Source organism: Pelagerythrobacter sp. Soil_C_18 (genome assembly GCF_057657235.1).
Window position 1 is genome coordinate 556,312 of record NZ_JBDGIU010000001.1, and the last position, 111,813, is coordinate 668,124.

The 111,813-nt window shown below is 66.1% G+C and carries 115 protein-coding genes, 1 tRNA gene and 1 pseudogene (2 of these 117 cut by a window edge); 68 read left to right on the plus strand and 49 right to left on the minus strand.

Annotation, left to right across the window (positions count from 1 at the left end; all coding sequences use genetic code 11):
- The 6 genes from AC3A5N_RS02425 to AC3A5N_RS02450 form a co-directional block, all read left to right on the plus strand.
- Positions 1-5, plus strand: partial view of a hypothetical protein gene (locus tag AC3A5N_RS02425; protein WP_487735709.1) — the 3' end only. The gene continues 280 nt to the left of window position 1, outside the view; only the last 5 of its 285 coding nucleotides appear in the window; the start codon falls outside the window, past its left edge; it ends in the stop codon at positions 3-5.
- On the plus strand, positions 5-259 hold the full coding sequence (locus tag AC3A5N_RS02430; protein WP_487735710.1) for a hypothetical protein: 255 nt from the start codon (positions 5-7) through the stop codon (positions 257-259). The genes AC3A5N_RS02425 and AC3A5N_RS02430 overlap by 1 nt, the downstream gene beginning before the upstream one ends.
- Before the next feature lie 33 nt (positions 260-292).
- Positions 293-538 (plus strand): hypothetical protein, encoded by a 246-nt coding sequence (locus tag AC3A5N_RS02435; protein WP_487735711.1) that lies wholly within the window; start codon positions 293-295, stop codon positions 536-538.
- 171 nt (positions 539-709) lie between these two features.
- Complete coding sequence (locus tag AC3A5N_RS02440) at positions 710-1,117, plus strand: SufE family protein (RefSeq protein WP_487735712.1); 408 nt, start codon at positions 710-712, stop codon at positions 1,115-1,117.
- Position 1,118: 1 nt separating this feature from the next.
- On the plus strand, positions 1,119-1,466 hold the full coding sequence (locus AC3A5N_RS02445) for a YbaN family protein (RefSeq protein ID WP_203111522.1): 348 nt from the start codon (positions 1,119-1,121) through the stop codon (positions 1,464-1,466).
- A gap of 121 nt (positions 1,467-1,587) precedes the next feature.
- Positions 1,588-2,373 (plus strand): hypothetical protein, encoded by a 786-nt coding sequence (locus AC3A5N_RS02450; protein ID WP_487735713.1) that lies wholly within the window; start codon positions 1,588-1,590, stop codon positions 2,371-2,373.
- A 3-nt stretch (positions 2,374-2,376) separates the two neighbouring features.
- Here the strand turns inward: AC3A5N_RS02450 and AC3A5N_RS02455 are convergent, their stop codons facing one another.
- Positions 2,377-2,910 carry a sterol desaturase family protein gene (locus tag AC3A5N_RS02455; RefSeq protein WP_487735714.1) on the minus strand — a complete coding sequence of 178 codons (534 nt, stop codon included), beginning with the start codon at positions 2,908-2,910 and terminating at the stop codon, positions 2,377-2,379.
- An 18-nt stretch (positions 2,911-2,928) separates the two neighbouring features.
- A complete protein-coding gene (locus AC3A5N_RS02460; protein ID WP_487735715.1) occupies positions 2,929-3,330 on the minus strand; it encodes an acyl-CoA thioesterase in 402 nt (133 codons plus the stop codon).
- A 138-nt stretch (positions 3,331-3,468) separates the two neighbouring features.
- Between AC3A5N_RS02460 and leuC the strand changes: the two genes are divergently transcribed.
- The 11 genes from leuC to AC3A5N_RS02515 all read left to right on the plus strand — a co-directional run bounded on the left by leuC (position 3,469) and on the right by AC3A5N_RS02515 (position 10,552).
- Entirely contained in the window at positions 3,469-4,899 is a 1,431-nt protein-coding gene (gene leuC / locus AC3A5N_RS02465; RefSeq protein ID WP_487735716.1) for a 3-isopropylmalate dehydratase large subunit, read from the plus strand.
- A complete protein-coding gene (locus tag AC3A5N_RS02470; protein ID WP_487735717.1) occupies positions 4,896-5,300 on the plus strand; it encodes a GFA family protein in 405 nt (134 codons plus the stop codon). Before leuC ends, AC3A5N_RS02470 begins: the two co-directional genes overlap by 4 nt.
- A 56-nt stretch (positions 5,301-5,356) precedes the next feature.
- Entirely contained in the window at positions 5,357-6,178 is an 822-nt protein-coding gene (locus tag AC3A5N_RS02475; RefSeq protein ID WP_487735718.1) for an N-acyl homoserine lactonase family protein, read from the plus strand.
- Positions 6,179-6,180: 2 nt separating this feature from the next.
- Positions 6,181-6,669, plus strand: coding sequence for a DNA-deoxyinosine glycosylase (locus AC3A5N_RS02480; protein ID WP_487735719.1), 489 nt, complete (start codon positions 6,181-6,183; stop codon positions 6,667-6,669).
- Between the two features lie 39 nt (positions 6,670-6,708).
- Complete coding sequence (locus tag AC3A5N_RS02485; protein ID WP_203109313.1) at positions 6,709-6,879, plus strand: isopropylmalate isomerase; 171 nt, start codon at positions 6,709-6,711, stop codon at positions 6,877-6,879.
- Positions 6,879-7,481, plus strand: a complete 603-nt coding sequence (gene leuD, locus AC3A5N_RS02490; RefSeq protein ID WP_487735720.1) for a 3-isopropylmalate dehydratase small subunit — start codon at positions 6,879-6,881, stop codon at positions 7,479-7,481. Before AC3A5N_RS02485 ends, leuD begins: the two co-directional genes overlap by 1 nt.
- Positions 7,478-8,476, plus strand: a complete 999-nt coding sequence (locus tag AC3A5N_RS02495) for an NADPH:quinone oxidoreductase family protein (RefSeq protein ID WP_487735721.1) — start codon at positions 7,478-7,480, stop codon at positions 8,474-8,476. Before leuD ends, AC3A5N_RS02495 begins: the two co-directional genes overlap by 4 nt.
- An 86-nt stretch (positions 8,477-8,562) precedes the next feature.
- Complete coding sequence (locus AC3A5N_RS02500) at positions 8,563-8,886, plus strand: DUF1476 domain-containing protein (RefSeq protein WP_487735722.1); 324 nt, start codon at positions 8,563-8,565, stop codon at positions 8,884-8,886.
- A 22-nt stretch (positions 8,887-8,908) separates the two neighbouring features.
- The gene (locus AC3A5N_RS02505) at positions 8,909-9,142 is read left to right on the plus strand and encodes a BolA family protein (protein ID WP_487735723.1); all 234 of its coding nucleotides are present in this window, start codon (positions 8,909-8,911) and stop codon (positions 9,140-9,142) included.
- 38 nt (positions 9,143-9,180) lie between these two features.
- Entirely contained in the window at positions 9,181-9,507 is a 327-nt protein-coding gene (grxD, locus tag AC3A5N_RS02510) for a Grx4 family monothiol glutaredoxin (protein ID WP_129522950.1), read from the plus strand.
- A gap of 271 nt (positions 9,508-9,778) precedes the next feature.
- Entirely contained in the window at positions 9,779-10,552 is a 774-nt protein-coding gene (locus AC3A5N_RS02515; protein WP_487735724.1) for an NUDIX hydrolase, read from the plus strand.
- 21 nt (positions 10,553-10,573) lie between these two features.
- On the opposite strand, the gene AC3A5N_RS02520 is transcribed toward AC3A5N_RS02515, so the two are convergent.
- The gene (locus tag AC3A5N_RS02520) at positions 10,574-12,316 is read right to left on the minus strand and encodes a DEAD/DEAH box helicase (RefSeq protein ID WP_487735725.1); all 1,743 of its coding nucleotides are present in this window, start codon (positions 12,314-12,316) and stop codon (positions 10,574-10,576) included.
- A 507-nt stretch (positions 12,317-12,823) separates the two neighbouring features.
- Between AC3A5N_RS02520 and AC3A5N_RS02525 the strand changes: the two genes are divergently transcribed.
- The 17 genes from AC3A5N_RS02525 to AC3A5N_RS02605 all read left to right on the plus strand — a co-directional run bounded on the left by AC3A5N_RS02525 (position 12,824) and on the right by AC3A5N_RS02605 (position 23,409).
- The gene (locus AC3A5N_RS02525; protein ID WP_487735726.1) at positions 12,824-13,114 is read left to right on the plus strand and encodes a hypothetical protein; all 291 of its coding nucleotides are present in this window, start codon (positions 12,824-12,826) and stop codon (positions 13,112-13,114) included.
- Between the two features lie 80 nt (positions 13,115-13,194).
- A complete protein-coding gene (locus AC3A5N_RS02530) occupies positions 13,195-13,443 on the plus strand; it encodes a hypothetical protein (protein ID WP_487735727.1) in 249 nt (82 codons plus the stop codon).
- A gap of 3 nt (positions 13,444-13,446) precedes the next feature.
- Positions 13,447-14,598, plus strand: a complete 1,152-nt coding sequence (locus tag AC3A5N_RS02535; protein WP_487735728.1) for a tyrosine-type recombinase/integrase — start codon at positions 13,447-13,449, stop codon at positions 14,596-14,598.
- Positions 14,598-15,137, plus strand: a complete 540-nt coding sequence (locus tag AC3A5N_RS02540; RefSeq protein ID WP_487735729.1) for a hypothetical protein — start codon at positions 14,598-14,600, stop codon at positions 15,135-15,137. Before AC3A5N_RS02535 ends, AC3A5N_RS02540 begins: the two co-directional genes overlap by 1 nt.
- An 80-nt stretch (positions 15,138-15,217) precedes the next feature.
- Positions 15,218-15,397, plus strand: a complete 180-nt coding sequence (locus tag AC3A5N_RS02545; protein ID WP_487735730.1) for a helix-turn-helix transcriptional regulator — start codon at positions 15,218-15,220, stop codon at positions 15,395-15,397.
- A gap of 392 nt (positions 15,398-15,789) precedes the next feature.
- Positions 15,790-15,978: a hypothetical protein gene (locus AC3A5N_RS02550; protein ID WP_487735731.1), complete on the plus strand. Its 189-nt coding sequence runs from the start codon at positions 15,790-15,792 to the stop codon at positions 15,976-15,978.
- The gene (locus tag AC3A5N_RS02555) at positions 15,978-16,838 is read left to right on the plus strand and encodes a hypothetical protein (RefSeq protein WP_487735732.1); all 861 of its coding nucleotides are present in this window, start codon (positions 15,978-15,980) and stop codon (positions 16,836-16,838) included. The genes AC3A5N_RS02550 and AC3A5N_RS02555 overlap by 1 nt, the downstream gene beginning before the upstream one ends.
- Positions 16,839-17,101: 263 nt before the next feature.
- A complete protein-coding gene (locus tag AC3A5N_RS02560; RefSeq protein ID WP_487735733.1) occupies positions 17,102-17,443 on the plus strand; it encodes a P27 family phage terminase small subunit in 342 nt (113 codons plus the stop codon).
- A 2-nt stretch (positions 17,444-17,445) separates the two neighbouring features.
- Complete coding sequence (locus tag AC3A5N_RS02565; protein ID WP_487735734.1) at positions 17,446-17,766, plus strand: hypothetical protein; 321 nt, start codon at positions 17,446-17,448, stop codon at positions 17,764-17,766.
- Positions 17,757-18,041 (plus strand): hypothetical protein, encoded by a 285-nt coding sequence (locus AC3A5N_RS02570; RefSeq protein WP_487735735.1) that lies wholly within the window; start codon positions 17,757-17,759, stop codon positions 18,039-18,041. Before AC3A5N_RS02565 ends, AC3A5N_RS02570 begins: the two co-directional genes overlap by 10 nt.
- Complete coding sequence (locus AC3A5N_RS02575; protein WP_487735736.1) at positions 18,038-18,289, plus strand: hypothetical protein; 252 nt, start codon at positions 18,038-18,040, stop codon at positions 18,287-18,289. Before AC3A5N_RS02570 ends, AC3A5N_RS02575 begins: the two co-directional genes overlap by 4 nt.
- 133 nt (positions 18,290-18,422) lie before the next feature.
- On the plus strand, positions 18,423-19,055 hold the full coding sequence (locus tag AC3A5N_RS02580) for an HK97 family phage prohead protease (RefSeq protein WP_487735737.1): 633 nt from the start codon (positions 18,423-18,425) through the stop codon (positions 19,053-19,055).
- A complete protein-coding gene (locus AC3A5N_RS02585) occupies positions 19,052-20,161 on the plus strand; it encodes a phage major capsid protein (protein WP_487735738.1) in 1,110 nt (369 codons plus the stop codon). The genes AC3A5N_RS02580 and AC3A5N_RS02585 overlap by 4 nt, the downstream gene beginning before the upstream one ends.
- A gap of 109 nt (positions 20,162-20,270) precedes the next feature.
- Positions 20,271-20,684 (plus strand): DUF6950 family protein, encoded by a 414-nt coding sequence (locus tag AC3A5N_RS02590; protein WP_487735739.1) that lies wholly within the window; start codon positions 20,271-20,273, stop codon positions 20,682-20,684.
- Positions 20,685-20,893: 209 nt separating this feature from the next.
- Positions 20,894-21,535, plus strand: coding sequence for a hypothetical protein (locus tag AC3A5N_RS02595; protein WP_487735740.1), 642 nt, complete (start codon positions 20,894-20,896; stop codon positions 21,533-21,535).
- Positions 21,536-21,616: 81 nt separating this feature from the next.
- Entirely contained in the window at positions 21,617-22,552 is a 936-nt protein-coding gene (locus AC3A5N_RS02600; RefSeq protein ID WP_487735741.1) for an LAPAL motif-containing putative phage structural protein, read from the plus strand.
- Between the two features lie 164 nt (positions 22,553-22,716).
- Positions 22,717-23,409 (plus strand): hypothetical protein, encoded by a 693-nt coding sequence (locus tag AC3A5N_RS02605; protein WP_487735742.1) that lies wholly within the window; start codon positions 22,717-22,719, stop codon positions 23,407-23,409.
- Between the two features lie 83 nt (positions 23,410-23,492).
- Here AC3A5N_RS02605 and AC3A5N_RS02610 read toward each other — a convergent pair.
- A tRNA-Arg gene (locus tag AC3A5N_RS02610) sits at positions 23,493-23,569 on the minus strand.
- A gap of 57 nt (positions 23,570-23,626) precedes the next feature.
- On the opposite strand from AC3A5N_RS02610, the gene AC3A5N_RS02615 reads away from it, so the two are divergent.
- The gene (locus AC3A5N_RS02615) at positions 23,627-24,373 is read left to right on the plus strand and encodes a queuosine precursor transporter (RefSeq protein ID WP_487735743.1); all 747 of its coding nucleotides are present in this window, start codon (positions 23,627-23,629) and stop codon (positions 24,371-24,373) included.
- A gap of 60 nt (positions 24,374-24,433) precedes the next feature.
- Here the strand turns inward: AC3A5N_RS02615 and AC3A5N_RS02620 are convergent, their stop codons facing one another.
- From AC3A5N_RS02620 to AC3A5N_RS02665, 10 genes are all read right to left on the minus strand, one after another.
- Positions 24,434-27,340, minus strand: a complete 2,907-nt coding sequence (locus tag AC3A5N_RS02620; RefSeq protein WP_487735744.1) for a TonB-dependent receptor — start codon at positions 27,338-27,340, stop codon at positions 24,434-24,436.
- A 261-nt stretch (positions 27,341-27,601) separates the two neighbouring features.
- The gene (gene virB11, locus AC3A5N_RS02625; protein ID WP_487735745.1) at positions 27,602-28,606 is read right to left on the minus strand and encodes a P-type DNA transfer ATPase VirB11; all 1,005 of its coding nucleotides are present in this window, start codon (positions 28,604-28,606) and stop codon (positions 27,602-27,604) included.
- Between the two features lie 9 nt (positions 28,607-28,615).
- On the minus strand, positions 28,616-29,728 hold the full coding sequence (locus tag AC3A5N_RS02630; protein ID WP_487735746.1) for a TrbI/VirB10 family protein: 1,113 nt from the start codon (positions 29,726-29,728) through the stop codon (positions 28,616-28,618).
- Positions 29,729-29,739: 11 nt separating this feature from the next.
- Positions 29,740-30,513: a TrbG/VirB9 family P-type conjugative transfer protein gene (locus AC3A5N_RS02635; protein ID WP_487735747.1), complete on the minus strand. Its 774-nt coding sequence runs from the start codon at positions 30,511-30,513 to the stop codon at positions 29,740-29,742.
- Entirely contained in the window at positions 30,510-31,679 is a 1,170-nt protein-coding gene (locus AC3A5N_RS02640) for a TrbL/VirB6 family protein (RefSeq protein WP_487735748.1), read from the minus strand. The genes AC3A5N_RS02635 and AC3A5N_RS02640 overlap by 4 nt, the downstream gene beginning before the upstream one ends.
- A complete protein-coding gene (locus tag AC3A5N_RS02645) occupies positions 31,676-34,105 on the minus strand; it encodes a VirB4 family type IV secretion/conjugal transfer ATPase (protein ID WP_487735749.1) in 2,430 nt (809 codons plus the stop codon). The genes AC3A5N_RS02640 and AC3A5N_RS02645 overlap by 4 nt, the downstream gene beginning before the upstream one ends.
- A gap of 25 nt (positions 34,106-34,130) precedes the next feature.
- Positions 34,131-34,415 carry a VirB3 family type IV secretion system protein gene (locus AC3A5N_RS02650; protein ID WP_487735750.1) on the minus strand — a complete coding sequence of 95 codons (285 nt, stop codon included), beginning with the start codon at positions 34,413-34,415 and terminating at the stop codon, positions 34,131-34,133.
- A 1-nt stretch (position 34,416) separates the two neighbouring features.
- Entirely contained in the window at positions 34,417-34,719 is a 303-nt protein-coding gene (locus AC3A5N_RS02655; protein ID WP_487735751.1) for a TrbC/VirB2 family protein, read from the minus strand.
- A 3-nt stretch (positions 34,720-34,722) separates the two neighbouring features.
- The gene (locus AC3A5N_RS02660) at positions 34,723-35,331 is read right to left on the minus strand and encodes a lytic transglycosylase domain-containing protein (protein WP_487735752.1); all 609 of its coding nucleotides are present in this window, start codon (positions 35,329-35,331) and stop codon (positions 34,723-34,725) included.
- A gap of 171 nt (positions 35,332-35,502) precedes the next feature.
- Positions 35,503-35,862, minus strand: a complete 360-nt coding sequence (locus tag AC3A5N_RS02665; RefSeq protein ID WP_487735753.1) for a hypothetical protein — start codon at positions 35,860-35,862, stop codon at positions 35,503-35,505.
- A 280-nt stretch (positions 35,863-36,142) separates the two neighbouring features.
- Here AC3A5N_RS02665 and AC3A5N_RS02670 point away from each other — a divergent pair, with 280 nt between their 5' ends.
- Positions 36,143-37,693, plus strand: a complete 1,551-nt coding sequence (locus AC3A5N_RS02670) for a hypothetical protein (protein WP_487735754.1) — start codon at positions 36,143-36,145, stop codon at positions 37,691-37,693.
- Between the two features lie 116 nt (positions 37,694-37,809).
- A complete protein-coding gene (locus tag AC3A5N_RS02675; protein ID WP_487735755.1) occupies positions 37,810-40,482 on the plus strand; it encodes a TonB-dependent receptor domain-containing protein in 2,673 nt (890 codons plus the stop codon).
- A 61-nt stretch (positions 40,483-40,543) separates the two neighbouring features.
- On the opposite strand, the gene AC3A5N_RS02680 is transcribed toward AC3A5N_RS02675, so the two are convergent.
- Positions 40,544-41,218 (minus strand): response regulator transcription factor, encoded by a 675-nt coding sequence (locus AC3A5N_RS02680; RefSeq protein WP_487735756.1) that lies wholly within the window; start codon positions 41,216-41,218, stop codon positions 40,544-40,546.
- 115 nt (positions 41,219-41,333) lie between these two features.
- Here AC3A5N_RS02680 and AC3A5N_RS02685 point away from each other — a divergent pair, with 115 nt between their 5' ends.
- Together AC3A5N_RS02685 and ribB are read left to right on the plus strand one after the other, a co-directional pair.
- Positions 41,334-42,101, plus strand: coding sequence for a Crp/Fnr family transcriptional regulator (locus AC3A5N_RS02685; RefSeq protein WP_487735757.1), 768 nt, complete (start codon positions 41,334-41,336; stop codon positions 42,099-42,101).
- A gap of 70 nt (positions 42,102-42,171) precedes the next feature.
- Entirely contained in the window at positions 42,172-43,467 is a 1,296-nt protein-coding gene (gene ribB / locus AC3A5N_RS02690; protein WP_487735758.1) for a 3,4-dihydroxy-2-butanone-4-phosphate synthase, read from the plus strand.
- A gap of 16 nt (positions 43,468-43,483) precedes the next feature.
- On the opposite strand, the gene AC3A5N_RS02695 is transcribed toward ribB, so the two are convergent.
- From AC3A5N_RS02695 to AC3A5N_RS02705, 3 genes are read right to left on the minus strand one after another with little or no spacing between them, the layout of a single operon-like run.
- Positions 43,484-44,647: an acyl-CoA dehydrogenase family protein gene (locus tag AC3A5N_RS02695; RefSeq protein WP_487735759.1), complete on the minus strand. Its 1,164-nt coding sequence runs from the start codon at positions 44,645-44,647 to the stop codon at positions 43,484-43,486.
- 23 nt (positions 44,648-44,670) lie between these two features.
- Positions 44,671-45,819, minus strand: coding sequence for a CaiB/BaiF CoA transferase family protein (locus tag AC3A5N_RS02700; protein WP_487735760.1), 1,149 nt, complete (start codon positions 45,817-45,819; stop codon positions 44,671-44,673).
- 1 nt (position 45,820) lies between these two features.
- Complete coding sequence (locus AC3A5N_RS02705; protein WP_487735761.1) at positions 45,821-46,582, minus strand: crotonase/enoyl-CoA hydratase family protein; 762 nt, start codon at positions 46,580-46,582, stop codon at positions 45,821-45,823.
- A gap of 104 nt (positions 46,583-46,686) precedes the next feature.
- Between AC3A5N_RS02705 and AC3A5N_RS02710 the strand changes: the two genes are divergently transcribed.
- From AC3A5N_RS02710 to AC3A5N_RS02720, 3 genes are read left to right on the plus strand one after another with little or no spacing between them, the layout of a single operon-like run.
- Positions 46,687-47,955 carry an acetyl-CoA C-acetyltransferase gene (locus AC3A5N_RS02710; RefSeq protein ID WP_487735762.1) on the plus strand — a complete coding sequence of 423 codons (1,269 nt, stop codon included), beginning with the start codon at positions 46,687-46,689 and terminating at the stop codon, positions 47,953-47,955.
- Positions 47,956-47,965: 10 nt separating this feature from the next.
- Positions 47,966-48,835, plus strand: a complete 870-nt coding sequence (locus AC3A5N_RS02715) for an alpha/beta fold hydrolase (protein WP_487735763.1) — start codon at positions 47,966-47,968, stop codon at positions 48,833-48,835.
- 13 nt (positions 48,836-48,848) lie between these two features.
- The gene (locus tag AC3A5N_RS02720) at positions 48,849-50,018 is read left to right on the plus strand and encodes an acyl-CoA dehydrogenase family protein (RefSeq protein WP_487735764.1); all 1,170 of its coding nucleotides are present in this window, start codon (positions 48,849-48,851) and stop codon (positions 50,016-50,018) included.
- Between the two features lie 74 nt (positions 50,019-50,092).
- On the opposite strand, the gene AC3A5N_RS02725 is transcribed toward AC3A5N_RS02720, so the two are convergent.
- Entirely contained in the window at positions 50,093-55,441 is a 5,349-nt protein-coding gene (locus tag AC3A5N_RS02725; RefSeq protein ID WP_487735765.1) for an autotransporter domain-containing protein, read from the minus strand.
- A 258-nt stretch (positions 55,442-55,699) separates the two neighbouring features.
- On the opposite strand from AC3A5N_RS02725, the gene AC3A5N_RS02730 reads away from it, so the two are divergent.
- Positions 55,700-57,967: a sensor histidine kinase gene (locus tag AC3A5N_RS02730; protein WP_487735766.1), complete on the plus strand. Its 2,268-nt coding sequence runs from the start codon at positions 55,700-55,702 to the stop codon at positions 57,965-57,967.
- Here the strand turns inward: AC3A5N_RS02730 and AC3A5N_RS02735 are convergent.
- A complete protein-coding gene (locus tag AC3A5N_RS02735; RefSeq protein ID WP_487735767.1) occupies positions 57,953-58,570 on the minus strand; it encodes a response regulator in 618 nt (205 codons plus the stop codon). The genes AC3A5N_RS02730 and AC3A5N_RS02735 overlap by 15 nt on opposite strands.
- Positions 58,571-58,913: 343 nt before the next feature.
- Between AC3A5N_RS02735 and AC3A5N_RS02740 the strand changes: the two genes are divergently transcribed.
- The 7 genes from AC3A5N_RS02740 to AC3A5N_RS02770 all read left to right on the plus strand — a co-directional run bounded on the left by AC3A5N_RS02740 (position 58,914) and on the right by AC3A5N_RS02770 (position 63,961).
- Positions 58,914-60,047 (plus strand): sensor histidine kinase, encoded by a 1,134-nt coding sequence (locus AC3A5N_RS02740; RefSeq protein ID WP_487735768.1) that lies wholly within the window; start codon positions 58,914-58,916, stop codon positions 60,045-60,047.
- A complete protein-coding gene (locus tag AC3A5N_RS02745) occupies positions 60,040-60,414 on the plus strand; it encodes a response regulator (protein ID WP_487735769.1) in 375 nt (124 codons plus the stop codon). The genes AC3A5N_RS02740 and AC3A5N_RS02745 overlap by 8 nt, the downstream gene beginning before the upstream one ends.
- A complete protein-coding gene (locus tag AC3A5N_RS02750; RefSeq protein WP_487735770.1) occupies positions 60,408-61,133 on the plus strand; it encodes a Crp/Fnr family transcriptional regulator in 726 nt (241 codons plus the stop codon). Before AC3A5N_RS02745 ends, AC3A5N_RS02750 begins: the two co-directional genes overlap by 7 nt.
- 155 nt (positions 61,134-61,288) lie before the next feature.
- The gene (locus AC3A5N_RS02755) at positions 61,289-61,945 is read left to right on the plus strand and encodes an SRPBCC family protein (protein WP_487735771.1); all 657 of its coding nucleotides are present in this window, start codon (positions 61,289-61,291) and stop codon (positions 61,943-61,945) included.
- On the plus strand, positions 61,945-63,132 hold the full coding sequence (locus tag AC3A5N_RS02760) for a zinc-dependent alcohol dehydrogenase (protein ID WP_487735772.1): 1,188 nt from the start codon (positions 61,945-61,947) through the stop codon (positions 63,130-63,132). The genes AC3A5N_RS02755 and AC3A5N_RS02760 overlap by 1 nt, the downstream gene beginning before the upstream one ends.
- 138 nt (positions 63,133-63,270) lie before the next feature.
- On the plus strand, positions 63,271-63,687 hold the full coding sequence (locus tag AC3A5N_RS02765; RefSeq protein ID WP_487735773.1) for a CBS domain-containing protein: 417 nt from the start codon (positions 63,271-63,273) through the stop codon (positions 63,685-63,687).
- Between the two features lie 16 nt (positions 63,688-63,703).
- Entirely contained in the window at positions 63,704-63,961 is a 258-nt protein-coding gene (locus AC3A5N_RS02770) for a hypothetical protein (protein ID WP_487735774.1), read from the plus strand.
- Between the two features lie 181 nt (positions 63,962-64,142).
- Here the strand turns inward: AC3A5N_RS02770 and AC3A5N_RS02775 are convergent, their stop codons facing one another.
- The 6 genes from AC3A5N_RS02775 to AC3A5N_RS02800 are packed head-to-tail and all read right to left on the minus strand — an operon-like array spanning position 64,143 to position 69,577.
- On the minus strand, positions 64,143-65,129 hold the full coding sequence (locus tag AC3A5N_RS02775; protein ID WP_487735775.1) for a Gfo/Idh/MocA family protein: 987 nt from the start codon (positions 65,127-65,129) through the stop codon (positions 64,143-64,145).
- A gap of 2 nt (positions 65,130-65,131) precedes the next feature.
- Positions 65,132-66,103 (minus strand): MDR/zinc-dependent alcohol dehydrogenase-like family protein, encoded by a 972-nt coding sequence (locus AC3A5N_RS02780; protein WP_487735776.1) that lies wholly within the window; start codon positions 66,101-66,103, stop codon positions 65,132-65,134.
- Positions 66,100-67,218: an inositol-3-phosphate synthase gene (locus tag AC3A5N_RS02785; RefSeq protein ID WP_487735777.1), complete on the minus strand. Its 1,119-nt coding sequence runs from the start codon at positions 67,216-67,218 to the stop codon at positions 66,100-66,102. Before AC3A5N_RS02785 ends, AC3A5N_RS02780 begins: the two co-directional genes overlap by 4 nt.
- Positions 67,205-68,164 (minus strand): beta-xylosidase, encoded by a 960-nt coding sequence (locus tag AC3A5N_RS02790; protein WP_487735778.1) that lies wholly within the window; start codon positions 68,162-68,164, stop codon positions 67,205-67,207. The genes AC3A5N_RS02785 and AC3A5N_RS02790 overlap by 14 nt, the downstream gene beginning before the upstream one ends.
- Positions 68,157-68,984, minus strand: coding sequence for a TIGR04290 family methyltransferase (locus AC3A5N_RS02795; RefSeq protein ID WP_487735779.1), 828 nt, complete (start codon positions 68,982-68,984; stop codon positions 68,157-68,159). The genes AC3A5N_RS02790 and AC3A5N_RS02795 overlap by 8 nt, the downstream gene beginning before the upstream one ends.
- Entirely contained in the window at positions 68,972-69,577 is a 606-nt protein-coding gene (locus tag AC3A5N_RS02800; RefSeq protein ID WP_487735780.1) for a histidine phosphatase family protein, read from the minus strand. Before AC3A5N_RS02800 ends, AC3A5N_RS02795 begins: the two co-directional genes overlap by 13 nt.
- Before the next feature lie 219 nt (positions 69,578-69,796).
- On the opposite strand from AC3A5N_RS02800, the gene AC3A5N_RS02805 reads away from it, so the two are divergent.
- From AC3A5N_RS02805 to AC3A5N_RS02835, 7 genes are read left to right on the plus strand one after another with little or no spacing between them, the layout of a single operon-like run.
- Entirely contained in the window at positions 69,797-70,903 is a 1,107-nt protein-coding gene (locus AC3A5N_RS02805; RefSeq protein ID WP_487735781.1) for an SDR family NAD(P)-dependent oxidoreductase, read from the plus strand.
- On the plus strand, positions 70,900-71,982 hold the full coding sequence (locus tag AC3A5N_RS02810) for an SDR family NAD(P)-dependent oxidoreductase (RefSeq protein ID WP_487735782.1): 1,083 nt from the start codon (positions 70,900-70,902) through the stop codon (positions 71,980-71,982). The genes AC3A5N_RS02805 and AC3A5N_RS02810 overlap by 4 nt, the downstream gene beginning before the upstream one ends.
- A gap of 26 nt (positions 71,983-72,008) precedes the next feature.
- A complete protein-coding gene (locus AC3A5N_RS02815) occupies positions 72,009-73,085 on the plus strand; it encodes a glycosyltransferase family 4 protein (protein ID WP_487735783.1) in 1,077 nt (358 codons plus the stop codon).
- Positions 73,082-74,194: a CgeB family protein gene (locus tag AC3A5N_RS02820; protein WP_487735784.1), complete on the plus strand. Its 1,113-nt coding sequence runs from the start codon at positions 73,082-73,084 to the stop codon at positions 74,192-74,194. The genes AC3A5N_RS02815 and AC3A5N_RS02820 overlap by 4 nt, the downstream gene beginning before the upstream one ends.
- Positions 74,191-75,282, plus strand: coding sequence for a CgeB family protein (locus tag AC3A5N_RS02825; protein WP_487735785.1), 1,092 nt, complete (start codon positions 74,191-74,193; stop codon positions 75,280-75,282). The genes AC3A5N_RS02820 and AC3A5N_RS02825 overlap by 4 nt, the downstream gene beginning before the upstream one ends.
- Complete coding sequence (locus tag AC3A5N_RS02830; protein WP_487735786.1) at positions 75,279-76,382, plus strand: CgeB family protein; 1,104 nt, start codon at positions 75,279-75,281, stop codon at positions 76,380-76,382. Before AC3A5N_RS02825 ends, AC3A5N_RS02830 begins: the two co-directional genes overlap by 4 nt.
- Positions 76,379-77,413, plus strand: a complete 1,035-nt coding sequence (locus tag AC3A5N_RS02835) for a UDP-glucuronic acid decarboxylase family protein (protein WP_487735787.1) — start codon at positions 76,379-76,381, stop codon at positions 77,411-77,413. Before AC3A5N_RS02830 ends, AC3A5N_RS02835 begins: the two co-directional genes overlap by 4 nt.
- Positions 77,414-77,464: 51 nt before the next feature.
- Here AC3A5N_RS02835 and AC3A5N_RS02840 read toward each other — a convergent pair whose 3' ends face one another.
- Complete coding sequence (locus tag AC3A5N_RS02840) at positions 77,465-77,761, minus strand: hypothetical protein (RefSeq protein ID WP_487735788.1); 297 nt, start codon at positions 77,759-77,761, stop codon at positions 77,465-77,467.
- A gap of 14 nt (positions 77,762-77,775) precedes the next feature.
- The gene (locus AC3A5N_RS02845; RefSeq protein ID WP_487735789.1) at positions 77,776-78,348 is read right to left on the minus strand and encodes a hemerythrin domain-containing protein; all 573 of its coding nucleotides are present in this window, start codon (positions 78,346-78,348) and stop codon (positions 77,776-77,778) included.
- A gap of 281 nt (positions 78,349-78,629) precedes the next feature.
- On the opposite strand from AC3A5N_RS02845, the gene AC3A5N_RS02850 reads away from it, so the two are divergent.
- Positions 78,630-79,373, plus strand: coding sequence for a Crp/Fnr family transcriptional regulator (locus tag AC3A5N_RS02850; protein WP_487735790.1), 744 nt, complete (start codon positions 78,630-78,632; stop codon positions 79,371-79,373).
- 14 nt (positions 79,374-79,387) lie between these two features.
- Here the strand turns inward: AC3A5N_RS02850 and AC3A5N_RS02855 are convergent, their stop codons facing one another.
- On the minus strand, positions 79,388-79,888 hold the full coding sequence (locus AC3A5N_RS02855) for a copper chaperone PCu(A)C (RefSeq protein WP_487735791.1): 501 nt from the start codon (positions 79,886-79,888) through the stop codon (positions 79,388-79,390).
- Positions 79,889-80,121: 233 nt separating this feature from the next.
- Here AC3A5N_RS02855 and AC3A5N_RS02860 point away from each other — a divergent pair, with 233 nt between their 5' ends.
- From AC3A5N_RS02860 to AC3A5N_RS02890, 7 genes are all read left to right on the plus strand, one after another.
- Positions 80,122-82,536, plus strand: a complete 2,415-nt coding sequence (locus AC3A5N_RS02860) for a membrane-bound PQQ-dependent dehydrogenase, glucose/quinate/shikimate family (protein ID WP_487735792.1) — start codon at positions 80,122-80,124, stop codon at positions 82,534-82,536.
- A gap of 11 nt (positions 82,537-82,547) precedes the next feature.
- On the plus strand, positions 82,548-83,531 hold the full coding sequence (locus AC3A5N_RS02865) for a TIGR03885 family FMN-dependent LLM class oxidoreductase (RefSeq protein ID WP_487735793.1): 984 nt from the start codon (positions 82,548-82,550) through the stop codon (positions 83,529-83,531).
- A gap of 13 nt (positions 83,532-83,544) precedes the next feature.
- Positions 83,545-85,194, plus strand: a complete 1,650-nt coding sequence (locus AC3A5N_RS02870) for an alpha-amylase family protein (protein WP_487735794.1) — start codon at positions 83,545-83,547, stop codon at positions 85,192-85,194.
- Positions 85,194-86,081, plus strand: a complete 888-nt coding sequence (locus AC3A5N_RS02875) for a DMT family transporter (protein ID WP_487735795.1) — start codon at positions 85,194-85,196, stop codon at positions 86,079-86,081. The genes AC3A5N_RS02870 and AC3A5N_RS02875 overlap by 1 nt, the downstream gene beginning before the upstream one ends.
- A 139-nt stretch (positions 86,082-86,220) precedes the next feature.
- A complete protein-coding gene (locus AC3A5N_RS02880) occupies positions 86,221-86,730 on the plus strand; it encodes a hemerythrin domain-containing protein (RefSeq protein WP_487735796.1) in 510 nt (169 codons plus the stop codon).
- 10 nt (positions 86,731-86,740) lie between these two features.
- Complete coding sequence (locus AC3A5N_RS02885) at positions 86,741-87,241, plus strand: hypothetical protein (RefSeq protein ID WP_487735797.1); 501 nt, start codon at positions 86,741-86,743, stop codon at positions 87,239-87,241.
- A gap of 9 nt (positions 87,242-87,250) precedes the next feature.
- Positions 87,251-87,700 carry a DUF421 domain-containing protein gene (locus tag AC3A5N_RS02890; RefSeq protein ID WP_487735798.1) on the plus strand — a complete coding sequence of 150 codons (450 nt, stop codon included), beginning with the start codon at positions 87,251-87,253 and terminating at the stop codon, positions 87,698-87,700.
- Positions 87,701-87,719: 19 nt separating this feature from the next.
- Here the strand turns inward: AC3A5N_RS02890 and AC3A5N_RS02895 are convergent, their stop codons facing one another.
- Both AC3A5N_RS02895 and AC3A5N_RS02900 read right to left on the minus strand, forming a co-directional pair.
- A complete protein-coding gene (locus tag AC3A5N_RS02895) occupies positions 87,720-89,078 on the minus strand; it encodes a Coenzyme F420 hydrogenase/dehydrogenase, beta subunit C-terminal domain (RefSeq protein WP_487735799.1) in 1,359 nt (452 codons plus the stop codon).
- Positions 89,071-90,126, minus strand: a complete 1,056-nt coding sequence (locus AC3A5N_RS02900; RefSeq protein WP_487735800.1) for a polysaccharide pyruvyl transferase family protein — start codon at positions 90,124-90,126, stop codon at positions 89,071-89,073. The genes AC3A5N_RS02895 and AC3A5N_RS02900 overlap by 8 nt, the downstream gene beginning before the upstream one ends.
- Positions 90,127-90,316: 190 nt before the next feature.
- On the opposite strand from AC3A5N_RS02900, the gene AC3A5N_RS02905 reads away from it, so the two are divergent.
- Entirely contained in the window at positions 90,317-91,189 is an 873-nt protein-coding gene (locus AC3A5N_RS02905; RefSeq protein WP_487735801.1) for an SDR family oxidoreductase, read from the plus strand.
- 42 nt (positions 91,190-91,231) lie between these two features.
- Positions 91,232-92,272 (plus strand): sodium:calcium antiporter, encoded by a 1,041-nt coding sequence (locus AC3A5N_RS02910; RefSeq protein ID WP_487735802.1) that lies wholly within the window; start codon positions 91,232-91,234, stop codon positions 92,270-92,272.
- On the opposite strand, the gene AC3A5N_RS02915 is transcribed toward AC3A5N_RS02910, so the two are convergent.
- From AC3A5N_RS02915 to AC3A5N_RS02930, 4 genes are read right to left on the minus strand one after another with little or no spacing between them, the layout of a single operon-like run.
- Positions 92,269-92,547, minus strand: a complete 279-nt coding sequence (locus AC3A5N_RS02915; protein ID WP_487735803.1) for a hypothetical protein — start codon at positions 92,545-92,547, stop codon at positions 92,269-92,271. The genes AC3A5N_RS02910 and AC3A5N_RS02915 overlap by 4 nt on opposite strands.
- Entirely contained in the window at positions 92,544-95,090 is a 2,547-nt protein-coding gene (locus AC3A5N_RS02920) for a cbb3-type cytochrome c oxidase subunit I (protein WP_487735804.1), read from the minus strand. The genes AC3A5N_RS02915 and AC3A5N_RS02920 overlap by 4 nt, the downstream gene beginning before the upstream one ends.
- Positions 95,087-96,121 (minus strand): cytochrome c oxidase subunit II, encoded by a 1,035-nt coding sequence (locus AC3A5N_RS02925; RefSeq protein WP_487735805.1) that lies wholly within the window; start codon positions 96,119-96,121, stop codon positions 95,087-95,089. The genes AC3A5N_RS02920 and AC3A5N_RS02925 overlap by 4 nt, the downstream gene beginning before the upstream one ends.
- Positions 96,114-96,479, minus strand: coding sequence for a c-type cytochrome (locus AC3A5N_RS02930; RefSeq protein WP_487735806.1), 366 nt, complete (start codon positions 96,477-96,479; stop codon positions 96,114-96,116). Before AC3A5N_RS02930 ends, AC3A5N_RS02925 begins: the two co-directional genes overlap by 8 nt.
- A 122-nt stretch (positions 96,480-96,601) precedes the next feature.
- Here AC3A5N_RS02930 and AC3A5N_RS02935 point away from each other — a divergent pair.
- Positions 96,602-96,832 (plus strand): annotated as a pseudogene (locus AC3A5N_RS02935) (c-type cytochrome); the annotation flags it as partial.
- 328 nt (positions 96,833-97,160) lie between these two features.
- Here AC3A5N_RS02935 and AC3A5N_RS02940 read toward each other — a convergent pair.
- The 14 genes from AC3A5N_RS02940 to AC3A5N_RS03005 all read right to left on the minus strand — a co-directional run.
- Positions 97,161-97,832, minus strand: a complete 672-nt coding sequence (locus AC3A5N_RS02940; protein WP_487735807.1) for a cytochrome b — start codon at positions 97,830-97,832, stop codon at positions 97,161-97,163.
- Entirely contained in the window at positions 97,829-98,566 is a 738-nt protein-coding gene (locus AC3A5N_RS02945) for a cytochrome c oxidase assembly protein (RefSeq protein ID WP_487735808.1), read from the minus strand. Before AC3A5N_RS02945 ends, AC3A5N_RS02940 begins: the two co-directional genes overlap by 4 nt.
- Positions 98,567-98,708: 142 nt before the next feature.
- On the minus strand, positions 98,709-100,058 hold the full coding sequence (locus tag AC3A5N_RS02950) for an MFS transporter (RefSeq protein WP_487735809.1): 1,350 nt from the start codon (positions 100,056-100,058) through the stop codon (positions 98,709-98,711).
- Positions 100,052-100,921 carry an SDR family NAD(P)-dependent oxidoreductase gene (locus AC3A5N_RS02955; RefSeq protein ID WP_487735810.1) on the minus strand — a complete coding sequence of 290 codons (870 nt, stop codon included), beginning with the start codon at positions 100,919-100,921 and terminating at the stop codon, positions 100,052-100,054. Before AC3A5N_RS02955 ends, AC3A5N_RS02950 begins: the two co-directional genes overlap by 7 nt.
- A complete protein-coding gene (locus AC3A5N_RS02960; protein ID WP_487735811.1) occupies positions 100,921-101,721 on the minus strand; it encodes an acetoacetate decarboxylase family protein in 801 nt (266 codons plus the stop codon). The genes AC3A5N_RS02955 and AC3A5N_RS02960 overlap by 1 nt, the downstream gene beginning before the upstream one ends.
- Positions 101,722-101,782: 61 nt before the next feature.
- On the minus strand, positions 101,783-102,793 hold the full coding sequence (locus AC3A5N_RS02965; RefSeq protein WP_487735812.1) for a Rieske 2Fe-2S domain-containing protein: 1,011 nt from the start codon (positions 102,791-102,793) through the stop codon (positions 101,783-101,785).
- 151 nt (positions 102,794-102,944) lie between these two features.
- Complete coding sequence (locus AC3A5N_RS02970) at positions 102,945-103,850, minus strand: LysR family transcriptional regulator (protein WP_487735813.1); 906 nt, start codon at positions 103,848-103,850, stop codon at positions 102,945-102,947.
- A gap of 75 nt (positions 103,851-103,925) precedes the next feature.
- Positions 103,926-105,119, minus strand: coding sequence for an amidohydrolase family protein (locus AC3A5N_RS02975; protein WP_487735814.1), 1,194 nt, complete (start codon positions 105,117-105,119; stop codon positions 103,926-103,928).
- Between the two features lie 112 nt (positions 105,120-105,231).
- A complete protein-coding gene (locus tag AC3A5N_RS02980; RefSeq protein ID WP_487736307.1) occupies positions 105,232-106,455 on the minus strand; it encodes an MFS transporter in 1,224 nt (407 codons plus the stop codon).
- Positions 106,456-106,483: 28 nt separating this feature from the next.
- Complete coding sequence (locus AC3A5N_RS02985; RefSeq protein WP_487735815.1) at positions 106,484-108,817, minus strand: TonB-dependent receptor; 2,334 nt, start codon at positions 108,815-108,817, stop codon at positions 106,484-106,486.
- Positions 108,818-108,962: 145 nt separating this feature from the next.
- Complete coding sequence (locus AC3A5N_RS02990) at positions 108,963-110,501, minus strand: FadD3 family acyl-CoA ligase (RefSeq protein WP_487735816.1); 1,539 nt, start codon at positions 110,499-110,501, stop codon at positions 108,963-108,965.
- Complete coding sequence (locus AC3A5N_RS02995) at positions 110,498-110,977, minus strand: MaoC family dehydratase (RefSeq protein WP_487735817.1); 480 nt, start codon at positions 110,975-110,977, stop codon at positions 110,498-110,500. The genes AC3A5N_RS02990 and AC3A5N_RS02995 overlap by 4 nt, the downstream gene beginning before the upstream one ends.
- Positions 110,974-111,756, minus strand: coding sequence for an SDR family oxidoreductase (locus AC3A5N_RS03000; RefSeq protein WP_487735818.1), 783 nt, complete (start codon positions 111,754-111,756; stop codon positions 110,974-110,976). The genes AC3A5N_RS02995 and AC3A5N_RS03000 overlap by 4 nt, the downstream gene beginning before the upstream one ends.
- Positions 111,753-111,813, minus strand: partial view of an acyl-CoA dehydrogenase family protein gene (locus AC3A5N_RS03005; protein WP_487735819.1) — the 3' end only. Its footprint extends 1,118 nt past the window's final position; the window shows 61 of its 1,179 coding nt (coding positions 1,119-1,179); its start codon lies beyond the right edge, outside the window; it ends in the stop codon at positions 111,753-111,755. The genes AC3A5N_RS03000 and AC3A5N_RS03005 overlap by 4 nt, the downstream gene beginning before the upstream one ends.

The following is a 111,813-nucleotide window of genomic DNA, read 5'->3' on the forward strand; positions in this document are numbered from 1 at the left end:
TATAATGAACTTCTGGACCGCCCTGGTCGTGATCGTCGCCATCTGGGGCTTCGTGCAGCTCGTGACCGCGCGGCAGGCACGCCGCAGGCACCGGCACGGCGAACCGGGGACCGATCTCGCCGCGCCGCAGCCCGATCCCGGCACCCAGCGCGAGCTGGAGGAACTCCGTGAACGGGTAAAGGTGCTGGAACAGATCACTGTCGACGGGCGCGAGGCGAAGGCGATCGCCGACGAGATCGAGCGGCTGCGCGACAGGTAGGCCGGGCCCCAAAGGGAATCGCAGGAAGGAGCAATGCATATGAGCGACCAGATCATCATCGCCGCCGCAGCGCTCGCCGCCATCGGGATCGTCGCGCTGGTCATGCTGCGCGGCTGGCAGGGATGGCTGGCGCTCAAGGAACGCGAGCTCGAACGCGTCGGCCACCCACTGCGGGAGATCGAAGGCGGCGCACCGCTGGGCGCGGCCCGGATCGAAATCGCCGATCTCAAGGAACGCATCCGCAAGCTGGAAGCCATTGCCAGCGGCGTGGATTTGTAAGCCCTTACGCCGGCAAGAATGCGTCATCCCACTGACGCCGGGCTCGCGTGCTCCCCTTTCCCCAACACCCGTCATCCCAGCGAAAGCTGGGATCGCTGTCCGCCAGGTCGCGCATTGCTGCACGCGATCCCAGCTTTCGCTGGGATGACGATACTGATAACCGCCGCGGCTATGCGAACCCTCGACGATATCCGCGAAGAGTATGAATTCCTCGAAGGCGACGAACGCTATCGCCTGTTGATCGAGCTCGGCCGCGACCTCGACCCCATGCCCGAGGCGCTCAAGACCGACGCCACGCTGGTGCGCGGCTGCTCGGCCGCGGTCTGGGTCTATCCGACCGAGCGGGACGGCGAACTGCACTTCCTCGCCGACAGCAATGCCGCGATTACCAAGGGGATCGTCGCGCTGGTGATCGCCGCAGTACAGGACAGGCCGGCCGACGAAGTCGCTGCGATGGACGTGACCGCCGCGCTCGCGCCGTTCGACCTGAAGAACCAGCTCAGTTCCAACCGCACGCAGGGCGTGCCCAACATGATCGCGCTGGTGAAGGATCACGCCGCACGGATCGCGGCCGGCTGACATGCGCCGCCTCTATCTGGCGGGCGGTATCCTCGCGGTCGGGCTCGGGGCGGTCGGCGCCTTCCTGCCGATCATGCCGACGGTGCCGTTTCTGCTGCTGGCCGTCTATTGCTTCGCGCGCAGCAATCCCGAGTGGGAGCAGCGCATCCTCGACCATCCGCACTGGGGGCCGCAAGTGCGCGACTGGCGCGAGCGGCGCGCGATCTCGCGCCGGGCCAAGACCCTGGCGATCGGCGCGATGACCGTCGGCGCGGTGTTCACCTGGTACACGCTCGGCCATCCCTGGTACTGGATCTCGATCGCAATCCTCGTGGTCGCCGGCAGCTGGATCGCCACCCGCAACGAATAGCGCAACGAGGCGAGCCGCACGGATTAAACCGCGGCCGCCATCCGTTGTCCGATCGGAACCTGTTCTGCCGATCGGAGACGATGACTTGCCTTACCTTCGCGCCTGCCTACTGCCCTTGTCCTTGCTCGCCCTCACCGTGCCGCTCGCCGCACAGCAGCGCGAGGAAGTGAAACCCGAGGCCGCCTCCGAGGGCGACAACACTGCGGTGGAATTCTTCTCCGGCGCAGAATATCAGGAGATCGAGCTGAACGACGGGCGCAAGGTCGAGAAGTTCTCGATACCCGTCGCCGCGCAAGTGACGGCCGGGCGCGTGCGCCTCACGGCCCAGCTTCCCTACATGCGCGTGAAGGCGCCCGGAGACGTTGTGGTGCCGAGCGGCCCGCTCGGTCTCCCCATCCTCGTCGATCCAGCCGGTCCGCCCGAAATCAGCACGCGCGAGGGGATCGGCGACCTGCGGGTCGATGCGGCCTACCAGCTTCCGATCCCCGGCGTGAACGCCTCGCTGAGCGGCGGCGTGAAGCTTCCCACCGCCTCGACCGAGAAGGGCCTCGGCACCGGCAAGACCGATTACCGCGTCGGCGCCGATCTCTCCAAGACGGTCGGGGCCGTGACGCCGTTCGCGGGGGTGAGCTACACCAAAGTCGGCGATCCGGCGGACTACGATCTGGAGAACACGCTCGCCGGCCATGCAGGCGCCGCGGTGCGCCTCGGCAAATCGGCCTCGGCCCATCTGGGCTACAGCTACGAGGAGAACGCCAGCGGCCTTGTCGACGATCAGCAGCGCGTCTTCGGTGGGGTCAACACCGCGCTGGGGAGTGGGCTGTCGCTTGGCCTCTACGGCTCGGCCGGCGTGACCGGCCCGACGGACCTCGGTGCGGGCATCAGCCTCGGCGTGCGGCTGGACTGAGGCTCAGCCCCCGGCGCTCCCGCGCAGCGTCGCCAGCCCCGCCTCGCGCTGGCGTCTCAGCTCCGCCTTCAGCTTCGCCGGATCGCGGGCGAAGACGAAGCCGAAGCTCACCCCGCCTTCCTTGCCCACGGTCGCGTGGTGGAGCTTGTGCGCCTGGACCAGCCGCCGGGCATAGCCGCGCTTCGGCACCCACCGGAAATAGCGTTGGTGGACCAGTCCATCGTGCACCAGTGTGTAGATCACGCCGTAGATCAGCACGCCGAGCCCGATCCATGTCCCCGGCCACCACGCACCCGCGCCCATCACCAGCGGGCTGCCGAGCGCGAACATGGCGATGCTCAGCGCCGCGCCGACGATGGCGAAGCGGTCGTTCCTCTCCAGCACCTTGCCGTGCGGCTCGTGATGATCGCGGTGCCAGGCCCAGCCGAACCCGTGCATGACGTACTTGTGGCTCGCCCACGCGATCCCCTCCATCGCGATCACGGTGGTGACGACGATAAGGGTTGGGACGATCAGGGCAGGCACGATCACGCTCATGACGAGCAAGACTATACCTTAGTCGTCCTTGGGAAAGAAGAACCGCGAGACTTCCTCGCCGATCCGCGCGGGGCGCAGGGTCTCGGCATCGATGCAGCACCAGCTCGATTTCACTTCGGCCAGCACTTCCTCCCCGCGGTGGATCACGGTGGAGTAGAACGCCCGCGCGCCCTTGATGCTCTCGAGCACGGTGCGCGCGATCACGTCGTCCTCCAGGAAGGCGGGCTTGCGGTAGGTGATCTCGTGCTTGAGCGCGACCCAGGCCTTGCTCGCCACCTCGTCCGACGGGGCGAGCTTGCGCCAGTGCGCGAGCACCGCGTCCTGCACCCAGCCGAGATAGCGCGCGTTGTTCACGTGCCCCATAAAATCGATATCGGCCGGCTGGACCTTGATCGGAAATGCGAATGACCTTGCTGACATACCTGTAAGCTATCAGAATTCCGTTGCAATTGCATTGCAAATCTCAGGGTAAAACGCCCCGTGCGCCACGCGGATCCTTGAGCGCGATCAAGTTTTCCCATCTTGTCGGGCGCCGGCTGCAGGCATAGCCCCGCAGTCATGTCCAACGCCCCCCGCACGCTCTACGAGAAGATCTGGGACGCCCACGTCGTCGAAACCCGCGACGACGGCACCAGCCTGATCTTCATCGATCGCCACCTGGTCCACGAAGTCACCAGCCCGCAGGCCTTCGAGGCGCTGCGCGCCGGCGGCCGCACCGTCCGCCGCCCCGATCTCACCCTCGCCGTGCCCGATCACAACCTGCCGACGACCGCGCGCCTCGACTCGGCCGGCAACACGATCCCGATCGCCGACCCGCAGAGCGCCGCCCAGCTCGCCGCGCTCGAGCGCAACGCGCCCGAATTCGGCATCCGCTACATCGGCGCGACCGCACCCGAGCAGGGTATCGTCCACGTCGTCGGGCCCGAGCAGGGCTTCTCCCTCCCCGGCGCGACGATCGTCTGCGGCGACAGTCACACCGCGGCGCATGGCGGGATCGGCGCACTCGCCTTCGGCATCGGCACCAGCGAGGTCGAGCACGTGCTCGCCACGCAGACCCTGCTGCTCAAGCGATCGAAGGCGATGGAAGTCCGCGTCGAAGGCGATCTCGGCCCCGGCATCACCCCCAAAGACCTGATCCTGCACGTGATCGGCGTGATCGGCACTGCCGGCGGCACCGGCCACGTGATCGAATACCGCGGCCGCGTGTTCGAGCAGATGAGCGTCGAAGGCCGCCTCACCGTCTGCAACATGAGCATCGAGGGCGGCGCCCGCGCCGGCCTGATCGCGCCGGACGAGACGACCTTCGCCTACCTGAAGGGCCGTCCCTACGCCCCGAAGGGCGAGGAGTGGGACCGCGCCGTCGCCTGGTGGCGCACGCTGCGGACCGACGAGGGCGCCGTGTTCGACAAGTCGGTGGTGATCGACGCCCGCGACGTCGCGCCGACCGTCACCTGGGGCACCAGCCCGGAGGACGTCGCCCCGATCGGCGGCACCATCCCTGCCCCCGAGAGCTTCGCCGACCCCTCCAAGCAGGAAGCCGCGCGCAAGAGCCTCGCCTACATGGGCCTCGAACCCGGCCAGCGTCTCGCCGACGTGGCGATCGAGAACGTCTTCATCGGCAGCTGCACCAACAGCCGGATCGAGGACCTGCGCGCCGCCGCCGCGGTCCTGCGCGGGCGGCACAAGGCCGACGGCGTCCGGTGGGCGATCGTCGTCCCCGGATCGGGGCTGGTGAAGCACCAGGCCGAGGCCGAGGGACTGGACAAGGTCTTCACCGGCGCCGGCTTCGAATGGCGCGAGCCGGGCTGCTCGGCCTGCCTCGCGATGAACCCCGACAAAGTCCCCGCCGGCGAGCGCTGCGCCTCCACCAGCAACCGCAACTTCGTCGGCCGACAGGGCCCCGGCGCCCGCACTCACCTGATGAGCCCGGCCATGGCGGCGGCGGCCGCGGTGACCGGCCGGCTCACGGACGTGCGCGAGCTGACGTGATCGGGCACTGCCTCTGCCGCCGCGTGCGGATCAAGGTCCCCGGCACGCCGGATCAGATCGGCATCTGCAATTGCCGCCTGTGCCGCAGTTCGGGCGCGGCCTGGGGCTATTTCGATCCGGCCGAGGTAAAGGTCGATGGCGAGGTTTCGGACTATTCGCGGGAAGACCTCGACGACCCCTGGCTCGTGCTCCATTTCTGCCCGCGCTGCGGCGCGACCACGCATTATACTGCCAGCGGCGCGCATCCGCTGGACCGCATCGGCGTCAACACCCGGCTGTTCGTGCAGGACGAGCTGGACGGGGTCGAGGTCAGCTATCAGGACGGCCGCTGCGTATTCGACGAGGACGATGAATTCATCGAGACCGGCACCGGCCACATCGGCGACGGCAAGGCCTTCTGAACGCTTGACCCCTGCGCCCCACACGCCGCACAACCGCGGGCGGGTAGGACAAGACGATGAAACGACTTCTGGCAATCGCACTCGCCTGCGCGCCTGTGGCGGCCACCGCGGCCGAGCAGGCGCCCGACGTAAGCCTCACCCGGCTCGACTGCGGGCGCGCGACCGAGCCGTGGCCGCTCAACGCATTCGACGACACCGGCGGCACGGCCGATCTGAAGAAGGCGATCGTCGGATCGTGCTATCTCATCCGGCACGGCGAGCGGCTGATGATCTGGGACACGGGCATCGACCCGGCCACCAGCGGCGACCCCGACGGCGGCTTCCTGCTCGACCGGACTCTCGTCGAACAATTGGCGCAGCTCGGCCTGGCTCCGGCGGACATCGAGTTCGTCGGCGTGAGCCACTACCACTACGACCATACCGGCCAGGCGAAGGCCTTTCCGCAGGCCACCCTGCTGATCGGCGAGGAGGACTGGCAGGCGATCACGCACGATCCGCCGCTCGGCAACGCCAACCCGGCGAACTTTCCCGCCTGGGTCTCGGGCCAGGCGAAGGTCGAGGCATTTGCCGGCGACAAGGACGTGTTCGGCGACGGCAGCGTGCGCATCCTAGCCATGCCCGGCCACACGCCCGGGCACCATTCGCTGCTCGTCCGCCTACCCGAGACCGGGCCGGTCCTCCTTACCGGTGACCTCGCGCACTTCGCCGAGAACTACGAACGCGAAGGGGTGCCAACGTTCAACACCGACCGCGCCGACACGCTCGCCTCGTTCGACCGGTTCAAGAAGATGGCGAAGAACCTCGGCGCGAAAGTAATCATCCAGCACGAACCGGCCGATGTCGCCAAACTGCCCGCCTTCCCGGAGGCTGCCCGCTGACCGTGCGCAAGTCCGCCTTCGCCGCGGTCGCCGCGCCCGATGCGCGGGTGCTGATCCTCGGCAGCCTGCCGGGCGAAGCCTCGCTCGCCGCGCGGCGGTACTACGCGCATCCGCAGAACCGGTTCTGGCACCTCGTCGGCCGCGCAATCGGCGTGGATCTGGCGGCGCTCGACTACGATGATCGGCTTGAAACCCTCAAGGCGCATCGGATCGCGCTGTGGGATACGGTCGCCTCGGCGCACCGGATCGGCAGCGGCGACGCGGCGATCCGCGAGGCGGAGCACGCGCCGCTGGCCGAACTCCTCACCACGCTGCCGGCCCTGCGCGCCGTCGCCTTCAATGGCCGCAAGAGCGCCGCAATCGGGCGGCCGCAACTCGCCGGCAGCGATCTGGCGCTGATCGACCTGCCTTCCTCCTCCCCCGCCTACGCCGCCATGCCGCTGGTCGAGAAAGAGCGCCTTTGGGCGCGTCTAGCCGATTTCCTCGCCTGACCCCTTGCCAAGAATCCGCGGGCCTCGCATGAAAGCCCGATGACCAAGAAACTCCCCAGTTCGCTCGGCGGAAAGGCCGCTCTCGCGGGCGCCGCGATCGGATCGGCGGCCATTGCCGCCGCCATGCTCTACGCCTCGAAGCGCAAGCCGAAGAACGCGCCGACCCAACCCGGCCCGATCCCGTCCGGCGAAAAGCCGGAGACCGATTGATGGAGCCGGTCTCGACCATAGAGGGGCGCGCGATTCCGTTCGGCGCCAAGAACGTCGACACCGACGTGATCATCCCGGCGCACTGGCTCAAGACGGTAACCCGCGACGGTCTGGGGCGCGGCGCGTTCGAGACGGTGCGGGCGCAGTCCGGCAACGTGTTCGACGATCCCGAGTTCGCGGGCGCCCCGATCCTGATCGCGGGCGACAACTTCGGCTGCGGGTCGAGCCGCGAGCATGCCGCCTGGGCGATCCTGGACCTCGGCATTCGCGCGGTGATCGCGCCCAGCTTCTCCGACATTTTCAGCGGCAATGCGTTCAAGAACGGCATCCTGACCGTGGCCCTGCCGCAGGATCAGGTCGACCGCCTGCTCGAAGTCGCGCGCGAGCACCCGGTCTCGATCGATCTCGAGAACCAGACCGTCACCACGCCCTTCCAGGATCGCTTCACGTTCGAAATCGATCCGTTCCGTAAGCACTGCCTGCTGGAAGGGCTCGACGAAGTCGGGCTCACGCTTACCCGTGACACGGCAATCGCAGATTACGAGAAGCGCCAGGCGCAGGAACTGCCCTGGCTGGCAAAACCTATGGAGAGAGCTGCATGAAAGCACTGCGCACCCACGCCGTCGGCGGACCCGACACCCTCACGCTGGATGAAGTGGAGGTGCCGCAGCCGGCCAAGGGGCAGGTGCTGGTCGACGTGAAGGCCTGCGCGATCAACTTTCCCGACACGCTGATGATCCGCGACCTCTACCAGTTCAAGCCGGAGCGGCCCTACGCGCCCGGCGGCGAGATCGCGGGCGTGATCGAGGCGGTCGGTGAAGGCGTCGAAGGCTGGCAGGTCGGCGACCGCGTGCTCGCGGGGATCGGCAACGGCGGACTGGCGGAGAAAGTCTGCGTGCCGGCCGCGCGCATGTTCGCAGTGCCCGAAGGGGTGCCGTTCGAAAAGGCCGCCTCGCTGATGATGACTTACGGCACGACGATCCACGGCCTCAAGGATCGCGGCCACATCAAGGAAGGCGACGTGCTGCTCGTGCTCGGCGCGGCGGGGGGCGTCGGTCTCTCTGCGGTCGAGCTCGGCAAGGCCTACGGCGCGCGGGTGATTGCCGCCGTCTCCAGCGAGGAGAAGGGCGAAGTTGCCCGCCGGGCCGGGGCGGACGAGGTGGTCATCTATCCCAAGGGCGAGATGGACAAGGCGGCCAGCAAGGATCTCGCCAGCGCGTTCAAGGCCGCCTGTGGGCCCGAGGGCGCGAACATCGTCTACGACGTCGTCGGCGGTCAGTATTCGGAGCCGGCGCTGCGCGCGATCGCGTGGGAGGGGCGCTTCCTGGTGGTCGGCTTCCCGGCGGGCATCGCGAAGATGCCGCTCAACCTCACGCTGCTGAAGTCGTGCGACATCTGCGGTGTGTTCTGGGGCGCTTTCACCGCGCGCGAGCCCGAGCGGTTCCGCGCTCAGGTGGACGAGCTGTTCGACCTGCTGAGGACCGGCCGGATCGACCCGCTGATCTCCGAGACGTTCCCGCTCGAACGCGGCGGGGAGGCGATCGCCAAGCTGGAGAACAGGCAGGCGGTCGGCAAGCTCGTGGTGACGATGGACTGACGGCCGGGACCGGCCCGGTCACTGCGCGCTTGCCCGGGCGGCGGCGTCGGCCTATTTCGGCGACCGAACCAACCCGAGAGGACTCCATGACCGATTTCAAGGATCGCGAGCGCGCGGAAGAAGCCAAGTTTGCGATGGACGGGGAAACCGCGTTTCGCGTTGCGGCGCGGCGCAACCGTCTGCTGGGCGAATGGGCCGCCGGCCTGATGGGCCTCACCGCCGAGGAAGCCGATGCCTACAAGAAGGCCGTCGTCCAGGCCGACTTCGAGGAAGCGGGCGACGAGGACGTGATCCGCAAGCTGCTCGGCGATCTCACCGCCGCCGAATGCGACGTCAGCGAAGCCGACATCCGTGCCAAGCTCGACGAGAAGGCCATCGAGGCCCGCCGCCAGTTGATGAGCGAAAGCTGATCGGCGCATCGAGGAACCTGCCATGCCGATGAGCGCTGCCGAAATCGAAGGGATGATCAAGTCCGCCCTGCCCGACGCCGAAGTCGAGATCCGCGATCTTGCGGGCGACGGCGACCACTATGCGGCGCACGTCGTCTCCCCCGCCTTCACCGGAAAGAGCCGGGTGCAGCAGCACAAGATGGTCTACGAGGCGCTCGGCGGGAAGATGGGCGGCGTGCTTCACGCCTTGCAACTCACCACGCAAGCGCCCACCTGACTCCCACGACTTGAAATACCTGAGTGGAAGTTTTTCCCATGTCCGATACCAATGAACGCATTTCCGGCATCGTCGGCGAGAACGATGTGGTCCTCTTCATGAAGGGCACGCCGCTGTTCCCGCAGTGCGGCTTCTCCAGCCGTGCGGTGGCGATCCTCGAGCACTGCGGCGTCTCTTACGAGAGCGTGGACGTGCTGCAGGACATGGAGGTCCGGCAGGGGATCAAGGCCTTCTCCGACTGGCCGACCATTCCGCAGCTCTATGTGAAGGGCGAATTCGTCGGCGGCAGCGACATCATGATGGAGATGTTCGAAGCCGGCGAACTTCAGGAACTTCTCACCGAAAAGCAGGTCGCCAAGGCCTGACCTTCCGCTTGGCGGATGCAGAAAGGGCCCGTCCGATTTCTCGGGCGGGCCCTTTCGCTTGCGGGGAGACGGCGCCGGGAGACTGGGGGTGGCGCCGCCTCGTTCGAAGACCACTGTGGGTGCGGCCTGCGATGCATCCCCCGTGCCAGTTCGGCAGAATGGCGCGGAACGGCGGGCGACGAAGGTGAAGCCGCATTAACCCTGCGCCCCGGGTGTCAGAAATCCCGACACCCTCTTGGCATCCCGCCCGCGCGGCTCCACAGTCCCTCCGATGAGCGACACCCCCGCAGACGGCATCCCCGCCGCCACCCTCGTGATCTTCCGCCGCGGCCCCGGGGGCGGTCCCCCCGAACTTCTAATGGTCACACGCGCAAACTTCATGAAGTTTGCCGCCGGCGCCGCCGTCTTCCCCGGCGGAAGAGTCGACCCTGCGGATCGCGATCTTGCGGGCGGTCTCCCGGGCATCGGCGACACCGATGAAGCCGCACATCGCATCGCCGCGATCCGCGAAACGCTGGAGGAGACCGGCCTCGCGGTCGGCCTCGCCGGCCGAGTGGATGCGGAACGCGCGCGCGAGGCGCGGCAACTGCTGCTCGAGGCCGGGGCGCTGGCGCCCGTGCTCGAGGCGATGGACTGGTCGCTCGATCTCGAGGCGATCGTCCCCTTCGCCCGCTGGTTCCCCAAGAACGAGCGCCTGCCGCGGGTGTTCGACACGCGCTTCTATCTCGCCGACCTCGGCACCGGCGCCGTCGACATCGCGGTCGACGCGACGGAGAACACGCGCCTGTTCTGGGTCACCGCACGCGACGCGCTCGCTGCCGCCGACCGCGGAGAAATCAGCGTGATCTTCCCGACCCGCCGCAACCTGGAACGCCTCGCGCAGTTCGACGATTTCGACGCCGCCCTCAGCGACTGCGCAGCCTACCCCCCTCGCATGATCACCCCCTTCTTCGAGGAGCACGACGGCGAAGGCTGGATCTGCATTCCCGACGATGCCGGCTACCCCGTCACCCGCGAGCGCCTGCAGGGTCTCAGCCGCGGCTAGCGATCGCGCCGGGCAGCGTCGTCACACATTCCGCTCCTTGCGGCCGCGAGGCTTGTGCTTTGCGCCCGGCCGCCCTTTCGGAGCGCCCGGCCCTGGCTTCCGGCCGCCCTTGTGCGAAAACTTGTTCGGCTTGGCGCTACGGTTGACGTGGGCAGCCTGGCGCGGGCCTTCCGACGGTTCGATCCGCACGCCTTCATCGTCGCTCTCGTCCCGTGCCGTGCGTTCGAGCGCGGCACCGAACTTCTCGGCAATGGCACGCGGTATCTGGAAGTGGGTCTCGTTGGCGCCGATGCGGATCGCCCCGACCTCGTTGCGGGTGATGTGACCGCGGCGGCATAGCAGCGGCAGTATCCAGCGCGGGTCGGCATTCTGCCGGCGCCCGATATCCATACGGAACCAGACAGTATCGTCGAACCCCGGACGGTGCCGGTCCTGCTGCGCGGCACGCTGCGCCTCGGGCGTGTTCTCCAGCATTTCTTCCGGCTGCGGCATCGCCGCGCGATGCGCGCGCACCAGCGCGGCGGCGATATCCTCCGGCGAGCGCTCGGCCAGCAGACGCTGGGCGAGAGCGCGGTCCTCGTCGTCGAATTCGGCCGGCTGCAGGAGCGCCGCGAGCAGGCGTTCGCGGTCCCGCGTGCGGATCGCATCCGGGGTCGGCGCATCGATCCAGTCGGCCTTGATCTTGGCGCCGCGCAGCATCGATTCCACACGCTTGCGCCGGGGGAACGGCACGATCAGCACCGCGGTGCCCTTCTTCCCGGCACGGCCGGTCCGGCCCGACCGGTGCTGGAGCGTTTCCGCATCGCGGGGCAAGTCGACATGGACGACGAGGCTGAGGCTCGGCAGATCGATGCCGCGCGCCGCGACGTCGGTGGCGACGCAGACGCGCGCGCGCCGGTCGCGCAGGGCCTGAAGAGCCTGGTTGCGCTCCGATTGCGAATGTTCGCCCGACAGCGCGACGACCGCGAAGCCGCGCTCCTGCAGCGTCGCGTGGAGCCGCCGGACATTGTCGCGGGTGGCGCAGAAGAGAATGGCCGTCTCCGCTTCGTGGAAACGCAGCAGATTGACCGCCGCCGCCTCGACTTCCGCTGGCGAGACCGTGATCACCTGGAAGGCGATGTCGCCGTGGCCGCGATCGTCGCCCGCGGTCGATATCCGCAGGGCGCCTCGCTGGTAGCGCTCGGCCAGCGCCACGATCGGTTTGGGCATCGTGGCGGAAAACAGTAGCGTGCGCCGCTCTGCGGGGGTCGCGTCGAGGATCTCCTCGAGATCCTCGCGGAAGCCCATATCGAGCATCTCGTCCGCTTCGTCGAGCACGACTTCCCGGAGGTTCGACAAATCGAGCGCCCCCCGCTCGAGATGGTCGCGCAGTCGTCCCGGCGTTCCGACGACGACATGCGGACCGGCCCGCAGCGCGCGCCGTTCCTTCGATGCGTCCATGCCGCCGACACAGGTCGCAATGCGAGCGCCGGCCTTGGCATAGAGCCAAGCCAGTTCGCGGCTGACCTGCAGGGCCAGCTCACGCGTCGGCGCGATCACCAGTGCGAGCGGCGACTGGGTTGGCGCCCCGAGGCCGTCGAGCAGGTCGCAGGCCATGGAAAGGCCGAACGCGACGGTCTTGCCCGAACCGGTCTGCGCCGAGACGATGAGGTCGCGGCCGGCAGCCTCGGGTGCGAGAACGGCCGTCTGGACGGCAGTCAGCTCGGCATAGCCGCGCTCGGCGAGTGCTTCGCCAAGCATTGGCGGGAGAGTGGAAAAGGTCATGATGCTCACTAATGGACCAAGCCGCCATAAGAACGGCGGAGCGGAGGGATGTTCCCGGCAAGCGGTCCCTGCGGGCTCGGTCATGGAAATTGCGGCCGCTTCGCCGGCCGGTCGCCTCACTGGCGACGGCGGCTCCATACACGATCGGCACCCGTTTGGCTTCCCCTGATTTCATCCCGTGGCGATCCTGTCACCCGGACCGTCCGTCGGGGTCGACGGGATCACAAACGTGAGGGCCCGAAATTGGACAGCTTTGAGGAGGTGGCGCGCCCGGCAGGACTCGAACCTGCTACCTCAAGATTAGAAGTTAGGTCGATCGGTTACCATAAGGCCTCAAGAGCGCAGAAATCCGCCATTCCCGCTTTCCCATACTTCTTTTCGTTTGCATGTTACCTCAAACGAAGTTACCTATTTCGTTACCTGACACCCATAAGGTAACAGGCGAGCCGAGCGGAAGCTGGAACCTTCCGGCCCGGCTCTGACCACAACGATCCTAAGGAGATCATCATGGCTACTGAAACGGTACAGGTCGAATCGCTTGGCGGAAATCCCATCCAGGGAATGGTTCAACAGCTCAGCTTGCTGCAGTCGCAGTGCTACAAGGTCCGGGCGCTCGCCTACAGCATCGAGGATGCAAACGAGCACGCCACCGAAAAAGCCGAACCTAGAGCTTGGTCGGTCATCGACGCGAGCAGTACTCTAATCGCCGACTTGATAGATGATATACTTAGGAAGTCTGAAGAGATTGAGCGGGGGATCTCTGGCCTGCGCACGTCTGTAAAGGTGACTGAGTTGTGAGCGCGCCAGATGCTTGCAATGTCTTGCCGTTTGCGCTTCCCGATCGCCCGATAGTTACGATCGAGTCCGAACGCGTGCTGGTGAAGGTACGTCATCGCACGCGCTGGTATGTCTGCACCCGGCGGCTCGGCGAGCCTGTGAAGCGCCTCTGGGTGCGCACGCGGCAGGACGCGGCCGGCATCGCCGAGCTTCTGCGTAAGCACTTTGCCGAAGTCGAGGCGCTGGAGCGTGATCCTGCCTTCCAGCGGTTTAGAGCGCGATGGCAACAGATGAGCGAGGCGGAGCGGGACGAGATGCGCGATAATATAAGCCGCGCGCAGAGGGACTAAGCCATGCTGACCGACACGAAGATCGTAGCGATCAAGCCCCCCGCGAAGGGGCAGCAAGAGCATCCCGATCAAAAAGTGACGGGGCTGCGGCTTCGTGTCGGTGCTGGCGGCGCCAAGACGTGGATCGTCCGGCGCCGCGTTGGCGAGAAGGTTATCAACCGAAAGCTCGGCACGTATCCGGCGATGAAGCTGGCTCAGGCTCGTGTTGCGGCCGAAGCCATGATTGCTTCACTGGAACGCGATGGCAGCACAGACGGGATAGACCGGACGTTCGAGGACGCCGCGCAAGCATGGATCGCAGCGAAGAGGCGGCCCGATCTGATCCGGCGACAACTGGAACTGCACGTCTATCCGCAGTGGCGCAATCGCAAGCTCGCCGACATCAAACGGCGCGAAGTGCGCGAGCTTGTTCAGGGCCTCGAAGGCGACGTTCTGCCGAACCGCGTGCTGGCCACCATTAAGACGGTGTTCGGCTATGCGATATCGCAGGATTGGATCGAGACATCACCAGCCGATCGGATCGAAAAGCCGAATAGCGAGACTGCCCGCGACCGCGTTCTGAATATGGATGAGATTGCGCGCGTGTGGGGAACCGCGGGCTTACTCGGCTATCCGATAGGGCCATGGGCGCGCGTGTTGTTGCTAACCGCACAGAGGCGTAGCGAGGTCGCCGGGATGCGATGGGCAGACCTCGACCTTGAGAGCGCCACATGGACGCTCTCAGCGGCCGACACGAAGGCCAAGCGGTCGCACCTGGTGCCGCTGGCACCCGCCACGGTCCAAATCATCAAGGCCATGCCGATCGTTGGCGACTATGTTTTCTCGACGACGACAAACGCGCCAATCCGAGGGTTTGCGCGGGCGAAGTCGCAAATCGACCAATGGCTGGACAGCAAGGGTGCGGGCATCTCCGAGCCTTGGCGCTTCCATGATCTACGGCGAACGGCTGCAACGCACATGGTGCGGCTCGGCATTCCCGAGCTTGTCGTCTCTCGCGTCCTGAATCATCGCGTCCAAGGGGTCACTGGACAAGTCTACGCCCTTCACTCCTACGCCCCCGAAAAGCGCCATGCGCTCGAAGCATGGGCGGCAGAAGTCGATCGGGCGGTGAATGGCGACCGCGGCGACAACGTAGTGCGAATGGAGCGCGGATAATGCCCGGCGGCGCTGTTATTCCCATTCCGCCACAGATCGAACGCGCAATCGGACGGATGGCACCGGACGCGGATTGGCAAAGCATTCGATCCGCTGCGGTGAACTTTCAGCTAGAACGCGATCACATTCCGAAGGCAGAGAGCCCGAGCGAAACACGCGCATCTTTGAGCGGGATCGTGGAACGCGCGGTCCTACTCCGCCGGGACTTAATAATGCTCCGCGAAGAAAGCACGGAGGCGATGGGTGGCTGGCCAGTGATCCATGCGACTGCCGATCAGCTTTCGCTGCTCATCAATGCGAGCAAGGCCGGACACAACGAGATCGAGCCTAGGGGCGGGAGGCCCGTCAGCCTCCGCAAGAGCTTCGTTCGCAACATTGCCGGAATTCTCGCGGCGGCGGGCTATGAGATCGACAGCAAACCAAACGGTTTGCTTGTGGCCATCGTCTCTGAATTGCTCGACCTTTACGGAGAGAAGCCTGCGCACGTCCCTGCGATGGTGCGGGATGCGATAAGAGAAAACCCCACTCAGGGGGCCTAGTTTCCTCGCCTACTGCTTGTCGCGCGCTCCTGAAATGCCGCTATTACTCCTGACGCCCTATGAAACGAAAGGCGTCAGACATGGCTCAATTCCTTACTCCGAAGGCTGTTTGCGATAAGATCGCCCTCAGCCGCGCCACGCTCGATCGCATGGTCGCCACCGGCAAATTTCCATCCCCGATCCGATTGACCGAAAGGCGCCTCGCCTACTCCCAGGCGGATGTTGAATCCTGGATGGCCGAGAGGATGGAGTCAGCCTGATGCAGAAACGCCGCCCAGGCGAGGGCGGCGCTGATCTGCATTGCGGCGATCGCGCTAACCTTAGCCAAAACCGTCCTATCCTTCAAGCGCCACCAGCCGCTGCTGCGCGGCTGCGCTGGCTAATGACGTTTTTCCCGTTCTTCGCGGAGGCGCGTCATGGCTGAGACTCCACAATCGCGCTGGCGAGATCGCAACCCTTGGGCGCGATGGGCGCACGTTGCTCTGGCGAGCGCAATCCGGCGCGGATTGGTGGAGCGCGAGCCCTGTGAACAATGCGGGGCGGAACCCGCCGATGGGCATCACGACGATTATCAGAAACCGGCTGCAATCCGCTGGCTCTGCCGATCCTGTCACCGGCGCCACCATGCCGAGGAAAAGCGGAGGGCGAAGGCGTGAACACGATCCTCACCGGCAACCACGACGAACGCGGACGCTTGTTCGCCGCTGTCGTACCCGATGCTCGCCATGTGACGCCCGAGGTGCGCGAAAGCCGCTTCGCTGCCAGCCTGGCACCCTTTCGCACGCGAGAGGCCGCAGAGCGTGCCTTGCTCGCCGCTGGCGCCGTGATTGGCGGTGACTGATGGGGCGCGTCCGCACATTCTCCACCCTGCCCGTCGCTGTCATCTCAGACACCGAGATGGCGGCGCTAGATATTCGCTGCCTGGCCGTGATCGCCCTTCATGACGGAATGAGCGCCGTGAAGGGCAAGGGCGGTGGCTGCTATGCCAAGAACAGCACCTTGGCTGCGCTGGCGCGCACCGATCCCACAAACTTCAGTAAGTCGCTCACAAAGCTAATCCGCAAAGGCTACGTCACCCGCGAACCTCAACTTATGGACAAGCGCCGGTTCACTCTGCGCGTCCAATATCCCACCGATGATACTTGGCGAGATGACCAACCTTCACCCGACCGCATCGACGGCCAAACGGGGGAGATAGTTGGTGAAGCCACCAATCCCGCGCCTGAGATAGTTGGTGACGGCGATGGCGAGAACGGCGGTTTCTCTAAGGAAAATGCTCGGGACTATATTTCCTTAAAGGAGGAACTAGATTCTGTAGAAACAGAGAAACTAAATTCCTCTGAAGAGGCGCATCTTGGCGATGCGCATTTTCCGCCTTCAGATGGTTTCTCAGCAGCCGACTTCGATGTCGACCTCAGCTCAGTATTGAAGAGAAATGCGGCTGAAGCCGGGCTTGGCAGGGTGACGGCACTTGCCCAGCACCTTCCGCGCAACTTCGGCAACCTCCCCCTAGGGGCACAGGTTTCGCGTCTCGATCAAGCTTACACCCAAGTGGGCCGCAATCCGAACACTCTCGATAGCCGCGAACGCGAGACCTTTATCGAGTGGCTCGACAGCATCGTCGACGAACATGCTGGCGGTGAACTCGACGCGATCGCTCAGCAAGCCGGTCGGCTGCACGCCGACCTGCACGTGTGGTGAGGGAGGCAACAATGCACCGCAACGAACTCGAACACGACTGGAGCGCACCGACCCGGCCTGTGTGGTGGGGGACGGGGCAAAGCCTGGCGGACTCACTCAGCCCTGACCGCCGCCCCCCGTCTTTTTTGCGCGGACGAATTAACAGCGCGACCAATCGACAGAGGGGGGAAGGAAATTGTTCACAGCCTTCCGAGCGGACACCGCGACGGGGCCACACTTTTTACAAACGCTGCCCCCGTTCATTCCGCGCAAGGAGAACCTGAATGAAGCCGTCAAAACCCCCATCGCACCTGTCCGTCGACGCCTCCGCGTGGTGGCGTGACGTAGTGCGCGACTACGAACTCGAGGCGCATCACCTGCGGCTTCTGCAATCCGCCTGTGAAGCTTGGGACCGGATGCAGCAGGCCCGCCAAGCGCTGGCCGATCACGGCGGACTCACATTTACCGACGAACGCGGCGTCATTCGCTCCCACCCTTGCGTTGCTCACGAGCGGGATGCGCGGATCGCCTTCGCTCGCCTTGTGCGCGAGCTGGATCTGGACGCTGGGGCGCCTGCCGAGACGAAGCGCCCGCCTGCCCTTGTCTCAAACCGCAGAGGAAACTGACGATGCCAGTAAAGCAACGCCGTGCGAAAGCTCGCGCCTTCAACGACTACCATCGCGAGCAACTGCTCTGCGGTCCTGACGCCTGCCTGCTCGCCGGTGTGGGCTATCTCACCGCGGGGACGTGGGCGCAGATGTCAGATGGCGAGCAGGAACTCGCCCTTGCCGACATGCGCCGCGACTGGGCCGCGCATGGACCGTCCCTAATGGCTTGGTGGGACGATCCCAAAGCCGCGGCGGTGACGAGCAAGCCTTGGGTTTGTCCTGTTCGCGATGGGGCGATGCCCTGGGCTGCGGAGCAGTTCGGAGAACCGCCATGCCGATGAAGCGCAGGACATCGAAGCGCCGCATCTCTCCCGAGGGCGAGCTGGGGGCGTGGAGCTGCTTGTTTGGAGCCGGATACGACTTTTTCGGCGAAGCTGCCGAGCTGACCGGCCTGGTCGAGCCCGTGAACGTCGATCCTCGCGATCGGGCAGCGGCTGAACGCGTGTGGCGCGATGCAGCGCGGGAAGCCTGGGCGCGCCTAGGCACGATGTTTCTCGCGACCGATACGGCTGAACGTGAACCTTGGGCACAACGCGAATTTGGAGAACCGCAATGAACAACCACTGGAACGAACTACCGAACCCTACGCCCGAACAAGTCGAGCAGGTCAAGAAGGTGGAGCGCGCGCTCTGCAACGAGATCAACTTGCTCGCCCGCGAAGGCATTCCCCTCCCGGTGCTGCTCACCGGTCTCGGCATGGCAGTCGCAGACTTCATCACCTGCACGGCTGGACCGGACGCTGTTGGTCCATGGTTCACGAAGCATGGGGCGATGGTCGAGCAGCTTCAGGGAAAGAGGCATTGACTTTCCTGCCAGAATATGCGACGGCCACCTTCGTCGGATCGCGGCTGTCCGCGACGAGACACCAATGCTCCCGCGGCTGTCCGCGCACATTGGCTGAAAAACGGGCTTCGGCTCGCAGCAAATGGTGCGCCTAATGGACTACGCGGCTTCTCCCTTTGACATCAAAGCGCTCAGTGACAGCGGGGCAATTGAAGGCTTGTTGGCCGGGTTCGGCGATGTCGACCACGGCGGCGACAAGCTGTTGCCTGGTTGCCTGAGCAAGTCGCTCGCATCCCGAAGCGCCCCACTCCCCATGCTCCTGCACCACGACATGAAGCGGCCGATTGGCGCGTGGAAGGAATGGCAGGAGCAATCCGAAGGGCTTTATGTGAAGGGCTCGCTGACCCTCTCCACCCGCGATGCGCAGGAAGCGCACGCGCTGGCGAAGGATGGCGCGCTTACCGGCCTCAGCATCGGCTGGAAGCCTCTCAAGGGTGACACCGATCGCAAGGGCGTGCGGACCATTATCGAAGCTGAACTTTACGAAGGCAGCCTCGTCACAGTGCCGATGCACGATCGCGCACGGGTTACGGCAATCAAGAGCATCACGAATGCCCGCGATATTGCCGAGCTGCTGCAGGAGGCCGGGCTTTCCGGCCGCAAGGCCAAGCTGGCCGCGGGTGCTGCCTGGAAAGCCCTCAACGAAACCGATGCGGACGAAGAAGAGGTCCGCGCAATTCTCAACGCTTCGGCCGCACGGATCGCGGCCATTGGAGGTACACGATGAACGCACTTACGAAGGACTTCACCGACGCGGTGGAGCAGCAACTGTCCAAGCTGGACGCCGATGTGAAGAGCGCTCTGACCAAGGCCGGCACGGTGGAAGCCATCATGCAGGAACTTGAGCAGAAGATGGCGCGACCTGGCGGCTACGATGGCCCTGAAACGAAGAGCTGGGGCGAGCAATTCACAGAGAGCGATGGGCTGAAGGCATTCGCCGACGAGCACAACCGCCCGGCTCGCTTCCGTATGGAGGTGAAAGCTACGATCACCACGGGCTCGACTTCTGGAGGGCCGCTCGGCGGCTCAGCCTATCAGGACACGGTCAATTCGCTGCCACAGCGCCGAATGCGCATTCGCGACCTGTTGCCGGTGGTCGGCATCTCGACCGGCGCCGTCGAATATCCGAAGCAGACCACGCGCACCAACGCCGCCGACACGGTGGTCGAAGGCGAGTTGAAGCCGGAGAGTTCGCTTGGCTGGACCATGGAGACGGTGACGCCGAAGGTTATCGCCCACTGGATTCCGGCATCGCGTCAGATCCTCGAGGACGCGCCGCAGCTTCGTGACACGATCGACAACGAACTGCTCTATGGCCTGTCCTATGCCGAGGAGCTCCAGCTTCTCAACGGCGATGGAACCGGCGAGAACCTCGACGGCCTGGTGACCAACTCGACCGTCTATGCCGCGCCAGACGGTCTCACCGCCGAAAACATGCTCGACACGCTCGCTCTGGCAATCCTGCAGAATGCGCTCGCTGAAGAGCCAGCGGACGGGATCGTTGTGCACCCCTCCGATTGGATGCGGATGCGGTTGCTCAAGGATACCGACGGGAAGTACATTCTCGGCGATCCGGCAGCGTCGGTGCAGCCGGTGCTCTTCGGACTCCCTGTGGTCGCTACTCAGGCGATGACGGTCGACAAGTTCCTGGTTGGCAACTTCCGCCGCGCTGCGACCTTGTACGACCGCTGGACGCCGCGAGTGGAGGTTTCGACCGAGCACGCGGACTTCTTCACTCGCAATCTTGTGGCGATTCTCTGTGAAGAACGGATCGCACTGGCGCCGAAGAATGCCGCTGCGCTCACATTCGGCGACTTTGGCAACGTCGCCTGATCAGATCCACCGGCTCCATCCCCCGCAGAGCCGGTGGTCCCTCAGGGGTGAGGGAGGCGGGAGCGGCTACCTCGCGGCCACTCCCGCCCATCCCCACGAGAGATAGGCTATGCAGAACGACCTGATCCGGCGGCACGAAGCGACCACCGCCACGATGGCAAAGTACCGTGAGAAGCCTTTCAACTGGAAGGCCGGCACGACCTGTATTCACCTGCTGCGCTTTCACCTTCGCAAGTTGGGTCACAAGCCCGAACCGTTGCCACGCATTCGCTCGGCAATCGGTGCCCGCCGCGCGCTCGACAATCGCGGCTGGAAGAATGTTGGCGACATGCTCGACAGCATGTTTCCCCGCATCGGTTGGGCAAGCATGGCGCTGGGCGATGTCGCGATGCTGCGCAGTGGCGATGGCTTTGGCGCGATCACGATCTGCGCGGGGCCGTCCAAACTGCTCGGGTGGCATGACGAAGCGGCCGGAATGGCTGTTCTGGAGCCGCTCGAAATAGAGGGAGCGTGGCGTGTCTAAAGCATTAAAAACGGTCGCACTGGTCGCCGGCACTGTGGCCTTGGTCGCGACCGGCGTTGGCGCATTTGCCGCACCGGGATCTATCGCCGCATTGACGGCCGCGAAAGTGGCCGGGGTGGCATCGATCGTAAGCGGTGCGGCAGCGCTCGGCGCGCACGCCCTGACGCCCCCGACGCCTGTTACCGGCACAGTCACAAAGGAATGGATCGATGACGCTGCAGAATGGCCTACTCTACAATCGCGAAGCCTACCTGTGGAGCGACACCGCAGTCTGGAACGAGAAGGGGGCGCGGATCGGAACGTCGATCAAGACCTACGCGGGCACCTATTGGCCGTGGTTCGCCGCCTACAGCGGTCATTCGCCGTCTGGCAACATTCACTGGCTCATGGAGCGGCTGGTCGCGCGCGGGAGCTTTACGCCCGAGGAGCTATTGCAGGACGCGTCGAGGGAGCTGCGCGTGGCGGCGGAGGAAGGGTTCAATTGCCGCCTGCTGTTCGCCTTCCTGTGCGAGCATGACGGCGCAAAGCTCTATCACATTGCGGCAGAGGCCATGCCGGGGCGCACACCCTTTCAGGCCGTGCGCGTCGCAAAGCAGCTAAGTTCGGGTGGCGACCGCGAGTGGTATGCGGCCTATGCCGACGCTGACACTCCCGAGGCCATGCGGGAAATCATCGCTCTGCAGCTCGCCGACAACGGACCTGACGTGATGGGTATGGAGCTAGAAGAGCCTATCAGCGATGTTATTGAAACACGCGTCGGAATGAGCGGGTTTAGCCATACGCAGCTTCGATTGGTCGATGGGCGATTGGAAGAGGTGCCACTTGGCGACGGGTTCGCAGGGGCCGCCTGAAATGATAGCGTTTGGCATCGCGCCGCCCGAGCTCCATCGTTCAGGGTGGGTTAGCGCCATAGGCGCCAAATCGGGGGGATTATGAGCCACGCTGAATTTATTCTGACCTATGATGGTCCCGCGCTCGCGGACCACGAAATGAATGTTCGGGACTTGGCACCTGCGATGCTCGCAGTGGGCGAGGCTTTTGAGGGCATGAACGCCCTGTTCAATGGCAAGTCGGCACAACTGGCTGTTAACGTCCGAGCGCACCAACCTGGGTGCTTTAAGGTTGCGTTCGATATCGTCCAGATCGCGAAAGACGCCACGCCGATCCTGACCGGCCCAGGGGTGCTTGCCGCCAACAACCTTCTACAACTGCTAATTGGCACGGGCACAGTTGTTGCGGGCACCGTGGGCGGCATCGTTTGGATGGTGAAAACGTTCAAGGGCAAGAGTCCTGACCGTATCGAAAAGCTCACCCCTGGCCTGTTTAAATTGTTCATCAACGACCAGGTCTATGAGGTGCCGCTGGAGCTACTTCAGGCTTACCAGGATTTGCGCATCAGGCGCGCGCTGGAGGGGTTCGTCGCCAAGCCACTGCGTAAGCCTGGCATCAGTGAAGTTGTAATTGCGCACGGCATGCGTTCAGTTCGTATCGACAAGGACGAGGCTGAGTATTTTGTCGCCCCGGAGCCTGACACTGACATCGTCATCGACGATACGCGGAGAGCGGCATTCACTATTCGCGATCTGTCGTTTGACGAAGACGGTTTCTGGCGCCTCTATGACGGATCCAACCCCGTTAAGGTCAAAATTGAGGATCCCAGTTTTCTGAATCAGATCGAGAACGATGAGATTCGCTTTGGCAAGCACGACGTGTTGGTGTGTCTCGTGCATTTCGTGCAGCGTCGCACTGGTAGAGGCCTCGAGAACGAGCATACAGTCATTGAGGTGATCGAGCACATCGCGGCGCCGCGCCAACTACGGCTTCCAGACATTAGCGAGCCAAACAATGGCGACGACGGCACTGCGTAAGCCTACGACCACCAAGCTGCCGCTATTTCGACATAGGTCGGCCCTGAGCTTGCCCCTGTAGATTTCCTAGGGCATTCTGGCGATGGCCGAAGGGAGCGGCGTGGCGCTCGCGGGGGCAACCGCCCACAGCGCCTTCGCCTTTTTGAGCTGAGGGATAGGCGCGGATGGAGGGGGTCGAAGAACGCAAGACCAAAAAATTCGCCGTGGCTGGGGGTCTCGCATCTGCCGGATATCTCATCGTGATGACGGTATGGGCCGTCGCCGAATGGCCTGAGCTGCTGGCCCTCACCCCGAACGAGTTTGGCGATTTGCTGGCAGGCATATTCTCCCCCCTCGCCTTTCTCTGGTTGGTGCTTGGATTCTTTCAACAGGGCGAAGAACTTCGCGCGAGTGTGCGGGCTCTGGACCTCCAGGGGCGTGAATTGAGCGCATCGGTGGAGCAGCAACGCGAACTTGTCGCTGTTACACGCGAAGAGCTGGAGTTTCAGAGCCAGCGCCTCAGCTACGAAGATTCTGAGCGCGACCGCAAGTCTCAACCCATTCTCGAACTTACTCCCACAGGAAGCAGAGGCTCTGAAAAAGAAGGCACGCGAGTTTTCACGTTTAATCTCTCTAACTTCGGAAAGACAGCAACAAACTTAAAGATCGAAGTCGTCGGCGGTAAATTGCTATCCAAAATTCCACTGCTAGAGGTTGGAAAGATTCAGGGTTTTACAGCAAGACTCCCATTGCATTTTGACGAAAAGAAGCTTCTGAGAGTTGGCTACGTCGATGAACAGGGTTTAAGTCGCACACAATATTTCACGCTCGCAAATGAGCATGGAAGCTTAATCTGTGAGCCAGAGGAACCCGCTTAGCAGCGATCGTGTCGCTAAGGGCTTAGAAAGTTTCCTATACGTTACCTAAACCAACTAAGGTAACTCCAAAAACCGCAGAATTGTGGCGCGCCCGGCAGGACTCGAACCTGCTGCCTCAAGATTAGAAGTCTCGCGCTCTATCCAGATGAGCTACGGGCGCGCACGCCATGCGCCATAGCGCGCTTTTCCGGAGGCGCAAATCGCGATAGGCAGCGCCATGGACGAGACACCGCAGCGCATCGAGACGGGGCGAGGCCCGCCGCCGGCCTTCCGTTACTACGATCTGGTCATGGCGGCCTTCGTCGCGATCCTGCTGCTGTCGAACATCATCGGGGCCTCCAAGCCATCCTACGTGACGCTGCCGGGAGGCACGGAATGGTCGTTCGGCGCCGGCGTGCTGTTCTTTCCGATCAGCTACATCATCGGCGACGTGCTGACGGAGGTCTACGGCTACGCCCGGGCGCGGCGGGTCATCTGGACCGGCTTTGCCGCGCTCGCCTTCATGGCGGTCATGGCCTGGATCGTCGTCGCTTTGCCCGCGGCGGACGGATGGCCCGGGCAGGAAGCTTACGAGTTCGTGTTCGGCAATTCGTGGCGCATCGTGATCGCCTCGATGGTGGCGTTCTGGGCCGGCGAGTTCGCCAACAGCTTCGTGCTCGCGAACATGAAGGTCTGGACCGCGGGTAAGGCGCTGTGGGCGCGGACGATCGGCTCGACCGCCATCGGCCAGGGGCTCGACAGCCTGATTTTCTACCCCCTCGCATTCTGGGGTCTCGCAGGATGGCCGGTCGAACTGCTGTGGCAAGTCGTGCTGTCGCAGTGGCTGATCAAGACGGCGTGGGAGGCATTGCTGACGCCGGTGACTTATCTGGTCGTCGGCGCGCTCAAGCGGCGTGAGGGGATCGATATCTACGACACCAAAACGAACTTCTCGCCGTTCGCTGGAACTGCGCAGCGGGGGTAAAAAAGGAGCCGGCCCCGCAAAGGACCGGCCCCTTCCCCTCTCCCCCAACCGTCGTTCCGGTCAGAACCTCGCGCCGACCGCCACGCCGTAGCGGCGCGGATCGAGCGTAAAGATGTTGGTGAAGTTCCCCGACGTGGCGTCGGTCACGTAAAGGCCCGTCATCGACGAGCTGTCGAAGATGTTCTGGACGAACCCGCGCACGTACCAGCGCTCGTCCGGACCATTGAGCTGGATCTGCGCATTCGCCTGGACGAAGGGTTCGATCCGGTTGACGTTGCCGTTGAAGACATTGCCGTACTGCTCGCCAGTCAGGGCAATATCGAAGCGCGGTATGAGCGTCATGCCATTGGCGAACTCGGCAGTGTACTGAACGCCTACCGATGCCTTCATTTCCGGCGCCTGGGGCAGCTTGTTGCCCTTGATGTTCACCTGGACGCCTGGGCTTAGGACGGAGAAGCCCGCCGGCGCGTTGGCCTGCAGCACCGAGCAGATGCCAAACGCGCCGGTCGAGGCGATCCCGCTGTCGGACGGGAAAGCCTCCGGCGCGCGCAAGCCTAGGCCGGTATTAACTGCTGTGACGAAAGCCGCCGCCGCACCGGGCGCGGGGCCGGTAACCGCGCAGAGGGAACCGTTTGAGATGTCCTTGATGATCACCGCATCGGGATCGCCCCCGCCCGGATCGCGAGGATTGGAGAAGAACTGATCGCCTGCGACCTCGGCATTGAGATAGCTGAAGTTCGCATTGATCAGCCATCGTGGGCTCGGGCGGATGACGCCTTCGATCTCAAAGCCCCAGATGTTTGCGTCGATCGAGTCGTTGACAGATGTCCGCGCGACGATGCGGCTGAGCTGCAGATCCTTGTATTTGTAATAAAATGCCGTTGCATTGAGCTGCAGGGCTCCATTAGCGAACGTGTTCTTGGTTCCGATTTCGAACGCGTCGATCGACTCCGACCCGAAGCTTTCGGGCACCTCGAAGGCAGGCGAAAGCGGCGGGTTGATACCGCCCGACTTGTAGCCCCGGGAATAGGAGGCATAGAACAGGTTGTCCGGTGTCGCCTGGAAGTCGAGCACCGCGCGCCCGGTGATTTCGTCAAACGAAACCGAGCGCTCCTGCACGATCTGGTTTCCGTCCGTGCCCGGGTCTGCGTCGTAGGAACCTACGAACGGTGAATCGAAGGGGTCGCCGTCGTTACTGAACGGATTGAGGAAGCTCGCCAGCGTATTGCGAGCGACAATTGACTTCTCATCGTTGTTGTAGCGCAAGCCGCCGGTGAACTTAAGCCGATCGCTGATGTCGAAGTAGACCTCACCGAAGATGCCATAGCTGTTGAGTTCGAAGTCTCGCGTGTTGTTGCGGTACATTGAAGTTGCGAGATACGCTGGCGGGGCGCCGTTCGCGGAGGCAGAGAAAGTGCCGAGAATGCCCGTGGCGTAGTCGAGACCGAACGAGTTCACGTAGTAGCTGTTCTCCGACACCCTGCTGTTCGCATAGATGCCGCCGACCAGGAAGTTGAACGCCCCGTCGAAGTCGCTGCTCAGGATGGCTTCCGCCGACCATGATTTCTGATCGCCGTTCGACCGGTCGAACGCGAGCGGCACGTCCGAACAGATCGCGTGTCCTTCGTAGGCGCCCTGGCTTTCCTGGCGATTGTTCGAGGTGCACAGTTCGCCGGTGGGTCCGTTCGGGATCAGCGCCTCGGCGATTGGTGCGAAATAGGCGCTCGACCCAGGGGCGCCGGTGCCGTTCTGTGCGAGGAAAGCCAGTGTACTCAGCGCGGCTAAGTACCCCGAACGGTCTAGCACGCCGAGATTGTAGTCTTGCCGAGAATCGACCGAGGTTTCCTGATAGATCCCGCCAACCGACAGGTTTAGATTACCAAACCGCTGCTCAAGGCGCGCCTGCACCTGCAGTTCGTCGGCGAAATATTCAGGCGTGAATGCGGTGCGGACCGTGCGCACGTCGTCAGGCTCGTCGAAGTTCGAGTACCCGTCGCCGTCATCGGGGTAGATGCTGCCAAGTCCGAGGGGGAGGATACCGATCGGAATGCCCTGAATGGCAAAGAGTTCTTGGGAACTCAGTACCGAGGCAAGCGTCGAGTCCGCATTGGTCTTATCGAAATCGAGCCGGGCATTGAGACAGCCCAGAACGCCGGTTGGGTCGCGCTGACAAGCCTGCTTCTGGATGCGCAGCCGATTGTCGTTCTCGCGGAAGTAGTAACCCATGAGATCGATCGTGGTGTCAGGCCCCGGCTCGAAGCGCAGGCTGCCGCGGATCGCGTACATGTCGCGGTCGTCGATCCGGCTGTCGTCGTAGAGGTTGCGGGTGTAGCCGTCGCGGTTGAGATAGAAGCCCGCGAGCCGCACGCCCAGAACGTCGCCGATGGGCAGATTGATCATGCCCTTGGCCTTGATGCTGTTGTAGTTGCCGTATTCGAGCTCCGCCGCGGCGGCGACGCCCGAGAGATCGGGCTTGGCGGTCACGACGTTGACCACGCCCGAGGTCGCGTTGCGGCCGAACAGGGTGCCCTGCGGGCCGCGCAGCACTTCGACCCGCTCGAGATCGAAGTATTCGGTCTCGAACAGGCGTGTGCCGAACAGGGGCGCGCCGTTGGTGTGGATCGCCGTCGCGCTGTCGCAGCTCACGCCGACGCACAGATCGCCGATCCCGCGGATCGTGAAGCTTGCGCCGGTAAAGTTGCTCTTGGTGAACGAGACGTTCGGAAGCGTCAGTTGCAGGTCGCTCGCGTTCTCGATCTGCTGCGCCTCGAGCGCTTCGGCAGTGAACGCGCTGACCGCGATCGGGACTTCCTGAAGACTCTGGTTCTGGCGCTGGGCAGTGACGACGATAACAGGGCCGCCGGTCGCAGCGGCGACGCCTTCATCTGCGTCAGTCTCCTGAGCGTTAACGGGAAATGCGAGCACGCCGGCACAAATGCCGGCAAGCAGGGTAGCCTTGCCCCTCATTCGTCCTCTCCTCTTGTCCAGTCGTCTGATGCGACTTGAACTGCAAGGAAAGTAAATCAGGATGAGCGCTTCTGGCAATAGGGTTGCCCAGTAGAGCCACTCGGCAGCCCGGAAATTTCCGAATACGATTGCATCGCAGAAGCCGCAGAATGCAGCATTCCCCTACGTCAAAACGTCTTGCACAGCACCAGCGGCTCCGTGCGATTTTATTCACCGTTGTTGCACTCGGGAGACTAACGCCCGCCCCAATTCGCGAGAGACTCACAGCAAGGAGGAGGTTTTCGCGATCTGCGTGATGCCGCGTTTGCCGTCGGCGCTCCGGCCCAGTTGCACGATCACGTCGATGACCGAGGCGGCATAAGCGATCGTGTCGGACCGGGTGAGCCCGATGCCGGTCTGCATCACCATAAGCGCCAGCTGCTCGAGCGCCCCGCGCAGCGAGTTGGCGTGAATGGTCGAGAAACTGCCCGGATGGCCGGTATTGATCGCGCGCAGAAAGCTGACGCTCTCGGCGCCGCGCAGTTCGCCGAGCACGATGCGGTCGGGCCGCAAGCGCAGCGCGGCCTGGAGCAGTTCGTTGGCGGTCACCTTGGCTTCGCCCAACTCGCCCTTGACGGCGACCAGGCCGACGCCGTTCTCGCCGGGCAGGCGCAGTTCGGGCGTGTCCTCCACCAGCACTACGCGCTCGTGACGCGGGATCTCGCCAAGCATGGCATTGAGGAAGGTCGTCTTGCCGGTGCTCGTACCGCCCGAGATCAGGATCGTGCTCCGCTGACGGATCGCCTCGCGCAGGAATGCGATCGGCTCGGCCTGAGCGTCGGGCATCGGCGGCTGCTTCGGCGGTGCGAGCGGGCCGGTGTCGTAAGCGTCGAGCGGCAGGTCGAGCCGGCGGTGACGGCGGATCGCCATCGCCCAGTGGCGCCGCGCGGCTGGCGGCCCGCAGAACTGGACGCGCGCGCCGCCCCATTCCTTGACGGGCAGGGTCGCGCCGAGCAGCGGATGTTCGCGATTGATGCCCTGATGGCTGACGCGCGCCACCTGCTCGGCCAGGCGCTGGATCAGCATATCGTCGATGTGCGGCGTCTCGATCCGCTGCATGCCGGGCTCGGCGGCGTCTTCCACCCACACCTCACCCGGACGGTTGACGAGGATCTCGGTCACCGTGTCGCGGTCGAGCCATTCGCGGAACGGTGCCAGATAAGCGTCGAGATAGACGCTGCGCTCCCCGTCGGCTTCGGACTTGAGCGAGTGGATGTCGGCCGCCATCGCCCTGCCCTACTTGACGGTGGGAACTTGCGAGAAGTCGAGGTCGCGCGCGGTGAACACACGGATCGGCTCGCCCTGGCGGACGCGGACCGTCGGACCGATCTGGCTGTCCTGCTGCGCAGCAACGCCCGCTGCCGACTGCCCTGCACCGCCCAGTATGACCGAGGCGCCGCCGCTGCCAATCGCCGAAAGCCCGCCGATGACGGACAGCAGCATCGCCGAACCGAAGCGCCTGAAGAAGTGGCTGTCGACTTCGCCCGCGAGGCCCGTCGTCCCGTCGAACCCGATCGCCGGGGAGCCAAGGTTGACCGACGCACCGTCCGGCCGGATCAGCCGTGTCCAGATCACATAGGCGCGCTTCTGTCCGCCTTGCAGTCCGGACTGATACTGGCCGATCAGACGGCTGCTGCGCGGTACGAGCACGCGCGTGCCGTCGAAACTGCGCACGTCCTGGCTCACCACGGCACGAACATATCCCGGCACGTCGGTGTTAATCGCTGTCTCGAGGACGGCCGGGATGAGCGTGCCCTGAGTGACGGTGGTTTGCGGATTGACCATCGCCTTGGCCTGTGCGGGCGCGCCGCCGACACCGCCGATGCGGCTGGCGAAGTCGGAAGCCGAACTGCCGGTGGCGGCCGCCCCGCCTTCGGCCCCGACAGGCGCGACGGCGCCCGCGGGTGCCGCCACGGCACTTGCATCGAACACGACGGTCGGGCTGGCGTAGGGATTGCCCATCGGCGCGGGCGAGGCGCCGGGGTCCGCCGCAAGGACCGGGGCCGGCGCCGGATCGGGCTGCGCAAGTCCCGCCGGGGCCGGCGCGGGTGCAACGGCCGATGGCGCCGGCTGGGGCGCAGTCTGCTGCACCGGCGCCTGCGGTTGCGCGCCCCCGATGCCTTCCGGCTCTCCCAGGCGGGTCGAATCCATCCCGATGAAGGTCGCGGCGCCGAGCAGGGCCACGATGGCGACACCGGCGGCGAGGCCGAGCGTGTCCGATTTGCCCTTGCGCTGGGTTACCGCGGGGAAGGCGTTGCGACTTGCGAGATCGATGATCTCGGCCGATTCCTGCTCACGCGGGTCGATGTCATTCGCGCTTTCCCCGCTCTTGCGGGCCGGCAGACGCATGGCGAGGCGCACTATCGTTTCTCCCCTGCCTGAGCGAACGCGGCCTGAGCGCGCTCCGGTGAAGGCCGTTCCGGCCCCGTGTTGGTGAGGACGGCGCTGTCATCGCCGGCGCGTAGCACGATCTCGCGCGGGACGCCGTCGACCACGATCGTGTCGCCGCGCACCGTGAAGTTCACTGGGCCTTCGGTCCCCTCGTGGTTCTTGACCAGGATTGCCGGCACCGTGCGTCCGGCGGGCCAGGTTAGGAAAGTCGCGTCACCGTCGTCGTAAGTGCGGGTCGGCAGCAGCCCGGCGTCGCCCTGAGAAGTCCATGCGAAGTTGAGTTCCGCCGGATCGACCACGGCGTAAGGATCGGTCGCCGCCGCGACCTCTACCGCGGTCGGCGCCCCGGCCAGCTTCGGCTCCTCTTCCTTCGGCTCATCCGGGTAGGTGAACTTCAGCACGTAGAGCGGCCTGGCACGCGGACTTGCGACGAGGTCGAACAGATAAGTCCGCTTGTTGGTCACCACCGTCATGTTGGTCGCAGCCGTAGGCGCGAGCGGCTTTACGAACAGGAGATCGGCGCGCTTGTTGGGTGTCACCTGCCAGGCTTCGGAATCGCCGATCGCGACGTTCTCGATCGCCTCGTCTTCGCCAAATTGAATCGTCGCCTGTACCTTGGTCCGGCCCTCGATCTTCACCACCTGGGCGGGATTATACAGCCGCTCGACCAGGCGAGGGTCCTCCGCTGCGGCAGGGGCTGCAACGAGTGCGAGAGCAAGCGCGGGAAAGGCCACGCGGTTCATTTCAACGTCTCCGATGTGCATTTCTGCGGCGCACGAAAGCGGCTGCCGATGCCACTGATGCGCGAAGTCGAGGAGCTGAGCGGCTGCACTTGCGAACCGCCTTGCGTGGCCGAGACGATGCGGGTTTCTCGTCGGGTGGAACCTTGCCCGCCGGGGCCCGGGTCGTTCGCAGCCACGCCCGGCGTGACCGCGCTCACCGCGATGCGGCGCTGCGCCGCCCCGGACGAGGACGCCTGGCCCTGCGCGGCTGCGGCAACGCGCTGTGCAGCAGGCGGCACGGAGGTTCGGTCGCTGTCGGACTGCCGGTCCTCGTCGCTCCGGACGAGGCCGAACACACGCCAACCGGCCACCATCGTTCCCGCTACCTTGAGCGCCATCGCCATCAAGGCCACGTGAACCGCCCCGATCATGAAGAAGGCCACCGCCGCCTGCGGATCGACCATGCCTGGCGTCGCCGAGAGCGCAGCGAGGATCGGGACCGCGAGTTCGAGCATGACGCCGCCGCCCAGCACCGCGAAAAGCGGCGTGAGCGCGAGCAGGACCACGCCCTTGAGCCAACCGGTAAAGAGCCCGCGCGTCCCGTTGAATAGCGCCATGACGACGAAGATCGGACCGAGCGCCACGAGCACGGCCAGCCCGATCCGCGCGGTGACCAGCACGCCCACGGTCCCGAGCAGGAACAGCATCGCCCCGAGCCACAGGATGCCGGCGGGCGAGAACGCGCCTATGTCCTCCTGCCCCTTGGTCGCTTCCTGGACGGCAAGGAAGACGACGTCGATCTTCTGGGCGAAGACCTGCGTGGCCGAGCCTTCCGTTCCGCCGAGCACGGTGGCAAGCCAGTCCGGTGCGGAGAGCGCGAGGTTCCACACGACGCTCTGATATGCGACCCAGCTCGTCGCGAAGGTGACAACCAGGCCCAGCGTGATCATGCGCGGGGTTACCGAACGAACGCCGATGCTCGAGCGGCCCAGCAGGAGAGAGATCGCGAAGAACGCAACGAACAGCGTCAGCGCAATGGTCAGCACCGGGGTGAGCGCACCGCCGGGAGCGAAAAGACGGCCGAACGCCTGCGCAGTGAATTCGCCCGCCGTGCAATCGACCGCCCGCAGCGCCGCTGCGACGCCATTGCCCACCTCGGTGGCGGCCGCCTGGCAGGCGACGCTCATTCGGCAGCCTGGCGGAAGGGCACCACTTCACCCTCCCCCTCGTCATTGAGCGCTGCCGGCCAACCGTGACCGGTGAGAGCGGGATACCATTCGGCCGGCTCATCGCCGACCGCAGCGCGGAGCAGATCGAGCCGGCGGACCGAGCTCTCGCGGCCCGACAGAATGGTCAACACCTCGGGCGCGTTGGAGAGATCGAGGCGCACCACCACGCTTGCATCGGGCTGGCGGACGAGGAAGCAGCGGCTGTGTGCCGGCAGGCTCCGAATGACGGCCAGTTCGTGCGCGGTGAGGCCGAAGCCGTCGCAGTAATCCTCCGGCCGCGCGCGCGAGTTGGGCATGAAGACCATCGTCGCGGTCTGCTCGACCAGCGCGGTCGAAATACGGCTCTCGAGCGCGTCGCGCGCGCTCTGCGTCGCGAAACCGACCAGCGCGTTGCGTTTACGCAGCGTCTTCAGCCAGTCACGGATACGCGCGGCGAAGACCGCATCGTCGAGCGCCTTCCAGCCCTCATCGATCAGGATCATCGTCGGCTGGCCGTCGAGCCGCTCCTCGATCCGGTGGAAGAGGTACATCATGACCGGCGTGCGCAGCTTGGGATTCTCCAGCAATGCGGTCATGTCGAAGCCGAGCACGCGGTTCGAGAGGTCGAGCCGGTCGTCGGGATTGTCGAACAGCCAGCCATGTTCGCCCTGCCCGATCCATGCGGACAGCCGATCGGCGAGGTCGCCGGCCTCCGGGCGCCGCGCACCCGAGAGCAGTTCCTTGAAATGCCGCAGGCGGCGCAGCGAACCGTCGTTGCCATAAGCAGCGTCGACCGCCTGGCTGACGGTGGCCAGCTCCTCCGGCCCTTCGGCATTGAGCAGCACGCCGAGCCAGTCGCGCAGGAAGGCGCGGTTCACCGCTGTGTCGGGGAGCGCGAGCGGATTGAAGCCTGTCGGTTCGCCCGCGCTGATCCGGTCGTAGCGCCCGCCGATCCCGCGCACGAAGAGCTCGGCGCCGCGATCCTTGTCGAACAGGATCGTGCGCGGTTTGAACTTTTGTGCCTGCGCGGCGAGGAAGTTCATCACCACGGTCTTGCCCGAGCCCGACGGGCCGATGACCGAGAAGTTGCCCAGATCGCCGTGGTGGAAATTGAAGAAGAACGGGGTCGAGCTGGTGGTCTGCAGTAGCGTGACCGCCTCGCCCCAGTGATTACCCTGCGCCTGACCCAGCGCCATGCCGTGCAGGCTGCCGAAGCTCGCCATATTGGCCGAGGAGATCATCGCGCGGCGCACGATGTACTGCTCGTTGCCGGGGAACTGCGCCCAGAAGGCCGGTTCGAGATTGGTATCCTCGCGCACCGCGATTGCGCCGGTGTCGGCAAGTGCGGCGGCACAAGCGGCGGTCGCCTCGTCGAGCCGACCGAGATTGCGCTCGCGCACCAGCACGGTCAGGTGATGATCCCCGAAGCCCACCGCTCCGTTGCCGAGCGCATCGCGGGCGGCAAGCATGTCGGCGCGCTCGGCAGCGGCTTCCTCGTCGGCGGAGCGCAGGCGGCGCAGCGCCAGATCCATCCGCTCGCGTGCGGTCTGCCGTTCGGCGGGTGCGTAGCTTTCGGACACGACCATCTCGTAAGGCAGCCGCAGCAAGCCATCGAGCAGGCCGGGCGACGTCGCGTCGGGATAGTCTTTGAGGCTCAGCAGCGCTGCGAAATCGGGCTCGCCCGAGCCGCGCAGTTCCATCGCGTCGAGCCCGAAGCTCGCCCGGCGATAGGGCAGCATGTGGCCGACGTCGCTGTCCTCGTGCGGCCGGCGCACGGGGCGCATCTCGCCGTTATAGAGGGCGGAGAGGAGCTCGAGCAGCTCATTGTTGACCTTCCCCTGCGGCCCCTCGTAGTCGCCGAGAACCGCCGCGCCGTAAGGTTGGAGCGCGGCAACGAGCCCGGTCACCGCCGCCTTGAGCGAACGGATGTCCTTCGGGTCGGCCTCAATCTCCTTACGCCCGCGGCGGTTCCACAAGCGCGCCGCGCGTTCGGCGAGCCCGGCCTTCCCCCTGGCGGGCCGCCGAATCAGCGTGACGAACTGGTCGTTGACGAACAGCGCACCCGAGCCGAGCCGCTCCTTCCATCGCGCATCGATGTGGCGGCTGAGCGGATCGTCGAATTCCGCCTCAAGCTCGATCTCCACCCGGCGCCGGATGACGTGGTGGTACATCACGAACCGCGCATCGAGCGTCGAGCGCAGCATGACCTCACGCGTGGCAGCATGCGCGTTCAGCGCATCGCTATCCTCGGTTTCGAACAGCAGGCCGGGCACCTGAATTGCAGCCATGACCGATCCGTCGCGCAGCAGCATCGTGCCCGCGTCGATCAGGCCGGCATAGGGCAGCCGGTCGCCGGCGCGAGTTTCCCTCGCGCTCCAGGCTGCGGCTCCGATCCACTTGCTCATAACCTTTCGACCCCTTTCAGGTCCGTCACGCGGCGTAGCTGTTGCAGCCCCAGCGCTTCCAGTTCTTCACCCGGGGACACTTCGAAACCTTGGTCATCCACAGGTCGAACACGCGCGGCTCGCGCAGGCACGCGAAATAGCCGATGCCGTGAATGACGGCAGCGGCGGGCAGTGCGAGGAAGCTGCCCGTGATCAGGAACAGCTCGGTCGTCACCGCCGCATTGATGATGAAGAAGTTGTACGTCACACCCGCGAACATCTGCGGCCGGGTAAGCGCACGGTGCACGGGATGGCGGACGAGCTGATCCACCTCAGCCTCCCGCCGCCTGCTGGATGCCGGCGACGATTGAGGCGGCGCCGAACAGGATGAAGCAGCCGATGATCACCGTCGCACCGAAGCGCCAGTTCATGCGGCCGGTCAGCATCAGGAACCCGACCGCCGCGACCGCCATGACCGCGACCGCGGTAGCGACATTGCCGAGCAGCGTCCCCTGGAGCCAGCCCAATGCGGCAACGATCGGCCCGGACCCCTGCGGGTCGGCGGCAGCCTGCGCGTAGGCCGCGGTCGGTGAAAAAAGTGCGGCCAGGGCCGAAAGACGGACGATCGAACGCATGAGTTAGTGAACCTCGCGGGAATGGTTGGAAAGGCGGCCCATGATGGCCGCGATATAAGTCTTGGTCTCTCGAATCTCGGGCACACCGCCGGCGCGCTCGACCCGCCCCGGGCCGGCGTTGTAGGCGGCGAGCGCCTTCTCCAGATCGCCGCCGAAACGGTCGAGCTGCGCGCGCAGGTAGCGGGCGCCGCCCTCGAGATTGGCAAAGGGATCGGCCGGGTCGACGCCGAGTTCGCGCGCCGTGGCCGGCATGAGTTGTGCAAGGCCCCGCGCGCCGACAGGCGAGACCGCGTTCGCGCGCCAGCGGCTTTCCTGCCAGACCAGCGCTTCGATCAGCGCGGGGCTGAGATCAAAGCGGCGGGCGAGCTCCTGCACCTTGACCACATAGAGACCGGGCACGATGGACGCATGCTGCGAAGGCATGGCCACGGCCTCGGCGGGTATGGCGTAGTCTGCGGAAAGTTCGATCGCATCGGCCTCCGCCGCCGCCTGGCCGCCCGCGACCCAGCGCGCGCCGTCAGCGCCAATTTCCATGACGTCCGCCTGCGCGGGCATTGGCATCAAGGCAATGCCCGCCACAAGCGCCAGACATGGCAACCCTTTGAGAATCATCGAACCCTCCGTCCGACCTCCTTGCGCACACTACATGACAAGCTGGTGACAGCAAGTTGCACGCGATCGGACAGAGTGAAGCGGGTTCGCCGGGCTGCCGCTGTCGGCCGGCAAATCGCCCCGCGCGCGGCGGAAGAGCCGCGAATCCCGCCCCCTAACGGCGCCGCGATATCAGCGCATGGTCATCCGGCTGTGGTTCGCAAACTCTCCGCGGTCGAGCATCCGCAGCGCGCGGCGGGCGAGGTCGCGCGAATCGACCCACTCGCCCCCTGCGAGCTCGAGCCGCATCGCGGCGTCGCTGCCGGCAACTTCACGGAACATCTGCCGCGCTTCCTGCACACGCCCCTCGCGCGCGTGCGCGATTCCAAGGTTGATAAGGCGAGCCGGGTCGTCACGGTCGAGCCGGTCGTTCGCCTCGATCCGCTCGATCGCGACTTCGTTGCGCTCGGCCATGAGTTCCTCGGAAGCGACGTCCATCGCGGCACCGCTCTGAGCCAGCATGAGCACTGCGGCTCCAGCTAGAATACTCATTTCTCTTCTCCCAATGCTTCTTCGTACCGGCATGAATTTCTCATACGGCTGCCTCGTCTGCAACATAAATGAAACAATGTCATTGTTATGTAACAAACTCGCTTTTGCGGCAGCCACTCACACCTGTCATAATTGATTATTAAATGTCATATTACCGTCGCATAACTAATAGTATTTTCTGCAAAGAAACTGTCACGGGACGGTCCTACCTCGCGAGTCGCGATCTCGATTTCGCATCTGTCGATTCTTCGGTTTTTTGAGGGGACCGCTCGCTGTGAAAATGCTCCAACGATCCATCATGCTCGGCTGCGGCCTGGTCGTTCTGACCGGCTGCGGCGCCGACGAAATCAGCTCGCCCGGCACGGGCGGCAATGTCATCGTCAACCCGCCGGCGAGCCCGCCGCCCCCACCCCCGCCGCCTCCGCCGCCGCCCGGTACGGTGACACCTGCTGCCGAATGCCCGGACATCAATGATCCGAGCGGGCTTCTGAACGAAGGGACGATAGCCACGCCGACCGGTGAATACCGTGTCTGCGCATTGCCGGCCCAGTTCACCGAGTCCTCCACCCTCCCCTATGTCCAGGGACTGCTCTACCGGCTCAACGGCCGGGTAGATGTCGGGAGCGACGGCGGTCGGGCGCCTGATGACTCGGACGGGGTCAGTGACACCGACGTTACGCTGACCATTGAACCGGGCGCGATACTCTACGCGAGCGGCGCCTCGTTCCTGATGGTCAACCGCGGCAACCAGATCAACGCGGTCGGCACCCCTGAGATGCCGATCATCTTCACCAGTCGCAACAACGTGCTCGGTGAAAACAACGAGAACTCTTCGGGCCAGTGGGGCGGCGTGGTCCTGGCCGGCCGCGCGCCGGTAACCGATTGCACCGTGGCACCCAACGCCGCACCGGGTTCGGTCGACTGCGAACGCAGCGTCGAAGGTTCCGCCCACGCAGCATATTTCGGTGGCGCAACCGACGACGACAGCTCGGGCACGATGCGCTACGTCCAGATCCGCTACTCAGGCTTCGTCTTGTCCGCCAACAATGAACTGCAGTCGCTGACGACCGGCGGCACCGGCACGGGCACCGAACTCAGCCACATCATGAGCTACAACAGCTCCGATGATGGCGTCGAGTTCTTCGGTGGCTATGTCAACGCCAAGAACCTGATCGTGGTGGGTGCGGAAGACGACGCGCTCGACACCGACACCGGCGTTCAGGCGAACTTGCAATATGTGATCGTCGCCAGTCGCGCGAATGCTGGCGATACGATCATCGAGGCCGACACCAGCAACGAAAAGATTGCCGACCGGCCGCAGCAGAACACGCAGATCTCGAACGCGACGTTCGTCTACAACGGGGCAACCCGGGATCAGGCCATCCGCATCCGCGGCGGCACCGATTATGCCATCGTCAATTCGGTACTCGTCGATGCTACCGGGAGCACCCCCTGCATCCGTATCGACGACGCAGAAACGGTAGCTGCCGCGCCGACGTTCAATTCCTTCGTCCTCGACTGTGCGACCGCATTCCGCGACGGCGGCAGCGTGACGGCGGCCCAGACGCAGAGCATCTTCGAAAGCGGTACGAACAACAACGCCGGGTACACCAGCACGCTGACCGGCTTGTTCATCAACGGTTCGAACGAGAACGCCGTCCCGGCTTTCGATCCGACTGCTCTGTCGAGCTTCTTCGACGATGTCGATTACATCGGCGCCGTCCGCAACGCTTCCGACACCTGGTACGCGGGTTGGACGTGCAACTCGGCCACGGCGAACTTCGGCGACAACGTCGGCGATTGCACCTCGCTGCCGGTCTACTCGTCGTAACGAGCAACAGAACGGGGGCGGTCCGCTTTTTCCGGCGGGCCGCCTCCCACGTTTTTCAGGGCCACCGGCCCGCAGCATTTTCTCCGATTTTTTCGAGACGAAGGGGGTCTTCCACCATGTCCACCGGCAAGCAGTTGGCGGGGCTGCTCCTGCTCACCACAGCTCTCACGCTTCCCGGCGTTGCGCTCGCGCAGGGAACGGCTAGCACGCCTGATACCGGCGCAGAGGGCACGCCTCCTGATCCGCAGAACGAGCAGGATGCCGCCGCGGAGCAGGAAGCGGAGATCTCCATCCCCGGTGGCGGCGGCGAGATCATCGTCACCGGCCGCCGCACGCAGGACGTCACCCGCAGCTCGACGCAGGTTGTCTCGGTCCTCACCAGCGAGCAGATCGCGCGCACGGGTGAAGGCGATATCGCCGGCGCGCTGAGCCGCGTGACGGGCCTCTCCATCCAGGGCCAAGGATTCGTCTACGTCCGCGGCTTGGGCGACCGCTACTCGCTCGCTCTCCTCAATGGCCTGCCGCTGCCGAGCCCGCAGCCGCTTAGCCGCGTCGTCCCGCTCGACATCTTCCCAACGGACGTGGTCGCCTCCAGCCTCGTGCAGAAGACCTACTCCGCCAACTTCCCCGGCGAATTCGGCGGCGGTGTGATCAATCTCACCACCCGCGCCATTCCCGATGAGAGCTTCTTCGAGATCAGCGCCGGGATCAGCGGGGACGAGCAGACGACGTTCTCCGGCGGCATCGACCACTATGGGTCGGATTTCGACTGGTTCGGCTTCGACGACGGCACGCGCGACGCGCCGCCGGCCCTGCAGGAGTTCTTCGACAGCGGCCGCCGGATGACCGATCTCGAGGTCGACCAGCAGAAGATCGCCAGGCAGCTCGGCAACCCGAACCTGGTCCTCACCCAGCGGATCGACTCGCTGCCGGTCAACTGGTCTGCCGGACTGACCGCCGGCACCTCCTTCCCCGTCTTTGCCGACGGGGAGTTCGGCGTGATCGCGACGGCCGGGATCAGCAACAAGTGGCGCAACCGCTCCATCATCTCGCAGACCGCGCGGAACGCCGATCTCGATCTGAACACCGATTTCCGCGACTTCGTCACCGACAATCGCATGCTGGTGAACGGTCTTCTGGGCTTCGGCCTGGAGGTCGGCGATCACACCTTCCGCTGGACGAACCTCTACATTCGCGACAGCCTGAAGCAGTCGCGCCTCGCCCTGGGTGAGGACTTCCAGGACGGTGATACGGAGTTCCAGCAGGACACCGCCTGGTACGAACGTCAGCTCATCAACAGCCAGCTCGTGGCCGAGTTGGAGTTCGGCAATCTCGATATCGATCTGCGCGGCGGCTATGCGCAAACGCAGCGCGAGGCGCCTTACGAGTACAGCTTCACCTACGTGCGGACGAACAATGAGAACGATCCGCTTGGCGACCTGTTTGTCAACGTCCTCGATCGCCAACGAGGCAGCGGGTCGGTAGCTTTCTCCGAACTCAAAGAGGATCTGTGGTACGGTGGGATCGACGTCGGCTACCCGATCACCGACTGGCTGCGGCTGACGGCTGGCTACGCGTACACCGATACGAGCCGCTATTCGGAGCGGCGCGAGTTCCTGTTCGATGCAGACACCGGCTTCGAAGACGCCGTAGGCGCCCTGAGGCCGGATCTCCTGCTCGGCGACGCGGTGATCGACTATTACGGCATCGGCCTAATCGAAACGACGCAGTCCGACCCGGCCTTCAAGGCAGGGCTAGAAATCCAGGCCGGCTATGTCCAATCGCGCATCAATCCGCTGGACGGCGTTACGCTCGACCTCGGCGTTCGCTACGAGGACGCGAAGCAGAGTGTGAACCCGGTCGAGGTATTCGCTACGCCGATCAACTCGGGGAGCTCGACGCTTCTGCGGAACGACTACTATCTGCCTGCGGGCACGCTGACCTGGGAAGTGACCGATGCGCTGCAGGCCCGGATCAGCGCCTCGAAGACCATCGCGCGGCCGCAGTTCCGCGAGCTGATCTTCCAGACCTACTACGATCCGGAAACCAACCGCCAGTACAACGGCAACCCGATGCTGGTCGACAGCGAGCTGACCAACTTTGAAGGCCGACTCGAGTACTACTTCGGCAACGGCAGCCGCGCGTCGGTGGCAGGGTTCTACAAGGACATCGAGAATCCGATCGAAGTGTTCTCCGCCTTTTCCGATAACGTGCAGGTCAGCGGCTTCGCCAACGCCCCGAAGGCGCAGCTCTACGGCGCAGAAGCGGAGTTCCAGTACAACCACGACCTCGTCGGATGGGGCGGCTGGTTCGACACGAAGCGCGCGATCGCCGTGGCGAACTACACCTACACCCAGTCGGAGATCAAAGTTACGCCGGGAGACGTGACCTGGGTGTTCCCGAGCGGCGAGCGGCCGGCGACCGACTACTTCCGTGACGGCGTGCCGTTGACGGGCCAGTCGGACCACCTCGTCAACCTGCAGCTCGGCATCGAGGATCTCGACCGCCTGCAGCAGTTCACCTTCCTCCTCTCCTACGCAAGCGAACGGGTGACGGCGCGCGGCACCTCGAACCTTCCCGACATCGTCGAGGATCCAGGCCTGCGGGTGGACTTCGTCTACCGGCAGGAGTTCGATCTCTTCCGCCGTCCGATCGAGCTGAAGCTGGAGGCGCGCAACATCTTCGGGCGCGATCACTTGGAATATCAGTCGAACGGCACCAACCGGATCGAGATCAACAGCTACGAGGTCGGGCAGAGTTTCGCTCTATCGCTTTCGACCGAATTCTGACGGCGACTTTTTAGTCCACCCTACTGGCGGGCCGCCCTCGGGCGGCCCGTTCCTTTTTCGCTCAGGGTGCGTCGAGCACGTAGCCCAGTGAGCGGACGGTACGCAGCAGGCTGTCAGCCCCGGCGGTCTTAAGCGCACGACGCAGGCGGCCGATCCATACGTCCACCGTGCGCTCGTCGATCGGCGGGTCCACTTTGCCGAGCCCGGCGATGAGCTCTCCGCGCGAGAGGACCTGGTTCGGATTCTCAGCAAAGAAGCGCAACAGGCGGAGCTCGTTCGGCCGCAGCGAGATTGGCTTACCGCTCCAGCGCGCCTGTTGCGCCGCCAGATCAATCGCCAGTTCGCCCAGATCGATGCGCTGCGCGTGATGCCGCTTGCGCTGATGCGAATGGAGCGCGAGCACACGGTCGAGCACGGCCGTCCGGTCGAGCGGACCGATCATGTAGTCGTCGGCCCCGGCGCGCAGCGCACGCCGGCGATCCTCCATATCGTCGCTTTCGAGCACCATCGTGACGTGCGCGGCCGCGGTCCGGGGATCGGCGCGCAGGCGGCGGCACATCTCGAGCCCCGCGAGATCGTCCATCACCCAGTCGACGAAAGCCCAGATCGGCCCGTCCACGAGTTGTCGCGGCCCCTCCGGATAGAGGCGCGCGAAAGCAAACCGCGTACCGGCCTGCTCGAAACCTTCGAGCGTCTCTGCAAGCTCGTCGGTCAGGAAGATGTTGATCGCATCCACAGCGGCAAGTCCCCTTGTCGCTTTCGGCTTGCCCCGCGCTTGTGACGGGTTGGTGACAGGGGAATGTCGAACCTCCCGTTCGGAACCGCGGCGGTGACGGCGCGTAGTCGCTACGATGAAAGGCGAACTCGAGCGCTATCCGTTGACTTGCCGGTTCCTGATGGGGCGCCTGCGTCAGGCGATGTCGGACCGCGAGAAGGAAGTTCTCGAAAGCTCGATCACCGACGTGCGCGAATACGATGATGGCCACTGTCTCCTAGCACGCGGTGAAGTGTGTGAACGAAGCACGATGTTGATCGACGGTTTCATCGTGCGGGCAATCCACGAGAACGACCGGCGCTATATCGTCGGGATGCAGGTGCCGGGCGACTTCGTCGACCTCCACGCCTTCGCGCTGAAGCGGCTCGACCACGACGTGGTGACCATCGGGCCGGCCAAAGTCGGCACGGTGATGCACGAGCGCCTCATCGAATTGATGGCCACCGAGCCGCATCTGTCGCGCGTGCTCTGGTTCTCAACGCTGCTCGACGCCGCCCTGCACCGCCAATGGCTGCTCAAGCTCGAGCAGCTCAAGGCCAACCGGCGGGTCGCGCATCTGCTGGCGGAGATCTGGCACCGCCTCGACATGGTGGGCCTTTCCAGGACCGACGGCTTTCGCTCTCCGCTGACCCAGACCGATCTTGCGGACATGAGCGGGACCACGGCGGTGCACATGAACCGCGCGATTGGCGAACTACGCCGGCTCGGGATTGCGGACTTCCGTCGCGGAATACTGAGCTTCGCCGATCGCGCCAAGCTCGAGGAACACGGTGACTTCGATCCGACCTACCTCTATGGTCCGGGGGCGCTGCACATCGGCAATCTTCTGAACACGCAAGAGTGAGATCGAGCTAAATCACATTATAATGTGATCAACCATTGCAAAATCACATGATGCTGTTTAAATGCGGCGCATGACCGAACTCAGCACAGCAGCCATCAAGCAGAAGATCCAGTCCCTTGTCGACGCCGGCAAGATGTCGCGTGCCGGCATCGCGCGCGCGGCGGGCCTGCACGCCAACACCTTGCGCGATTGCAGCGACGCGGGCTGGAATCCGACCGCCGACACGCTGGAGAAGCTGGCCGCGTTCCTCAAGGCGAACGACGATCGCCCCGTGCTCGCCACTATCGAGGAGATCATCGACGAGGCCCGCAACGGGCGCATGTTCGTGCTGGTGGACGACGAGGATCGGGAGAACGAGGGCGATCTGGTGATCCCCGCCCAGATGGCCACGCCCGCCGCGATCAACTTCATGGCGACTCACGGCAAGGGCCTCGTCTGCCTGTCGATGACCAAGGCGCGCTGCGACCAGCTCCGCCTGGAACCGATGAGCCGCAATAACCGGACACGGCACGAAACCGCCTTCACCACCTCGATCGAGGCGCGCGAGGGCGTCACCACCGGGATCAGCGCGGCCGACCGCGCGCGCACGATCAGCGTTGCGATCGACGCGGCGCACGGGCCGGACGATATCGTGACGCCGGGTCATGTCTTCCCCCTCGTCGCCCGCGACGGCGGCGTGCTGGTCCGCGCCGGACATACCGAGGCGGCGGTCGATATCTCGCGCCTCGCCGGGCTCAATCCGTCGGGCGTGATCTGCGAAATCATGAACGACGATGGCACGATGGCGCGGCTCGACGACCTGATTGCCTTCGCCCGCCGTCATGACCTGAAGGTCGGCACGATCCGCGACCTCATCGCCTATCGCCGCAAGCACGATCACATGGTCGAGAAGCGCGCCGAGACTCGTTTCGCCAGCCGCTTCGGCGGCGCGTGGAACGCGATCGGCTTCCACAACAAGGCGACCGGCGACGACACGCTGGCGCTCGTCCTCGGCCGGATCGATCCGGGCAAGCCGACGCTCGTGCGCATGCACCTGCTCAATCCGTTCGCCGATATCTTCGGCGAGGATTCGCCGCGCGGCGGTCTGCTGCAGAAGTCGATGGAGATCATCGCCGCGGAAGGCGCCGGCGTGATCGTCGTGATCAACAAGTCGGCGGGCAAGGACATGACCGCGATCACCCGCCTTCATCGCGGCGAACCGATCGAGCAGGATATCGAGGAGTTCCGCGACTACGGCGTAGGCGCGCAGATCCTCGCCGAATTGGGCGTGCACGATATGGAACTGCTGACCAACTCGCACCACTCGCTGGTGGCCCTCGAAGGCTACGGCCTGTCCATCGTCGGCAACCGTCCGTTCGAGGACTGAACCGGCCGTCGCCCGTCTACATCGACCGGGCGATCAGCATTTTCATGATCTCGTTCGAACCTCCGAAGATGCGGGTCACCCGGCTGTCGCGGAACATCTTCGCGATCGGGTATTCGTTGATGTAGCCCCAGCCGCCATGGAGCTGGAGGCATTTGTCGACGACCTCCCCCTGCAGCTCGGTGAGCCAGTACTTGGCGATCGAGGCGGTGGTGACGTCGAGCTCGCCCTTGAGCAGCTTGGCGATGCAGTCGTTGAGGAAGACCTTGGCCGCCGTGCCGCGCGCCTTGAGGTCGGCGAGCACGAACTGTGTGTTCTGGAAGTCCCAGATCGTCTGCCCGAAGGCCTTGCGCTGCTTGACGTATTCGACCGTACTGTCGAGCGCCTTCTCGATCGTGCTCATCGCGCCGACGGCGATCACAAGCCGCTCCTGCGGCAGCTCGCCCATGAGCTGGTAGAAGCCGCGCCCTTCCTGCCCGCCGAGGACGTTCTCGCCCGGGATGAAGACATCGTCGAAGAACAGCTCGCTGGTATCCGCCGCGTCCATCCCGATCTTGTCGAGCTTCTTGCCTCGCCGAAAACCTTCCGCTCCCTCTGTCTCGAGGCACATCAGGCTGATGCCCTTGGCGCGCTCGTTCGGGTTCGTCTTGGCGACGACGACAATGAAGTTCGCGAGCTGCCCGCTCGAGATGAAGGTCTTCGCGCCGTTGAGGCGGTATCCGTTGCCGTCCTTCACCGCCGTGGTGGCGACGCTCTGCAAGTCCGAGCCCACGCCCGGCTCAGTCATTGCGATGGCCGAGATCAGCTCACCCGAAACGAGCCGCGGCAGCCAGCGCCTCTTCTGCTCCTCCGTCCCGTGGCGGACGACGTAGGGCAAGATGATAACGTTGTGCAGGCTCGCGGCAAATCCGTCGACGCCCTTCTCCGCCTGCTGGTCGAGCACGACCAGATCGTGCCGGAAATCGCCGCCGTGGCCGCCGTACTCGGTCGGCACGGTCATGCCGAGGATTCCTGCTGCGCCTGCTTCGGTCCAGAACTCGCGCTCGACCATGCCGTCTTCGCGCCACTTCTCGACCCGTTTCTCCGGCGCATGCTGCTCGAAGAACTTGCCGACCGCATCCCTGAAGACCGCGATCTCCTCGTCCTGCATGAACTCTGGGTCGGGGACGTCGATAACGGGCATGAAAGTGTTCCTCTCCGGTTCTGTCAGGCGACCGTGCCCGCTTCGCGCAGGGCGGCTATCTCGTTTGCGTCCATGCCCAGCGCGGCGAGGATCGCGTCGCTGTCGTCGCCAGGCATCGGGGCGGATCGGGGCTTGCCCGGGGCGGTCACGGAATAGCGCGGCGCCGGCGCAGGCTGCACGTCGCCGCCGACATCGACGAACGTTTCGCGCGCCAGGTTGTGCGGGTGGCGCGCGGCTTCGCTCATGGTCAGGACCGGGGCGTAGCAGACGTCGGTGTGTTCCAGCAGCGCGTCCCATTCGTCGCGGGTCCTGGTCCTGAACAGCGCGGCGAGCTTGTCCTTGAGCATGCCCCACTTCGCGCGGTCGTGCTGGGCGTCGAAGTCGCGGTCGTCCTCCAGCCCGAGGAGACGGCGCAGCTCCGCATAGAACTGCGGCTCGATGCTGCCGATGGAGACGAACTTGCCGTCGCGGGTCTCGTAGGTGTCGTAGAAGTGCGCGCCGGTATCGAGCATGTTGGCGCCGAGATCTTCCGACCACACGCCCATGTTCTTCATGCCGTGGATCATGGCCATGAGCACTGCGGCACCGTCGGTCATCGCGGCGTCGATCACCTGCCCTTCCCCGCCGCGGGCGACGTTGAGCAGCGCGGAGACCATGCCGAAGGCGAGCATCATCCCCCCGCCCCCGAAATCGCCGACCATGTTGATCGGCGGGGTCGGCTTGCCGCCCGCGCGCCCGTAGTGCGCCAGCGCGCCGGCGAGCGCGATGTAGTTGATGTCGTGCCCGGCGTAGGGAGCATAGGGGCCGGTCTGCCCCCACCCCGTCATGCGGCCATAGACGAGCTTCGGATTGTCCTGCAGCAGCACCTCGGGCCCGAGCCCGAGCCGCTCCATCACACCGGGCCGGAAGCCTTCGATGATCCCGTCCGCGCTCGCACAGAGCTTTCGCGCAAGCGCGACGCCTTCGGCCGTCTTGAGGTTCAGCGCGATCGATTTTCGCCCGCGGGCCAGCACATCGCCCGTCGCCACCGGCTGAGACCCGCCGCGCCCGCCGCTGGCGCGGTCGATACGGACCACCTCCGCGCCGTGATCCGCGAGCATCATACCGCAGAACGGACCTGGTCCGATTCCGGCGAACTCGACGATACGCAGCCCGGAGAGCGGGCCCGCCACGCTACTTGCCCTTCCAGTTCGGCTTGCGCTTCTCGGCGAAGGCAGCCGCGCCTTCGCGCGCGTCCTCGCTGACGAAGACCTGTCCGATCATCGGCCCCTGCCGATCGTAGCGCTCGTCCATCGGCCAGGCGCGGGATTCGCGGATGATCTGCTTGGACAGGCGCACAGCCAGTGGGCCGTTCTCCGCGATCCGGCCCGCCAGTTCGAGCGCGCCGTCGAGCGCCGAACCGTCGACCACGCGGTTGATCAGGCCGAGCTCGTAAGCGCGCGCGGCGTCGATGAAATCGCCGGTCAGCGCCAGCTCCATCGCGATCCGCTCCGGGATCTGATCGGGCAGCATCATCACGCCCCCCGCCCCCGCGACGAGACCGCGCTTCACTTCGGGAATACCGAACTTGGCCTGGCTGCTCGCGACGACCAGATCGCAGGCGATCATCAACTCGAGCCCGCCGGCCAGCGCATAACCCTCCACCGCAGCGATCAGCGGCTTCTTCGGCGGTGCCTGAACAACGCCTCCGAACCCGCGCCCCTCGATCATCGGCGATTCGCCGCGCAGGAAGCCCTTGAGGTCCATCCCCGAGCAGAACGTGCCGCCCGCGCCGGTGAGAATGCCGACCCGCAGGTCGTCCTCCGCGTCGAGCCGGTCCATCGCCGCCGCGATTCCCTCGGCCGCCACCTTGTTCATGGCGTTCTTCGCTTCGGGGCGATTGATCGTGACGATCAGCACGCCATCGCGCACCTCTGTCAGCAGCTCCTCGCTCATCCCATCCACTCCATTTCTTATCGAAACTGTTCTTGTGCCCTTGCTGGCCAAGCTTTACGCATGCGTCAACTGATTTACGGAAAACGGACGGAAGGATTGCTGCAATGGGCGAGGCCTACATCATCGACGCGGTGCGGACCCCGCGGGGTATCGGCAAGGTGGGCAAGGGCGCGCTCGCGCACATGCACCCGCAGCACCTCGCCGCGACGGTGCTCAAGGCCATTGCGGAACGCAATTCGCTCGACACGAAAGACGTCGACGACGTGATCTGGTCGACCAGCACGCAGAAGGGCAAGCAGGGCGGCGACCTGGGCCGGATGGCGGCGCTCGACGCCGGCTACGACATCACGAGCTCGGGCATGACGCTCGACCGCTTCTGCGGCGGCGGGATTACCAGCGTGAACCTCGCCGCGGCGCAGGTGATGAGCGGCATGGCCGATCTCGTCGTCGCCGGCGGGACCGAGATGATGAGCTACACCGCCTCCTCCACGCAGGAGGAAATGCAGGCGGGCATCATGCCGCTGGGCATGGGTTCGGGCAATGAGCGCCTGCGCCAGGTCCACCCGCAGAGCCACCAGGGCGTGTGCGGCGACGCGATCGCGACGATCGAGGGCTTCACCCGCGAGGAGCTCGACGCGCTCGCGCTGCGCAGCCAGAAGAACGCCGCGCGCGCGATCGAGGAAGGCCGGTTCGACAAGTCGCTCGTCACGGTGGTGGACGATCAGGGCAACGTGGTGCTCGAGCGCGAGGAATTCCCCCGTCCGCAGACGACGGCGGAAGGGCTCGCGGAGCTCCAGCCCAGCTTCGCCAAGATCGCGCAGACCCCGCTCGACAAGCAGGGCACGACATTCGCCGGGCTGGTCACGCAGAAGTACCCCGACCTCGAGATCAAGCACTTTCACCACGCGGGCAACAGCTCCGGCGTGGTCGACGGCGCGGCGGCGGTTCTTCTGGCGAGCAAGGACTATGCGCAGAGCCACGGTCTCAAGCCGCGCGCGCGGATCGTCGCCACCGCCAATCAGGGCGACGACCCGACGCTGATGCTCAACGCCCCGGTTCCGGCGGCGAAGAAAGTGCTCGCCAAGGCGGGTTTGACCAAGGATGACATCGACCTGTGGGAGATCAACGAGGCCTTCGCCGTGGTGGCGGCGAAGTTCATCCGCGATCTCGATCTTCCCGAGGACAAGGTGAACGTGAACGGTGGCGCCATCGCGCTCGGCCACCCCATCGGCGCGACCGGATCGATCCTGATCGGCACCGCGCTCGACGAGCTCGAACGCACGGGCGGGCGCTATGCGCTGGTGACGATGTGCGCGGCGGGCGGCATGGCGCCCGCGATCGTGATCGAGCGCGTCGAAGACTTCGTGGACTGAGGGGGCGCACATGGACCTGATCGGCCCCGTCTCGCGCAGCTATATCTCGCAGCGCACCAAGCTGCATTACGCCGACTGGGGCAATCCCGAGGCACCGCCGCTGATCCTGCTCCACGGCGGGCGCGACCACTGCCGGAGCTGGGACTGGACCGCGAAGGCGCTGCGGGGCGACTGGCACGTGATCTGCCCCGACTTGCGCGGCCACGGCGACAGCGGGTGGAGCCGCACCGGCCATTACCAGGTGATGGGCTACGTCTTCGACCTGCTGCAGCTGGTGCTGCTCAACGATCTTACGCCGGTCACGATCGTGGCGCACTCGCTGGGCGGCAACGTCGCGCTGCGCTTCACCGGCCTCTATCCCGACAAAGTGCGCAAGCTCGTCGCGATCGAGGGGCTGGGCTCCTCCCCCGAACGGCAGGCCGAGCGCGAGGCGATGGGACCGGAGAAGATCTGGGGCGACTATTTCGAGAAGAAGCGCGAGGCGGCCGCCCGCCAGCCGCGCCGCTATGCCACGTTCGAGGATGCGCTGAGCCGCATGCACGAGGCGAACAGCTACCTTTCGGCGGAACAGGCGCTCCACCTCACCCAGCACGCGGTGATGCGCAACGAGGACGGCACGTTCAGCTGGAAGTTCGACCCGCACGTCCACGCCTGGCCGCCGGAGGACATGACCTACCGCCAGATGGAAGCGCTGTGGAACCGGATCGAGTGCCCGACCCGCCTGATCTACGGCAACGACAGTTGGGCGTCGAACCCGGCGAGGGACGGGCGCATCGCGCATTTCCGCACCGCCACCGTGACCGACTACGACAACGCCGGCCACTGGGTGCACCACGACCGCTTCGACGACTTCCTGGCGGAACTGCGCGAATTCCTCTGAGCGGCGGAGCATCATGAACCTCAGCCCTTACGACACAGAGGACTTTCCCGAGATCCGCGAAGGCGTGCGGCGGCTCTGCGCGCAGTTTCCCGGCGAATACTGGCGCAAGCTCGACGCGGCGCGCGAATATCCGACCGCATTCGTGAGCGCGCTGACCGAGGCGGGCTATCTCTCGGTCCTGATCCCCGAGGAATACGGCGGCTCCGGCCTCGGCCTGTCCGCGGCGGCAGCGATCCTCGAGACGATCCAGGCGGAAGGGTGCAACGGCGGCGCCTGCCACGCGCAGATGTACATCATGGGCACGATCCTGCGGCACGGGTCGGAGGAGCAGAAGCGCGAATACCTGCCCCGGATTGCCAGCGGCGAGCTGCGCCTCCAGGCCTTCGGCGTCACCGAGCCGACCAGCGGCACCGACACGACCGCGCTGCGCACCACGGCCGTGCGCGAGGGGGACGAATACGTCGTCAATGGACAGAAGATCTGGACCAGCCGCGCCGAGCATTCCGACCTGATGCTGCTGCTCGCGCGCACGACCCCGCGCGAGCAGGTGGCGAAGAAGACCGAGGGGCTTTCGACCTTCATCGTCGACATGCGCGAGGTTGCGGGCCAGTCCCTGACGATCCGGCCGATCCGCACGATGATGAACCACGCGACGACCGAGGTGTTCTTCGACAACATGCGCATTCCGGCGAGCGCGCTGGTGGGGGAGGAAGGCAAGGGCTTCCGCTACATCCTTTCGGGCATGAATGCGGAGCGGACGCTGATCGCCGCCGAATGCGTCGGCGATGCCAAGTGGTTCCTCGCCAAGGCGAGCGACTATGCGAAGGAGCGGCAGGTCTTCGGCCGTCCGATCGGGGCGAACCAGGGCGTATCCTTTCCCATCGCCCGCTCCTACGCCAACATGCGCGCGGCCGAGTTGATGGTGCGCGAGGCGGCGCGGCTCTACGAAGCGGGCAAGCCGATGGGCGCGGAAGCGAACATGGCCAAGATGCTCGCGGCCGACGCCTCGGTCGAGGCGGGCAATGCCTGCATCCAGACGCACGGCGGGTTCGGCTTCGCGGAAGAGTACGACGTGGAGCGCAAGTTCCGCGAGACGCGCCTCTACCAGGTGGCGCCGATCTCGACCAACCTGATCCTTTCCTACCTCGCCGAGCACGTCCTCGGCATGCCGCGCAGCTACTGACCGGCAGGCAGCGTACGAAAAAGGCCGGAGCGGCACCGCCGCCCCGGCCCTTCCGCCGTCCAGAGTTCAGATCGTCAGAAGACGAACCGGGCCGTCACCCGCGCACCGTGGCTGGTGCGGTCCGAAGCGAGCGTGCCGGAGTAGGCCGCGCCGATGGTGAAGGCGCCCGAGGTGTAGTCGAAGCCCGCCTCGACTTCGGCCGAGTCCTTCGGGATCGCCGTGCCGACGACCGAGAACACCGGCCCGCCTGCGGCGAACTGCGAGGACAGCTGCGCCGCGCGGTCGCCGAAGGCATGGTTCCACGCCGCCGAGAGATAGGGCTGGAAGCCCTGCTGGCCGGCGTTGAAGCGGGCCTTCGCACCCAGGCTGAGGAAGGTCGTCTCCTGATCGGCCTTGGCCACTTCGAGCGCGGCACTGCCGCCGGTCTCGGCGAAGGCGTCGCTCTCGGTGCTGACGTGGGCCAGGCGGGCGAACGGCGTGATAGCGGTGGTGCCCGCCATCAGGTCGTAGCCGAGTTCGCCGAACACCTGCAGCGTGGTCGCGTCGCGGTCCGAAGTCAGCGTCTGGCTCAGCGGAGCGCCGGTGACCGACCGGGTGGTCTCCACTTCGTGCCAGGCGTAGGCGATGCCGGCCGCGCCGTGGAAACCGCCCGCCGCGCCGACGGTGGCGTGGGCGGCGAGGTACTTGCTGTCGACACTCGCCGCATCGTTGCGTCCGTCGCGGTTGAAGTCCGACCCGCCGATGCCGCCCGAGAGCGCGACCGCGAAGCGCTCGCCGCCGAAGCCGACGCCGGCCACGAGGCCCTTGTGGTCGGTCTCCATGCCGAAGCTGTCCGTGCTGGCGTCGAAGTCGCCCCAGCCGCCGAAGGCCGAGCCCCAGACGAAGGTGCCGGCGGCCTCGGGTGCGGCCATGCCCAGCAGGGCGCCCCGCAGGTGGCGGCTGTCGTCGGTCAGGCCGGCCAGCGTGCTGGCGTTGATCTCGCCCGACAGGTCACCGAAAGTGGCGCTGGCCGTGGCCGCGTTCTGCATCAGCACCGCTTCGAACAGCGGGTTGTCGATGCCGAGCGCCTGGACCGCGCCGGCCACGCCCACCTGGTTGGCGTTCGCCGCGACGTCCGCGAAGTCGACATCGTTGCGGTAGAGCGAGAGCGTGACTTCGTTGGCGCCGTAGCGGAGCAGCGGATCGAGGAACGCGAGGTCGGTGGTGACCGAACCGAACGTGCCGGTGATCCCTTCCGCACCGGTCAGGATGACGTAGTCGGTGCGGGGCGCGTAGTTGCCCTCTTCGGCGAGAACCGCGACGCCCGCCGTGCTGGCGATCGTCACCTCGCCGGTGGCATCGACCCGGTCGGCCTCGCCCGCGGCATTGACCTCGACTTCGTAGATCGAGCCGGCGGCGAAGTTCAGGTCGCCGGCGACCGTCAGCCGGCCGATCGAGTTGCCGGGCGCGAGCGTGCCGTCATCGCCGATCTCCGTGTCGCCGACCGAGCCGTTTCCGCCCAGCGTGCCGCCGGCGTTGACCGTCACGTGCGAGACGATCGAGCCGTTGACCGCCAGCTTGCCGCCGTTGACTTCAGTGGGCCCCGTATAGGTGTTGGTGCCCGTGAGGTTGAGGATGCCCTCGCCCTGCTTGACGATCCCGCCGAGCCCACCGATCGCGCCGGCGAACTCGGTGTTCTCCTCCTGATTGACCGTGAGCGTCTGCTCGCCGAGTTCGACCGTGGCTTCCTCTTCGCCTTCGAGCCCGCCGACCGTCTGGTCGTTGCCCGTGATGTCGAGGGTGCCGCCGCTGCCGAGGTTGAAGTCGGTGCCGGGATCGATGATTCCGCCGATCCGCACGGCGCCGCCGAAGATGTTGGTGATGCCCTGGAACGCGTAGTCCCCCTCGAAGGTGAGCACCCCTGCGCCGTGCTTATCGAGCACGCCTGAGCCGGAGAAGGCGCCGAGGAAGTCGTAATCGTCGGAGCGGTTGAACACGAAGCGGCCGTCATTGACGATGTCGCCACTGAACGTGCCTTCGGTGCCGCCCGCGCCGAGTTCGAAGAACCCGTCACCCGCGGTCGTGACGTCGCCCTGCAGCGTGCCGGTGAGGACGAGGCCGCCGTTCGAGACGGTCGTGCCGCCGGTGTAGGTCAACGTGTCGGTGTCGACGGTGAACACTGCCTCGCCGATCAGCTCGATCCCGCCGGTGCCGGCGATGGTCAGCGTGTCGAGCTGGGAGACGAGGTCGTCTTCGCTGAAATTGAGGACGAGCAGGCCATCGGTGGTCACGGCGGAGGTAAGGATCGGCGAGCTAAGGCCGTCCTCGCCCAGGTCGACTTCGTTGACCTGGAGCGCGCCTGCCTCGCCGATCGTGACGGTGGCGAATTCACCGACCATTCCCGCCGTCGTCCAGTAGCCCGCGGCGACCTCGAGCGTCTCGAAGCCGATGGAGGCACCGAGCTGCTGCTCTTCGGTCAGTTCGAGGACGTCGCCGTCGAGCACGAGGCTGTCGATGCCCTCGCTGGCATCGACCGCGCCGACGATCTCGCTGCCGGTGCGCAGCGTCACGTGGTCGTCGAAGCCGCCGAGCAGGACCGCCCCGCTTCCGCCGGTGATCGAGCCCGCGTTGTCGAGGACGACCGGGCCGCTGCCGTCGCCCCAGACGCCCAGCTCGCCGCCCGAGATCGTGCCGGTGTTAACCAGCGTCGCATTGCCGAAGTTGCCGAGGATCAGGCCGTGGCTCGCACCGCTGATCGTGCCGCTGTTGTCGACTGTGGCTTCGTCGAAGAAGCCGGCCACGACAGCACCGAAATCGCCCGCGCCGGTGATCGTGCCGCTGTTCGTCAGCGCGGCCACCCGCGTCGCCTCGGTGGGGCTTTCGGCCGCTTCGACGACCACGCCGAGAGTCGCGCCGGTAATGGTCCCGCTATTGGTGAGCGTCCCCGTGTCGGTCGCCAGGATCACCGCGCCGTAGCCGTTGGTGCCGGCAATCGTGCCGCTGTTGGCGATCGTGCCGGTTATGCCGGTCTCGCCCTCGATGCCCTGCGGCTGGATGAGCACGCCGCCCGCGCCTTCGCCGGTGATCGTGCCGGCATTCTCGATCGTGACGTCGCCCGAAAGGATCGCGCCGAAGCGGGTGCCGGTGACCGCGCCGCCCGCGGCGTTGGTCAGCACCGCCGCATAGCCATCAGCCGGCTGCCCTTCGAAGCGGTACATCGAGACGCCGTCAGACAGGGCACTGCCTTCGCCTGTGATCGCGCCGCTGTTGGCGACGGTACCGCCGCCGATCAACCGCACCCCGTCGTTGCTTTCGCCCAGGATCGTGCCGCTGTTGGTCACCTGTGTGCCGACCGCGGCGCCGACGAGTTCGTTCAGGTCCGCATCGAATACGTAAGCGGTGGTGATGCCCGTCCCGGCGCCGGAGATCGTGCCGCTGTTGGTCACGCTCGATTCCGCGGTGGCGATAGTCACTCCGCCGTCGGGAGCCGCATCGAAGCCGTCGTAGGCGCCGTTGCCACGGATCGTGCCGGCATTGACGATCGTCATCGCGCCGTCCGCACCGCCGTAGATTCCCGAGGTGGCGCCTTCGATGACGCCGGTAGCCTCGTTGGTGATCGTGAGGTCGCCGCTCGATCCCTGCATCACGCCTTCGGCGAAGGCGCTGGTGATCGTGCCGCTGTTGGTGAGCGTCGCGCTGGCAAGATCGCTGCCGAAGCCGACGCCGAAGCCGCTGGTATAAGTGCCGCCGAAATCGCCGGTGCCGGTGATCGTGCCGCTGTTGACGGCCGTGGCAGTCAGGTCGCTGCGGTCTTCCTCGCTGTCGAGCACGGTGCCCTGAAGGAAAACGCCGCCCGCAATGCCGGTGATCGCGCCGGCATTCTCCACCGAGCCGCCGCCCGAGAAGATCACGCCGAACCGCTCGCCGTCGATCTCGCCGCCGGCCTGGTTGACGACCGAGGCGCCGAAATCCTCCTTCGCCTGATCGGTGAAGGCGTACATCGATATGCCGTCGGCAAAAGGCTCGCCCTCGCCCGCGATCGTGCCGCTGTTGATGACGGTGCCGCCGCCGATCAGGCGCACGCCGTCGTTGCTTTCGCCAACAATCGTACCGCTGTTGGTCACTTGCGTGCCGACGGCGAGGCCGACGATGTCGCCGATCTCCTCATCGTAGAGATAGGCCGTGGTGATGCCGCTGCCCGCACCTGTGATCGTGCCGCTGTTGGTCACGCTCGACTCTGCGGTGGCGATGGTCACGCCCGCGTCAGGCGGCGCGTCGAAGCCATCGTAAACACCGTTGCCGCGGATCGTGCCGGCGTTGACGATCGTCATCGTGCCGCTGGAGCCGCCGTAGATGCCCGACGTGCCGCCTTCGATCACACCGCCTTCCGCGTTGGTGATGGTGAGGTCGGCGAGCGAGCCCTGGCTGACACCCTCGGCGAAGGCGCTGGTGATCGTGCCGCTGTTGGTCAGCGTCGCGGTGCCGAGATTGCTGCCGAAGCTGACACCCATGCCGCCGGCCATGGTGCCGCCGAAATTGCCGGTACCGCTGATCGTGCCGCTATTGGTCAGCGTGCCGGTCTGTCCTTCGCGCTCCACCCCGTCGAGCGCGTTGCCCTGGATGAACACGCCTTGGCCTTCGCCAGTGATCGTGCCCGCGTTGGTCACCGTGCCGCCGCTCGACAGCGCCGCGCCGGAGCGGACGCCGGAGATCATGCCGCCTTCCTCGTTGATCAGCGCGCCCGTGTAGCCCGCGAGATCCTGATCGTTGTGCGCGAAGATCGAGACGCCATCGGTGCCGCCGAAGGCGTTCTGCGCCAGCCCCTGGATCGTGCCCGAGTTCGTGATCGTGCCGCCGCCGGCAAGGCGAATGCCGTCGTCGTTCTCGCCGGTGATCGTGCCGCTGTTGACGATGGTGGTGTCTGCGATCGTGCCGGTCAGCGTATCGGTTTCCGGGTCGTAGACCGAATAAGTCACCACGCCGAACTGCGCGCCGGAAATCGCGCCGCTGTTGGTGATGGTCGAGCTCGTGCCGGACAGACTGACGCCGCCATCGGGCGGTGCGCTGAAGCCGTCCCCCCTGCCCTCGCCGCGGATGCTGCCCGCATTGGTCAGCGCCACGCCGCGGGTCTCCGCCCGCACGCCTGACGTCTCTCCGGCGATCTCGGCGCCTGCGGCATTCTCGATCTCGAGGGTCGCGTCGGCAGGGGTCGCCGCATAGACGCCTTCGCGCACAGTGCCGCGGACCGTGCCGTGGTTCTCGATCCTGCCGACATCCGCATCGGCGTAGATTCCGACCTCGCCTTCGGCCGTCTCGCCTTCCGCCACCGTGATGACCTGCGGTCCAGGCGCGTCCTGCGCCTGAGCAGCAGGCGTCAGTTGCAGAATGGCGAGGCCCGCGACCGCGCTGGTTGCCAGAAGGTGCGACTTGGATAACTTGGTCATGGCAGGAAATTCCCCTTGAATTCGTGCACGTGTGCGGAAACGCTGCCCGAAGCGCGCTGATGCGCCTCCGCCATTGTGCCCGCTCTGTTCGTTGCGCCCCCGACCGACAGGTGCCGGTCCGTTAAAATTTGTCGCGGTGAGCTAATTCACGCAAACACATGTCGTCTACCCAATGAATTTTAGGGTGATTCGGGGGTTCTGGGGGGAAACCGCGACATGCAAGGTGAAGGGGATTCGAAACGGGGGGCGTTTCACCTGGTGAGGACGTGGATCGTTGCCGCGGTGCTGCTCGCGCTGGCGGCGCTGTCAGGGCCGGCGGCCATGGCGCAGGACCCGCTTCCGACCATCCAGCTCCCGGTCATCCAACTGCACGCCGGCGAGGATGCGCCGGCGATCGCGCCTTACGTCCGTTATACCCGCGACGGGGGCGACATTGCGGCCCGCCCGCCCGCGCTAGTGCTCGCCGCCACGTCGGAGCGGATCGAGGGCCGCGGGGTCCATTTCGGCCCACCCGGCGATCGCACCACGGTCGCGCTCAAAGTCCGCAACGCCGGCGCAGTGGCGGGAAGCTGGATCCTCACCACCGGGCGCGGCTCGCTAAGCCATTTCCGCCTCTACGAGGTGGAGGACGGACGGCTCGAGCTGCTGGTCGACGGCACCGATCCGGAGGCTGCGCGCGAGAACCTGCGGACCTATCAGGCCTTCAGCACCGAACTGGCGCTGGAGCCCGGGCAGGAGAAGACGATCCTGATCGATTTCCTGTCCGAGAACTCCACCTACATGCCGCTGCGGATCGAGACCTACGGCACGTTCTTCAAGGATCGGCGCACGAACATCGCGATGGTGTCGGGCGTGGTCCTCGGCGTTGCCGTGCTGATCTTCCTCAACTTCATGTTCTTCTCAATCACGGGCCACCGCGAGTTCGTGTGGCTGGCCGTGGCGGAGGCGTTCTTCGCGCTCAACACGATCCATTCGGAAGGCTACTTCACGATCTTCTTCCTGCCCGACGCGCCGCTGCTGGGCGTGGCGATCGAGGATTCGATCAAGTGCGCCTTCGCGGTGGCGATGACGCAGTTCGCCCGCAGCTTCGTGCGCACGGCCGAGACGTTCCCGCGGCGCGACCTCGTCCTCAGGACGTTGATCGCCGCCGGGCTCGCGGTGATCGTCCTCCAGGCGGGCCTGGCATTCTACGATCAGGCGTTCCGCGAGGTGCTGCATATCGGCACCTGGTTCATCACCGTCGCCGTCGCGCTGTTCCTGCCGTTCATCGGATTTGCCGCCATGCGCCAGATCGGGCGCCAGTTATGGCCGCTGCTGGTCGGCTGGGGCAGCCTCGCCTTGTTCATCATCTACGCGGCGATCGCGTCGATGGGCGTGTTCAGCTGGCTGCCGGTCAACTGGCACCTCGCCGGCCCCGTCGGGCTGTTCGAGTCCATAATGGTCACCCTGGCGCTGGGGCTCAATCTGAAGAAGATCCGGGCCGCACAGCAGGAAGCGGATGCGAACTACGCCCGGTCGATGGCGGAGCGGCTGGCGATCAGTGAGCGGGCGAAGCAACTGGCCGAAGAAAAGGCCTTCGCGCTCGCGACGGTGAACAGCCAGAACGCGCTGCTTCATGCCTCTGGTCACGACAGCCGACAGGTGATCCTCGCGCTCAACAGCGCGATCGATGTGCTCAAGCGCAGCGACGAGACCGGCGCGCACCGGGAGCTGACCGAGATCCTGCAAAGCTCGTCCAACTACCTGAGCGAAATCGCCTCGACGACCATCTCGGGCGCCGCGATCGTGGGCAACGAGTCGGGCTTCATCGCACTCAGCGCGTTCAAGGGGCAGGCGCTGATCGAGCCGCTGATGATGATGTTCCGGACGCTGTTCGCGGGCAAGAGCCTGACGCTGACCGCCGAGGTGGACGACCACGCGATCATCGTGTCCGATCGGCCGATGCTCATGCGGGCGCTCGCGAACCTGCTGAGCAACAGCTATCACTATACCGAAGCCGGGGGCGCCGCGGTTTCGCTGCGGATTGACGCAGGGCGCGCGGTCATCGAAGTTACCGATACCGGCGTCGGCATGACCCAGGCCATGGTCCGGCAGCTCGCCGACGAGGCCGTGCCCCGCGCACGCGAGGAAGGCGCGGGGCAAGGAACCGGCTCCGGCTTCCGGTCGGCCAGGCGGCTGATCGAGCGACTCTCGGGATCGCTGGAGATCGTCTCGACGAGTCCGGCGGGCACCCGGGTGCAGATTGTCCTGCCCTGCGCCCAGGCCGTGGTCACGCCGTGTACCACGAGCGAGCTCGACGGCGCGCTGCCGGGCTGGCGCGTGCTGGACTTCGATCGGCGGGAGGCGTTCCGTGCCGCGCTCAAGTCGGCCAGGGCCCCGCAGGCGCGGGTCGCAGCGGCGACTTACGACGATACGACGGTCACGCGCGGGCGGCTGAGCGAGACCGTGGGGATGATGCTGATCAAGCCGCTGTGTTGCGAGATGCGCGATCACCCGGCGCTTGCCGCCGTGTCAGAGGAGGTTTAGCTCCTGCGCCCGCTCCACGATCTTGCGGTTGTTCGATACGTCGAGCTTGCGCCGCAGCTCGGCAATATGGAACGAGACCGTCGGCTGTGCGATCGACAGCCGATAGGAGATCTCCTTGTTGCTTTCCCCCTGCGCCAGATAGTGCAGGATCGCCATCTGGCGTGAGGAGAGTGCGACCGGCGCTTCCGTCAGGCGGCTGAGCCCCTCCCGCATCTGCGGGGAGACGTAGACCTCGCCGGCGAGCGCCGCCTCGCAGGCGGCGATGATCTCCTCCGGCGGATCGGCCTTGCTCACCACCCCGCGCGCACCGAGCTTCAGCGCATAGTCGATTTCCTGGAAATGGCTTTCGCCGGTCAGGATGATCACCGTCATGTCGCGCGAACCGACGATCTCGGCGAGGACGTTCACGCCGCGCACGTCGGGCATGTTGAGGTCGAGGATGACGATGTCGACCGGCTGCGACTGGACGAAGGCGCTGGCCGTGGCCCCACGGTCGAGCGCCTCGACGATCTCGTACTTGTCGTGCCGGGAGAACAGCAGGCGCAGACCGCTTTGCGTGATCGGATGGTCGTCGACGACGAGAATAGTGTGCTTGGTGGTCATCGCGGCATCCGCTGTGGCAACTCAGGCGATCTGCCCCGTAAGCCGCGCAAGGCGCAAGCCCCAATAATGCTTGGGTTTAGCCCGTAGCTCTCCGCCGTGGCGCGGCACCGCAAGTGCATTACCAAACAGCAACTCTAATATTTGTTAGAATTCATGGAAGTAGATCTGGCGCAGCCGCCCAACAGTTCGTCCGGCGTGTGGGGAACTTCATCGTCCGGCTGTCATTCCTTTTGGCATGACGCCGAGTGTGGAACCTGCGGACCTCGGTGCTGATCGAACGATCGAGTCGCTGAAGTGCCGCTCATCTCGGCCGCCAGACTACAGGCTGGAAGCCGAACTTCTTGTGCTGCTCGCATCCGCGCTGGCCAACCGGCCGGAGCATGTGGCGCAGGACTTGTGCGATCTGCTGGTCGATACGGACCTGGCTCACACGGCCGGCATTAGCATTCTGGCTGGGAGTGACGACAGGCAGCGGTTTCGCGAGGTCGCGCTGGCGGGGGCGTGGAGCCGTGCACGGGGCGCTCCGTCGCTCGGCGTGCAATCCTGCCACCGGGCGATCATGCAGGACCGGCCGCTCCTGCTCCAACAGCCCGGACTGCACTGCTCGGAGGCGAGCGGCGGCGCGCCAGTGCACGAGGCGCTGCTGGTCCCCTTCCATCATAGCGCGAGGCCGGTGGGCATCATCTGGCTGCTCTCGCACGACGAACGGCGCGAGTTCGACAGCGAGGACCTGCGCCTGATGGGATCCCTCTCCCGCTTCGCGAGCGCCGCATACCGGATGGACGCGATCTCGCGCGAGGAGCGGCAGCACAGCTTCCCGCAAGCCGAGCGCCAGTCGATGGAACGGCAGAAGGTGCTGGTGGCCGAACTGCAGCACCGCGTGCGCAACATGCTCTCGATCGTCCGCTACGTGTTCTCGCGGACCGTCGAGACGAGTGCCGACATCGACGAAGCGTCCATGCACTTCAAGGGCCGGCTCGATGCGCTGGCGCGGACGCAGGTGATCGTCGCGCAGAGCCCCTCGGGTCTGGTCGACCTCGAAGTCATGATCCGCGACGAGCTCCTCAGCGTCGGCCAGGGCGACGGCGCCACGCTGATCATCGACGGGCCCCCCGTCCAGCTCGACACCGTCGCCGCGGAGAACATCGGCCTCGCCATTCACGAGTTGACGATGAACGCCATCAAGTTCGGCGCCCTCAGAGTGCCGGGCGCGACGCTCGATATACGTTGGTCGGTTAACATGGATAAGCGCGCGCGCCCGATCTTGGACTTACGTTGGATCGAAACAGGAGTACCGATCGTGCCAGTGGTGGGACAACGAGACGGATTCGGTAAAGAACTGATCGAAAAGGCACTTCCTTACCGCCTGGGAGCCGAGACGCGGCTCGATATCCATGGCGGCGGAGTGCGATGCTTCATCTCCACGCCAATCGAGACCCGCGGGACCGCGGCCGCCATGGAGGCGCCCGATGCGTGACCGGCTGAAGGGCAAACGCATACTGGTGGTTGAGGACGACTACTTCATCGCCGCCGACCTGACGCGGGCGCTGCAGCGCGACCAGATGATCGTGATCGGTCCGGTCGCCAGCGTGGACGAAGCGAACCAGAGCCTTGCCGATCAGGCGCCGGACGCAGCCATTCTCGACATCGAGCTGGGAAGCAAGACGTCCTACGGGCTGGCCGACCGCCTGATGGAGGAGCGGGTGCCGGTGCTGTTCGTGACCGGCTACGACGGCTGGCACTTGCCGGAACCCTATCTTTCGCAGCCGCGGCTCACTAAGCCGGCGGGCGACAAGGAGCTGATCTCTGCCCTTCAAGAGATGATCCGGAGCGCACCATGCTGAGCCGGACCTACGCCGTCTCGCAGCCCGAACAGACGGCGGTGCGCCGCCTTGGTTCGCTTGCCCGGCTTAGCGAAACGGACCTGCGCAAGATCGCGGATGCCGCGGCCGACGCACGCTATTTCCCCGGGCGGACCGAGATCGTCCGTGAAGGCGCCGAGCCGGCCAGGCCGACCTTGCTGCTGCGCGGCTGGGTCGCGCATCAGCGCATCCTGCCCGACGGCCGCCGGCAGATCGTCGGCTTCACCCTTGCGGGCGAACTCTTCGGGCGGAGCTGGAGCTGCCAGGACTGCGCGCTGACGTCCCAGGTCGCGCTGGACAACGTCGTCCTGTGCACGGCGCCGGAAGCCGAGCCGGGCTCGGGCCTCTCGCTCGCATACGAGAAGGAGCGGCTGGCGCACCGCCTGCAGCTGATCGACAACGTCACCCGGCTCGGGCGCATGGATGCCCGCGAGCGCGTCTGCGACCTGCTGCTCGAGCTTCTCGAACGGCTTCAGCGCTCGGGCGAGGCGGAAGGCAATACGTTCGCGATGCCGCTGACGCAGGAGTGCTTCGCCGACGCGCTGGGGCTTACGCCGGTTCACCTGAACCGCACGCTGCAGGCCTGCCGCAGGAGTGGCGATCTCTCGTGGCGGAGCGGCCGCGTGACGCTGCACGACCCTGCCGCCCTGGCGCGGAACCTTGGCCGCAAGCGCAATCGCCTCCAGCGGGACGCAGGCTGAAGGCGGAGCGATTTACCTTAACTCATGTTATTATTTACGCATAATATTCAGGAGTTTAGATAGACCGTTCTCCTTGCGGGACGAACCTGCCGAAGTCCGAGAAACGAAACCCTCTGCGCCCGTTGATCCCGTGAGAAACAGCGGGAATTCAGGCGATGACTTCACATGGACGGACCCACGGCGCGCTTGCCGCCGGGATAGCGCTTGCGGCGGGCGCGATTGCCCTTGCACTGAAGCAGCAGAACAGGCGGCGGCACCGGGACCACCCGGCGGACGATGCCCCGGGCTTCACCGCCCGGCGCGACTTCGGCCGCTACGAAGTCGTCGGGCGGAGCGTGACGATCGCCCGTCCGCGCACGGAGCTATTCGCCTTTTGGCGCGACTTCAGCAATCTCGCGCAGTTCATGGAGAACCTGATCGAGGTTTCCCCCGCCGGCACCGACGGGCATTCGGTCTGGACCATCCGCGCCCCTGCCGGCAAGTCGGTCCAGGTCGAGACCCGCATCGCCCGGGAAGTGGACGGCGAACTCATCGCGTGGCGCTCGGTCGAAGGCTCCGACATCGACACCGAAGGCCGGGTGACGTTCGAAGACGCGCCAGGCCAGCGCGGCACGCGGGTCGGCCTGATCATCGCCTATGTTCCCCCGATGGGAGAGGCGGGCCGTGCGGCCGCCAAGCTGTTCCGGCGCGAACCGGAGGTTCAGGCGCGGCACGATCTCAAGCGCTTCAAGATGCTGATGGAAACCGGCGAAATCGCCACCTCTGCGCGCCGCAAGGATGCGGCGCGCGCGGCCCAGATGGAGAATGCCTGATGCGAGCGCTGACATGGCACGGCACCAAGGACGTGCGGGTCGAAACGGTCGATGATCCGGAGATCGTCAACCCGCGCGATGCCATCATCAAGGTGTCGAGCACGGCGATCTGCGGATCGGACCTCCATCTCTACGACGGCGTCATTCCCGGAATGATGGCAGGCGACATCCTCGGCCATGAATTCATGGGCGAAGTCGTCGAGACGGGCCCCCGCAGCACCTTGCAGAAGGGGCAGCGCGTGGTGGTGCCTTTCACCATAAGCTGCGGCGGCTGCTTCCACTGCCGGATCGAGCAGTATTCGGCGTGCGAGAACTCCAACCCGGTCGAGAAGCAGGACGCTTCGGCAACGCTCTACGGCCACCCCATGGCGGGCCTGTTCGGATACTCGCATATGACCGGAGGATACTCGGGCGGGCAGGCCGAATACGTCCGCGTGCCGTTCTCCGACGTCGGACCGATCGTGGTGCCCGACCATCTGGAGGACGAGAAGGTCCTGTTCCTGTCCGACATTCTTCCCACCGGATGGATGGCGGCGGAGAATGCGGAGATCCAGCCGGACGATACGGTGGCCGTATGGGGCTGCGGCCCGGTCGGCCTGTTCGCCGTCCAGGCGGCGCTGGCGATGGGCGCCGCGCGGGTGATCGCCATCGATCACTATCCGCAGCGCCTGGAGCTTGCGCACAAGCTCGGCGCGGAGACGATCAATTTCCGCGAAACGCACGTGCGCGAGGCGCTGCTCGAAATGACCGGCGGCATCGGGGTCGACGCCGCGATCGATGCCGTCGGCATGGAAGCCCACGGCTTCGCGATCGACAACGTGATCGACGTGGTGAAGCAGAAGGTCGGCATCGGCGCCGACCGCGCAAGCGTGTTCAAGCAGGCGCTGCTCGCGGTCCGCCCCGGCGGACGCCTCTCGGTCCCGGGCGTCTATGGCGGGATGACCGACAAGTTCCCCCTCGGCGCGCTGATGGAGAAGAGCGTAACGGTCCGCGCCGGCCAGACGCACGTGCAGCGGTACACCGACCGGCTGCTCGCGATGATCGAGGAGGGGGTGATCGATACCACTTTCCTCATCAGCCACACGCTCCCCCTCGAAGAAGCGCCGCGCGGCTATCGCTGCTTCCGCGACGAGCAGAACACCTGGACCAAGGTCGTGCTGAAACCCGGCATGGAAGCGGGGCAGTGAGTCGCAAGGCCGACAAGGTGGCTGGCAACCCGTCGCTCCCCCGACACCGCTCGTCGGATTCCATTCTTTTAATTGAGGCAGTTTAGTGCGCGGTTTTCCTCAAGGTTTCAAATACCTCTCCACCGAGAGGAGCATCCGATGAGACCTTCCCCAGCCGCCTCGCAGGACGTGCCCTGCCTCAGACACCTCGACACGCTCGAGGCCGCGGCCAGGATGATGCGGGATACGGGCGCCAGAGTCCTTCCCGTAACCCAGGACGGCAAGTTCGTCGGCACGATCAGCGACCGCGACATCGTGATCCGCATGGTTGCGGAAGGTCTGGACGGCTGGCTCACCCGCGTCCGCGAATTCATGACCGCGCCCGCGCTGTGCTGCCGCGCGGACGACGATCCCGAGAGCATCCTGCTGGCGATGGTCGACGCGAAGCTCGACACAATCCCGCTGCTCGACGCCCGCGACCGGGTCGTCGGCATGGTCACCGTCGACCAGATCCGACGGGCGCATTCCGTCTTTGCGGACGAGATCGGCAGCCACATCAACGTCATCGCGGCCTGACGCGACCGGGGCACGAATGATCACCTACCGTCTGACATTCCAAGACGACCATCTGGGCGCCGCGAAGTACGTCGAATTCGAGGGACGAAGCCCTGCCGACGCCCTCCCGCACCTGGCCAACGAACGCCCGGGGCGGCGCGCCGAGCTTTCCCGCAGTGGAAACTACATCGCGACCCTGCGCCGCACGGCCACTACCGAAGGACTCTGGATCGTCGACCGGCCGGACGATCCGGTCAGCCGCCGCGCAAGCGAGACGGAATCGCGTTCAATCTGATCCAGTATAGCGCGGCCTCGGCAGGCAGGCGGTAGAAGGGCCGCAGGATTGTTCCTGGCCGACGATGTCCCCCGGGCGAGCCGACGCTCCTCTCACGATCGGTTCGCCGCCTCCCGCTCGGCGGCAAGTTGGCCGCGTTGCCGCCGGGCGGGGTTTCCCTTTCGGAACAGCCGCGCGCGCTTCAGTTGCCGCGATAGATCCGGTCCAGGATGTCAGCCACGGCCACCATATCGCGGCAGCGCTCGTCGAAGCGGTTGTCCGCGGCAAGGCGCTGCGCCCAGTCGATCGCGGCCTTCCCGCCCCAATCGTCGGGCGGCTCCACCAGAGTTTGCGTCCGGGTCCCATCGCGCCGGTATGCGGCAAAGTCGTAGAAGCTGCCGCCCATGTTCTCGACCGCAACCGAACCTTCCGTGCCGAACACGGCAAAACGAATGTCGGCGTCGCGGCCCGCGTGGTGGTTCCACGAGCAGTCCATCCGCGCGACGACGCCGCCAGCGAGTTCGATCGTCGCCATGGCATAATCCTCGACCGCCTCCGGCGACGGCGGGAGCCGTTCGCCGCGCGCGAAGAGGCGGGAGTCGACCGCCTGCACCTCGGGGAAGTCGAACATCCACAGGAGCAGGTCGACGAGGTGAATTCCGAGATCGATCACGCACCCTCCGCCGGAAAGCGCCCGGTCGCGGAACCACGCCTTGTCCGGCCCATAGGCGTTGTGAAAGACCAGCTCGGCCCCGAACAGCCGCCCCAGTTCGCCCGAGCGGACGATCGGCGCAATCGCCTCGACGGCCAGCGTGAAGCGGTAGGAGAAGTCGACCGCCAGCAGCCGGTCCGCCCGACGCGCCGCGTCAACGACGGCGCGCGTTTCCGCGGCGTCGCGGGCGAGCGGCTTCTGGCAGAACACGGCGACGCCGCGTTCAAGCGCTGCGATCGCCTGCTCTGCATGCATCGCGCTTGGCGTCGCGATCACCAGCCCATCAAGTCCCGCATCGAGCAGCGCTTCGAGATCCGGCACGCGCTGCGCGCCAGGGGCGGCGGCTCGGGTTGCGCGGGCGGCCTCCTCGTCCGGCTCGACGAAGGCGACCGGGTCCACCGCGTCTGCCGCGATCAGCGCTCCCATCCGATGCCGGCCGATCCAGCCCGTGCCGAGAAATCCTGTCCGCGGCCGCATCGTCAGTAGAGAATCAGCGCCTTGACGAAGCCCTGCGGCTTGTCGCGCGTGGCGTCGAGCGCTTCGCCCAGCCGTTCCAGCGGGTAGCGATGCGTGAAGAGGTGCGCCGGATCGAGCAGCCCGCCCGCGACCGCCTCGATCGCCCTCTCGATACCTGCTTTCTGCCGGCCGAGATCGCGCTCGTGAGCGTTGACGACGTCTATCCCCTTCCAGTTCCAGGCCTGCATGTCGACCTGCCGCGGCCCGTCCTGATGGTAGCCGGCGATCACGAGCCGGCCGCCCATCCCGACGAGCTCGCCTGCGAGCGTCAGTGTGCGCTGATCGCCGACGCATTCGATGACGCGCGGGCACATCTCGCCGCCGGTCAGTTCGCCGACCCGGTTTGCGACCGCCGCATCGTCGCCCGCCTGCAGCGTGAACTCCGCGCCGAGATCGCGGGCGAGTTGCAGCGATTCCGGCCGGCGCGAGATGGCGATGACGTGCGCTCCGGCCTCGCTGGCGAGACGGGTGAGCACCGCCCCGAGAAAGCCGATGCCGATGATCGCCACGGTCTGGGCGGCGCGAATGTCGCTCCGCTCGAAGATGTTGAATGCGCAGCCGAGCGGCTCGCCCGGGAACGGCATGCCCTCGAGCGCCGGCGGCAGCTTCACCAGCGCATCGGCCGGGGCAATGTCCATCTCGCGGTACGAGCGGTGGGACAGCGTTGCGACCCGATCGCCTGGCAGTAGGCCTTGCACGCCGGGTCCGACGGCGTCGATCACGCCCCAGCCCTCGTGCCCGAGTTCGCCCGGTTCGAGCGGAAACTGTTGCCACTCGGGGCCGGACCATGGGCCCAGGTTCGAGGCGCAGACGCCGCACCCCTCCAGCCGCACGCGGACTTCGCCGGGGCCGGGCACGGGCGCTTCGACCACTTCGACGGACACCTCGCCGGGCCCGCGGACCACCGCCGCCCGGATCGCAGCCGAAGCGCTCATGCCGCGCCGTTCTCCGCGGCGATGAAAACCTCCAGCTCCGACCAGGCGATGTCGTCGGTCATCTGCTCCGGCGGGTGCTTGCAGAAATAGGCTGCCGCCGGGATCACCGGCCCGGCAAGCCCGCGGTCGCTTGCGACCTTGGCGCAGCGGATGAGATCGATCGCGACCCCGGCGGAGTTCGGGCTGTCCTCGACCGAGAGGCGCAGTTCCAGGTTCATCGGCACGCCGCCGAACAGCCGCCCCTCCATCCGCAGGAAGCAGACCTTGTTGTCATTCTGCCAGGCGACGTAGTCGGATGGGCCGACATGGATGTTCTCGTCCGCGATCCGCTGCGCCGCGACCGACTGGACCGCTTCGGTCTTTGAGACTTTCTTCGATGCGAGACGCGTACGCTCGAGCATGTTGAGGAAGTCCGTATTGCCACCGGTGTTGAGCTGGTAGGTCCGCTCCAGCTTGACACCGCGCTTGCGGAAGAGGTCGGTCAGCACGCGGTGCACGATCGTCGCGCCGAGCTGGGCCTTGATATCGTCGCCGATCACCGGGACGCCTGCCGCGCGGAAGCGCTCGGCCCAGTCGGCGTCGCTGGCGATGAAGACGGGGATGTTGTTCACGAAGGCCACCCCCGCCTCGAGCGCGCACTCGGCGTAGAATTCGCTCGCACGTTGCGAACCAACCGGGAGGTAGTTCATCAGGACGTCGGCCTCGCTTTCGCGCAGGGCGTCGACGATCTCGCTCTTGCTGGTCTCCGGCGCGATGGCGACGGTGAAGCCGCGGTCGGCCGGCTGCTCGGTCATGTGCGCGGCCACCCCGTCGAGCACCCGGCCCATCCGGACCCGTGCGCCGCTTTCGGGCACCCGTTCGCAGAACACCGTGGTGCAGTTCGGCTTGGCGAAGATCGCCTCGGACACGTCGCGCCCGACCTTGCGCGCGTCGACGTCCCAGGCGGCGACCACGCGGATGTCCTCAGGCCCGTAGCCGCCGATCTCGCGATGCATGAGCCCCGTGAAATCGTTCGCGCCCGCGCGATAGTGGGAGAGGCCCTGCACGAGCGAACTGGCGCAGTTGCCCACGCCGACCAGTGCAACCTTGATGTCTGCCGGTTCAGGAGCTCGCATGTGCAGCCTCTCTTGTCGCCTCGGGAATGAAATGGCGCGTGCGGCTCTGCGGTTCCGGGGGAGCGTAGCGCTCCACCATGCGGCCGCAGAAGTCGGCGAATTCCTGGGGGTCGCGGGCACAGCTCGTGTGGTGCGCCTCGACCCCGAGATGCTCGGGCGTGAAGCAGAAGGTCACCAGCAGCTCGAACTCGGCCAGCGATTCCATCATCCGGTCGAACCAGTCCTCCCATCCCGGCCGGAAGCTGTCCGCCCACGAAAGCCCGGTGCGCAGCTTGCGCACGCCGAGCTGCCGCATCCAACTCACCGCATCGTCGAGCCGCGGATCCTCGAAATGGAACCACTGCATCAGGCCCATCCTGTCGGCACAGCGGGCGTAATAGTCGAGCGCAGGCTTGGGCGTGCCGTCCTCGCGAATCAGGCCCATGTAGAAATGGCGGTAGTAGCTCGACCCTTCCGCCTCCCGGTGGCGTGTTTCCGCGCCCCAGCTGTGCGGCAGGTCGAACAACGAGTACCAGTAGACGTTGGGCACCCGGTCCAGCAGGAGCTTGGCGGTGGTCTTGAGGCCGAAGATCTGCACTTCCTCCGCCCCGAAGCTGCCGACGCCGACTTCGGTCGCCCAGATCGGCATGTCGGGCACTTCCCGCTCGATCTCCGCGATCTTCTCCGGCCAGGCGTGGATCGGCCACAGATTCCAGTCGAGCGGGAAACCGTGGACCGCAACCACGTCGACATGGTCGAGCACCCCGAGATCGCGGATCCGCCGGAGCCAGGCGGGATCGATCGGCGACATGCCGCCGAGCACCCGCGTCAGCTGCGGATTGACTTGGGCGATCGCTCGCGCCGCACGGATCGCGGTGTCGGCGTAGATCGACCAGTCGGGGTCGAGTTCCAGATTCCAGTGCGACTTGTTGTTGGGTTCGTTCCAGATCATCGCGGCTTCAATCACCGTCGTTCCCCCTTGCCGGATAGACGGCCGCCGGGCCGTATTGCGCGTAAGGCACCTCGGCGACCCGGCAGAGGTAGACCTCCGGCTCGGGCTGCGCCTCGATCGAGAATCCGGACGCGCGCAGCATCGCCTGGCTGCACGCGGCGTTCGGCGCCCACCAGTTCGTCCAGTCCTCGGCAAAGGCATGCTCGATGAAATGGAGCCGCGGATAGGCGGGATTGTCGAAGTAGTCGGGCGGGCGCGTGGTGCCCGGCACATGAAATGGATGATCTCTGGGCACCTGCAGGACCGCGTCGGTGCCTTGCTGCATCGTCTGGAACAGCATGAGATCGCGCGCGACGTGCTCCCGGATCAGGTCGAGCGCCAGCAGCGGGTGCCGGAGATGGTAGAGCACGCCCATGAAGATCACGAGATCGAACCGCTCGCCCAGCTTGCCGACGTCGTAGACCGTCAGCTTGCGGTACTCGATCCCCTCGATCCCGAGCGCCTGGGCCACGAATTCGGCTTGCGCGAGGTAGCGGTCGTCGCTGTCGACGCCGAGCACCCGATCGGCTCCGCGACGCTTCATCTCGATGGCGTAGAAGCCGGCATTGCAGCCTATGTCGAGCACCGACATACCGGCCATGTCCTCCGGCAGAACATGCGCGAAGCGGCGGTACTTGAAGGCCGGATAATCACCGAGGAAGTGATCCTCGGCCGTGTGCACGCCGCCGCCGAGATCGATGTTCTGAAACCAGGGGCCCAGCTCGGCCACGCGCGCCTTCAGGTACGCGGCGCGATCGTCCGCCGCTTCTCTAACCGATGCGCTCAACCGATGCATGGAACTCCCTCGTTGATGCTGCAGACCTTCGCGCCCCACGAGCCGACCTCGAGTCGCGTCACCGAGGCGGGGTCGACCGAGAAGCGCAGGAGATTGTCGAGCGAGAGCCCCAGAACGCCCGCGACGACCGCGCGGATGACGTCGCAATGGGTGACCATGGCGATCACTTCACCCGGTGAGGACCTCGCGCTGTCGCGGACATGGGCTAGCGCGCGATCCTGCACCGCCGCCATGCTTTCCCCGTCGGGCGCCGTCGCGACCGAGCGGGCGGCGTTCCAGTCGCGCCAGCGGGGATCGTCCTCGAGCTCTGCATAAGGGCGCCCTTCCCACTCGCCGAAGTCGACCTCGTCCAGCGCAGGTGCGACGAACATCGGGACTGCGGTTCGCGAGGAGATGATGGCGGCGGTTTCCCGCGCGCGCACGACAGGACTCGTTTCGATCCGGTCCAGCCGCCCCTCGGCCAGATAGCGCGCGATTCCATGAGCTTGCGTGTAGCCGATCGCCGAAAGCGATCCTCCGCGCGATCTTCCGGAAAGCCTGCTGCCCAGGTCCGTGTGAGTCGCATGCCGGATGAGGAGAATCTTGGCCGTCATCGCCGACTCACTTCGGCAGGCAGCTTTGTAGAAGCAACCGTCCACCGTCGGGGGGAGCGACGAGCCGCACGAATAACCCGACGAATCGAAAATATAGCGCTTGGAACAAACAAGCTGTGATTTCATTCGTGATGAAGAAGCTTAATCGTGTGCGAATAACATAGGATAAAACAATCTATAACATGGGTTATCTCTTCTCGCTTTACTTGGAATCTGCAAATGTCTGAGACTGTATTAGTGACCGGTGGCGCCGGGTTCATCGGCAGCGCGGTTGCGCGCGAACTCATCGGCCGGGGTCACAGGGTGAGGGTTCTCGATGCGCTCATCGAACAAGTTCATGCCGACCGTCCCGCAGCGATCGACGGAGTAGAATTCATCCAGGCCGACGTGCGCGATGCCGATGCGGTGTCGCGCGCGCTTCATGGCGTGGACAGCGTGATTCACCTCGCCGCGGAGGTCGGTGTCGGCCAGTCGATGTACGAGATCGCGCGCTATACTTCGGCCAACGACCTCGGAACGGCCGTCCTTCTCGAACGCCTGATCGATCGCCCGGTGCGGCGGATCGTCTCCGCCTCCTCGATGAGCATCTACGGAGAGGGGCTCTACCGGAATGCCGATGGCGATCTGGTGGAGGACGCCGCCCGCGATCTCCGCCGGAGAGACGGCGAGCGCTGGAATCCGGTCGACGGCCAGGGCCGGGCTCTCGCGCCGGTGCCGACGCCGGAGTGGAAGCGCCCGCAGCTTTCCTCGGTCTATGCGCTGAACAAATACGTGCAGGAGCAGTCGACCCATATCGTCGCCCGCGCCTACGGCATCGAGAGCGCCTGCCTGCGCCTGTTCAACGTGTTCGGGCCGGGTCAGGCCCTGTCGAACCCCTACACCGGCGTTCTCGCGATCTTCTCCTCGCGCCTGCTCAACGAACAGCCTCCCCTGATCTTCGAGGATGGCGAGCAACGCCGCGACTTCGTTCATGTACGCGACGTGGCGCGGGCCTTTGCCGATGCACTCTTCGCCCCCGAAGCGGCGGGGCGGACGCTCAACGTCGGCTCGGGCTTCGATCGGTCGATCCGCGAAGTCGCCGAGGCACTCGCCGCCGCCATGGGCCGCCCCAACATTGCGCCGACCATTACCGGCGAAGCGCGCAGCGGCGACATCCGCCATTGCTATTGCGATACCCGGCTCGCGCGCGAGGTGCTCGGCTTCGAGGCGCGCGAGGATTTCGGCGCGGGCCTTGCGGAACTTGCCGAATGGGTCTCGCAGCAGACCGCGCACGACCGCGTCGCGACTGCGCGCGAGGAACTCGCGCTCAGGGGCCTGGTCGCATGATGCCGCCCGCCGCCAGCACGATCCTGGTTACCGGCGGGGCGGGCTTCATCGGCTGCAACCTCGCCGACCGGCTCGCCGAGCGCGGCTATCGCGTGCGGATCCTCGACTCGCTCGCACGGCCTGGTGTCGAAGCCAACCTGGAGTGGCTCGCCGACCGGCACGGCGAGCAGATCGAGCCGATCGTGGGCGACCTGCGGGAGCGGGAGACCGTGACCCGCGCGGTGCGCGACGTTGCAGCGGTGTTCCATTTCGCGGCGCAGGTCGCGGTTACGGCCAGCCTCGACGATCCGCGCGCGGACTTCGACGTGAACCTAGGCGGGACGTTCAACCTGCTCGAGGCGCTGCGTGCGGCGGGCGCGGGAGCCCCCCTGATCTTCGCCTCGACCAACAAGGTCTATGGCAACCTGCCCGATCTGCAGTTCGACCCAAGTCCCGATGGATACGAGCCGACGGACCAGCAGCTTGCGCGGCGCGGGCTCGACGAGACGCGCCCGCTCGACTTCCACACTCCCTACGGCTGTTCAAAGGGCGCGGCGGACCAGTATGTCCTCGACTACGCGCGCAGCTTCGGAATGCGTGCGGCCGTGATCCGCATGAGCTGCATCTATGGTGAGCGGCAGCTCGGGACCGAAGACCAGGGCTGGGTCGCGCACTTCCTGATCCGCGCGATGGAAGGCCGACCGATCACGCTGTTCGGCGATGGCTGGCAGGTCCGCGACATCTGTACGATCGAGGATACCTGCCGAGTGTACCTCGCGGCGCTGGAGCGGATCGACGCGATTTCGGGCCGCGCATTCAACTGGGGCGGCGGACCGGCGAACGCCGTCAGCCTGCGCGGCCTACTCGACGAGATCGGACGGATTCTCGGCCATAAGCCGAAAGTGACGTTCGAGGACTGGCGGGCAGGCGACCAGCGCTGGTTCGTCGCCGATACCCGCGCCATCGATACCGCGCTGCGCCTGCCCGCCCGGACCGACTGGCGCACCGGGGTGCGGAGTCTGGCTCGCTGGCTGGCTGCCGAGCGCGAACCTTCCGCGCGCGTGGTCGAACTCCCGCCGCAGAAAGTGGCGGCGCTTTGACCCCGCCGCACGCCCCGCATGTCCTGATGACGGCCGACGCGGTTGGCGGCGTCTGGCAATACGCCACGGACATGGTGCGGGCGCTGTCGGAATACGGGGTGCAGGTGACGCTCGCCGTGATGGGCCCGTCCCCCGATCCGGAGCAGCGGCAGAAGGTCGCGGATATTCCCGGCGTTGACCTTCTCGACACCGGCCTGCCGCTTGACTGGCTGACGCGCAGCCCGGAGCCGGTGCGCTGTGCGGCGGGCAAGATCGCCGAGCTCGCGCGCGAGATCGATGCCGACGTGGTGCATTGCAATTCGCCGATCCTGGCGGGCGCGGCGCGTTTCCCGGTTCCAGTCGTGGCAGTGGCCCATGGCTGCATCAGCACCTGGTGGCACACGGTGCGCGGCGACGCACTCGACCCCGCGCTCGCCTGGCATCGGGACCTGACCCGCAAGGGTCTGCTGGCCGCCGACGTGGCGGTCGCGCCAAGTGCGGCCTATGCGGAGATCGTTCGGGAAACCTACGAGCTTCCGCGCGCGCCGCGTGCGGTTCACAACGGACGCTATCCCCTGCCCCCGGCGCCTGCTGGCCACGGTGAACACCTGTTTGCACTCACCGTGGGCAGGCTGTGGGACGAAGCAAAGAACATGGCCGTGCTCGACCGCGCTGCCGCGTCGGCCGCGACGCCGGTACTCGCGGTGGGGGCCGTCGAAAGCCCGAGCGGCGAGCGGACCCCGCTTCACTACGTGCAACTTTGCGGGAAGCTCGATGAGCGCGAGCTCGCCGCCCTGCTGGCGCAGCAGCCGATCTTCGTGTCGGCAGCGATCTTCGAGCCCTTCGGCCTCGCCGTGCTGGAGGCGGCGATGGCCGGATGCCCGCTCGTCCTGTCCGACATTCCCACCTTCCGCGAGCTGTGGGACGGCGCGGCGATCTTCGTCGCCCCGGCCGATCACGACGGCTTCGCCGACGCGGTCGACCGTCTGGCGCAGGACGCTGCCGAGCGGACGCGCCTAGGCGAAGCGGCGCGGGCCCGGGCAGCAGACTACACGCCGCAAGCGTCCGCCATGGCGACCGCGGCGCTCTACAGTCCGCTTCTAGAGCGGGGGCGTGCAGCATGAAGATCGTCTATTTCACCCACTCGCTGGTCTCCTGCTGGAACCACGGCAACGCGCACTTCCTGCGCGGCGTCCTCGACGAGTTGCGCCGCCGTGGCCACGAGACGATCGCCTACGAGCCGGAGACGAGCTGGAGCCGGCAGAACCTGCTCCAGGATCATGGCCCTGCAGGCCTTGCGCCGTTCGAGGTGAAGTACCCGGACCTGCAAGCCCACTACTATGCAGAGACCGACGATCTCACGCAGATGACCGACGGGGCCGACCTCGTGATCGTTCACGAATGGAACGAGCCCGATCTGGTTGCGCGCCTCGGCGCTCAGCGCAAGCGGGGCGCGCCGTTCCTCCTGCTGTTCCACGATACGCATCACCGCGCCGTCAGCGCGCCCGAGGAGATGCGCGCTTACGATCTCTCCGGATACGACGGGGTGCTCGCCTTCGGCGAGGCATTGTCGGAAGTCTATCGCGCCTGGGGCTGGGGCGCGCGCGTGTGGACCTGGCACGAGGCGGCCGACATCCACCGCTTCCGCCCGCTCGACCACGAGGAGGAGCGCGACGGTCTCGTCTGGATCGGTAACTGGGGCGACGGGGAGCGAAGCGAGGAGCTGGCCGAGTTCCTGCTGGCGCCCGCGCAGGCGGCCGGGCTCGATCTCGCCATCTACGGGGTGCGCTATCCGAAGGAGGCGGCGCGGACGGTCGCGCGGTATGGCGCGCACTTGCACGGCTGGGCGCCGAACGCGCTGGTGCCGGAGATGTTCGCCCGGCACATGGCGACACTCCACGTGCCGCGCCGCTACTATGCGAAGGTCCTTCCCGGCATTCCCACGATCCGCGTCTTCGAAGCGCTGGCCTGCGGCATTCCGCTCGTGAGCGCGCCGTGGGACGATGCCGAGCAGCTCTTCCGCCCCGGCACCGACTATCTCGTCGCCCACGATGGCGAGCAGATGGCGGCACATCTCGAAGAGCTGGCGTGCAATCGCGAAATGCGCGCCGAGCTCGCGGCCAGCGGACTGGAAACCGTGCGCGCCCGCCACACCTGCGCCCACCGCGCGGACGAACTGCTGACGATCGTCGACGAGCTTTCGCAGCCGCACGCGATGAGGATAACCGCATGAAGATTGCCTTCTACGGATCGAGCCTGCTGTCGTCGTGGTGGAACGGCGCCGCCACTTATTACCGCGGCCTGCTCCACGCGCTGGCGAAGCGCGGCTACGACATCACTTTCTACGAACCCGACGCCTTCGACCGGCAGAGCCATCGCGACATTGAGCCGCCGGACTGGGCGCGCAGCGTGGTATGGCCGGCGGACGCGCAGGGCCTCGCCTCGGTTCTCGAGCAGGCAGCGGATGCCGATATCGTGATCAAGGCGAGCGGCGTCGGCGTCTACGATCCCGAACTGCTGCAAGGCGTGATCGACCATGCGCACCCGCGGGCGACCCGCTGCTTCTGGGACGTCGATGCCGCCGCGACGCTGACCGACATGGGGCGGGACGACGCGCATCCGGTGCGCCGCCTGCTGCCGCAGCTCGACGCGGTGTTCACCTACGGCGGCGGTCCACCTGTGGTGTCCGCCTATCGCGCGCTCGGTGCCGTGCAGTGCATCCCGGTGTACAATGCGCTCGATCCGGCGACGCACCATCCGGTGCCGCCGGTGCCGGCGTTCCGGGCCGACCTCTCGCTGCTGGCCAACCGGTTACCCGACCGCGAGGCGCGGATCGAGGAGTTCTTTCTGCGCCCAGCCATGGCCTTGCCCGAGCGGCGCTTCATCATCGGCGGCAATGGATGGGACGACAAGCCCATGCCCGGCAACGTCGAGCGCAAGGGACACGTCGGCACCTCGCTGCACAATGCCTTCAACTGCACGCCGACGGCCGTGCTCAACGTGGCGCGCGATTCCATGGCCGAGATCGGCTTCTCCCCCGCCACGCGGGTCTTCGAAGCGGCCGGCGCCGGCGCCTGCCTGATCACCGACGCGTGGGAAGGCATCGAGATGTTCCTCGAGCCCGAGCGGGAGGTCCTCGTCGCGCGCGACGGCAAGGATGTCGCCGACCATCTCGAGGCCCTGACGCCCGACAGAGCAAGGGCGATCGGCCAGGCCGCGCTTGCCCGGGTCCTGAGCGAGCACACGTACGACAAACGCGCGGCCGAGGTCGACCGGACCTTCCAGGCCATGCGCGATGCGAAGCGGGAGAAAGCGGCATGAAGCTCGTCGTGCTCGGCCTGAGCCTGTCCTCCTCGTGGGGGAACGGCCACGCCACGACCTACCGCGCGCTTCTCTCCGGAATGGCGGAGCGCGGACACGAGGTGCTGTTCCTCGAGCGCGACAAGCTCTGGTATGCCGATCATCGCGACCTGCCCGATCCCGATTTCTGCCGGCTCGAATACTATGACAGCGTCGAAGAGCTCGAACGCTGGCACGGCGAGGTCGCCGGCGCAGATGCCGTGATGGTCGGTTCCTACGTTCCCGATGGTCCGGCGGTGGGCGATTGGGTCCTGCGGAACGCGCAGGGCGTCACCTGCTTTTACGACATCGACACGCCGGTCACGCTCGCGCAGCTCGAACGCGGCACGTGCGAATTCCTGAGAGTCGACCAGATCGGGCAGTACGACATCTACTTCTCGTTCACCGGCGGCCCGACGCTGAAGCGGATCGAGCGCGATTTCGGGGCGAAGCGCGCGCTCGCACTCCACTGCTCGGTCGATACCGCCCGCTACCGCAAGATCGACGTTCCGAAGCGCTGGGACCTCAGCTATCTCGGCACGTACAGCGCGGACCGCCAGCCGACGCTCGAAAAGCTGCTGCTCGATGTCGCGAGAGCGCGGCCGGAGAAGACTTTCGCCGTCGCGGGCGCGCAGTATCCGCAATCGATCGACTGGCCGGAGAACGTCGAGCGGATCGACCATGTCCCGCCCAGCGATCATCCGGCGTTCTATTCCGCTTCGCGCTTCACGCTCAACGTGACCCGCGCCGACATGATCGCAGCCGGGTGGTCGCCCTCGATCCGGCTGTTCGAAGCCGGTGCCTGCAGCACGGCGGTCATTTCCGACCGATGGGCGGGGATCGAGGAGATCCTCACCCCGGGCGAGGCAATCCTGCTGGCCGACACGACCGAAGACGTGCTCGCCGCGCTGGAACGCGACCCGGAGCCGATCGGAAGGGCCGCGCGGACGCTCGTGATCGACGATCACAGCGGCGCGGCCCGCGCCCGGCAGCTCGAACGCGACCTGCAGGACGCCGCATCTCAAGAACAACAACAACAACAACAACAACAACGCCAGTCGGAAAGGTTGATCGCGCAATGACCAAAGGAGGTGAACTCACACTCGTTGCAGGCGGCGCGGGCTTCATCGGCTCGCACTTGTGCCATGCGCTGCTGAAGAAGGGGAAGAACGTCCTCTGCCTCGACAATCTGCAGACCGCGCGGCGGGAAAATCTTCTCGAGCTCGAAGCCTACGAACGCTTCCGCTTCATCGAGTCCGACATTACCCGCCCCCTGCCCCGCCAGGTGCTGGAGCAGACCGGGCGCATTACGCGGATCTATAACCTCGCCTGCGCCGCCTCGCCCGATCTCTACCAGGCGGACCCCGAACATACGATCCTCACCTGCGTGATGGGCACCAACCGCCTGCTCCACCTGGCGGAGGATTCGGGTGCGCGCTTCCTCCTGACTTCGACCAGCGAAGTCTACGGCGACCCGCACGTGCATCCGCAGCCCGAAAGCTATCGCGGCAATGTGAGCTGCACCGGACCGCGCGCCTGCTATGACGAAGGCAAGCGGGCTGCGGAGACCATGGCGTTCGACTTTGCCCGCGGCGGCCGGGCCGACGTGCGGGTGGCCCGCATCTTCAACACCTACGGGCCGAACATGCGGATGGACGACGGCCGCGTGATCTCCAACTTCATCTGCCAGGCCCTCGCGGGCAAGCCGCTGACGATCTACGGCAACGGCGAGCAGACGCGCAGCTTCTGCTACGTCAGCGACACGGTCGATGGGCTGCTCCGCCTCATGGAGAGCGAGGACGGCGATCTCGGCCCCGTCAATATCGGCAATCCGAGCGAACTGACGATCGCGGAGCTGATCGAGGCGCTGGAGACGGTCATGGGCACGCGCCTCGCCAAAGTGTCGCGGCCGCTGCCGATCGACGATCCGAAGAAGCGGCGGCCCGATATCGAGCGCGCGACAGCCCGCCTTGGCTGGTGCCCGAGAACTCCGCTGGCGAGCGGGCTGGCCGCGACCGTCGCCTGGTTCGAACGCGAGCTGCGCAGCAACCGGACGCCCACGCCCGAGCGTTCGCCGGCGGTCGCCGCGGTGGGCCGGCAACAGGCCCTGTAGTCACGATGTGGAGATGGAGCTCGGGCGCCCATCGGACCCCCGAGCCACCGTCTATCGATCCTCGCCGGCTCCAGCGTTGGGATTGCCTTCGGGCTTCGTCTTCCGCTGCCCCAGCCGCCCCGACCCGTGATAGCCGATTTCGGACTGGCCCCCGTGCGAGAGCGGTCCGTCGGCCACGTGTTCCCGCTCGTCCTCGCTCTTTCCCGAGTGGGGATTGGGATAAGGCGCGGCATCGTCGCTGCCGCCGGTCGCGCCCCGGTCCGCCTGGCTATTGACGCCGTCGGGCGCGCCGCGGCTCTCGCTTCCTTCCGGAACCGCCTGGGTCGGCTTTTTGCTGTCGTCGGTCATGGCCGGGCTCCCTGCTAAAGCCCTTCGGGGAGCCGCTCGCCGCGCCCCACGGCTTGGTGGTCGTAATAGCGGCTGAACTCTTCCTCGTAGCGGCGCGTCAGGAGGTCCTTGCGCTCGGCTGGCAGGTTCTCCGCAAGATCGGGGATCCAGCTATCCTCCTCCTGATAGATGTGCTGCTGAACGGCGCTTTCGATATGGTCGAGCTTCTCGCGCCACTCGTCCCCTTGCGGGTTCAGGTCCCGCAGCTTCGCGAGTTGCACCTTGGTCATGGCATGCTCCTCGTAGGCCATGGCCGCATGGCTCTTCCCGCTGTATTCGGCGACTTCCGGATAGAGCACGGCTTCTTCCGCATTGGCATGGCCGGTCAGGAGCGTGGCTAGCTCCTCCACCGCCCGCGCCGCCGTGTGCGGCTCCGGTGCGTTGCGCGCTTCGCTGAACCGGCTCTCGATCTGCTTGTGCTGATCGACGATCAACCGCACCCATGGCTCGCGCGCGGCAAGCCCTTCGACCTTGCGCCGCGCCTCGGTGCGAGCTTCGTGGGATGCTGCTGGGGTGACGGTGGAGGCAATGCGATCGAGCAGCGACATAGGGGTTCTCCTTCGAAACGTTCGAGCATGCGCCGATCGGCGCGGGTCCCCGTCCAAGTGAGATGATCTGTCCCGAAGAAGGCGCGGCTTCTCAATCACCTAGATTAGAAGGGCCGTCGGAACGCGGCAGCCGGAGGAACCAATCGGGCCGGTCGTTCGCTAATCTGTGAGCAGCACCGGTCGCAGGGAAAAATATAAATCCATCAAGAAGCTAACATAGGTGATACAACCCGCTTCTTAACCTGTGCTTATCCGCTGGCTTCACCGAGGAGGGGCCGCACTTGCTTACCGCACTGTTTCTCAAGGGGCGTCTTCGCCACGACCTCAGCGAGGAAGAGCGGAACGCGCTCGAGAACGCGGTGGCCAGGACGGTCGAGATTCGCCCGCGCATGACGCTGGTGGAGCGCGGCAAGCTGATCCAGCACAGCTACTATCTCGTCGAAGGGACGATGCTCCGGCACATCGACGACCGGAGGGGGGAGCGGCAACTGGTCGGCGTGAACATCCCGGGCGACTTCGTCGACCTTCACGGCTACGCGATGAAGCGCCTCGACCACGATGTCGGGTCGCTGACCCGCGCGACACTTGCGCAGATCTCGCACCGCAAGATCACTGAGTTGATCGACGCCTTCCCCCATCTCGGCCGGGCGCTCTGGTTCTCCACCCTCCTCGACGCGGCCATGCACCGCGAGTGGATCTTCGGGCTCGGCAGGCTCAGTGCCGAAGGGCGGATCGCACACCTGATAGCGGAGCTGATCGAGCGGCTGCGGTTGGTTGGGCTGTACGATGGCAGCGTGCTGCCGATACCGCTGCTGCAGCGCGACTACGCGGAAGCGTGCGGCATAACGCCGGTCCACGCCAACCGCAGCTTCCGCACGCTGCGCGAGCGCGGGGCGCTGCGGCCGTGCGGAGAAGGTCGGCTCGAAATACTCGACGAGGCACTGATCCGGCGGCTGGGCGAATTCGACGGTTCCTACCTCTACGGCACCGGCGAGCTTGCACTGCGCACCCTGCACGACCGCTAGCGTCCGCCGAATCTTCAGCCTTCCTCCGAACCGACGTCCTGCCGCGCCGCTTCCACCGTGGCCGGGGCCGAGAGCGATTCTCCATTGCCGAAGGTGAATTCGACCGTAACCTCGGCGCCGGGCACGACATTCTCGTCGTAGTCGGTCAGGACCGCACGATCGGCTTCGGGGCCGAAGCGCAGCGTCTGCCCCGGCTCGATCTCGACGGTGTCGAGCGGCTTGGGGTCCGGATGCGAGAGGTCGGTCAACTGCGCCTGGCCGCCGTGTTCGACCACCACGTCCGAGAGGAAGATGTTGCGCTCTCCCCGATTGGTGATGTCGAAAAGGACCGCGGCGGGATCGCCTGCCGTGGCCGGCAGCGCGATGCGCGCATCGCCGATGGTGACGATCGAGCCGAAGTCCGCGTCCGGCGGCGGCGGGCCGTCGTCCTGTCGCCCCATCGGCTGGAGCAGCATCCATCCAACGACGATCGCCGCCAGCAGTATCACTATACCGATCACGGTGCGCCGGGTCATCCTGCTTCGCTCCTCACATCGCTGGCACGCATGTATGGACCTCCTGTGCGTTCGATGACGTCAATGGAAAGCGCCGCAGCGGCGTTCCCGGATACGATCGGGAATCCCGGCAAAAACAACATAAGTTAGGTGATTTTATCGCCGCTTGGGGAACTCCGCCTCGGTCGCAGCCATTTTCATCGCGGATGCTCTCCGGTCCGGATGCATCCGCGATGCCGGCTGGGGGAAGATCCATGGAGCATACGAACGAGAGCACTTCGACCGATCGGCGCGGAGGGTGGGCTGCGGTCGCACTTGGCGTCGTTCTGGGCCTCATCGGCCTGGTGCTGGCTGCGGGCGGCATCTGGCTGGTCTCTCTCGGCGGTTCGCCGTACTACCTCATCGCAGGTATCGCCCTTCTCGCCAGCGGCGCCCTGATCGCCCTGCGCAACGTCTTGGGCGTGTGGCTCTACGGCCTGGTTTTCATCGGGACGGTGATCTGGGCCTTCTGGGAGTCCGGCTCGGATCTCTGGGCTCTCGTGCCCCGTGTCGTCGGCCCGGCGGTGCTGATGGTCCTCGTCCTGCTCGTCGCCCCGCTGATGCGCAGGCGTCCGCTGGGCTGGCCCGGCGCGCTGGGGGTTGCCGCCGCATTCGTCGCCGTCATGGCCGTCGGCACCTATGTCGTCGCACGGAACGGCCCTTCCTCCCCCGTTCGTGAGCTGCCCGCCGCGAACTACGCCGCGGGCGGCACGTTCACCGCGCCCGGGGGCGACTGGCTCGCCTATGGCGGCACGCAAGGCGCGCAGCGCTATTCCCCGCTGGCCCAGATCACGCCGGACAATGTCGGCCGGCTTGATCGGGCGTGGGTGGCGCATACGCGGGATCTTCCGGACGACATGAAGGACAACAGCTACGGCGCGGAGACCACGCCGCTGAAGATCGGCGACATGCTCTATCTTTGCTCGGCCAAGAACATCCTCATCGCGCTCGATCCGGCGACCGGCGACGAGCGGTGGCGCTACGATCCGCAGGTCCCCGACGAGTGGATTCCCTACACCGCCGCCTGCCGCGGCGTGGCCTACCACGAAGTCGCAGGCGCGGATGCGGATACGGATGCACCGTGCGCACGGCGGATCATCGAAGGCACGCTCGACGCGCGCCTGATCGCCGTCGATGCGGAGACCGGACGGCCGTGCCAGGACTTCGGCACCAACGGCTCGGTCAGCATCCTGCCGGGCATGGGTCCGGTCGTGCCGGGCATGGTCTCGATCACCTCGCCACCGGTGGTCGTCCGCGGCAACATTGTCACCGGGCATCAGGTGCTCGACGGGCAGAAGCTCGACGCGCCCTCCGGCGTGATCCAGGCGTTCGACGCCGTCACGGGCGAGCTGGCCTGGGCCTGGGACATGACGGCGCCGGACCGCCAGGGCCGCCCCGAGAATGGGGAGATCTACACCCGCGGGACGCCGAACATGTGGACCATGGCCTCTGCCGACGAGGAACTGGGTCTGGTCTACCTGCCGATGGGCAACGCGGCCGGCGATTACTGGAGCAGCGACCGCCTGCCGGCCGAGAACGAGTATGCGACCTCGCTGGTCGCGCTCGATGCCGAGACAGGCCGCCCCGCCTGGCATTTCCAGACCGTGCACAAGGACGTGTGGGACTACGACCTCGGCTCGCAGCCGACGCTCATCGATCTGCCGGGAGGCGTGCCCGCCGTGGTCCTCGCGAGCAAGCAAGGCGACATCTACGTCCTCGACCGCCGCAACGGCAATCTGCTGACGGCTGTGGAGGAACGTCCGGCGCCCGAAGGCGGCGTCGAGCCGGCCGAGCGGTCGCCGACCCAGCCCTACTCGTTGTTCCACACGCTCGCGCGGCCGGAGCTCGACGAGCGCGACATGTGGGGCATGTCGCCGATCGACCAGATGGTCTGCCGCATCCAGTTCCGGCGGGCGTCCTACAAGGGCATGTATACCCCGCCCACCGCGGATCAGCGCTGGGTCCAGTACCCGGGCTATAACGGCGGTTCCGATTGGGGCGGGATCGCGATCGACCCGCGCCGGGGCGTGATCGTCGCCAATTACAACGACATGCCGAACTACAACCGCCTCGTCCCGCGCGAGGAGGCGAACGAGAAGGGCTGGGCTCCCCGCGGCGAGGCGCGCGGCGGGAACATGGGCGGCGGCGCGGAGGGTGCCGGCGATCCGCAGATGGGTGCTCCCTACGCGATCGACGTCAACGCCGGCTGGCGCCTGCCGTTCACGGGGCTGCTGTGCAAGGAGCCCCCCTACGGCGGCATCCGCGCGATCGATCTGCGCACCGGCGAGACGATCTGGGATCGTCCGCTCGGCTCGGCTCGGCGCAACGGGCCGTTCGGCATCCCCTCGATGATGCCGTTCGAGATCGGCACGCCGAACAACGGCGGCAGCGTGGTCACGGCTGGCGGGCTGATCTTCATCGCCGCGACGACCGACAACCTGTTCCGCGCGATCGACATGCGCACCGGCGAGACGTTGTGGCAGGATGTGCTGCCCGCCGGCGGCCAGGCGACGCCAATCACTTACGAGGCGAACGGGCGCCAATACGTGGTCGTCATGGCGGGCGGCCATCACTTCATGGAGACGCCGATCGGGGACGAACTGATCGCCTACGCCCTGCCAGCCGAATAAGAGGTACCTGCGTGCTGATCGGTTACCACGCGTCGCACGAGCAGTTTCCCCCGGAAGAACTCCTCGACTTGGCGCAGGAGGCGGAGCGTGCCGGTTTCGCCGCGGTCATGTCTTCCGATCACTTCAAGCCCTGGAGCGACCTGCAGGGCCAGTCGGGCTTTGCGTGGAGCTGGCTCGGCGCGGCCATGCAGGCGACGAGCGTGCCGTTCGGCACTCTCGCCGTTCCCGGCGGATGGCGTTACCACCCCGCCATAGTGGCGCAGGCGGGGGCGACGTTGTCGAGGCTCTTCCCCGGTCGGCTCGGCTGGCTGGGGCTGGGCAGCGGGGAAGCGCTGAACGAGAGCGTGGTGGGTCAGGGCTGGCCTTCCAAGGAGGAGCGCAACCGCCGCCTCGAAGCGGGCGCGCAGATCATCAGCGCGCTGTGGAACGGCGAGACCGTGTCGCGCGAGCACCCGATTCCTGTCCGGGATGCGCGTCTCTACACCCGGCCTGCCGCTCCGCATCCGCTGCTCGTCGGCGCCGCGCTGAGCGCCGAGACCGCGGAATGGCTGGGCGGGTGGGCCGACGGCCTGATCACGGTGAACATGCCGTCCGAAAAACTGCGGGAGATCGTCGCAGCGTTCCGTCGCGGCGGGGGCGGTGGCAAGCGGCTCGTCCTGCAGATGCACTTGTCGTGGGCCCCGACCGAGGCGGAGGCGCGCGACCTCGCCCTGCGCAACTGGCGATTCAACGTGGTCGAACCCGAGATCGCGGAGAACTGCCCCAGTCCGCAGGGGTTCGAGGAAGCGACGCGCGACCTCGACGCCGACGATCTCGAGGGTCACGTGATCATGTCCTCCGATCCGGACCGGTTCGTCGCAGCGATCGCGGACGTGGCCGACATAGGCTTCGACGAGCTCTACCTCCACAACGTGGGCGGCAACCAGCGTGCTTTCCTCGCTGCGTTCGGCGAGCAGGTCCTTCCCCGGCTGCCGGCCAACATCCGCGACAACTGACAGGAACGAACGAATGTCCGACCCGCAGAACCTCTGGTACAAGGACGCGATCATCTACGGCATCGATGTCGGCCTGTTCCAGGACGGCAATGGCGACGGGATAGGCGACTTTCTCGGGCTCATCGAACGGCTCGACTATATCGAGGACCTCGGCGTCAACTGCGTGTGGCTGATGCCGTTCTTCCGCACGCCCGGACGCGACAACGGCTACGACGTTTCCGACTACTACGCGATCGATCCGGACGTCGGCGACTTCGGGGGCCTGATCGAATTCATCACGCTTGCCAACGAGCGCGGCATCCGCGTGATCCTCGACCTCGTGCTGAACCATACCTCGGACGAGCACCCCTGGTTCGAGAAGGCGCGGAACGATCCCGAGAGCGAGGAGCATGATTTCTACGTGTGGTCCGACGAGCCCGCACCGTCCATGCCCGGAAAGGGGCCGATCTTCCCCGGCGTGGAGGACAGCGTCTGGGCCAAGGACGAGGTGAGCGGGAAGTGGTACTATCACCGCTTCTACAGCTTTCAGCCTGATCTCAATCACACGAACCAGACCCTGCGCGGCGAAATCGACCGCATTCTGCGCTTCTGGCTGAAGTGCGGCGCGAGCGGCTTTCGCGTCGATGCAGCGTCGCACATGGTCGAGGCGAAAGGCCGCGCGGATGCGCCGCTGGAGGCCGGGCACGGCGTCCTGCGGGATATCCGTTCGTTCGTCGACACGACCGCCATCGGCGCCATGCTGATCGGGGAGGCGGACGAGAACCCCGATGAGATCGCCTCCTTCTTCGGAAGCGACGACGAACTGCACGCGCTGCTGAACTTCCTGATGACGAACTATCTGTTCCTGGCCCTGGCGCGGAAGGAGGCGGAGCCGGTCCGTTTTGCACTCGAACTGCTGCCGAAGATCCCGCGCGACTGCCACTGGATCAATTTCCTGCGCAATCTCGACGAGCTCGATCTCGAGCGCCTTTCGAGCGAGCAACGAGAGGAAGTCTTCGCCGCCTTCGCACCCAAGAAGGACATGCAGATCTTCGGACGCGGCATCCGCCGCCGGCTCGCGCCGATGCTGGACGGGGACCTGACGCGGCTGAAGCTCGCCTACAGCCTGTTGTTCGCCTTGCCGGGGTCTCCGGCAATCATCTATGGCGACGAACTCGGCATGGGCGATGACCTCTCCCTCGTCGGCCGGGATGCAGTTCGCACGCCGATGCAATGGTCGGATGCCAGGGGCGCCGGATTCACGCAGGCGAAGCCCGTTCGCGAACCGATCGGCAAAGGGCCGTTCGGGTACAGGAAAGTCAACGCCGCCGTGCAGGATCTCGATTCCGACTCGTTGCTGAACTGGATCCGCAAGCTCACGCGCGCGCGGCGCCGGTGCCGGGAAATCGGCAGCGCCGCGCCGCAGGTCCTGGACAGTGGCCACCGCGCGGTCGTTGCCATCGCCTACAAGCACCGGCGGCGCACGCTGCTGACATTGCACAATCTCGCCGGCGGCAAGGCCCGGGCGGAGATCGACCTTTCCTCGGCGCAGAGCGAAACCGGGCGCATCATCTTCTCTTCGCGCGCGGATGCCGTGGGCGACGCGGTCGAGCGGACACAGGCCTTCGAGCTGGAGCCCTATGGCTGCCGCTGGGCTGCCTTCGAAGGCCCTGTCGCGGCCTGATGCCCGTTCGCGATTTTCTGATCCTGTTCGGGGTCTGCCTAGTTTGGGCCCTGAACGTGGTGGTGAGCAAGTTTGCAGTGGGCCCGTTCGACCTCCCGCCGGTCTTCTTCGCCGCGGTCCGCTCCGCGCTGGTCGCCGCGGTTCTCTTCCCGTGGCTGCGCCCGCTCCCCTCGCCGCTCGGCAAGACGGTCCTGGTCGCGCTGCTCTTGGGCGGGGCGTCGTTCGCGCTGCTGTTCGTCGGCCTGCGAACCGCGACGGCGTCGTCCGCCGCCATCGTGAGCCTTGCGAGCGCGCCCGCCGCCGTGCTGTTCGCGATCGTGCTTCTCGGCGAAACCGTGCGCTGGCGGCGGACGCTGGGGATCATCCTGGCGCTGGCAGGGATCGGGGTCGTGCTCGTCGGTCAGGGGGCGCTGTCGGCGTCCCTCGGCCTGGCATTCGTGGCGGTGTCGGCGCTCGCGGGTGCGCTCGGCAGCGTCATGCTCAAGAAGCTCGATATCGCTCCGCTCCGGCTGCAGGCATGGTCTGGGCTTTCGGGAGTGCTCCTGCTCCTTCCGATCTCGCTGCTGACGGAGTCGGGCCAGGTAACCCGCGCTCTCGACGCCGGCTGGAACTTCGTCGCCGTTCTGCTCTTCTCCGCGCTGGTGGTGTCGGTCGGCGCACACACGGTTTATTTCTGGCTTCTCGGCAAGCATGACGTGAATGTCGTCGCGCCGCTGACGCTGATGAACCCGCTGCTGGCAGTCGCACTCGGCGCCCTGCTCGCGGGCGAACCGCTGACCACCGAGCTGCTGGCCGGCGCGGCGCTTGCGATTGCCGGCGTGCTGGTCATCGTCCTGCGCCCGAGCAGGCGCCTGCCCAAGGATCTGCTGTTCAGGGGCCGCGCCTGACCTCGGTCGCTTCCGCTGCTTTGACATGGGTTTATTTCGCGCACCGGTAGTCGCGCGCGAGCCACGGTTCGCAGCCTCCTCAACTTTGAAGAGGAACGACGAACCGCGCGCGAACGTCTGCCTGCCGAGGAGCACGAACATGGCGACGACCGACACCGACGCAACCCACATCCTGCAGGCCGACCACCGCGAGGTCGAGGACCTGTTTGAGAAGTACGAGAAATCCTCCGGCGTCGATCGCAAGAGGGAAATCGCGCAGAAGATCTGCAACGAACTCAAGATCCACACGATGATCGAGGAGGAGATCTTCTATCCCGCCCTCAAGGGCAAGATAGAGGAGAGCCTGCTCGAGGAAGCCTATGTCGAGCATGACGGCGCCAAGGTGCTCGTCAACGAGATCGCCGACGGCAGCCCGGACGAGGATTTCTACGACGCCAAGGTTTCGGTGCTGAAGGAGCAGATCAAGCACCACGTGCGCGAAGAAGAGAAGATGCAGGGCAACATGTTCCAGCAGGCGCGCGCCGCGGATGTCGATCTCAATGCGCTCGGCGAGCAGATGCTCACCCGCAAGAAGGAACTGAAGGCGCAGGCGGAGACGAGCGGCCTGCCCCCGGCCCAAGCGACCACTCTCGGAGCATCGGCAGCCTAGAGAGCTGGAGATGGCCTCCGAATCTTCCATCGACATCAACGTCGATCCCCAGCTTCAGGAACGGCACTGGTTTCTCAGCCGCATCGTGTGGCTCGTCATGCTCGCGCTGGTGCTCATCGCGATTCTCGGGCTGACAGGGAGCGGTGGGACGCTGTCGCGCCAGCAGGTGGTTCTCGGCTCGGCGGAGTTGGACATTCCGCGGGTCGGCCGCTGGTCCGCAACGGACCATCTGACCGTCAAGGTCGATCAACCGGCATCGAACGGAATGGAAATCCTGCTTCCGGCAAAGTTCGGCGAGATATTCACCGTCGAAGCGGTCAGCCCGCGGCCGTCGTCGGTCACAGCGACGCCGGAAGGCCATCTGTACGCCTTCGAATCGTCGGCCGACCGCGGCGAGCGGAGCGTGGTCTTTTCCATTCGCCCGAGCCAGATCCTGCTGCCGTCGCACATGGGCCGTTTCGAAGTGAACGGCGCGCGGACCGCCGATCTGCCCATTGTGGTCCTGCCTTAGGAGAGCTGCATGGACAGCGTAATCAGAGGCGTCGCGATCTATCTGTTCCTGGTGATCATCATCCGCGCTTCAGGGCGGCGCACCATGGCACAGGCCACCCCCTTCGACTTCGTCCTCCTCCTGATTGTGGCGGAGACGACCCAGCAGGCCCTGCTTGGCGACGACTTTTCGATCACCAACGCCGTGCTCCTGATCGTCACCCTGTTCATGCTCGACATCGGCCTGTCGTACCTCAAGCGCTGGTCGCCCGCCGTATCCAAGGTGATCGACGGCCGGCCGACGTTCCTGATCCACGACGGCAAGATCGACGACCGGGCGCTGAAGAAGACCCGCATGGATACCGCGGACATCATGATGTCCGCACGTGCGCAGCACGGCCTGGAGCGGCTCGACCAGATCAAGCACGCCGTGCTCGAGAACGATGCGGGCATCACGATAATTCCGCGCCCGAGCAAGTGAGGGGACGCCCTCCAGCCCATCAGGGTTCGAGCCGCCGCAGCGCCTTGCCGAGCGGACCGCGCAAGTAGGTGGCAGCCTCGTACAGACGCAGCGAATAACGGGCCCAGCGCAGGTACAGGCCGCGCCAGCCCGACGCGCGTGCAAGGGCGAAGACGCGATGGCTGCCCGCGCTGATCCACTTGCGGCTGCGGTAGACCAGCTTGCGCCGGAGCGGCAGCCCCTCCCCGCCCGGCACGACCCGCTTGCGAAGCGGCAGAGCCGGCGGTGCGGTGCGCAGGCGATAGGCGAGCCCCTCGCGCCGCTGGCGCAGGCCGGCGGCCTGCGTCTCGGCAATGAAGTCGGCGTCGACCTCCTGCAGCGAGAGGCGCCCCTCCCCGATCGCCGCCGAGACGAGCGCCGCGACCTCGGGATGGCGCACGATCATCACGTTGGTGCCGCGTCCGTCGGACGAATACGGTTCCACCCAGGCGTCGCCGAAGGAAACGTCGGCCGTCTCCGCCACCACGTCGTCACAGTAGTTGCAGGCCGAGTTCTGGAAGAAGCCGGCACCCCAGTCGCCGTCTACGAGGTGCCACCAGTCCTGCCACCGGCGAGAGCCATCCGCGAGCGTGAGTTCCGCCGTATACCAGTTGGCCGGCCGGTCGGGGTCCTTGCGGCGATATTCGACCGCGCGCACCTCCCCGAACGGCGCATCCAGTTGCCAGGCGAAGCTCTCGACGAACCGCGCGCTCTTCATGTGCCCGCAAAACAGGCCGAGGGTGAAGGCCACGCGCTCCCGCAGAACCGGATCCTCCGCCCTGAGCAGGTTCACCGCCTTGATGAAACACGGCACCCCCACCACCGCGTAGCGCCCCGGAACAGCGCGCATCTCCGCCAGCACGCGCGAGAGTTCGACCGGGTAGTAGCGGGAACGCGCACCCTCGCGCACTTCCGCCGCCGTGCGCGAGATGCGAAAATCGAAGAAGCGGCCTTCGGCAACTGGGTCCGTCGGTACGACATGCGCCACACCGTCGACGAGGCCTTTTGAGAGCAGCTCCGCGGCGACCCAGCTCACCATTCCGCCGGAGCTCCCGGTCGTGCGAAAGTCCGCCTCGGCGGAGTGGCCCACATAAGCGGCCTCGAAGCGGCCAATCCGCGGGTCGCGAAAGCGTGCGCCGGGAAAGAGGGCATTCGCGATCTCGTCCTCGTCGCGCGCTGTGGGCGAGAACGGGCATATCCGCGAGAAGCCGGCACCGGGTGCCGACGACCATGCGCCCTCCGGCTTGAGCTGCCCGAAGCGGTCCCACTCCATCGTACCGCCGCGCCTTGCACAGGCGCCGCAGCCGATACACAGGCCGGCCTCCGCGACATCCGCGGGGGCGAGCGCCTGCTCAGCCAAGGATCGACCTGACGTAGCGGCCCGAATGCCCGCGCAGTTCCTCGATCCGCGTGCCGATCGCAGGATCGAGTTCGCTGCCGAGCAGCTCCGCGTAGACCGCTTGCGGCGTCTCCTCGCTCACCAGATGGCGCTCCGCCACCAGGGTGCGCGTGAGGTCCCGGACCTTGTTGAAGCGGTATGCCGAAGGCGCGCAGACGAACGGCCGGCGATGATGCAGCGCGAACACGCAGCCGTGGAAGAAGTTGGTGGCGACCGAATCCGCGTGCGCGATCAGGGCGGAGAATTCCTCGGGCCCGGCTTCGATCCGGTGTTCGTCGGCCCAGTCGTTTCGGTAGCCGATGCTCACGATCTTGCGCCCGGCCCGTTCGGCCCAGTCCCTCACGGCGGCGGCGAACCAGTCGGGAAAGCTGTGTCCGTAGACCGCCAGATAGGGCGCCCTGGCGCCGCTGTCCGAGACGGGCGGCGGGGGGAACTGAAGGCAGGGATCGAGCACGAGCTCCGCCTCCCGGTCGAGACCGCTGCGCAGGAGAGCGCGGCTGTTCTCGTCACGCACCGACAGGGCGTCGAACCGGGTCAGCTTGGCCGCCCAGGCAGGGTCGATCCCGTCTTCCGCATCGTGGTTGCCGAAGCTCGCGGCGTAGGACGCGATCCGCCGCGTGTTCAGCCGCTCGCCGAAGAAGATCGGGCGGGAACCGTACCAGGGATGACGGAAGTTCCAGACCTCATCGCTGCCGACCACGACCACATCGTAGGTGCCGGCCTCCTCAGGCCGGTCGAGCGCGAAGCGGCGGGACCGCGGCAGCCCCTCGAACGCCTTCAGGAAGCGGCGAGCCTTGGCCGCATAGCGCGTCAGATCGGCGCAGCGCGTGGGAACCGGAAGCGAGGGCTGCAACGCGCATTGCCATTCGGCCCGCCGCACCGAAGGCGCGTCGTGGTCCATCAGTTCGGCATCGTGGCCCTCCGCACGCAGGCCTTCCACCAGGCAGCGCGCCTGCCAGTAGGAGCCGTAATTGATGCAGCGATGGAAGGTCAGGACCCCGATTTTCATCGCTTGGCTCTCCTTGGCTGCCGGTCTCACACAGTGAAGGAAAGCGCAGCCTCTGCACGCAGTTCCGAGATCGCGGGTTTTCAGGAACGAGGCTTCGGAAGGCTCGTTTCGAAAACCGAGGCCGCGCCTCGATCGAAGGGGCGCCGCACGCTCGCACTGCTTGGCAGACGTCGATCGAGGAACGCTCCCCATGAACCAGACCACACCGCCCGAAACCGTAACGCCGCCGCTGCCGGCCCAGCAGCAACAGGTCCCCGGCACGACCAATGCAATGGACCCGCGGCCCGATCATGGTGAGGAGAGCTATCGCGGCTCCGGGCGGCTCGAAGGCAAGAAGGCCATCATCACCGGCGGCGACAGCGGCATTGGGCGGGCGGTCGCGATCGCCTTCGCCCGCGAGGGTGCGGATGTCCTGATTTCCTATCTCTGCGAGGACGAGGATGCAAAGGAGACCGCCCGCTGGGTCGAGGAAGCGGGCCGCAAGGCCGTGCTCGTGCCGGGCGACATCGCCTCGGCCGATCACTGCCGCGCGATCGCGGACAAGGCCGCGGAACTGTTCGGGCGCATCGACATCCTGGTCAACAACGCCGCCCACCAGATGACTTACGAGAAGGTGGAGGATATTCCCGACGAGGAATGGGAGAAGACCTTCGCGGTCAACATCCACGCGATGTTCTATCTGGTGAAGGCCGCACTGCCGCACATGGGCGAAGGCGGGGCGATCATCAACACGACCTCGATCAACGCGGATATGCCGCGGCCGACGCTGCTTGCCTACGCGACCACCAAAGGCGCCATCCAGAATTTCACCGGCGGCCTCGCCCAGTTGCTCGGCGAGAAGAAGATCAGAGTGAACTGCGTGGCGCCGGGACCGATCTGGACGCCGCTCATTCCCTCTACGATGCCAGTCGAGCAGGTGAAGAACTTCGGCAAAGACACGCCTCTCGGCCGGCCTGCCCAGCCCGCCGAACTGGCGCCCGTCTACGTCATGCTCGCGGCAGACGAGGCGAGCTATGTCTCGGGCGCCACGGTCGGCGTCACCGGCGGGAAGCCCATTCTCTAAGGGACCGCCGCCTGCCCCGGCGGCCGGCCCCGTTCCCAAGCCATGCCGCTGACCGACGCCACCTCGAACCCGCTTTGGGCCAACGCCGCGATATTCCTGGTGGCCGGGATCGTGGTGTGGTTCGCCGGTGTCCGGCTGACCCGCAATCTCGACACGCTCGCCGCACGGCTGCGGATCGATCGGGTCTTCGTCGGGATGCTGCTGCTCGGGGGCATCACCTCGCTGCCGGAGGTAGCGAATGTCGCGACCGCCTCCGTGATGGGGAACCCGGCGCTTGCTGCGAACAATCTGCTCGGCAGCGCGGCGATCAACGTGGTCCTGCTCGCGATCGCGGACGCATGGCTCGGGCGCCATGCGGTGACCGGCATCGTCGCCCGGCCCTCGACGATGATGATGGCGACTCTGTGCATGCTCGTGCTGATCGCCGTCGCGCTGGCGATCACGATCGGCGACGTCGATGTGTTCGGCGTGGGCGTCGGCGCGGGCGGCCTGGCGATCTGCGCGCTGAGCATTGGCTGCTTCCGGCTGGCGACCGGCTACGACGCACGCTCACCGTGGTCGGTCGATATGGACGAGGTCGAACGCGGGGCGGACGACACCGAAGATGCTCCGATCGGCACGGCCGCACTTTGGCTGCGCGTCGCGATCGACGGCAGCCTGATCTTCGCCGCCGGCTACACCCTGTCCCAAACCGGAGACGCGATCGCCGAACAGACCGGCATCGCGAGCGCGCTGGTGGGCTTCGCGCTGATCGGGCTCGCCACGTCGACCCCCGAACTCGCGACCATTCTTACGGCCCTGCGGCTCCATCGGCCCGAGATGGCCTTCGGTCAGGTGCTCGGCACGAACTTCGTCAACCTGTCGCTGATCCTGCTCGGCGACGTGCTATTTGTCGGCGGGCCGCTGATCAACGAGCTGGGCACCTTCGAGGTCGTCTCGGCGCTTCTAGGTGCCGCGCTGATCGGCATCTTCCTGGTCGGCCTTCTCGAACACCGCGACCGTACGGTGCTGAAAATGGGCTACGATTCCGCGGCGGTGATCCTGCTGTTCGGCCTGGGGCTGGGCCTCCTCGCCACACTCTAACCGAACAGCGCAGGGAGCGTGTCGAACAGCGTTGCGAGCGCGGCGATGGCGATCGCCAGACCCGCCGTCGTCCACAACGAGCGAACCCGCCGCGCACGCCAAAGCCACGCGAGCGCGGCCAGCCCGGCGAGCGAAAGCAGCAGCCCGATAATGCGGCCCGGCGCGGCGTCCGGGAAGATCACGCTGGCGGCCCACTTCGCCATGAACTGCGCGGTCCAGATCACCAGTGCGGCGACGACGGCGGTCCAATCGGTGCGGTTGTCGAACTCGGTCATCCCGCCAGCCCCGGTGCCAGCCGCGTCAGGACGGCAAAGCCCAGACCCTGCAGCGCGGCGAAGGCGAGGAAGCGCGAGACGATGTCCATCGTCGTGTTGACCGGCGGCCTGAGCAACCCACGCCCGCTGCGCAGGCCCAGATAGAGCGCCATGATCGCGCCGACGAATACCACGCCGCCCTGGAGCGCGATCATCGCGAACACGGTCGCACCCTGCCCGCTGTTCGTCGGCGCAAGGCCGGCTGCGTTCCACGTCTCGATATCGAGCCAGCAGGCAGCGCCCGCAAGCGCCGCGCTGGTGACGGCCAGCAGCCAGGGTGCCTGGCCGGCAAAGGTGCCTTCCTCGTGCCGCGCAAGCACGCGCCGCCCCACCCACGCGGCGACGAGCGCCAGCAGAAGCAGGGCCATGATCGCACCGGTCGTCAGCAAGGCAGGCGGGGCGATCCACACATCCGGATGGATGCCGTAGAGGTAGAGATAGGCGAAGCCCGCCATCAGCGCGATCATTCCAATCACTGCCATGAGCGAATTCAGCGCCCACCAGCCATGGCTCTTCGGGCCCGGAATCTGGATCGGCACTTCGATGCCGGCGCCGATGTCCGCCGTCCGCTTTCGAACCGGGCGATCGGTCTCCCACAGCCAGCGCAGAGTCGCGAACACGGCGACGGCGCCGCAGGTGAAGCCGAAGGTATAGGCCTGCACGGTCAGCGACAGGAAGAAGCCCGCGGTGAACACCGCCGAGGCGACCGGCCAGGGCGAGGGTCCCGGCATGATCTGCAGATATTCGGGCTCGGCATTGGCGGGCGAGGTGATGATCGTCTCCCGCAGACCGGTCACGGTTCCGGGGAGGAAATAGCGCCCCTCCTCCACATCGCGGCAGAGCTCCGGATTGTCCCACAGCGGCTCGCGGCTGCGGATCACGGGGATCGAACGGACCGAGTAGAGCCCCGTCGGTAGCCAGTCGATCGTGCCCGCATCGTAGACGTTGCCGGCGTCCTTACCGACCGTGAAGCGGAAGCGGCGCGCGAGATCGAAGACGAACAGCGCCACGCCCGCGGCCATCACGAAGGCGCCGACGGTCGAAATTAGGTTCAGCAGGTCGAAACCCCGGTCCGGCAGGTAGGTATAGACGCGCCGCGGCATCCCCATCAGCCCGGTGAGATGCATCGGCAGGAATGCGATGTGGATGCCCGCAAACATCAGCGCGAACACCCACTTCCCGACCCGTTCCGACAGCGCGTTCCGGCTCGTCAGCCCGGCCCAGTGATAGAAGGCGGCGAACATCGGAAACACCATTCCGCCGATCAGGACGTAGTGGAGGTGCGCGACAATGAAGTAGGTGTCGTGCGCCTGCCAGTCGAACGGCACCATCGCCACCATCACGCCGGTCAGTCCGCCCATGGTGAAGACGAGCACGCTGCCGATCACGAACAGCGAAACGGTGTTCCAGCGGATGCGCCCGCTGGCGAGCGTCGCGATCCAGCAGAACACCTGAATGCCAGCCGGCAGGCTGACCGCCATCGAGGCCGCGGAGAAATAGCCGGTGGCGACCCGCGGCATGCCGGTCGCGAACATGTGATGCGCCCAGACACCGAAGCTGATGAAGCCCGTCGCCACAAGCGCCAGCGCATTGAGGCGGTAACCCACGAGGCTCTTCCGCACGACGGTGGTCGCCATCATGCTCATGAGCCCGGCAGCGGGCAGGAAGATAATGTAGACCTCCGGATGACCGAAGAACCAGAACAGGTGCTGCCACAGCAGCGGATCGCCGCCGCGGGTCGGATCGAAGAACGGCCAGTTGAACGCCCGCTCCAGCTCCAGCAGCAGGGTGCACAGGATCACCGACGGGAACGCGAGGATGATCATGAAGGCGAAGACCAGCATCGCCCAGGCGAACATCGGCATGCGGTCGAGCGTCATGCCCGGCGCACGGGTGCGCAGCACGCCGACGATGATCTCGATCGCGCCAGCAATGGCCGAGATCTCGATGAAGCCGATGCCGAGCAGCCAGAAGTCGGCATTGATCCCGGGGGAGAACGCGATCGAGGTGAGCGGCGGGTACATGAACCAGCCGCCGTCGGGCGCGAGGCCGACGAATAGCGAGAGGAAGAACGAGATTCCGCCGATCGCGTAGGCCCAGAAGGCAAAGGCGGAGAGGCGCGGGAACGGAAGGTCGCGCGCGCCGAGCATTTGCGGCAGCAACAGCACCCCGATCGCCTCCACCATCGGCACTGCGAAGAGGAACATCATCACCGTGCCGTGCATGGTGAAGACCTGGTTGTAGGTCTCCATCGGCACGATGTCCTGCAGCGGCGCCGCCAGCTGCACACGCATGACCAGCGCGAGAATGCCGGCGAGGATGAAGAAGAGGAACGCGACCGCGACGTACCAGAAGCCGATGTAGTTGTTGTTGACCTCGGTCAGCAGGCCCCAGCCCGGCGGCACGCGCCAGGCTTTCTCCAGCTTTTCCAGCTCCCCCTCCGGGCGCGGACCGGTCGTGGGAAAGCGGTCGTAGAGCGCGTGGTCGAAGCCGGTTTCGCTCACTTCTGCGCTTCCAGGAAAGCGGCGATATGGCCGAGTTCCTCGGCCGAGAGCCGGTCGTAGCTGGGCATGCGATTGCCCGGCTTGATCGACTGGCTATCGGCGATCCAGCCCATCATCGTGCCGCGGTGGTTGGGCAGGATTCCGGCGCCCAGACTCAGCCGGCTGCCGACGTGGGTGAGGTCGGGGCCGGCGAGGCCGTTCGCCTCCGTCCCCGCGATGCGATGGCAGGCAGCGCAGCCGGTATCGCGGAACAGCGCCCACCCGCGCGCCGGATCGTAGCGTTCGGGAACCTGGGGATCGCGCGCGACCGCCGCCGGCTCTCCGGGCGTCGCGCCGGGTGCGACCGCTCCGGCCTGCCGCGCCGCCTGCGCCGCCAGCCAGCGGTCGTAGTTCGCCGCTTCGTGAACCTCCGTCACGAAGCCCATCAGGGCGTGCGGTCCGCCGCAATATTCGGCGCAGACGCCGCCGAACCTGCCGGTCCGGCTCGCCTCCACCCGCAGTTGATTGATCCGCCCCGGCACCATGTCCATCTTGCCCGACAGGTGCGGTATCCAGATGCTGTGGACGACATCCGCCGAGCGGAGCTCGAGCACCACGGGCCGGTCCAGCGGCAGGTGCAGTTCGTTCGCATCGCGCACGATCACGCGACCGGCCGGATCGAGATATTCCACGCGGAACCACCACATCTCGCCCGTGACCCGCACGCGCGCCTCGCGCCCCGTGATCGGCTCGGTCAGCGATGCGGTGAGCGCCAGTCCCCAGATCAGCAGGCCGGTGAGGACCACGGCTGGAAAGGCGATCCCGCCAATCCACACCGCCTTCTCACCGCCCAGCTTCCTCCGCCAGCGTTCCGGCCCCCTGATCGCGACATAGAGCGCCGCGACTACGATGCCGGTGACCAGCACCCCCATAGCGAACAGCGCCCAGGCCAGCGTCGTGACGCTGCTGGCATAGGGTCCCGCCGGATCGAGTACAGGCGGCGGCCAGCCCCACAGCGCCTCCATAATCCCGGATGCAACGCCCTTATTCATCCTTCATCCCGTAGAGATATGCCGCGACGTCCTGCGCCTCGGCGGGGGTAATCGGCATCGGCGGCATGGTGGAGCCGGGCTTGGTCGCAGGCGCATCGCGGACGAAGGCAGCCAGGTTGCCTGGCGTATTGGGCAGCGCCCCGGCGATCAGCCCCACATCGTCGAAGCCTTCGAGCGAAGGGCCCGCACCCCCACGTGGCCAGTCGACGCCGGGGATCGCATGGCACGACCCGCAGGATACGCGCTCGATCACCGCCTTGCCCCGTTCAGCGGCGTCGGCGGGTAGCGACGTGCGGTCATCGGGCGGCGGCTTGCATGCGGCCACTGTCAGCAAGGCCGCCACCGCGACGTGCCGCACTCTACGAGATCCGATCGTTGCATCGCGCTCCCCCATTAGATTGGGGAACCGTTCACGCCCGGCGCCGGTTCCTGCCCACGATGGGGAGAGTGAAGAACACGACCTTCGCCATGGCCGCGGCAATGCTCTTCACGGGGCTCTCCACGGGCTGCACCGATACTGCGCCCGCCGCTGGCCCCTTCGAGCAGAGCGGCGAACTGATCGCACTGTCCGGCGGCGACGCCGGCGCGGCCAATGCCTGCATCGTCTGCCACGGGATCGAGGGAGAAGGCGACGGCAAGCTGACGCCGCGGCTCGCCGGGCTCGACCCGGGCTATTCCGTCCGCCAGCTCGAACTCTACGAGGCCGGGCAGCGACGGCATGCAGAGATGGAGGCGATCGCGGCACGCCTCTCGTGGGACGCGCGCAATGCCGTCGCGAGCTACTACGCCGACATGGAAGCCCCGCTCGGCCAGGCCGCGAACGCGCCGACCTGCACCACCGCTGCGCGGCAACTCGTCTTTTCGGGGGACCCTACCCGCAGCCTGCCGGCCTGCACCGCATGCCACGGCCGCGATCTCGCCGGCGCAGGTGCTGGCGGACCGCCGCTCGCGTGGCAGACAACCGCTTACAACGAGAGCCAACTGCGCGCCTGGCGCAGCGGCAAACGCTACGGCGATCCCCAAGGGGCGATGGGCGAGGTCAGTCGCCTGTTGCACGAGCGGGAACTTCAAGCTGTGGCGGCGTGTGTTTCGGCCCCGCCGGATGCGAGGGATCGTCGGGAATCTCGGGCAGCATCCCTTCCAGAACGTCGTCCCGATCCCAGAAGTGGTGCTTGATCGCCGCGGCCGCGTGCGCAGGAACGAGCAGCGTCAGCAGGATCACGCCGGCGGCGTGCGCGTCCTCCGCCCAGTCGAGCAGCGACATGCGCCATTCCGGCGTCAGGTCCGCGAAGGGCATCGGCGGCACCTCGATCAACCCGGCCAGCCGGAGCGGCATCGGCGGACCGATCGACGACCACATGATCCATCCGGTCAGCGGGAGGATCACGAACAGGGCATAGAAGATGGCATGCATCGCATGCGCCACCGTGGTCTTCCAGCCCATCCGGTCGGCGGCATTGATCGGGCCAGGCACCATGAGCCGCCAGAGAAGCCGGAGCGCGCCCAGCAGCAGTAACGTCAGGCCGATCTCGCTGTGCAGCCGGTAAGCCTCGATCTTGTCGGCCCCGACCGGATAGCGCTGCATCATCCAGCCCGAGACGAGCTGGAAAATGACCACCGCCGCCATGATCCAGTGGAAGGCGACGCCGACCGGGGTGTAGCGCCCGCGGCTGCGGTAGTCCTCTGCCCACTCGGCGATGGTCTCCCTCACCGAACGGTCTCTGCAACCGGCATGCGAAACAGCTTGCGGAAAAGGATCGCCATCGCCGCCAGCAGATAGATCAGCGAGCCCGGGGCCCACATCACGATGCCACCGATCTGCTGGTCCTCCAGCGGCGTGAAGCCCCAGGGCTGCGTCGTCAGGAGGTGCGGCTCATAGATCGCCCGCGGCACGAACGTCAGCAGCGCGCCGAGCAGCCCCATCAGCACCATCGCCACCAGCAGGCTGGCAACCGCACCGGCGGCGGGCGCACGCGTGAGCTTGGCCCACCAGACGGCGGACGAAAGGGCGATCGAGAGTTGCATCGCCCAGAACAGGCCGTCGTGCGAAAGCGCCCCGGCGTAGAGCGCCGGCGCGTGCCATGCCCAGAACACCAGCGCCTGAACGGCCGTCCATATGGTCAGGGATCCCGACGTGCGCTGCAGGGCTCCGCCCCACAGCATCACCATCAGGGGCGCCGCCACGAACACGAGCGCCAGATGATGCACGACCCGCGCCGTAAACAGCGCCGCGCTCAGCGCGCAGAACGGCGAAACGAAAAGGACGAGAACCGCCAGCACAAGCCCGGCGAAGGCCACATCACGAATCCGGTCCCGGGAGGTGAGCAAGACGTGACCCGCCGTCGCAACGGCTATCGCGGCAAGCAGCCAGGGGTCCCAGTTCCAGCGCGAGGCGAGTTCGGCGGGTGCGGGCGCGGAGCCGCAATAGGTGAGCCAGATCTGCACCCTACCAGCCATCAAGGATCAACCGCCGCCCTCATACGTCTCCCAACGCCGGGCGCGGCACCTGGTTTCGCGAAACATCCTGATGCAGCGCCGGGCCCGCCCTCCTGCGAGGCCGAGCCCGGTCGAAATCCGCATCAGGCGGTCAACTCGAGAGCTGCTCCACCGCGCGCCGGTAGTGCGGCAGCGCCGCGATCAGCATGACGAGGATCAGCGGCAGCGTCACCGCGCCGGTGATCGCGATCGAGTACCGCAGCGCCCCCTGATCGCCGAAACCGAAGTCGGTGATCGCGGCGATCACGCTTGCGCCCAGGCCCATGCCAAGCAGGTTGACCGCCAGCAGCGCGATCGCCGTGACCTGCCCGCGAAGCTGGTTCGGCGTCACGTCCTGGATCGCCGCGAGCATCACCCCTTGCGAGGCCTGCCCGATCAGTGTTCCCAGCGCCATCATCGCCAAGGCCAGCGTGGCGGTGGGCATCAGCGGGGCGAGGATCAGCGGAAAGCCCTTCAGCAGCGTCGAGAACAGCACGATGCGCATGTTCGCGTCCGCGCGGCCCGAATGCATCAACCGGCCCGAGAGCCAGCCGCCGAACAGCGTCCCGATCGTGCCGAACACCAGCATGACCCCGCCGTAGTAGATGCCAACCTCGCCCGGGCTCATCGCATAAGTCCGGATCAGGAAAGTCGGGAACCACAGCGCCGTGCCGATGGCGAGCAGTGCGATCAAGCCGAGCGACCCGATCAGCGAACCGAACAGAACCTTACGCTGCATGACATAGTCGAAACCCTCGCGCAGCGTGCTCTGTTGTGCCAGTTCCTTCGCGAGTTCCTGGCGTGGCGGTTCGCGGATGAGGAGCATTGCCGCCGCAACGAGTATGCCGGGCGCGGCGACGCACAGGAACACGGCTTGCCACGGCTCGAAATCGCCGAGCAGCGGCAGAATGAGCCCGCCCTGATCGGTGAAGTGGGTGATCAGCCAGCCGCCGATCAGCAGCGCCAGTCCTCCACCGATCGGATAGCCGATCGCATAGAAGCTGATCGCCAGCGCTCGTCGCTTTCGTTCGAAGTAGTCGCTGATCAGCGAATAAGCGGTCGGGCTCAGCGTCGCCTCGCCCACGCCCACGCCGACGCGGGCGATGAACAACCCGACGAAGCTGCTCGCGAAGCCGCACATCGCGGTCATCAGCGACCAGAACAGCACGCCCCAGAAGATCAGCACCGAGCGCCGCTTCGCGCGATCGACGTAACGGCCGATGGGCAATGCGGCCATCGAATAGAGGATCGAGAAGGCGAAGCCCTGCAGCAGCCCCATCTCAAAATCGGACAGGCCGAGATCCCTCTGGATCGGCTCGACCATTAAGGTCAGCACGCGAGCGTCGATCGCACTGAAGCAATAGCCCACGAACAGAATCGCAACGACCAGCCAGCGGAAGGCGCCGCCCCGACGAGGAGATGCGCCGTCGCCCGCCGACAGCGTTGGTGACGCGGCTACCATGCTGAAGGCGGGTCCTGCCGAGCGAGAATCTGCTCGGTCCGGACGGCGATCATCTTGTCGCCGTCCGGATTGTCAGGGATCAGCCAGAACCGCCCCGACCTGACGCCGGCGAGAGCGAATTCGGCAACTTCCTCCGGCTCGGTCAGCTTCATTTGCAGACCGGTCGTCTTCAACAGATCGTCCATCGTGCGGTAGGCGACCTTCTTCTGATCTTCATTGTCGACATACTGCGCCGGTCGCACTTCGCCCGACGCCAGAATTCCGGTGTTCACCGTGTGCGGCCCGGGGAACAGGATCGCAGCCCGCAGCTTGCCGCCTTCGCGCAGCAACTGCTGATGCAGCACTTCGGAAATGCTCGTCACCGCCGCCTTGGTCGCCGCGTAGATCGGCGTATTGGGCAACGAGCGGAGCCCGCCGTTGGTGGAAGAGGTGTTGATTACCACCCCCTCCTCACCGGCAGCGAGCATCCGCGGCACGAAGGCGGCAATCCCGTGCACCACGCCGAGGACGTTGACGTCGAGCCCCCAGCGCCAGTCGCTCATGGGAATGTCCCACATCTTCTTGGCCGCCTCGCCCAGGCCCACCCCTGCATTGTTGAACAGCAGGTGGACGGTCGGGAACTCGGCGAAGACCTTCTCCGCCAGCGCACGGACATCTTCTTCACGGGTGACATCGCATGCGATGCCGAGCACGCGGCCGCTGCCGGCACCCTCGATCGCGCTGCGGGTCGCCTCGATCCGCCCCGGATCGATGTCGACGATCACGACATGCGCGCCCTGCTCCGCAAGCTGCGTGCAGATGCACTTGCCGACGCCGCTCGCCCCGCCGGTAACGACCGCTACGCGGCCCGAGAAATCCTGCATCAGGCCGCCTTTCGCTGGCCGAGTTCGATGCCGGCGTTGCGCGGCTCGTCCATCCGGCCGACCCAGTGCGGCGCGATCCATTCGCCCGGCACCGTGCGCAAGAGCTGCCCGCCCGTCGCCGTGCCGCCTTCGACGTACTGCATGTCCACGAGCTTACGCACCGGAATGTCGGCGAGCGGATCCCACGGCGATTCACGCAGCGTGATCGTGCCGTTCATCGCACGGCGTTCGGTGTATTTGCGCTGCCAGTTGAGGCGCGTGAGGAACACGTCGCCGTCGAACTCGCCCGGCGTGCTGATAGAGGGCAGGCCCTTGTAGCAGAAGATGTGTTCCTCGAACTCGAGTGGCTGGTCGATCTTGTCGCCGATCGTGCCCTCGATCTCGAAGTAGGGGACGCCGTGGCGCGTGCAGGTAGCGCGGATGCGGTCGCCGTCGCGCTCGAAGTGAGTCTCGGCGATCTTCTTCGGCTCGCCGTAGCGTTCGCGGCCCGAAGTGACGACGCTCTCGCCCTCCATTGCCATGTGGAAGCAGTAGGCGCCCGGAGCGCCTTCGTGCGCGCAGGGAACGGTGACGGTGAGCGCGCCGATCTCGATCGTTTCGTCCTCGCTCCGGTGCATCGCCACGTGGACCATCTGCAGCCAGATCTCCGGCCGCTCCAGCGCCTCCAGCGGGCGCGGCAGCAAGGCGTCGATCACTTCCCGATCAGTCTCGTAGGTCGCGCGGATGCCATACACGGTGTTGCGCAGCATGCCGGCCCCACGGTTATCGCTCGGACCCTCGACATAGCGGAGCCTGGACATAAGACTTCTCCTCTCTCGTTCGTTCTTTTCGAAAATTTTTGGCCGCGCCCGGCCGCCGCGCCTATTCGGCGGCGACGCTCAGCCGGCCGCCTTCCGGACCTTCGGCATAGAACTGCTCGAAGTACCGGCGGAAGCGCAGGATCGGGCCATCTCCGTCGCACAGGTAGGGCTGCGCGCGGTGGATCTTGTGCTCCCAGATCGGAATGTCGCCTTCGACACCCTTCTGGCCGCAAGTGTTGGCGATCGCTTCCTGCACCACCTTCTCCTCCATCGAGCCGGGCTCGACTTTCGGATGGGTGAAGCAGAAGCGCAGTTCGACGTCGTCCGCCTCGACCGGGGTGGCGAGAACCAGCAGGCTCAGCTCGACCAGACCCTTGAGGCGCGTGAACTTCTGGCCCGCGCCGTTCTGCACCGTCTCGACCGAGTAAGGCACTTCCTTGACCTCGCCCGAAGGCAGCGGGATCGTGCGGTGGCCGTGCACGAACGAATGGCGGCGCACGCCCTCGTACTTCGTCTCCCCCTCCGGCACGGCATCCATCGAATGAACGTAGGCGAAGTGGGCAACGTCGACCCCGTTTTCGGCGATTTCCTGCGGATTGCTGGCAAAGCGCCACTCACGCTTGGTCGGCTCGGCCCACTCTGGGTCGACGAATTCGGGGTAATCGAGCACGTCGAACTCGGGCGCGACGTCATCAGGGTGGTACCATGCCCAGATCACGCCGGAATTTTCGGTCACGGGATAGGATTGCGCCAGCGGCTCGCGCTTGGCCCGCGGCGGGAAGGCCTTGGCGTAAGGGATCTTCGAGCAGAACCCGTCTGGCCGGAACTGCCAGGCATGAAACGGGCAGCGGATCGAGTCCCCTTCGACCCGTCCGCCGTAGCCGAGGTGCGCGCCGAGATGCGGGCAGTAGGCGTCGAGCAGCCCGGCCTCGCCCTGTTCGTTGCGGAACAGCACCAGATCACGGCCGAAATAGCGGAGCGGCTTCACGTCGCCTACGGCGAGGTCCGACGAATAGCCCACGCAGAACCAGCCGAACGGGATGGGCATGGGGAAACGATCCACCTGGGGCACGATCACTAATCCTCTCTTCTCCGGCGTTGCTGCCCCATGGGGGAGCTCACCTGTCTGTTCGTTGGATGGCAGAATAACCGCTGGGCTCCGGCGGGGAAGGCTTCGGTCGCGCACTCTTCGTGCATGTGAGCGAACAATCGCGCCGACGAAGTCAGTAACGCGCCGCCAGCTTGGCTGCGAGCGACGGGCGAACCTTCTCGCGGTTCACGTAGCGCACGAGAAAATCGATGAAGGCGCGGGTCGAGGCGGCCATGATCCCCGGCGAGTAGACGACCCAGCACTCACGGTCGAAATAGGCCCAGTCCTCCTCCAGCGCGAGCACCGTGCCGTCGGCCAGCCCCTGCCGCATGATGGTGACCGGAAGGCTCGCGATTCCGATCCCCTGCCGCACCGCGCTGCGCAGCGAGATCCCGCTGTTGCTGCGCCAGCGCGGCGAGACCTTGACCTCTACATCGTCGTTGAACCGCATGGTCGCAGTAAGGTCGGTCAGGCAGTCGTGGTTGCGCAAGTCGGCCGGCTTCGACGGCCAGCCCTTGCGCTCGACATAGTCGGGCGAGGCGCAGAGACAGTACGACAAATAACCGAACATGCGGGCTCGCAGGCTCGAGCTGGGCAGATTGCCGTAGCGGATGACGACGTCGTACTGCTCCTGCGAGATCTCGTTCTCGTCGAGATAGGCGATCGCCTCGATCACGACGGCCGGGTTCTCGCGGCTGAATTCCGCCAGCATCATCGACATGAAGTCGGAGCCGAAGATGTCGCTGAGGCCGACGCGCAGGCGCCCGACCGGCTCCGAACTGTAGCGCGCGACCCGGCGCTCCACTTGTTCGAGCCGGTCCTGAAGTTCGGAGCATTCGGCGTAGAAGCTCTTGCCTGCACCCGTCAGCGACAGCCGCCGGGTGGTGCGCACGAGAAGCTGCACGCCCAGGCGCTGCTCGAGCTCCTGCACGGTCTTGCTGACGAAGGATTTGGAGACGCCGAGCTTCTCGCCGGCAGCGGTGAAGCTGCCGTGGCGGACGACCGCCAGAAATTCCTCGATGCCGCGCCAGTTGGACATGCGTTCTCCCGTGCGGCGACGCTTAGCATCGCCGCACGGGAAAACAATCGGTCCGGATTTGGTGGGCAGCTCGGCTTACTCGGCCGCTTCCTTGATGAATGCCTCGCGCCTGGGGCCGATCTTCGCGGCGATGTCCCACAACGCCTTCTCGTCGAGATCGTAGACCTCGAGCGCGTTGGTGCCGAGCATCTTCTGGATGTCCACGTCGGGCAGGCCGCCGAGGCTGGCGAACATCTTGTCGGCAGTGTTCGGCCAGGTGCCTTCGGGGTGCGGATAGTCGGTGCCCCAGAGGATCCGGTCGATACCGATGTCGTAATACGACTGCGTCGTCTCCTCGTCCGGCAGCGCGGAGCAGCCGACCCACACGTTGCGCGCGAAGTACTCGCTCGGCTTCATGCTCATGTTGGCGTAGTAGTCGCCGAGCTTGCCACTCGTGTGCTTGGCCGAGGCGCGAATGTCCATGAGCTGCATGATCCAGGGGAACCAGAACTCGCCGCCGGCTTCGGTGAAGCAGACCTTGAGCTTCGGATACTCCTCAAACACGCCGCCGAAGGTCATGCCCCAGAGCGGGCGGGTCATCCAGAAGGCGAACTCGCACAGATAGGTGCCAATCCAGCCCGGCTGAGTGGTGTCGTAACCCGGCGCAGCGCCCGAGTGGAAGTGCAGTGGGAGGTTCATCTCCTCCAGCATCGCCCACACCTTGTGGTACTTGGTGTGGTTGTACATGTCGAAGCCTTCGGTGAAGGCCGGGAAGAACACGCCCTTCAAGCCGTTCTCGGCCGCCCAGCGGATCTCCTTCATCGTCTCGTCGAGATCATAGAGCGCGGGAATCACGGCGAGGCCGATGCGGCGATGCGGGTCGTCCTGGCAGAATTCGGCAAGCCAGCGGTTGTGAGCACGCGCACCTGCCCACTGGAGCTCGGCCCGGTCGGCGCTGGGGCGCAGCCCGATGTCGGCCCCGAACGGCGGCGCGTTGCGCTCCGTGATGCCGTCGGGGAACAGGACCTCGGCCGCGACACCGTCGCCGTCGAGAATGCGGTTGCGGATCGTCCCGTCCCACGCACCTTCGAGGCCATCGCCGACCTTGGCGCGCCACTTGTTGTTGAAGTCGTCGATCAGGAAGCGCTTCTCGTGCTCCTCACGCGCCTTGATCTCCTTCTGCACGGTCTCATCGAACAGCTCGTGATACTTGCTGTCGAGATATTCGCGGTAGCGCTCCGGCGGCAGGCCTACGTGTCCGTCGGAGGAAATTACCAAGTAGCGATCCATTTGATCCGTCTCCACAATCCGTGCCGCGCCTCGGCGGGCGCACACATTCGAAATCAGACAGAGAGGATAAGGCCCCGCACGGCCCGCGATAAAGCGCCCTGCAGCAAACTGTTTATCGCTCGCGAAAGACAATGGGGCCCGCGATCAGCATGCCGGCACCCAGCACCAGCAACCCGATCGCGAGGGCGAACGGCGCCCCCGCCCAGCCCTCGTAAGCGGCCGCGGCGACCACCGGTGGGAGCATGATCGAAGCTCCGGCGATGAACGACGTCGCAGAGGCGATCGCCACCTGTTCGGCATCGGTGCCGCCCAGCGACGCCGCAGCGCTGAACCCCGGCCGCGCCTGGCCGTAGCCGAAACAGGCGACGACGAATCCGGCCGATGCGGCCAGTTCGCTCGAATCGAGAAGCGCGATCAGGTTGCCCACGAGCGACAATGCGGTCCCGATCAGCATCATCCGCATCGGCACCGGCCGCATGATCCGCGGAAGGCCCCACTGCGCCGCCAGCGCCATCGCCGCACCCAGTGTCATCGTCAGGCCGATCCGGTCCTGCGCCACGAGCGGGCCTGCCTCCACCCGGTCCAGCATGACGAAGCCGATCGTGTAGAGGTTGATCGCCTGCGCGCTGCAGAGCAGCAGCCCGAAGCTGAGCGCCGGCCCGCTTCCCCGCCCGCGCCAGACGGCGAGAATCGAGTTGTCCGACCCGGTGCGCGTCTGCGACGGCGCCGCGGCATCCGCTCCGCGCGGAAGGAAGACGTAGGTCCCCGACAGCGCCAGGGCGCCGAGCACGGCGAACAGCACCATCGGCCCGGTGAGGCCGAAGGGCTCCACGATCGCGAATGGCGCGACCGCCGGCCCGACGATCGTGCCGAGACTCAGCGCCCCGGCCAGCCCGGTGAGCACGCGCGTGCGCTGCTCACCGGAGGTCGCATGCGCGATCAGCGACTGGGTCGCGATCGCCGAGGCGGAGCCTAGAAAACCGAACACTGCGCGCAGGACGAAGAAGCCGAGAAAGCATGCGAACGGCGTGATCAGTCCGGCAAGCCCGAACGCGACCGCGCCGCCGCAGCCCGCCATCGACAGCAGAAAGCCGACCAGCCCCGCACGGATGTAGCGGTTCGGCCCCGCGCCTGCGACATGGCGGGTCCAGAACGGTGAACTCACCGCCCAGGTCAGCGCCGACAGCGAGAACACGCTCGCGACGAGATAGTCGGGCATGCCCACCGCCCGCCCGATCGTCGGCATGACCGAGACCAGCCCGATATTGCCGATCGCCGTCAGGAAAGTGACGACGCCGAGAAAAGCGAAGACGTGCCGCCCACGCGTGAACGACACGTCTTCCAACGTCAGCTCCTCTGCCGGATCAGAACTTGACGCGTGCTTCGACGCCGGCCGACAGCGGCTCGCCGAACTGCCCGACGGTGAGGACGGACAGGTTGATGGCGCTGACGAGATATTCCTTGTCGGTCAGGTTCTTGCCCCAGGCCGCCACTTCCAGCGTCGAGCCGTTGCCGAGCTCGATATCGGTCAGCGCAATCCGCGCGTTCAGCAGTCCATAGGAGGGCATCTGAGAAAGTGGATCGGACACGATGCTGGAGTACTGCGACGAACGCCACGAGTAGTTCGCGCTCGTCTCCAGCGTCGCGAAGCCGAGGTCGGCCTGATGCACCGCACCGAGCTGCCAGTTCCACTTCGGCACGCGCGAGAGGACGTAGCTGTCGGTCACGTCGGTCCCATCGGGCAGGACGAAGTCGGTATAGCGCGCATCGACATAGCCGCCACCGAAGTTGATCGTCAGCGAATCGGTCGGACGCAGCGCGCCGTCGATCTCGAAGCCCGTGAACTGGGCCTCACCCGCGTTGATGATGTTCGTGGTGACCAGCGTCGGCACGAACACACCGGCCTGGAAGTCCTTGTAGATCGAGTGATAGACCGCCGCATTCAGCTGCACGCGCCCGTTCCATCCGGCGTACTTGAGACCGGCTTCGTACGAGGTCAGGTTCTCCGGATCATACGGCGTCAGGAACGCCGCATTGGTCGCCGCGGTATCGTTGATGCCGCCGCTCTTGAAGCCGCTGGCATAGCGCGCATAGACCGAGAAGCTCGGCTGTATCTTGTACAGGATGTTGAATTCAGGCGTGAACTTCTTCCACGTCCCGCTGTTGGTCAGAGGAATAAGGTCGGTGTAGCCGATACCGCCGGCCCCCGGCCGTGCGCCTGCCGCAGGCTGGCCGCTGCGGGTGACCGGATTGCCGTTTTCGTCGCGCACGAACACGCCGGAACTAGGGCTCGCCGGATCGGTCGCGTAGGCCGTGTTCGCCAGCAGCAGTTCGTAAGCCGACTTCTCCTCGTGGCTGTAGCGCGCGCCGGCCGACACCGTCAGCCGCCCGTCGAGCGCCGAGGGCGTCCAGGCAAGCTGACCGTAGCCCGCGTAGGACTTGCTTTCGCCGCCCCGCTGCGAAACGTCGAACACCTCGTCACGGCCGAACTGGAAGTTCCAGCGCGGATTGAACACGTCGTAGTTGTCGTCGAGGTAGAAAAACCCGAGCGTGTACTTGAAGTCGCCGAGGGTGCCGAGTGCCTGCACTTCCTGCGTGAACTGCTCGTAATCGTTGTTGAGCGTGAAGCGCATCAGGTCGATCGGCGTACCGTCGAAGTCGCTCATGGAGCGGGTCTTCGCCGTCCGCCGCGCGGTGATGGACTTCAGCGTGAGATCGCCCAGACCCGGCTCCCACTGGAGCGTGAGCGCGTGGCCGGTGGTCTCGAAGTCGCTCTGCAGCGCACTGTTGGAACCGGTCGTGCGGGTCCGCCCGTCCACGACGTAGGGCGCCAGCAGAGGGTTGAGGAACGCAGCCGACCCCGCTCCCGTCACCGCCAGCAGGGCAAGCTGGCTCGGCGTGCCCTTGCTGTTGGAAATGTCGTAACTGTAGAGCGCGCTGAAGCTGTCCGCCGGCTGCCACTGCAGGTCGACCCGGCCGGCCCACAGATCCTGCTCGCCGAAATTGTCGCCCGTGGCGGAGTTGCGATAGTATCCGCCGTACTGCTTGGTCACGCCGCTCAGCTTGAGGCTGAAACCGGCGACCTCGGGCAGATCGACCACCACCTTGCCGACGAAATTGTCATAGGTCCCGTAGCTGGTCGATACCTGTCCGCCGAACTCGCCGCTCGGCTTCTGGGTGATGAGGTTCACCGCGCCGCCAATCGTGTTCTTGCCGTAGAGCGTTCCTTGCGGGCCGCGCAGAACCTCGACCCGCTCGAGATCGACGATGTCGAATGCGGCGCCAGTCGACTTCCCGATCGGTACGCCGTCGATGTAGAGGCCCACCGGCTGGTCGCGCGCGAGACTGGTGTCTGCCGAGGGGGAGAGGCCGCGAATGGTGATCAGCGGGCCGTAGGTATTGCCGATCGTCTCGTTGATCTGGATGTTCGGCACGACGGTCGCGATGTCGCTGACCGTGCGGACCTGTGCGCGGTCGAGCGCGGCCTGATTGACCGCGCTGACCGAGATCGGAACGTCGACCAGCCGTTCCTCGCGGCGCTGCGCGGTGACCACGATCTCGTTGCTGCCGGCGGCTGCAGGCGCGCTCGTGGTTTCCGCTTCCTCCGGCGCGGCTGCCGTGTCCTGGGCCGCCGCGAGCGCGGGTGAGCATGCGAGTGCCGATGCCGCGAGCATCAGCGCCGTCTTCGTGCGTTTCATGAAAACCTCTCCCTTATCGTGCACGCATTGGCGCGCAGCTTTTGTCGATGACGATAGTCGGCCACACACGATGATTAAGCCGGACAGCGTGGCCACACTGTCCTTGAAGGTGGCGAATGCCGGGACCGGCGCGAGTGGAAGGAGGCTAGCCATCGCGCAGCGCCTCCTTCGTCACTTTGCCCGAGGCGTTGTGCGGCAGGCCCTCGACGAAGGCGAAGGCGCGCGGGACCTTGTAGTTCGCCATGCGCCCGCGCGCCCATTCGGCCAACTCGCTCTCCGGCAGTGTCTGCCCCGGGCGAAGCACGACGAAGGCCTTGCCGACCTCGCCCATGCGCTCGTCGGGCGCGCCGATCACCGCTGCCTGCGCGATCGCCGGATGTTCGGCGAGCAGGTGCTCCACTTCCGCCGGGTAGACGTTGAACCCGCCCGAGATGAACATGTCCTTCTTGCGGTCGGTGATCCGCAGATACCCTTCGGTGCCGAGCCAGCCGATGTCGCCGGTGGAGAGCCATCCGTCGGGATCGATCGCCTCGGCGGTCGCCTGCGGATCGTCGAGATAGCCGAGCATGACGCCGTAGCCGCGCACCTGGACTTCGCCCGCCTCGCCCTGTGCGACGGGCTTCCCCTCGTCGTCGACGATTCGCAGTTCGAGCCCCGGCAGCGCGCGGCCGCAGCTTTCCGCGACCAGCGCCGCATCGTCGCCGCGGCGGCAGGAGGTGATCGTCGCACATTCGGTCATGCCGTAAGCGGTGACGGTGTCGACCAGACCGAGCTCGCTGCGCATGCGGCGAACCAGTTCGGGCGGGACGCTGGCCGCGCCGGTCGCCGCGCCGCGCAGTGAGGAGGTGTCGAAGTCCCTCTCCGCCTTCGCCGCCAGCAGCGACTGGTAGATCGTCGGCGGGCCGGGCAGGAACGAGATGCGCTCGCGCTCGATCAGTTCGATCACGCGCGGAATGTCGAAGGTCGCCAGCGGATAGATCGGCGCGCCGGCGATCAGCGCCGCGACCCAGCCGGCCTTGAAACCGAAGCTGTGGAAGAACGGATTGATGATGAGGTAATGGTCGTCGCTCGTCAGCCCCATCTGGCGGCCCCAGTCCGCGAACATCGGTACGATCCGGTCGTGGGTCGAGACGACGCCCTTGGGCGCCCCGGTCGTGCCGCTGGTGAACATGATGTCGGAGACATGTGCCGCGGTCAGCCGGCTCAGCGCCGCGTCGATCTGCGGATCGTCCGCGCCGTTCCCTCCGGCGACGAACGCCCGCCAGTCGGAATCGAGCAGCACCGTCCGCTCCAGCGCGGGAAGGTCCTCGCCCGCCAGCAGCGCCGGATAGTCGGTGCCGAGGAAGTCGCCGCAGGTGATGAGCACTTTGGCCGAGGTGCGCCGCAGCATCTCCCCCGCCTCACGCCCCTTGAGGCGGGTGTTGAGCGGTACAATTGCAGCGCCGGTCGTCATCGCCCCGACCGCGGCGACGATCCAGTCGCGGCCGTTGGGCGCCCAGATCGCGACCCGGTCCCCCTCGCCCACGCCGCTCGCGAGCATGGCCGACGCAGCGGCGCGGCATTCCCGCTCGAGGTCGGCGAAGGACCAGCGCACCTCCCCTTCGACGAGCGCGGTGCGCGAGCCCCAGGTCCGCGCGGCCGCGGCAACGAGATGCGGAACGGTCGGAGGCAGCGGATCGATCATCCGGCGCCCCCTTCTTCCGGATAATAGCGGCTGATCGTGTCGATCGTGCAGGCGGGCCGGTCGCCGCCTTCGATCTCCACCGTCACGCGCACGGTCGACTGGACCGCGCCCTTGATCTCCTCGACCTTCAGGATCTCGCCGCTGGCCCGGATGCGGCTGCCGACCCGCACCGAGGCCAGATAGCGCAGCCGGTCGGCCCCGACGTTCACCGCATGGGTGAAGCCGCGCACCTCGATCAGCTCGGGCAGGAAGTGGTTGACCAGCGACACCGTGAGATAGCCGTGCGCGATCGTCCCGCCGAAGGGGCCCGCCTTCGCGCGCTCGACGTCGACGTGGATCCACTGGTGATCGCCGGTCACCTCGGCGAAGGCGTCGACCCGGTCCTGCTCGATTGCAAGCCACGCGGTGGGGCCCAGCCGGGTGCCCTCGCTGCCGAGCAGGTCGGCAGGGCGGGCGAAGATCCGCGGCTCGCTCATGCGCGCTGGCTCGACACGGGGACGACCTCGCCGGTCATGTAGCTGGCGAGGTCGGAGGCGAGGAACAGCATGACGTTGGCGACTTCCCACACCTCGGCGGGGCGCCCGAAAGCCTCGCGCGCGGACAGTTCGGCGAGCAATTCGTCGCTGGTCACTTTGGCGAGGAAGGCGTGCATCGCAATCGAGGGCGCGACGGCATTGATCCGCACGCCGTGCTCGGCCGCCTCGAGCGCGGAGCAGCGGGTGAAGGCCATGACCCCCGCCTTTGCGGCTGCGTAATGCGCCTGCCCCTTCTGCGCCCGCCAGCCGAGAACCGAGGCATTGTTGACGACCGCTCCGGCCTTGCGCGCGTACATTCCGGGGAGGAACGTGCGCGTCATGCGGAAGACCGAATTGAGCGTGACGTCGAGCACGCGGTGCCACTCGTCGTCGGTCAAGTCGACGACGGCGGTCTCCCCGCCGAGGCCCGCGTTGTTGATCAGCACGTCGACCGCGCCCAGCTCTGCCTCGGCCGCATCGCGCAGCGCGTCGACTTGCGCCTGATCGGTTACGTCGCAGACGAACGCCGCGGGCCGCTCGCTTCCCGTCTCGTCGGCGATCCGCCCCGCCGCTTCGCCGAGGCGCCGCTCGTGCCAGTCGCTGATCATGACCCGCGCGCCTTCCTCGACCGCGCGCTTCGCCACCGCATAGCCGATGCCCGTGCCAGCGGCGGCCGTGACGAGCACGGTCTTGCCGGCAAGGAGGTTGCGCCCGGGCGGGTAGGTCGGCGTCAGGCTCATGCGTTTCCTCTCGGCTCGCGCGGCAGGCCGAGCCCGCGCTCGGCGATCAGGTTGCGC

Coding starts and splice junctions, on each gene's coding strand:
- AC3A5N_RS02670 (WP_487735754.1), top strand. CDS start 36,143: ATGCTCCAACGATCCATCATGCTCGGCTGCGGCCTGGTCGTTCTGACC.
- AC3A5N_RS02660 (WP_487735752.1), bottom strand. CDS start 35,331: ATGATTCTCAAAGGGTTGCCATGTCTGGCGCTTGTGGCGGGCATTGCC.
- AC3A5N_RS02640 (WP_487735748.1), bottom strand. CDS start 31,679: ATGAGCGTCGCCTGCCAGGCGGCCGCCACCGAGGTGGGCAATGGCGTC.
- AC3A5N_RS02785 (WP_487735777.1), bottom strand. CDS start 67,218: ATGCGAGCTCCTGAACCGGCAGACATCAAGGTTGCACTGGTCGGCGTG.
- AC3A5N_RS02575 (WP_487735736.1), top strand. CDS start 18,038: ATGAACAACCACTGGAACGAACTACCGAACCCTACGCCCGAACAAGTC.
- AC3A5N_RS02645 (WP_487735749.1), bottom strand. CDS start 34,105: ATGAGCAAGTGGATCGGAGCCGCAGCCTGGAGCGCGAGGGAAACTCGC.
- AC3A5N_RS02605 (WP_487735742.1), top strand. CDS start 22,717: ATGGAGGGGGTCGAAGAACGCAAGACCAAAAAATTCGCCGTGGCTGGG.
- AC3A5N_RS02715 (WP_487735763.1), top strand. CDS start 47,966: ATGGACCTGATCGGCCCCGTCTCGCGCAGCTATATCTCGCAGCGCACC.
- AC3A5N_RS02810 (WP_487735782.1), top strand. CDS start 70,900: ATGATGCCGCCCGCCGCCAGCACGATCCTGGTTACCGGCGGGGCGGGC.
- AC3A5N_RS02635 (WP_487735747.1), bottom strand. CDS start 30,513: ATGAACCGCGTGGCCTTTCCCGCGCTTGCTCTCGCACTCGTTGCAGCC.
- AC3A5N_RS02960 (WP_487735811.1), bottom strand. CDS start 101,721: ATGTCCAGGCTCCGCTATGTCGAGGGTCCGAGCGATAACCGTGGGGCC.
- AC3A5N_RS02835 (WP_487735787.1), top strand. CDS start 76,379: ATGACCAAAGGAGGTGAACTCACACTCGTTGCAGGCGGCGCGGGCTTC.
- AC3A5N_RS02825 (WP_487735785.1), top strand. CDS start 74,191: ATGAAGATTGCCTTCTACGGATCGAGCCTGCTGTCGTCGTGGTGGAAC.
- AC3A5N_RS02445 (WP_203111522.1), top strand. CDS start 1,119: ATGCGCCGCCTCTATCTGGCGGGCGGTATCCTCGCGGTCGGGCTCGGG.
- AC3A5N_RS02665 (WP_487735753.1), bottom strand. CDS start 35,862: ATGAGTATTCTAGCTGGAGCCGCAGTGCTCATGCTGGCTCAGAGCGGT.
- AC3A5N_RS02525 (WP_487735726.1), top strand. CDS start 12,824: ATGGCTACTGAAACGGTACAGGTCGAATCGCTTGGCGGAAATCCCATC.
- AC3A5N_RS02720 (WP_487735764.1), top strand. CDS start 48,849: ATGAACCTCAGCCCTTACGACACAGAGGACTTTCCCGAGATCCGCGAA.
- AC3A5N_RS03000 (WP_487735818.1), bottom strand. CDS start 111,756: ATGAGCCTGACGCCGACCTACCCGCCCGGGCGCAACCTCCTTGCCGGC.
- AC3A5N_RS02855 (WP_487735791.1), bottom strand. CDS start 79,888: ATGACCCGGCGCACCGTGATCGGTATAGTGATACTGCTGGCGGCGATC.
- AC3A5N_RS02600 (WP_487735741.1), top strand. CDS start 21,617: ATGAGCCACGCTGAATTTATTCTGACCTATGATGGTCCCGCGCTCGCG.
- AC3A5N_RS02620 (WP_487735744.1), bottom strand. CDS start 27,340: ATGAGGGGCAAGGCTACCCTGCTTGCCGGCATTTGTGCCGGCGTGCTC.
- AC3A5N_RS02540 (WP_487735729.1), top strand. CDS start 14,598: ATGCCCGGCGGCGCTGTTATTCCCATTCCGCCACAGATCGAACGCGCA.
- AC3A5N_RS02585 (WP_487735738.1), top strand. CDS start 19,052: ATGAACGCACTTACGAAGGACTTCACCGACGCGGTGGAGCAGCAACTG.
- AC3A5N_RS02515 (WP_487735724.1), top strand. CDS start 9,779: ATGAGCGACACCCCCGCAGACGGCATCCCCGCCGCCACCCTCGTGATC.
- AC3A5N_RS02845 (WP_487735789.1), bottom strand. CDS start 78,348: ATGTCGCTGCTCGATCGCATTGCCTCCACCGTCACCCCAGCAGCATCC.
- AC3A5N_RS02910 (WP_487735802.1), top strand. CDS start 91,232: ATGCCGCTGACCGACGCCACCTCGAACCCGCTTTGGGCCAACGCCGCG.
- AC3A5N_RS02925 (WP_487735805.1), bottom strand. CDS start 96,121: ATGAATAAGGGCGTTGCATCCGGGATTATGGAGGCGCTGTGGGGCTGG.
- AC3A5N_RS02590 (WP_487735739.1), top strand. CDS start 20,271: ATGCAGAACGACCTGATCCGGCGGCACGAAGCGACCACCGCCACGATG.
- leuC (WP_487735716.1), top strand. CDS start 3,469: ATGTCCAACGCCCCCCGCACGCTCTACGAGAAGATCTGGGACGCCCAC.
- AC3A5N_RS02990 (WP_487735816.1), bottom strand. CDS start 110,501: ATGATCGATCCGCTGCCTCCGACCGTTCCGCATCTCGTTGCCGCGGCC.
- AC3A5N_RS02840 (WP_487735788.1), bottom strand. CDS start 77,761: ATGACCGACGACAGCAAAAAGCCGACCCAGGCGGTTCCGGAAGGAAGC.
- AC3A5N_RS02820 (WP_487735784.1), top strand. CDS start 73,082: ATGAAGATCGTCTATTTCACCCACTCGCTGGTCTCCTGCTGGAACCAC.
- AC3A5N_RS02475 (WP_487735718.1), top strand. CDS start 5,357: ATGAAACGACTTCTGGCAATCGCACTCGCCTGCGCGCCTGTGGCGGCC.
- AC3A5N_RS02800 (WP_487735780.1), bottom strand. CDS start 69,577: ATGACGGCCAAGATTCTCCTCATCCGGCATGCGACTCACACGGACCTG.
- AC3A5N_RS02430 (WP_487735710.1), top strand. CDS start 5: ATGAACTTCTGGACCGCCCTGGTCGTGATCGTCGCCATCTGGGGCTTC.
- AC3A5N_RS02555 (WP_487735732.1), top strand. CDS start 15,978: ATGGGGCGCGTCCGCACATTCTCCACCCTGCCCGTCGCTGTCATCTCA.
- AC3A5N_RS02775 (WP_487735775.1), bottom strand. CDS start 65,129: ATGCGGCCGCGGACAGGATTTCTCGGCACGGGCTGGATCGGCCGGCAT.
- leuD (WP_487735720.1), top strand. CDS start 6,879: ATGGAGCCGGTCTCGACCATAGAGGGGCGCGCGATTCCGTTCGGCGCC.
- AC3A5N_RS02495 (WP_487735721.1), top strand. CDS start 7,478: ATGAAAGCACTGCGCACCCACGCCGTCGGCGGACCCGACACCCTCACG.
- AC3A5N_RS02560 (WP_487735733.1), top strand. CDS start 17,102: ATGAAGCCGTCAAAACCCCCATCGCACCTGTCCGTCGACGCCTCCGCG.
- AC3A5N_RS02815 (WP_487735783.1), top strand. CDS start 72,009: ATGACGGCCGACGCGGTTGGCGGCGTCTGGCAATACGCCACGGACATG.
- AC3A5N_RS02695 (WP_487735759.1), bottom strand. CDS start 44,647: ATGCCCGTTATCGACGTCCCCGACCCAGAGTTCATGCAGGACGAGGAG.
- AC3A5N_RS02975 (WP_487735814.1), bottom strand. CDS start 105,119: ATGGATCGCTACTTGGTAATTTCCTCCGACGGACACGTAGGCCTGCCG.
- AC3A5N_RS02500 (WP_487735722.1), top strand. CDS start 8,563: ATGACCGATTTCAAGGATCGCGAGCGCGCGGAAGAAGCCAAGTTTGCG.
- AC3A5N_RS02655 (WP_487735751.1), bottom strand. CDS start 34,719: ATGCGTTCGATCGTCCGTCTTTCGGCCCTGGCCGCACTTTTTTCACCG.
- AC3A5N_RS02615 (WP_487735743.1), top strand. CDS start 23,627: ATGGACGAGACACCGCAGCGCATCGAGACGGGGCGAGGCCCGCCGCCG.
- AC3A5N_RS02545 (WP_487735730.1), top strand. CDS start 15,218: ATGGCTCAATTCCTTACTCCGAAGGCTGTTTGCGATAAGATCGCCCTC.
- AC3A5N_RS02440 (WP_487735712.1), top strand. CDS start 710: ATGCGAACCCTCGACGATATCCGCGAAGAGTATGAATTCCTCGAAGGC.
- AC3A5N_RS02630 (WP_487735746.1), bottom strand. CDS start 29,728: ATGCGTCTGCCGGCCCGCAAGAGCGGGGAAAGCGCGAATGACATCGAC.
- AC3A5N_RS02950 (WP_487735809.1), bottom strand. CDS start 100,058: ATGGTAGCCGCGTCACCAACGCTGTCGGCGGGCGACGGCGCATCTCCT.
- AC3A5N_RS02970 (WP_487735813.1), bottom strand. CDS start 103,850: ATGTCCAACTGGCGCGGCATCGAGGAATTTCTGGCGGTCGTCCGCCAC.
- AC3A5N_RS02995 (WP_487735817.1), bottom strand. CDS start 110,977: ATGAGCGAGCCGCGGATCTTCGCCCGCCCTGCCGACCTGCTCGGCAGC.
- AC3A5N_RS02795 (WP_487735779.1), bottom strand. CDS start 68,984: ATGCATCGGTTGAGCGCATCGGTTAGAGAAGCGGCGGACGATCGCGCC.
- AC3A5N_RS02750 (WP_487735770.1), top strand. CDS start 60,408: ATGCTGAGCCGGACCTACGCCGTCTCGCAGCCCGAACAGACGGCGGTG.
- AC3A5N_RS02875 (WP_487735795.1), top strand. CDS start 85,194: ATGCCCGTTCGCGATTTTCTGATCCTGTTCGGGGTCTGCCTAGTTTGG.
- AC3A5N_RS02735 (WP_487735767.1), bottom strand. CDS start 58,570: ATGACCACCAAGCACACTATTCTCGTCGTCGACGACCATCCGATCACG.
- AC3A5N_RS02505 (WP_487735723.1), top strand. CDS start 8,909: ATGCCGATGAGCGCTGCCGAAATCGAAGGGATGATCAAGTCCGCCCTG.
- AC3A5N_RS02905 (WP_487735801.1), top strand. CDS start 90,317: ATGAACCAGACCACACCGCCCGAAACCGTAACGCCGCCGCTGCCGGCC.
- AC3A5N_RS02485 (WP_203109313.1), top strand. CDS start 6,709: ATGACCAAGAAACTCCCCAGTTCGCTCGGCGGAAAGGCCGCTCTCGCG.
- AC3A5N_RS02770 (WP_487735774.1), top strand. CDS start 63,704: ATGATCACCTACCGTCTGACATTCCAAGACGACCATCTGGGCGCCGCG.
- AC3A5N_RS02435 (WP_487735711.1), top strand. CDS start 293: ATGCATATGAGCGACCAGATCATCATCGCCGCCGCAGCGCTCGCCGCC.
- AC3A5N_RS02725 (WP_487735765.1), bottom strand. CDS start 55,441: ATGACCAAGTTATCCAAGTCGCACCTTCTGGCAACCAGCGCGGTCGCG.
- AC3A5N_RS02675 (WP_487735755.1), top strand. CDS start 37,810: ATGTCCACCGGCAAGCAGTTGGCGGGGCTGCTCCTGCTCACCACAGCT.
- AC3A5N_RS02885 (WP_487735797.1), top strand. CDS start 86,741: ATGGCCTCCGAATCTTCCATCGACATCAACGTCGATCCCCAGCTTCAG.
- AC3A5N_RS02455 (WP_487735714.1), bottom strand. CDS start 2,910: ATGAGCGTGATCGTGCCTGCCCTGATCGTCCCAACCCTTATCGTCGTC.
- AC3A5N_RS02580 (WP_487735737.1), top strand. CDS start 18,423: ATGGACTACGCGGCTTCTCCCTTTGACATCAAAGCGCTCAGTGACAGC.
- AC3A5N_RS02870 (WP_487735794.1), top strand. CDS start 83,545: ATGTCCGACCCGCAGAACCTCTGGTACAAGGACGCGATCATCTACGGC.
- AC3A5N_RS02830 (WP_487735786.1), top strand. CDS start 75,279: ATGAAGCTCGTCGTGCTCGGCCTGAGCCTGTCCTCCTCGTGGGGGAAC.
- AC3A5N_RS02745 (WP_487735769.1), top strand. CDS start 60,040: ATGCGTGACCGGCTGAAGGGCAAACGCATACTGGTGGTTGAGGACGAC.
- ribB (WP_487735758.1), top strand. CDS start 42,172: ATGACCGAACTCAGCACAGCAGCCATCAAGCAGAAGATCCAGTCCCTT.
- AC3A5N_RS02985 (WP_487735815.1), bottom strand. CDS start 108,817: ATGAAACGCACGAAGACGGCGCTGATGCTCGCGGCATCGGCACTCGCA.
- AC3A5N_RS02595 (WP_487735740.1), top strand. CDS start 20,894: ATGACGCTGCAGAATGGCCTACTCTACAATCGCGAAGCCTACCTGTGG.
- AC3A5N_RS02760 (WP_487735772.1), top strand. CDS start 61,945: ATGCGAGCGCTGACATGGCACGGCACCAAGGACGTGCGGGTCGAAACG.
- AC3A5N_RS02705 (WP_487735761.1), bottom strand. CDS start 46,582: ATGAGCGAGGAGCTGCTGACAGAGGTGCGCGATGGCGTGCTGATCGTC.
- AC3A5N_RS02710 (WP_487735762.1), top strand. CDS start 46,687: ATGGGCGAGGCCTACATCATCGACGCGGTGCGGACCCCGCGGGGTATC.
- AC3A5N_RS02915 (WP_487735803.1), bottom strand. CDS start 92,547: ATGACCGAGTTCGACAACCGCACCGATTGGACCGCCGTCGTCGCCGCA.
- AC3A5N_RS02805 (WP_487735781.1), top strand. CDS start 69,797: ATGTCTGAGACTGTATTAGTGACCGGTGGCGCCGGGTTCATCGGCAGC.
- AC3A5N_RS02955 (WP_487735810.1), bottom strand. CDS start 100,921: ATGCAGGATTTCTCGGGCCGCGTAGCGGTCGTTACCGGCGGGGCGAGC.
- AC3A5N_RS02900 (WP_487735800.1), bottom strand. CDS start 90,126: ATGAAAATCGGGGTCCTGACCTTCCATCGCTGCATCAATTACGGCTCC.
- AC3A5N_RS02570 (WP_487735735.1), top strand. CDS start 17,757: ATGCCGATGAAGCGCAGGACATCGAAGCGCCGCATCTCTCCCGAGGGC.
- AC3A5N_RS02755 (WP_487735771.1), top strand. CDS start 61,289: ATGACTTCACATGGACGGACCCACGGCGCGCTTGCCGCCGGGATAGCG.
- AC3A5N_RS02890 (WP_487735798.1), top strand. CDS start 87,251: ATGGACAGCGTAATCAGAGGCGTCGCGATCTATCTGTTCCTGGTGATC.
- AC3A5N_RS02535 (WP_487735728.1), top strand. CDS start 13,447: ATGCTGACCGACACGAAGATCGTAGCGATCAAGCCCCCCGCGAAGGGG.
- virB11 (WP_487735745.1), bottom strand. CDS start 28,606: ATGGCGGCCGACATCCACTCGCTCAAGTCCGAAGCCGACGGGGAGCGC.
- AC3A5N_RS02565 (WP_487735734.1), top strand. CDS start 17,446: ATGCCAGTAAAGCAACGCCGTGCGAAAGCTCGCGCCTTCAACGACTAC.
- grxD (WP_129522950.1), top strand. CDS start 9,181: ATGTCCGATACCAATGAACGCATTTCCGGCATCGTCGGCGAGAACGAT.
- AC3A5N_RS02860 (WP_487735792.1), top strand. CDS start 80,122: ATGGAGCATACGAACGAGAGCACTTCGACCGATCGGCGCGGAGGGTGG.
- AC3A5N_RS02880 (WP_487735796.1), top strand. CDS start 86,221: ATGGCGACGACCGACACCGACGCAACCCACATCCTGCAGGCCGACCAC.
- AC3A5N_RS02520 (WP_487735725.1), bottom strand. CDS start 12,316: ATGACCTTTTCCACTCTCCCGCCAATGCTTGGCGAAGCACTCGCCGAG.
- AC3A5N_RS02780 (WP_487735776.1), bottom strand. CDS start 66,103: ATGAGCGCTTCGGCTGCGATCCGGGCGGCGGTGGTCCGCGGGCCCGGC.
- AC3A5N_RS02460 (WP_487735715.1), bottom strand. CDS start 3,330: ATGTCAGCAAGGTCATTCGCATTTCCGATCAAGGTCCAGCCGGCCGAT.
- AC3A5N_RS02765 (WP_487735773.1), top strand. CDS start 63,271: ATGAGACCTTCCCCAGCCGCCTCGCAGGACGTGCCCTGCCTCAGACAC.
- AC3A5N_RS02685 (WP_487735757.1), top strand. CDS start 41,334: ATGAAAGGCGAACTCGAGCGCTATCCGTTGACTTGCCGGTTCCTGATG.